Below are 106,197 nucleotides of genomic sequence, written 5' to 3'. Positions count from 1 at the left end.
TTGTTTCGTGTATAGTTGCCATGAGTAGGGTTCCTTTCTTGGTGACTTCACTAATCCCGAGAATACCCTACTTTTTTGTTGCCTGACTAGGCTCCAAATTGTGGTACACAAACAATTTTACACCGTCATCAAGCGGAACTACGATGCTCTATTAAGCAACAATTGACTCTTAATAAGCAAATTTTAGCGAAATAGCGTATCCTAGTTCCGCCTAGAATCATTGAAAGCGATTCCAATCGAAAATAGCGTATCTACGTTCCTCTCGAGTGAAAGTATGAGTAAGCAGCAAAATGTAGAAACGACAGAAACAATAGACACAATAGCAATAACAATAACAAAAGCAACAACTTGCTTGAAATCTCAATATTTCAGCTCAAAAGAACCCTACATGCAACTTAAGTACTTGAACCTCACTCAATTATAAACGGCCGCGTAGTCTTTCAAGAGCTAGCGTATTTGTCAAGGTTGAGCGGAGCCAAGCATACGCTTATACTTTCGGTGTTCGACTGACCGCCATGCAACGCCACAACGCGCGCTCGAGACCTGCTCTCCAACGCGAAAAGTCCTCCCCGCAGCTAACCGCTGCAAGAGAGGACCCCCTTACTTCTTATCCAACTACGATCCCGTTGGAGCTGTCCGCAGCTTGCGAGCCTCTGCAATCTGGGAATAAAAATCCGGGCTGGCGCTAAGCATCCAGTTACGGTGAAGCACTGCCGTATCATCCTTCTCCGGCTCGCCGTATGGCCAACCTTGGCCGATGCCCTCAGCGTAGTCCTTGATCAGCATCACAAACGCGTTGCTCCAGGAGCGTGCGCCTCTGTTGTGTGGGACAAGAGGGTAATACTGGTCGTAGGCCGCTCGAATCACAGCATGTACCACTTCTTGAAGCACGCCCGGAATATCCGCGTTCTCGAGCTTCTCGGCAAGCGCTGCCGGCAGTTCTGGCTCATCTGTGGAAGCATGCTGCTCATACTCCTCCTGAGTGACAACGCCTTGCTCTTTGGCCAACCACAGCTTCATTCTATCCAGAGCAGGCTTATAGGAAGCAGGAACCGACACCGTTAACTCCGGCTTAGGATCATCCAGATTAATAACGAACGATTCGTCCATCTTATGAATACGAACATTTCCTCTTACTCCCAGCCATCTCAGCGCAAGCAGCGCATGAGTTCTGACCTTGCCGTCCACCTGCTCATTGCGGCACACGCGGCGCAGCATCCTCTCGCTCCGCGGGTCGGGAAGCATGCATAACAGACGGACACCGGAAAGAACCATTTCGGGGTCTTCCAGCCAGAGCTGCGCCAATGCGAATATCGAGTCAACAGATTCCGTCAGCAGCCAATCGAGCTCGATGCGACGATTCGCGAACTCTTCAAGACTCAGCATGCCTTGGCTTTTAAGTGTTTCCTCGCCATGCTCTGCCAGCAATCCATTATAAGCATTGTCCAAATCCTCAGCCATCTTGACGAAGGTTTGTCTCTCCTCCGGGCTTGCCCCGAAACGGACTGACATTGCGCGTACCCACTGGGCAAGCGCCTGCGGACTGTTCTGGAACATCATCAGTGCGAAGGTAACCATATCCTTGTCATACGGCAGCTGCTGCTGCAGAGCGAATCTCGCGAGTACCGTTTGTGCGTCATATTCCTTGCGCATTAGACTCATCGCAAGAACAAGACCGTTCCATGCATTCCCATTTAAATTGTTCTCAAGAATAGCGCGGTAAAAACAGAATGCAGACGCTCCATAAGAATCTTCCTGTAAATAATGACGGCCCAATCCGCCCATATCTTGACTCATCTTCTGTTCAACCTCCGTGTTGATATTAAGACAAGTATACATCACCTGCGCGCTATTCAAAACCTTTTATTTTTTTATGCAAGGTACGGTATTCATTCGGAGAGATGCCCTCTACTTTCTTAAATACTCGTAGAAATGTAGTTCGGCTATGAATGCCTATCCGTTCTGCGATATCGTTCACTCTCAGGTCGGTTTGCACCAGCAATTCCTTCGCTTTTTCAATCCTCACCTGGTTGATATAGTCAGTTAAATATTCACCTGTTTTATCTTTAAACACCCTGGAAACATATTTGACGGAAACACCCATTTCATCGGCAATTTGCTCAAGACCGAGATCTTGCGTGTAATGCTCTTGAATATATTTCTCAATCAAGGATACGAGATTACCGGTTTTTTGCCCTCTTTGGGCTTTCGTCGTTTCTATGATTCGGGTGAAGAATTCAAGGATAGCCTTCTCCAACTCTTTGGTACCAAGGAATGACTCTTCGAACGCTTTGTCGCTGAAAGGAAGCTCTTGCTCCATTTCCAGCTGTGCGACGCTTTGCCCCTTTTCAGCCAAAAACCGGATACCGGTAACATACATCTCTTTAAACAGCTGCAGCATATGCTCGTAGGATACGTCTTGCTGTACGTTGCTTTCTACCACGCTTACAATTACATCCCGCACGGCCGGAACATCGCCCAGCTTTAAGTAATTCAATATTTTTTGCTCATCATGTAGTGAATATTGATAGCTATTCTCGATAGACAGTTGATTGGAATCCACGATCTGGAATCTCTGATCCTTATTGCGCTTGCTGACCGCCGTCATTGCCTCGTTATAAGAAGCTCCGATATCATTCACATTCGTGTAAAAGGTGCCGATACCAATGGTGATGTCATAATACATTCGAATATCATATTCAAAAATATTAAGCATGCGATGGAAGGCTGGATGCAATAATTCCGTATCCTGAGGACCATCGATATTAATTAAACATACGAATAAATTTTGCCTATGCTCCAATACATAACAAGGGACTTGGGTACCGAGCAGATTCCAAACGATTTTTTTAATGCCATTTATAATATAAATACGTTCGGTATCCTGAATATCCTGATAAAAGGCATCCTTGAAATCAAAAAACACGGTGCAGCATATAAAACCGGAATGCGTAAAGCCGAAATCAGCTTTCAACGTTTCACGTAAAATTTCTTCCTGATTGATCGTGTGGCCTTTTAACAGAAATAACAAGGAATATTCCACATACTCACTCGTTTGCTTATCGTACTTCACTTTGTACTGCTGATGACTGTCAGACATCCTGTTGATCCCCTGCTGGATAAGCTCGAACTCGTTGGCAGCGGCATTGACTTCATTTTCTCCGTTCATGGGTACGCTCTTCTGTGCAATAATGTCCCTATATTACGAATTGGATTATAAATACGGAAGCTAAACACGAACGAAAATACAATTCCCATCACCATAAGCACGATGCACAACAAAAGCGTCATTTGCAAAATGCCAACCGTATAATGATTGAACTCGTCAAGCGGAGTAAACGAATAGTAGTCCCACCCGTACAAGTCAGATTTGACATGCGCCACCACATAACGTTTTCCGCTAACAGTCAGTTCCTTAGAACTGCCGATATTCCCTTCAAAAGCAGTATTAAGGCTTGCAGCTGTCACTGTCCCGTTCAAATAACCATTGGCATCATATATCGCTTCCCGGTTGCCGTCCAAAACGACAAAGCCGGTGGAGCCGAATACCGCGCCCCCCTGCAATGTCTTCTCGATGGTCTGTACATCAATGTTCACAACCATCACCGCGTTATGATTGCGAATCCGGTTAATAATAACGATGGGCACGACTTGCTTAACGTGGATTTTTTCTTGAACCACTTTCGTAACTGGCAGCAGCTCCACACCTTTATCCGATCTCTGCTTGTTCATCCAATAGCTGGCATCATACTTGTCATATTTGTACAGGTTGTTGAAAAAGGATTCGAAATAATTGACCCCGCCGCTGACATACACATCCTGATTATCAATATAAACGAACATCGAATCGGTGAATTTGCTGATAATGTTTTCGTTACGCTGCAAAATGCGCGGCAATCTCCACAGCTCTGCCCGAACCTCCAGGCTTTGCAGATTTTTAGGCATGAGCAGGGATTGGACCGTATCATCGAATAAAAAGTTGACTCCGGTTTCCTGCGTAGTTTTGATATACGAATCAACCGAATTCGCGGAAGAATCCAGATTCGTAGAAATTCTTTGGTTGAATTCATTTTTCATAAGGCTAACGGAGTACCAATACTCTGAAATACCTATAATGACAATGGGAATCAAAAGAGACAGAAAATAGCATAAAATAGTCAGGAACAGCCTATTTTGTTTACTTTGCATTCCGCTGAATGGTTTCATTCCTGGTATTTTCATAGCGTTTTTCTGCCCTCTTTCGTTTCGCCTCAGTTGTACTGTACTAACCAATATTATAAGTCTAAACTTCCTTGGACCGGATGATTTTCACCTGTCCCATTAAGCCGTACGGCTCCACCACATAATCAGGGGTGAATAGCTTGCCTTCTTGGCGGAATGAGCTCCAGTCCGTCGTAGCGGTCCGACCACGCGCTCCATGAAATGGACCGAACATGTTCCGCGGGCTTCCCATCACTTCGATTTCCAGCTTATTTATTCCATTTATTAAATAAGGGGTCAGATCTACCCCGTTCGCCGCTTTCCATGGCACATGGCCCGCCGTTACTCCATTGGCACGAATTTCTACCGTTACTGCCGAGTAATCCCCTAACATCAGAATTGCCTTATTGCCTTCTTCCTGCTGATGGCGATAGTCTGCGTGATAGATGATACTGCCATTGTAATGGAAGTAGCCCTGCAAACCCCAGTCCCCAGTACGCAGCGTTTCCGGTTCATTCATTATGCTTCGGGATATGCTCACTCCGAAATCACCGATGAGATAACAATCTTCAATTTCCATCGCCTGATTGTAGGAGCAGGATAGCTCCAGTTCATTTACTCCTTGGCGAATGCCAGGAAGCCGTACCTGATCCATTGAGCGATCTACGAACCAGCCGTGCGGTGTATTAGAGAGTGGCTGCCCATTCAGATTGAGCTGGAACTGCTGTGCACCCTCTACAACAAGACTCACCTCTGTTACCGGAACGTCCGTCACATGAAAGCTCAGCTTCAAGCTGACGGGCGTACCGTCATTCGGATGAGCATCACGTATCCATTTATAACGCTGTGTGATCCCATTATAATACACCTGTCTCATACCAAGCGCATCCCGGATTTCGCGCTGTGCCACCCATATTTCCTTGGATTCCGACCACCCGGCATCCCTCATCCGGTATGAGCATGTGTCCAAAGTCAGCACATTGGGCATCGTCCGGCTAAATTGAAATACAGGTCCGATTGCCGCATACAAGTCTGCATCGGAAAGTAATGCCGGCGGAGCCAGCTTGGCTTGGTTAACAGGGGAAGACGTCTCTTCCCTGTAAATGACATACAATTTTGAGTCCGTCGGACCAAAGCGCGAGTAGAACCGTAAACGTCCGTCCTCCATCCATGATTGTACCTGCTTGATGTTTCCGGTCAATGCATCCCATTCTTCAACTCTACCATTAGCTTGAGTATCTATACAAACATCGAATGCTTGCTGCCGGTCGTTGTTCACAATAAATAAGGTGTGTCCATCACCGGTTTCTTTCAGCAAATACAGCAATTCGGGGGTCTCAGCCCCGTAGCGGTTCCGAATGCTGACTGCTCTTGGCTGTAATTGCTCCAGTTTGGCAATGAGCTCTTCGGGCCTGCTAACCATGGTTACTCCCGCATGATTGTAGAGCCGTCTTGGATCCTCCGATAATCTCCCCTCGATCATAGTCGGGGCTGGCGTCATTGCGATAGCTTGCCCGCCTGCGTTAAGGAAATCCATGAGCAGCTCGAATGTGCTGTGGAGCATGGTACGGATCGGGGGAATAATAAGAGTCTTATAGCCCGCTAAGTTGACGTACAGCTTCTTCTCCTGTTCGCGGACCTCCCCCACTTCAGCCATAATCGTCTCATCGCCGAGGTCGAAATCATAATGTGCGCCAAGTAAAACACGCAGCAATTCGTTAAATTCATAGCCGTAACGGTCAATACCGGGTATATCCCTGTCCAAGCCTCTCCGTGGACTTCCATATGGATTCGTGCCAAGCATCGACCATGCCGTTGACACCGGATGCAGGACGAGAATATCTCTAACCGGGTTGCCTTCCGTAATTACTGCACCGATTCTAGCGAAATAATCTTCGATAATCCGGTTATACTTCCACCAGGAGGTCTGGTAGTTAAATACCGGAGGATAATCTCTTTTGCGGCAGCCCTTCATTGAATATAGGGCAAGATGCTGGGACCTTAAATTGACACCAAGTACATACTGCCAATCGCCCATCCATTTTTGACCTTCAAAGGTAAACTCCCATCCCGTACACCCATAGGTCTCCGAAATGACAAATTTACGTCCATATTGGTTCGCCACGCTAGTGCATTGCTTAATAGTCATATGCTCATCCGTTTGCTCGCAGAGCATATCTATTCCTGGCACATGCTGATAACGATAGTGGGGCATGATTGCACCGCAAACTCTTGTAGCTACTCCTAGAGCGCTCTCCCACAAATAGTGTCCGGTAAAAGCGAGTCCATTGGTCTCACACCAGTCTCCCAGTTGCTTCGTGTAGGATTCACAAAATTTATCGGATACCGTTCGCCAATAATCATGTCGGGCCATTGGAGATCGTTCTCCGTTAAAATAAAGGTAGGGAAGGACGTCCAAAATATCGTACCCTCGCAGTTCCTTGAAGTATTGAGTGAACGAATACGTCCACGGCACCCAGCCGCGACCAGCGGTGTACTGACAATGTCGATCATGTACACCCGGTTCATCTGTAAAAATACCGGTGATAGTACGTCCGAATTGGTCCCCCACTTCCGCTTTGTAAACCTCATAGGTCGAGTCAATAAACCTGCGCACTGTATCCGAATTCATACTATCGGGCGGAGCTTCATCGTTAAACCATTCACTTGGGGCGGATACCTCTACTCGAAAGACAAGAAGCACTTCTCCTTCGGAAAACTCCAGATTCTGTGCGGCCCTAGCTGTAGTTATAGTCCCAGAAGCTGAGGCGGGCATATCTGAATCATTGGTTAATGTAGAAGCTGATGCAGGTGACGTTGTAAATGAGGGTACCCATGGTATCAATGGCAGCTTTTCACAGCCTATAAGGTCCATACCCTGGATGGATGCTTTAAATATAGCGACCACTCGGCCGTCATCCTCATATGTGCTGTCTTCTCCACTCACAACCTCTAGGGTTAATCCCTTGGAGCGAAATTCATCGCCTTGAGCGGGAACTCCGCCTCCTGCTGAGCCCGAAGGCCAACGGTCTTCATCATACAGCCATGCCTTCATACCAAGCTCTTCTGCTTTTGCAACCGACTGATGAACAGAGTCCATCCACTCCTTGCCCAAGTAAGGAGTTTCCAGCCCATCCCGGGAATGCATAAAGAAACCGCCGATCCCCTGTTCCTTCATATCTTCAATCTGACGAATCAGCTCTTCTTGCTTCAATTCATCATTCCATGCCCAGAAAGGCACAGATCTATATTCTGCAGAGGGCTGCTCAAACTGCTTTTTCAGTTGGGATAAGAGCTCCATCCTTAGAACCTCCTTCGTAAACTTCCATGCCATTGCCTTATCTCTACATAGCCTCATGAATAAATATTCACGAAGATCAAATCGTCGGACAGAATCCAAGAACAGCGGTCAAGGAATAACCTCAGGCTGCCGCTGTTCTCAATAAGCGCTGCTATTCAGCTGTCTCTACTTCCAGACTCCAGCAAACAATACGCTCCCGCTTCCAGGTGTAGGTCACATAGATATGCTTTCCCTCAGCAATGACAGCCGGATAGGAGTACTCTCCCGGTTCAATTGGGATGGTATAGGATCGATACTCCGCCTCCATAACCAACAATTCTTCCCAAAACTCCCCATTATCTTTAGAAATGCTCAGCAGGAGCGGCATACGGGGGCCCCTGTACATCCCTACCGGATTATAAGCCAACACCAGCGTTCCGTCGTCCATTTTGGCCAAGTCAATCCCGCTGTTATTGTTAGGCAGGTAAGTTCTGTAAGCAGGAGACCAAGTCTTGCCTGAATCCGACGAATCGCTGCGATAAATAAATCCGCCTGTGCTCCGCATGAGCATATGTACTTGACCGGGCTTCGATTCCCAGAGGGTCGGTTGAATGAGGCCTTTGCCGTGTACCTGCTGCATCGCAGCACCGCTCCCCGATTGCAGCTCAGTCCCATGATTGGTTGGTACCAGCTCGCTACGCGTCCACGTCAATCCTTGATCATAGGAAATATCAGCAAAGCAGTCCCACACTTCCCCTTCAATGGATGCAGGCGCCAGCCATGTGCCGTCCTGCAGCACAATGAGCTTATTTTTGACCGGACCTCTTCCTCCTACATCTCCAGGCACCAAATCGACCGGCTCGCTCCAGGTCGCACCGTCATCATTGGATACTGTAACACGTGTGTACCATTCCGGAATGGGACGCCCTACTTTATAATGAAGCACGATTTGCCCGTCATCCTTGCGGAACAATACCGGGTTCCAATGAACAAGCCCCTCTTCATCTGCTACCAAGTACGGCTTGGACCATACTCCGTCCGTTCTCTTGGAGCACCAGATGGCAACGTCCGGGTTGCCTTCCTTCGTACCGGCGAAATAGGAGACCAACAAATCTCCATTTGGCCATGCAATAACTGTAGACGCGTGACAATTGTTAAAAGGCCGCTCCTCTTCAAATAGGAATTGTTTGACTTGCTCTCTTAGTTTCATAGCTCAACTCTCCTTTTAAGTTCATATGGGAGTCTGTCCAACGAAAGCAAACCCGTGAATATTTATTCATTACTGTGGTTATTACGAGAAAGGGATGGCACTCCACCGCTCTCCCACCCCACAAAGTGAAGAAGATGCTCTGAAGCATACTCCGATTACTTTGCGGGGACCCCAGAAATTGAAGTTGTCTTTAATTTACCTTGCGGTAACAACTTCATTTCAAAGGTAGGCTGCATACCCGAGCAGTCACCGAAGGTGACGACCAGGGCGGCCGTAAACTTTCCGTACCATTCCCTTATCCCTCCATAACCGTATGAATAAATATTCACGAAGATCAAATCGTCGGACAGACTCCTCGCTCTCTATACTCAGCAGTTAATGCAAACAATTGCTCTACCTCACGCCGATTCGAATAAGTCAACAGGTTGTGATCTTTAGTTCTCGTATGAAGTCCAATAGGAAGCCCTTCGAGGCTCAAATAATATTTCGCATTCACGGGGTAATACTGGCTTTCAATGACGGAGGACATGCCTAGAAAATGCTGCAGCCTCTCCGCCCGCTCCGGCTGATCCTCAAAGTGACGGGTAAGCCATACGTACAAATCCGGATGAAAGTTGGCCATGATCCCGCTATAGCCTTGGACTCCGATTTTCAAAGTTTCCAGCAAGGTGGCTGTGTTGGCATTATATATATTCAAACCGCCGCCGCGCACCGCATTCAGCTTCTCTTGAATATGCCCGGTGTGACAGCATGTATCCTTCAGGAAGGTAAACCGGCCGGTTGACTCGCACCATGCCAACAATTCCGGTGAAATAAGCCTTTTATATGGAAATGGGCATTCATAAATGCCGAAAGCAATATCCGGGATAGCGCTCAACAGCGTTTCAGCATTACGCTTCCATACCTCATCAGATTCATCCTGCTTCGCTAACCGGTTACTTACCAGTACTATTGCCTGAACACCGGAAGCAGCTATAGCTTGCAGCTCTGTCACTTGATCCTCCATAGATTCCGAGATGTGACCGGATGCGATCACTTGGACGCGGCCTCTTGCCTTCTCGACTACGAACTTAGCTATCGAAGTGCGTTCATCAAGCGTCAAGAAGAACATTTCGCTGGATTGACATACCGCAAAAAGCCCGGCAACCCCTTGATTGATATACCATTCAACCAGCTGCTCTAGTGCAAAGTAATCCACTTGATTGGAATTGGTGAAGGGAGTCACCATCGTAGGCCAAACACCTTTGGCAATGGGTTCGTTCTGCATGTGATTAGGAAACCTCCGTTATTTATAAGTATCGGCTGCTGCTGGAGCATACCGCAAATAGATGCCGCTTCACCGCAGATGTCTTTGAATGCTTGGACATTCGCGGTGAAACGGCCCTGCTTTGCTGCTGCTCAACCTAACTGCTTATTTCTTTTGGGACAATCTGGCCAAAGCACCGTTATAGATTTTTTCCAGCTCTGCGCCGCCTGTATCACGAGCCTTTTTCATCACGGCATCATATTCGTCAATCTTTTTAACACCCATAATAAATTTATCGTATTCCTGCTCCAGCATTGTGGTGAGAGGCGCTAAAATTTCTTTTACGCGAGCAGCTTCTTCTTTGGTAAGCGGAGGATCCAGGTACGGATCATGGTAAGCTTTGTCGTCTGCAATAGTTTTCCAATATTCCTCATGCACATCGCTCCAGCTGCCTGTCAGCTTCTCAACCTGCACCTGCGGGTCCATATTGGCAAACCATGGAGTAAAGCTCAGCTTACCCGAACCAAGCTCGGAGTACATGGCATAGAACGGAGTCGGCTGACCTTCTTTAAATTTCGCCACATATTCCGCTTTAAGCTTCGGCTGGCCTTTATCATCCAAGGTGTGGTGGACGCCTTCGATTCCGTAGCTCATCAGGTTCGACGCTTTTTCCGTGTACATCCAATCAATCAGCTTAATGAGCGTTTCAGGATCCTTCGCTTTGGAGCTGATCGCAAACATTCTATCCGACGTAAGTGTTGTTGCATAAAACTCAGCTCTAGCTTTACCGGATTTGTTAGTCGGAATCGGAATGATCTGGAATTTCCCATCCGGAACCGCTTTCTGCAGCTGCTTCGTATAATCCAGAGCGAACCCGCTGTTATCCATAAAGAAGAACGACTTGCCGCTGGTCAGCTTCTCTGTCCACTGCTGTTGAGTTGCCACTGCGTAATCCTTGTCGAGGACACCCATCGAAAATGCTTTATTGAAAAAGGCAAGCACCTCTTTGAACTGCGGCGTAGCCGGACCGTACAGGTACTGGCCTCCATTGACATCCTTGTCAAAATAAATGCCGTTACCGCTGCCAACGCCTGATCCTAGTGGATAAGCCATCGTTTTAAACAGCTGGTGGATGGGCCCGCTTCCTTTGCGGACGGAGAACGGCGTTGAATCCGGATATAACTTCTTCAGCTCTGCAAGAACAGTCAGCAGCTCATCGAATGATTTGGGTACCGGCAGGTTATGCTTCTTTAACAAATCGGTGCGGATAACCGGACCAAAGCCGTTCTTCAGTTCATTACGGCCAATTGCAGGGAAACCGTACAGTTCACCGTCAGCGGTCAGCTTGACCATATCCGGATACTGATCCCAGAACTTCTTGAAGTTGGGCATCAAACCTTTATTCATGTACTGGAGCAGCGGAACAAAAACACCTGTTGAGCCAAAATTGTTAACATCCGACATCTCAATTTGAATAATATCAGGCAAGTTATTTGTAGCCAGTAATGTTTTCTTCTTGTCGTTATAGTTGCTGTTCGGGACATTTTCGAACTTCAATTTAATATTGGTTTGGTTAAAAATTTCCTGCTGCACGAGTGCGTAGTTTTTAACCGGCTGGTTCGGATGCTCCGGAAATGTTACCTTCACTTCCCGTTCCTTCTCGGAAATTTTGCCAGCACCTGCAGCCTTCGACGATGTATTCCCATTCCCTGCCGATGGCGATGAAGCTTCCTTCCCTCCGCTGGAGCAAGCAGCTAAGCCGGATGCTACCATAACGGTGCAAAGCGATAACGACAATCCTTTTACCCATGTTCTTGTCATGTAAAACCCTCCCTTTAAGTTTGTCTAATTTTTAGAAGCACCCTATGAGCTTTGAGCTATGAGCTTAACCCTTGAGTGCCCCAATCATCGCGCCTTTTACAAAATACTTTTGCAAATAAGGGTAGACGATCAAAATCGGTAAGATGGTAATGATGATGACAGCAAACTTGTAGTTGGTCGCAACGACCCTGAAGTTGGATGAAGCACTTCCTATATCGGCGGTCTGGTCGGCGAACTCCCCTGCTATAACGATATTGCGAAGCAGCACCTGAACCGGAAATTTATCACTGTCATTCAAGTAAATCAGCGCCGGGAAGAAGCTGTTCCAATGATGAACCGCGTAGAATAGCACCATGGTAGCCATAACTGGCAGCGATAACGGAAGAATGATTTTGATCAGCACCTGAATCTCATTCGCTCCGTCCAAGTAAGCCGATTCCTGAAGTGCCATCGGAATACCTTCGAAGTACGTTTTCATAATGATCATATTGAAGGTGCTAATAGCCGGAGGAAGCACAAGCGCCCACATCGTATCGATAAGCCCAAGCTGCTGCACTACCAGATACAATGGAATCAGGCCTCCGCTTATAAACATCGTTATCGCGACCATGAAAATAAATAGATTGCGGCCATAAAAATCTTTTCTGGAAAGCGGGTAAGCGCAAAGCGCTGTCATGAAGACATTAATTGTAGTGCCCACCGTTGTGTACAGCAATGTGTTTCCGTAAGCCTGCCATATATCCGGATTTTTGAATACGATCTTGTAGGCATCGAAAGTAATATCCAGCGGAATCCACGTGATTAAACCTCTAGTAACCAGATTACCATCGCTTATGGATACGATAAAAATGTAATAAATGGGATACAGCGTGATAAACATCAACAGTATAAGAATGAATACATTAAAGCTGTCAAAAACCTTTGAGCCCATGGAAATCTGTTTGTTCATAGCAACCTCCTGATGATCTACCACAATCCGGTTTCACTGATTTTTTTGGAGAGCCGATTGGCAGATACTAATAAAACTAACCCTACAACGGCCTGGAACAGCTCTACGGCTGTAGCATAGCTGAAGTCACTTCCCAGCAAGCCTCTCCGATATACGTAAGTGGAAATGACATCTGCCGTTTCATAAGTCGATCCGTTATACAGCAAAATAATTTTCTCATAGCCGATGGACATCAGCTTCCCGATATTTAGAATCAGCATGATCGATATGGTCGGCGCGATTCCCGGCAAAGTGATATGCAGCAGCTGCTTCCAACGGTTCGCTCCGTCTATTTTAGCAGCGTCGTACAGCTCTTCATCCACGGAGGTTAGTGCAGCCAAGTAGATGATGGAGCCCCAGCCTACGCTTTGCCAAATACCGGAGGAGATAAAAATCGTCCGGAACCATTCCGGCTTCATCAGAAAATGGACAGGCGTACCGCCTAACCACACAATAAACTGATTAATAAGTCCATCCGTAGTCAGAAAGTTAACAATCATACCGCACACTACAACCGTAGAAATAAAATGGGGCAGGTAGCTTACGCTTTGTGCAAATTTTTTCAGTTTCTGACTCTTCAATTCATTTAATAATAAAGCCAAAATAATCGGAGCCGGGAATGCCCAGAAAATTTCAAACACATTGATCAACAGCGTATTGCGAATCAGCTTCCAAAAGTAAGGATCAATCAAAAACTTCTGGAAATGGACGAAACCAACCCAGGGACTGGCGGCAATTCCTTTGACGATGTTGTAATCCTTGAAAGCGATGATGATACCGTACATGGGCCAATAATGAAACAATACATAGTAACAAAAGGGTAGAAAAAAAATCATATACAAGTACTTGCTTCTTTTCATATTACGCAGGATTGGATGCGTCTTATTTCTCTGAACGCCGACCGCCTGCTGTACATTGGACTGATAAATATGAATCCCTCCCGGATGACTATTGCTGCGATTCAAGATGATTCGTAACCGCTTTCTGCCCCTTATTATAGAGAAGGATTTTCACTCTTGAAAAGAACCGATACAGCTTCGCATGATGCACTTTTCGCACAAAAAGCTCCTTGATTCATATTTCACAGTGGATTCATATATCGCACAAAAAGGCAGAACATCAAGCGTGGCTTGGGTTTTGCCGTGCACTTGAGCGGCCTTCTCAGAAAATAATCTCATCAGGGCAAAGAAAAAAATGCCTCTTTGCAGCGTGATCCTTGCAACAGGATCACGCTACAAAAAGACATCATTTATGGCAAGACTCGTCTTCGATATCAAATACCGCTTCCTACCTCTGCCCCGTGCCTAAGACTACGGAAAAGGATGCGGATACGGATTAAGCTCCTCAGGCGCCAGCTTGTGATTTACATAACCTAATTTCATCGGTATCTCCAGTACCCTGTCAAGACCCGTCAGCCGGGCAAGGTTATGTCCGAACGTCATCGGCAGCATTCCCGGAATCAGCACTTTTACGCAGTGCAGTCCGTTGCGGAGCGTTTCACCCGATGACTGGTTGATTACAATGACATCCAACTGCAGGCTGCTAAATATCTGAAGAACCTGGTTCAGATCATCCGTTAAATCCTCATGCGCAGGAATGGAAGCAAACTCCTCGTCGAAGGTCCGGAGAGGACGTTGTTCGTCCAGCAGAAATCGGAGCCTCTCCTCCGCTTGAGGCAAGTTGTACAGCAGCCCGTGATCCTCCATTTGCTGCACCAGGAAAGAATCATGAAACATAGCTTCAGCTTCATCACTCCGCTCTCTCCAACGTACCTCCGCCATCGTAATCATGCCTGCCAGCTCATGTATGGCGCTCTTGGCCGCCCGGATCGGGTCTACATGGGCTCCCGCGGCACAGACAAGATTCACTCCCTGCTCCGCTCCGCCCTTCGCTACTGCCCATATGCTTGGAATTCCGTTTTCCATCGTTGTATTGTACAGCATGACTTCGTACCCGGTTACAGCTTTTAAACGGTCTATCATGACCAGCAGCTCCCGATCCCCCGATGAGCGATAATCAAGTCGCGGAACAGGCAGTCTGGCGTACCAGGTCATCAAGAACGAATCCCTCTCTACCACCTCCAAAATGCCGTACAGGATCGCCTCCTCCAGGCTTCCCCCTATCGCACAACCGTTGGAAGTCTCATATACAAAGCCCCCTCCGTAAGCCATGCTATAATAGGCCAGCAGCTCGGGAACTAGAATCGGACGTTCCTGCATAAACGAATATCCCCAGACCCACGCTATTTCAGCATCAGGATCAAATGGCAGGAAGGGGAAGTCAGGCTGTTCCAGCTGCTCCTGCGCATGGAACCCGACCTTCGATGGATCCATTGCCGCATCCTTCAGGCGTGTAAAGCTGTCGTACACGGCCGTTCGTTTGCCCCGGGGAGTTATACCACAATATCGCTCCAATCCCTCGAGGATGGCAGCCAGCTCACTGTCAGCATACGAATGTGAACGGCCTCCCGTCACTTCATTGGACATCATCAACGGCAGATTCACAACCGCCCCTGCAAAAGCCGACGCGAAGTCTAGCTGCTTGCCGTTGAACACTCCCGTCCGGCTATCCCAATAATCCTTAACCAAAACCTTCCGCAAATCACTCATCGAACGGCAGCGGTAATGGTTCGGGTCGAGCTTCATGCTTGGTTTTAGCGATATTACCGCCTCTTCCTTCGAATCATCCGGCAATCGGCCGCAAACCGGACAAATTGGGTCCGGTAAAATATCGTGAATTGTAGTACTTAAATTGCTAAGATTAACCAAATAGATCCTGCCTTCTGAATGCGCTTTGCCACCTCGAAGCACCTTGACCGTTTCTGCTGAAACCATGTGTGCCATATGCAGCAATCCAGCTGCGGGTAACTCTGCAGCTGGAAGCGGAGAATGATCGGGGGAAACCAGACTTAGGAGCAGATCGTCCATTTCTTCACGATCCCGTCCTGCCATTGAGCGTCTGGTTTCAGCGCATAAGGAGCATCCCGCAGTCCCTGGGCGAACAAGCGGCCCTACCACCCCTTCTCCGAAGGACACGTAGGCGCACAGCCAAGGGATGCCGAGCGGCTGCAGCAGCTCCTCCGCTTGAAGATGGAGGGAGGAATCCCCTCCCAGCACCAATACCAGCGCAGCGGCAGGCAGGTCTTCGCTGAAATCCGGTCTGCGCACTATGGGGAAACCCGACAAATGCTTGCACACCGTATCCGTAAGCATGCCATCTCCAACTATAACGATGGTATTATTCATAAGGCTTCTTCCTCTCTGAGCTGCACGCCTAAAACACTGAATGGCCCTTCATTCAGGAAGGACTCGCATCGCATATCGATGACCTCCAAGCGTTTATGCTGCTGCTTCAACGACTCAATGGCGGACAGTATCGATGACGTATGCCCTATTGGATTAGCGGAGGGAATGATGTCACTTTGCAGCTTGTGATCGTTCCATATCACAGTGGAAACCTGGAATTGGCCGATTTTTCTCAAAGCCTTCTGCAGCGATTCGCGAAGTGCCGAAGTGATGCCAAGGCCTACGCTGCCATACCAACTGCCACCCGAATACACCCACACTACCGGAAATCCGAATAGAGGCTCTCCGACTGCCAATAGGGGTTCGCCCTCCAGGGTGCTTAAAGCTTGTAAAAAGTACCGACAATGCACATCTTCGATTCGGGTATATTCCGCACGCGTCACTACTAGCTCATGCTCAAGAGTCCGTTTGCCCAGCTCATCGGTTAAACGAGCTGTCAGCCCTCGCCCAACCGCTTCAGCGAAGGTGCATCCCGCACCGATATACATCTTTTCCCGTTCCTGCTGATACGACGGTATTCCATCCACCAGCATCGGGGTCATTCGGGTCATATAGGATTCCAGTCCCGCAAGCCCCGACTCACGCCGCGCCTCCTCATGCGTCAGACTGCTGCTAACGATAGCCGGCAGCAGCTGCGCCGGCCCTTCGGATAGAGGGTCAGCCGGCTGTACGAGGCACTGTGCCAATGGGAGCTGATTCAATCCGCCCTCTTCCCACACATGGAATATGCCCGTCACCGTTGAGGTCAGCTTGCTGAAGCAAGCAAACCATTCCTCGGTTCCGGCAGGCTCTTGGTCGGCTCCGAGGTTAAGGTTAAGCTCCACATCCGTCACCACGCGGACCGGTTCATATCCAGATACGAATGGATGAGGCAGGATCGGATGCCAGCCCCCCTCCAATGTGAGTGGATCCAGAATATAACATTGATCCAAACAATGCGCTTCCTCCTCTGCCGAAATCACATTATGCCATTCATGCACGATAAGGTTCGATAACATGGCTGTGGCTGTGGCAGAGAAAGCTTGAGTATCCCCTTCAGCGGGAAAGACAGACGAATGCAGACGCCGCCATGCCGACTCCCAACAATTGTCTTCGTTCGGACGATATAGCGGCCCTACTATGCCCATTCCTCTTAAGCTCATCCCGCTGAGCAGCGGCTTTACTTCCGCCCTGCAAGCGGCCTGAAGACTCCGAAGCTCCTCTAAGTCGCTGGGCTCGGAAACATACAAAATAAATGAGAAAGGCTGAACAACAGCCTCCCAATTCACCACCTCGCCTCCCGCTGTGGCAAAGATATCCAGAGTAGCCCCCGCATCATTCGGTTGAGCATGCTGCAATAACTCCGTAAGCCCCTCCATATCTGTGAGCTGCGTGTTTGTTACGAATACTTTGAGCCTGGATAAATCCGATTCATACCATACTTTAACAAGCGAGAGCAAGATTGGACCACAACCGACTGCAAGTACCCATTCACTCTGAGAAGACATCCTTCCCCTCCTTCTCCTTGGCATGATGCACGGTGATGAAACAACCGACGTGATCACATGATAAATTAATCTAATGTAAAAATATGTATCCGCCCGTCTGTTTATTACGCAGCTAAAGCGATGCTTTAAAGTTAAGGAGGTACAGAAGTCTGAAACCACTAACTTATATTCGCACATTTTTTAAATATGCCCAATCCGCGAACAGCCTCAGTTCATACAATGCAGAAGAAAATCGAAGGGAGGATGTTAACATGGGATTTGGATTAGGCGGTGTAGGTGGTATAGGCGGTAGCTGTAGTTGCGCAGGTTTTTTCACAAGCACGGGTGTAATTCTCGTACTTTTCATTCTTTTGGTTATTGTTTCTCGTTCATTTATCTAATTAAATATGCCACTAACGCCCGGCTGCTAATATGTAGCCGGGCGTTTTTATAGGATTGGAGAATCTATTTAATTTCCACTGCAAAAACATAGGAGGCGCTTCTCTCTAGTTGATCCCACGTGGATCTAATAACCAAAGTATATACGCCTGGCACATCTGTAAAGGTAAGGCGGCCAGTATCTAACGGCAATTCTTCATATTTGTTATCTACTAATTTCGAGACCTTTATTGAGCTTGGTTCCATCCCTTTCGGATATCGGATAACTACGCTTGAGTTTTACGATACAGGAACAGGAGAATAATCTGTAACTTTAATTAAGTCAGCGGGTCGGGCGAAATCGGCACAAGTCATCCAACAACCACTTCCCTGTATTAGGGGGATTTCTTGATTCCAGATCGTACCAAACTTCGACTTTTTTTCATACGTAACGAGGGGAGTCGGAGCAAAAGTAAACTCATCAAATTTGGCCGTAGATTGCTGTATTCTTATTCTATTATATGCTTCATCGTAGATAACCTCTGCTGCCATATTTTCGGCTACAAATCTTATAGGAACATAAGCGTTTCCGTTGTAATTAAAGACGGTGTAGCCATTGTTCAACTCTTTGGTTTGCCCGTTAATCAAGAAATTCACCGGAAACGATAAAACTTCCAATGAGTTGGTAGCGTAGGCCATTGTACTCAGAGATACAATGCCTCCTATAATTAAACCTGAAACAAACTTTTTCATACGGGTGAGTACCTCGATTCTATGTATCTATTAACTTATTTTTTGCAAATGAGTTTATAGATTATTATACGAGATACTTAATCCTTTTATTGTTAAAAATGTTAAAAAACATAATTTCTCTATCAATATCTATGAATATAGTTATGTATTTGTTTCCTGTGATGCTCATCATGCTCAGTAAACTCTTGGATAATGTAAAGCAAGGAATAAGGCTCACCAGTGTGCGGGCAATGAGAAGCTCCATTAGCAGTTGTCGGTCTATTTATTACTTCTGCCGGCAATTCCAACAATACTGCTACCAATTGCTTACGAGTACTGGCGAAATCAGCTATAAGTTGATTCCTCGATATTTGTCTCGCATACGCGTACCCTTTTCTATTAAAAGAGTCAAACTCAGGAAACATAATCTTACCGTCTTCTTTTACAGTAGGCACCACATTCGTTAGCAGATATTGATCCCAATTTATTAAATGCCCGATGATTTCTGCAATTGAAGCTTTTCCAATCGATATGGGCTCGTTCCATGCATCAACTTGTATATCTTTTAAAAAGCTGAGCCAATCAGAATTGAACTTATCTATAGTTTCACGAACTCTAGTCATATGGATACGGACCATCTCCTATAAATCCAGGCTGCTTTAATAGTATCATACTTTTCAAATAAATAGAACGTTTGTTCTCATTAAATAATCCTTTCACCAAACAACGCGCCGATCAGATCCACGGCCGCCCTTGCTGTCTTATTTCTAAGATCAAGCGTCGGATTAACCTCTACAAATTCTGCGCTGACAGCCACTCCTGCTTCGGAAATCAGCTCCATTGCCAGGAGGCTCTCCCGCAAGCTTAGACCGCCCGGAACCGGGGTACCGACACCAGGCGCATCATGCGGGTCAAGTCCATCAAGGTCCAGGCTGAGATGAATGCCATCCGTGCCCCTTGCTGCAATCTTAAGCGCACGCTCCATCACTTTGGCAATCCCCAATCTCTCGACATCTCGTATCGTAAACACTCGAACGCCCAGCTTCTTTAGGAACTTGCGCTCGCCTGGGTCAATCGATCGAGCCCCAACAATTACCGTATGCTCCGGCTTAATAAAGGCTGTTCCTCCTCCTATACTCGTCAATCGGGGATCTCCATAGCCAAGAGCCACGGCCAAGGACATTCCATGAATATTCCCGGTAGGCGTCGTTTCTCCCGTATTGACATCTGTATGAGCATCGAACCAAATAAGCCCGTATTGACCGCCGCTTTTCCTCACCCCCGCCAGAGTACCTATCGCAATACTGTGATCTCCACCCAAGATGAGAGGGAAATGCCCAGCAGCCATAGCCTCCCCTATTTTTGTGCTCAACTCCTCATTTACCTTTACAATTTCGTCCAAATGCTTGAGCTTGGTGTTCGGCTGCTTAGTCGATGTTACGTTGGAGCCTTTTACTGTTAAGTCCCCTTCGTCCATGACAAAGCAGCCAAGCTGTTCGAGCCTCTCTACGACCCCAGCATATCGGATAGCATTTGGACCTATTCCCGCGCCACTCCTGCCTGCTCCCAAATCCAAAGGAACGCCAATTATGGAGATTGGTCTGCCCGGTTGCTTTTTCATCGAATATCTCTCCTTTAAGGCCAGCCGCTTTTGCCTGGGAACATTGGAACAGGACTGCTAAGATGAAGAACAAATAACTGGTCAAGAGCGCAGCATATGTTTAGCAACAAACCATAGATTAGCCGGCCGCTCGGCCATACGCCTTGTAAAATAAGGATACCAAAGACGACCGAACGGTGTATAAATTCGAACCAAATATCCGGCTCGCACTAAATCCCGCTGTAGATCGCCCGCAATTCCATAGAGCATTTGAAACTCGTAACGATCACGGGAAATGCCTGTATCCTTGGAAAACCGGATAATCGCATCAATAATTTCAGGATCATGCGTCGCTACAGCTGCATAACCGCCATGAATTAAATGAGCCTGAACGATACGAATATAGGCAGCATCTACATCACGCTTGTCGGGATACGCCACATCGGAAGACTCTCGATAGGCTCCTTTGACAATTCGCAGGTTTGTGCCTCCAGCTCCGAGTTGAACAGCATCCGCTTCGCTTCTATACAAGTAGGATTGTAAAACCAGTCCGATCCTCTCTGGACCAAAACGCCGCAGAAGCAGCCTGAACACATCTATCGTTTCTTGCGTAACCGTAGAATCTTCCATATCGATACGTACGAAGCTGCGGCTTGCAGCGGCCTCACTCACAATGCGCTCCATATGCTTAAGACAGCTGTCTCGATCCATTCGCAACCCCAGCTGAGTTAGTTTAACGGAAACGTTAGCCTTAAGCCCAAGCCGCTGTATGGCAGGAAATAGACCACTAATAATGGCTGCAGTCTCCTCCGCCTGACCTGAATCCAGTACATTCTCGCCTAAGTAGTCAAGAGTTACATGCATTCCAGCCTCGTTCAGCCCTCTAACCTTGTCTAAAGTTTCCGGCAACGTCTCAGCAGCCACAAAACGATCTACACCCAGCCTCATCCCATACTTTAAAAATAGCCATCGAACCGGAGGGAAGTCTGCAACTGTAAGCACGCTTTTTCGCAGCAGCCGGTCTTTCATGTATGGCACCTCCCGCGAGTTTTTCGTAGAAAAGCTCACTTTACACGCATCTATCAGAAATTTCACTTGAGTCTGGCTCCGTATACTAACGATTACAGCCGTTCTGAGGTCAGCTTAGGCTGAGTGAATAACTGCAGGTAATCCGGCCCACCGGCCTTGGAATCTGTCCCTGACAGATTAAACCCTCCGAATGGATGGACTCCCACGATCGCTCCCGTACATTTACGGTTGATATACAGATTTCCTACGGCAAAAGAATCCCGGGCACGTTCGATGTTCTTCCGGTTGCGGGTGTAAACAGAGCCTGTAAGACCATAGTCCGAAAAATTGGCAATACGCAGTGCATCCTCAAAATCATCAGCCTTCGTAAAAGCAAGCACGGGACCGAATATTTCCTCCTGCATAATCCGAGAGCCCGGATCGGCATCGGCTACAACGGTTGGGCGGATGAACCATCCATCCCCTCTGGCAGCACTTCCACCGGCGGTAATGCGTCCCTCTGATTTTGCGATATGGATATAACCGAGAATGGATTCATAAGCACTCTGGTTAATAACAGGCCCCATATCACAGGAGGGGTCTTGCACGTCTTCTACCATCAGTTGCTCAGCTAGCTCCGAGCAGCGCTTCAGTACAGCATCGTACGCGTCGCGATGTACAATGGCACGTGAGCATGCGGAGCATTTCTGGCCGGAATAACCGAAGGCTGACGCAACTATGCCTTGAGCAGCCTGCTCCAGGTCAGCATCGCGATCAACAATAATTGCATCTTTGCCGCCCAGCTCACCAACGAATCTTTTCAACCAACGTTGACCTGGGACTTGACGAGAGGACAGCTCATGCAAATGCAGGCCGACATCCTTGGAGCCGGTAAAGGAGATGAACCGGGTCAAGGGATGGGCCGTAAGATACTGCCCTATTTCCTTGCCGCTTCCGGGCAGCAGTTGGACGGCTTCAGCCGGAATACCTGCATTTCGAAGCAGCTCCACGAACTTAATCGCAATAACAGGCGTGAGGCTCGAGGGCTTCACGACAACGGTATTTCCGGCCACAAGGGCCGCGGTCGTCATGCCTGCCAGAATCGCAAGGGGGAAGTTCCATGGCGCGATAATGATTCCAACACCAAGTCCCAGGTAGTCCAGACGGTTTCTCTCCCCATCCATCCCAATCAGCTCACGCTCACCCCTCTGAGCCAACTGCAGCATCTGCCTGCCATAATACTCCATAAAATCGATAGCTTCCGCTGTTTCCCCATCTGCTTCAGCTCTTACCTTGCCCGCTTCCACCATCAGCCACGCCGAAAATTCATGCTTACGGCGGCGCAGCTCGGCGGCTGCCCTAAACAGGCAATCCGCTCGGCTTTCCAGACTGACTCCCGACCATGTAGCATAAGCGGAGTAAGCCGTTTGTATAGCTTGCTCCGCAAGAACCGCGTCTGCGAGAGACACGGACCCGACTACTTGATTGAAGTTCGAAGGATTGACGGATAAGATGCGCCGTTTCGTATCGACTGTCTTGTTTGCAATGAACAGCGGATATTCCCGGCCGAGCTGCGTACGCACCTGTGCCAATGCTTGCTTAAAACGACTTTCCTCCGATTCATTGCCAAAGTCTGTAAAGGGCTCCGGACGATATGGCATCATAACATTATCCCCTTTCCGTCAATGCGGATTCTACTCTCTTCAAAGCCCAATTGATCTCATCTTTCACGATCGTAAGCGGAGGTGCGATCCTTATAATGTTTGCATGGGTTTCCTTACATAAAACGCCAAGCTCCATAAGTCTATGGCAATAGGGCCTTGCCTCCGTATCCAGTTCAATTCCGATCAGCAGCCCTTTGCCGCGAATATCCCGAATTCTTGGTGATCGTATCCGCTTTAGCCGCTTCAGCATGTAATTCCCCCATATGCGTGCGCGCTGCCCCAGCTTTTCTTCCTCCAGCACCTGCAAGGCAGCAATAGAAACGGCGCATGCCAACGGGTTCCCTCCAAAGGTAGACCCATGCGAACCTGCATCAAACACTCCTAGCACCTCCCGGTCAGCCGCTACGGCAGATACCGGCAGTACACCACCGCCAAGCGCTTTACCAAGAATGTAAACGTCAGGTACAACCTTCTCCCAATCACAGGCGAATCGTTGACCGGTCCTGCCAAGTCCAGTCTGGATCTCGTCAGCCATCATCAGCACCCGATGCTTCCGACATAATGCCGCAGCCGCCCGCAAATATCCTTTAGGCGGGATGACAACTCCGGCTTCACCTTGGATCGGTTCGAATAAGAAGGCTGCCGTATGGGGTGTGATGGCTCGCCGCAGCGCCTCTATATCCCCGAATGGGACTGTCACAAAGCCGGGCGTAAAAGGACCGAATCCGGATTTATAAGCCGGTTCGGTTGAGAACGAAGTAATGCTTAATGTGCGTCCATGGAAGTTGTTAGCGCAGACGATGATTTCCGCCTCCATATCAGGCACCCCTTTTACCCGATACGCCCAGCGTCGGGCCGCCTTGAGTGCGGTCTCCACAGCCTCAGCTCCAGTATTCATCGGGAGTATGGTCGTTTTGCCCGTAAGCCGACTTAGCAGCTCATACCATTCCCCTGCCCGGTCATGGTGAAAGGCTCTCGATGTCAAGGTTACTCGATCAGCCTGATCCAGCAGTGCCTGAATAATCCTTTTATGCCGATGACCCTGATTAACTGCAGAATAGGCGCTCAGCATATCGAGATAATGACGTCCTTCGGCATCCTCTACCCAGACACCCTCGGCTCGAACAATAACAACTGGCAGAGGATTGTAGTTTCGTGCTCCATACTGCTCCGTTTGCCCAATGATTTGTTCGGTACGGTCCATAACATTGCGCCTCCTGAGAATTTTGCTGGCCTTATTTCATCATAGGAGATTATGATTCTCGTTTTGAGAGATGCTTTCATCGTAAGCGAGCCCTCAGAGCATCAGCTCATCCGCCGCCTCCTCCAGCTTGAGAAATTCCAAATAGACGAGCCGAAACAGCTTCTGTAATTCTTCATCATTGAAATGTCCGATAGCATCCACATACGAGCTTCCTTTTATTCGACTTAGCCAATTCAATTGCTCCTGCCGTGAACCAGGAAAAGATAACAAGTTCATTCCCTTCACCCGCCCTGCTGAGTGAGATGCAATGTCATTTTACTCTTCCAAAAATAACTGAAATTTCTGACTTATATACCCATTATATGCGGGCCTTTATGGGTTCGTTCGCATGTCGCAAAACGTTGCCTTCTCTAAAAATAGTTCATCAATGTCCTACAAACAAAAAGAACCGTTGCTGTAACCGGCTCTTTATGCTGAGTGGGGCTCTAAAGTCCACTAATGGAATGATTTCCAAAAATCCCCGTTTACCGCAATGATACTTATAATTTCAGCGAATGGGATCGTAAAGGTAGGGAAGCCCGCTACATACGGCGCAATATCATACGGCTCGAAATACAGATGCAATGCATGATCGGAAATGAAAAATGGCTGGTTCGGCTTGATACCCTTATACGTGTCTGGAAAGACATAGGAATACTGCGGGTCCTCTTTAATCTGCTTGCCTACGATATCACTCAACACTTTGACATAATTGCTGCCTGGCTTGAATAAATCTTTTAGTTCATAAATCTGGCCATTCACCAAATTCACATGAACATACTGCTTGCTAGGCATACCGTGGGCAGCGCCAAAAGGGAAGTTATAACCGGTCAGTTCCAATACAAGCAGATTTTTTTTATAAAATTCAATATTAAAATCTCCCGTATAGGAATAGCTCAGTTGCTCATGTGCAGGCACTTTTTTGACTTGAGACTTTTCCTTAAGCACGGCATTGACTTTCTTTTGCGCCGCCTTATTAGCCATACCTTCGATCTGTGGGTAATAGATTAAATAATCTTTATTAGGCTTATATTTTTCTTCCTTGACCTTTAAGGGGGGAGTCAGCGGAATCACGGTGTTTTGCTGCCAAATGACGCGCCCCGAGCGGTCGAAGTAGGATAACCGCTGATCTACGTTGGCTTGTATCAAGGGTGGAGTCAGGCTAAGAACGCCGCTCCCATTCACCTTGGGATAACCATCAGCCGCTTTACCGTTGCGGTCAATGAAATAGGTTTGCTTTTGATCATTTACAGAGGCTAGCCCTTGTTTAAAATCACCCACATCGTGATATTTAAAGGAGGTTAGCATTTGCCCATTCATGTCCGCAATAGCAAAGGTGGAGCCTATGAAGGGTTGTTGAGCATCAATGGCTTTGCCCAGCGCAAGCCGCTGCTCCCCAAGCGTCCGAATCTCATTATAGTCCGGCTTTATTATATAGTTGGCTTGCTTGTCTATTAGACCATAGCGGGAACCAAAGTCTTCCGCTGTATTCACAACAGCTCGGCCGTCCATGAAAGCCATGGCATAGGTATAGGCAGGTTGAATAACAATGCTCCCTTTTTCATCTATGTAACCGTACTTGCCCTGCAGCTGCTGCTGAAAAGGAAGGAGGCCATCACCAAGCTGACCTACAGAGGCATAAGGATAGGATGCAAGCTTTCTACCGTCCAAGCCTATCAGCGCAAAATCGTTATCCTTCACTTTAACTACCGTCTTATTTTGTTTAAAATCTCCAGCTTGTTCGAATTGGGGTTTAATGACCTCATTGCCATGTAAATCAAGGAACCCATACAAGCTAGGCCCGCTGGGATTTGCAACAGAAGCCATTGCTCTGCCATTACTATAGGACGCTATATAATCATAAGCTTTCTTAGTAATAATGTGTCCCGCCTCATCCATTACCTTGAAGCCTTGGCTGTCGATGACAACCGCTCTGCCTTCCGAGAAAGGGCTGATGGAGTCATAGACTGGCTTCACCACATAAGCGCCGTTCGAGTTAATCAAGCCATTTTGTCCATTCATCTGCACAACGGCGAGACCGTTATTTTGAAAATCGGAAGCATATTCGTACTGCGGCTGAATGATCATAGTCCCTTTGCTGTCTATAAACCCCCATCTTACCCCTTCTATGGTTTTGACCGAAGCTGGAAACAGTGAAATGTCTTGTGCCATACGAACGTTACGAACGTATTCCAGCTGCTGCTGAAGCTCCTGCCATTTCTCTTTGGATGGATATTCATGATTTAGGTTGAGCCCCTTCTCAATGGAAATGGCAGCTGCCTCCTTCATCCCGGCTTTAATCTGTGCGTCAGCCAGGTAATACCAGTAAAATGCATAATCCGGATACTGACGGACCAAGTGCTCATAATAGCGAACAACTATCGGAAAATAGTAAAAGTACACATCGGGAGCAGGAACAAGCTTACCGTCATGCCATCTGACCACTTCAACAATGTACGCCTCTCCTGTGTCATGGAGCCATAATGCGAATTCAGCCCTGCCATCTTCCCCTTGATCGCTCGGCATATCCTGTACCTGCATGTAGCTGAAGTTTGCATCAGGGGGAGCAATAATATCCTGCAGTCCATTGGCAGTCCATTCGTATACAGAGAGCTTCGACCAAATGGAACCTACCCTCCAGCCAACGATAAGATTATTAATGTTGGGGTTCGTAACCGGCGCCGCCGTCAGGACGCTGACCTGATAGCCCGTGCCCTTCACATTTGCAGCTCGGGTCCAAGCATTATCCCTGTACTTCAATACGAGGAGATAGGCCTCTCCTTGAGAGCGATAGGCCGCAGCTACCTCATTGACCCCATCTCCATCCAAATCTGCTGCATAAACGGCTGGTTGAGGGCTTCCATATCCTTCTATCGTCAGTAGCTCCGCACCTCGAGGCAAAAAAGCCCGCACAAGCTGCGTTAGTTGCATTTGATTAGCATCCATTTCCACACCCCATTTAATTAGTCGGCTATATCATATTGGGCGTAAGTGGATTTTATGACAACTAACAACAAAACACCCCAGTCAATGGCTGGAGCACTAACAAAGTCTGGTTTTTCTCAAAAATACATTTTATATAACCTCATCCTAAAAATCAGCGCTTGCCTCTCCTCCGACCATCACTCCGCCCGCATAAGATCCTGCAAACATGCAGTTATTTTCTACAGAAATTTGCCGTTGAGAGGAATAAACTGCGAAAATACAGTAATTCTCAGACAATTCGGTCAGTTTCAGCTATGAATAAAAAAAGAGATGCACATTTGCATGAATTTAAGAATACTACTACGATAAAACGGCCGAAAGGATGTATGGATGCAGGCTTTTGGGGTAACCAATGGCTTCGAATGATAAATAATATCTTAGCTCTACCAATGCCGTTCTTATGGGTTGTCTAAAACCTAGCTGGTTACGCAGCCGAAATCTAACGACTCCGTCAGCGGCTGATTTCGCAATAAAAAAAAGCCTCAAGAATCGCTCCTAAGGCTCGTTTCACATCCAGGGAGATATCTCGGTATCTCCTAATTTCTTCACTTTTCAATCGCATCACTTTTGTGGCTGGGCTTTTCAATGGTTGAGTGTTGTTGTAGCCGCTGATGGACCCTATTTCTTCGAAGCTCTTGCTTCCTCGTTCTCGTAATACACTACATTTTCTTTCTCCAAAGTGCCTCTCAAGCTATAAAAGTCCAGGCTCAGCTCTCCTCTTTCGATTCTAGCCTTGGTATCTTCCTCCTTGGACATCCTTTGGTTCGAGCTCTCCAGAGCAAGCTTGAGGTCTTCCCTCTTCACAAAAACAACCCCGTCATCATCAGCCATCACAAGATCCCCAGGGTTAACCGAGGCGCCGCCGCATACAGTTGGTGCATTCACCCAACCACCGCGAGATTTCGTTGAGCCTTGAGAATGAATAGCTCTTGACCAGACAGGAAATCCGCATTCCCTAATTCTCGCAGCATCACGAATTCCCGCTTCGGTAACGACACCTTGAACCCCGCGTTTCATGAGTGCATGAATGATGAGCTCACCAATCATACCCGTCGTGCTTTCTCCAATTGTCGTAATGACAAGAACGTCGCCCGGTTTGCAAACCTCGATGGCCGCATGAATCATTAGATTATCTCCTGCAAAGCAGGTGACTGTAACCGCTGGACCGCAAATCGCATTGCCTTCTTTGACCGTCTTCAATTCATGGCTTACAAGGCCTGTTTTTCCTTGAGCCTCGTACACGGTGGAGACATCAAGCTTGGAAAACTGTTCGATAATCGATTTATCAGGCCGGTCAATGTTTCTTACAACGTATCTTTCCATTAGTTGAACTCGCCCCCTACATAAGGGAAGCAGCGACTAAAGGCCTCAGCGTACTGGTATTGATTGTTACCTGATACCCTCCGGGCATGATTGCCTCGAAGCTTGGCCTTGGCCCCGTAGTATTCTATCAGATGCTTCTGAGCTTTAAAGCAGTTCATCGCAGCTTCCTTCTGCTCGTACGTTTCGGTAATATCCATGATCACGTCGGGCTTGAAGTCGCTGATTTCGGATTGGTGGGGCTCAAAGCCGAACAGGCGCGCCTGCTTGGCCGTCCGATATCCATCGTACCGCACGCCGTTCGAGGTAGAAAGAACGCTTGCGTCAAATACGAACTTCCCAACAGCCTCGTGATCCGGATTAAAAGCGTCTTTAAAGCCATGGGTTACAATGTGATGCGGAGCCGTTTCACGAATTTTACATACCATTCGCTCCATCCGTTCGTCAGTTAATTGCATGTGGTAATCTTCATAATCCCAAATTTCCATTTGGGTGATGCCAAGATGCCCCGCAGCTTCTCCGATTTCTTCTCTTCGGATTTTTTTAACATTTTCCACGGTTTGCCCTTCGATATTCCAGAGATCATTGGATTCTCCTCTAACACCGTAGCTTAATATGACTAACGAGACATTAGCCCCATGCTTGATGTATTTGGCAATCGTACCTCCGCTTCTCCATACAAAGTCGGCAGCATGGGCGCTTACAACCAATAAATTCACATTTGAGTCAATCATAGGTTTATCTCCTCTCTAATCAGCTTTCTACTAAGAAAGCTGTATTTTTTACAATCATTCTTTTCACTTCTTCTTTTGTAAAGCCATTATTCAGCAAGTTCGTTATAAAAATTTGCAGCCCTTCATCAGGATATAAACCATCCGGTTGTCCAAGATCCGTTGAAATAATACTATTCTCGGGACCGACAAAGCGGATCTCCTCATATACCTTCTCCCATGTTGTCTTGTTGGAATGGGGGGTAGTAAAGCAATATTCCATTATAGCTCCCAGCTCTACGAGCTCTTTTTGTTCCTCTTTTGACAAATTGATCGAAGGAAAGTTCGGATGAGTTATGACGATTTTTTTCAATTGGCGGTCTGCTGCAGTTCGAACAAGTGCGAATATTTCTTGTTTGCTTAAATGTCCTGTTGCAAGCACCAGGTTGTATTCCTTAATAATGTCGAGGATATCAGACACACTCGCTTTAAGAGCTCCATCTTCAAAGATAGAAATACTAGACTGTGTTTTCCCTTGTTCAATTAATTGCATTTGCAGCTTAGCCCAGAATGGCAGCTTGGCAGGCTTGCTGCTTTTGAAGTGCTCCTGCTCATTTGCAGCGTCAAAAGTAGGCATCCAAACGATTTTGGCGTTAGCTCTCGCAGCCATTTCAACGGCCATTGGATTCAGAGCTCCAACTGCGTTATTCAAACAGACCGCTCCGATAGCGTTAAAGCTCGGATTTATTTTATTAATAAGCTTCGCCCTTTCGGCTGTGCAAAAATAATGGGATTTAATCCCATAACCTTTCATTCCAAGCTTCTGCAACCGTTCGGCCATCTCGAGGTCATCCAGCTTTCGATTCATTACATCGGGACCTGAATGGACGTGAAGGTCATAGGCTCCTACAAGCAATTCTGCAGCTTCCATATCCAATTCCTCGCTTTCAAATCATTTTAGTAGATCAATATTGTTCAACAATAATGACTACAGAGAAAAGCTACACTAGATTCCCCTGTGTGTCAATGTTATTTATTCAGATACTTATCCTTCTTCACTCACAATGACCTTTTTCCCCCGAAGCTTTAACAAAAGGGGAACGGCAAGCCATAAAATGCCAGCAATCAGCAATACGGCTGAAACGGGTCTTTCTAAAAAAATCATGAAATCGCCATTCGAGGCAGTTAAGGCCCTTCTCATATTATTTTCAAGCATAGGTCCCAGAACAAGCCCTAGCACCAACGGGGCAAGCGGAAAATCGTTGCGCGCAAGGAAGTACCCGGCGAAACCGCAACCCATCAACACGTATAGGTTAAATGTGTTTACCTGAACCGCATAAACTCCAAACACGGAAATGGCTAATATAATAGGAAGCAAATATTTGGGAGGCGTCTGAATAATTTTGGTAAAAACCTTCACCAAGGGCATATTCAAGATAAGCAGCATAACATTGCCTATAAACATACTTGCAATCAAACCCCAAACGACTTGTGGATGCTTCTCAAATAAGAGCGGACCTGGTTGAATATTGTACATAAATAGAGCGCCCATCAAAATAGCCGTCGTCCCGGAACCGGGTATTCCTAACGTGAGCAGTGGAATCATGGAGCCGCCGGATGCACCGTTATTGGCCGATTCCGGCCCTGCTACTCCCTCAATTGCCCCTTGTCCGAACTTCTCCGGATGCTTGCTTATTTTCTTCTCCATACTATAGGAGAAGAAGGAGGCGATAGAGGCGCCGGCACCGGGCAGGATCCCGATAAAAAATCCTAACACAGAGCCACGTACGATAGGCATCGCACTATCCTTCATATCCTTTTTGGTCGGTAGTATACGGTTGATTTTCGGAAAAATATTCGATTGGATATCCGATTCCAGGATCGTTTTGAACACCTCGCCCAATGCAAAAAGTCCTACAGCAACAGTTAAGAAGTCAATTCCTTGATAGAGAACAGGGAGCTCAAAAGTAAATCTGGCAACCCCTGAGACGGCATCGATTCCAATGGTAGCCAGCAGCAAACCCATGACGGTCATTATCAAGGCTTTAGTCATCGATTTGCCAGCCAATCCCGTAACAGCCGCCAATCCTAGCACGACAAGTGAAAAGTACTCGGCCGGACCGAATTTGATAGCTAATTTGGCCATTGGCTCCGCCACCACTATTAGTCCAATCAGAGCAACAATACCCGCAATAAACGAGCCGATCGCTGCGATGGATAAAGCGCTTCCAGCTCTGCCCTGCTTAGCCATTTGATAGCCATCCAAGGTGGTAATAACGGAAGCGGATTCACCAGGTGTATTGATTAATATAGAAGTCGTCGATCCGCCGTACATGGCCCCGTAATACACACCTGCGAGCATGATGATAGAACTGGTAGCTGCTTCCTCCGGAGTTAATCCTCCAGTCAAGGTTGAGGTTATTGGAATTAGCAGAGCGACCCCGCTCATCGGTCCAATTCCCGGCAGCACCCCTACAGCCGTTCCAATTAATACACCGAAAAAAGCAAAAAGTAAATTATGCCATTGAAATGCTACCGCAAAGCCGTTTCCTAAAAATTCAAGTGTAGACATTATGTTACCATCCTTCTCCTAGGTTCAGAAACCGAGCCATTCCGGAAGTGCCGGGAGCGTTCCTTGCAGTACGGTTACATAAACGTAATACACACCCACTGAGATTACCGCAGAAATAATAATGGAGAATAACATTTTCTTCCGTTCCAGTGTCTGAAATCCGATCAGCAAAAATAGGAACGTTGCAATGACATATCCGATTTTCTCCAATAAAAAGACGTATAAAACCATAGCAGCAAAGATGATGCCAAATCGCTTGTAATCAAGCTTGGCAGCTTCCGATTTATCACTCTTCACACGCAAATTTTCGTAAAATAACCGAATGCTTAGTAAGATTAGAATAAGGCCAAGACCCAAAGGAAATATATCGGAGCCCACACTGCTGCCGTAAGCGCTTTGAGAAATATTACGGCTATCGACCACGAAAAAGGCGCCTATGATGAGAAATGCGATGCTGGCATATCGGTCGAACATTTTATTGGCCATGCTTTACCTCCTACTTTACTTTCCCATTTCCAGTACTTTTAACAGATCTTGAATGATTTTATTTTGCTCATCCAATGCTTTGCTGAAGTTGGCGGAATCTTTGTAATCTGCCTCCCAGCCGTTGGCTGCCATTTCCTTTTTCCACTTATCCGATTCAGACAGCTTTTTCAAATTTTCATCCCAGAATTTTTTGGCATCCGCACTCATTTCCTTAGCTCCAAATACACCTCGCCAAATGTTAAAATCCGCATCAATGCCTAACTCCTTCATAGTGGGCACATCTTTAAACACACCGGATAATCGCTTAGGGGAATTAACAGCAAGCACTTTTATTTTCCCGGATTCGAGAAATTCTCCAACTTCAGCAGCAGTACTTGCCAATATATCCGCATTGCCCCCAAGCAACGCTGTCATGGATTGTGCTTTACCATCATAAGACACATACTTGATTTTCTTCGGATCGATGCCGTATTTAGAAGCCGGATAAATGAAAGTCAAATGGTCTACAGTTCCTGGTCCTGTCCCTCCAGCTAATGTTAATTTGGTCGGATCCGCTTTCAAATCGTTAAAAAGCGTTTTCAAATCGCTATATTTGGAATTAGCGGCTACCGCAACTATGCCATAATCTCTGAACAGCTGTGCAAGCGGTGTCGTATCTTTATAGCTATATGGGATGCCGCCGTCCTTTTTCAAATTATTGATAAGCATGGAAGGGGAATTAACAAAAAATTTATAATTATTTTTGGTGTCGTTGACCGCATAATCGGTCATAAACACAGTGCCGCCGCCGCCAGGCTTGACTTCAACCGTCATGTTTTGATTGACGAATTTTTCCTCTGCCATTATTTTTATAACGGACCTTGCCGCCTTGTCAAAAGCACCGCCCGCACCTGATGGAGCGACGAAAACAATTGGCTTTGTAGGATAATTTGAAGCCGTTGACTCCTTTTTGGCGCCGGTGCTTACCGCTCCTCCTGCTCCTGTACTTCCGCATGCAGCCAAACTAAGAGTTAACACTCCAGCTAATAAAACTTGAAAACCTTTTCCAGTTACCGCTTTCAACATAGCAGAATCTCCTCCATAATGAATGTTTTATTGATGCTCGGATTTATGAATTAATGCTTCAAGTACTTGTGTAAAATGCTCGGGGGCTTTCATGTCGAAATAGGATTTTAAATCCAGATCAACTAACTGCTGCAGCTTGCCCTTGGTCGCTAAGGATACAGAATAATCCAACTCCAGATCCTTCAATGTGCTGATGACTTCTCCCATCTCAGCCACTCTTCGCTCGGCATGAATAGCCGTACGTGTAAGAAGTAGATTAGCTAATTCCTCCGTTGAATGGTTAGATAAGGTACCCCGGATCGAAGATAAAATTTCTTGTTCAATGCCTGATTTATAAGCTGCAGTGAGCGTTTCCAGAAGCAATGCTGTAAACCCTTTCATGAAAATGCTGCGAACCATTTTCATTGCGGATGCGCTTCCAGCTTCATCATTGATATAAGTAATATTCATTCCGTAAATACCCATGAGATCTGCAAACCTATGCGCGCCTGTACCACTGACTGAGATAGGGACTTTATGGCGATGTGGTGGAACCGCTTCCATAACTGCCGCATCTACAAAATCTGCTCCTGCCTTATCCATAAGCTGAGCAATCTCTTGCTTCACTTTTGGAGATGCTGAATTCATATCCGCATAAATTTGATCATTTTGCAAAAATACAGCCGATTCCTGAGCGATGCTAAGTGCATATTTGGCACTTGTTGCGCAAAAAATAATTTGACTGCTTTCGATCAATTGTTTCAAAGATGAAGTTAAAGTCACTTGTGCCAAATCAGCCCGTTCTCTAATAATGGGTCCTACTACCGGATCTGTAGACATAACGTCAAATGCGAAGATAGCCGTAGCTCCTTCGGACACTAAGCCACTGGTAATATGAAATGCGGCTTCACCGAATCCGATGAAGCCAATGCCTGGCTGGTTCAATGTACTGGCCCCCTTTTATAAATAAGTAAACATGTAGATGAGAGTCAAATTCGATATTGTCTTCTAAATTGTTCAACAATTATGTGCACAATTAAGAATATAACGTATCTACAAAATAGTGTCAATAACCGAGCAAAAAAAATCAAAACATAGAAGCTGTTACAACAAATATTGATAGTTATTTTCTATTGTTTTTCTGACATTAGAAATATGCTGCTTGATGGCCTCCTCAGCTTTCTCTGAGTCATGGTTTTTCAAAGTAGTAAAGATCATTTGATGTTCGTTAAAGGAGCTTTCGTTTCTCCCAGGAATAAGCAATGTTCGGAAATGGAACCGCATTAACTGCGTTTTTATCATATTTACCATTTCTGTAGCTTGTATATTTCTGGATGCCTTGTAGATGATGCTATGGAATTCCTTATTTAATTTTGAATATTCGTCAAACTGATTCTGCTTCAGGAAATCTCCCATTCTTAACAAGAGCTGCTCCAGCGCATCAATTTCTGCGTCCGTAATATGCTTGGCTGCCGATCTGGCAATCAGACCTTCCAAAGCTTCTCTTATCTCGAGATAGTTTTTCACTTCTTCCAAGGTGAACGATTTAATAGTCGCTCCTTTATTATTTTCAATTTTGACCAAATTCTCCTGTTCCAGCTTCAGTAAAGCCTTTTTCACCGTGTTTCGGCTTACGCTTATCAATTCCGATAGCTGGCTTTCAATTAATTTTTGCGTCGGCTTGAAGGTTCCATCCAGGATTCGTTCACGAATATATTTATAGGCATACTCAGTTTGATTGCTCATTATTATTTCTCCTATAGTTTGTCATTTAATTAGACAATATTGTAACACAATTTTGTTTAAAAATCATCGTGATTTATTATATGACTTCAACAGCGGCCGTAATCCCACATCCATCCAGATGCACAAACGTGGATCGTACACCGAAGATCCCTGTCGCTGAAGTTAAGAAAGCCTTCCCTATTCAGGGCAGGCTCATATAGTAGGGCGCTTCATTACCCCATGCGCTTGGCGACTATCCTATTTAAACCTAATTCAATGCCTTAAGCCACTCTTGATAAAATACATCGACACTCTCGAAGCGGTTATTCCTGTCTGGAGAGACTGCTTTCAGCACAATCCTATACAGCTCTTCAGATGCTTTCCAGTCCTTCAGCTCCCGACTTCCTTCCTCCGCAAGAAATACGAATGCCGTTGCCCCCATTGTAAATACATTCGTCACCCCATCGATAATGCTGCCTTTAACAAACTCCTCAGGAGCCATAAAACGTGTAGAGCCGAACAACCGATCCTTTTCTAATATAAAGGAACCTTTGGTATAATAATCGAAATCACAGAGATGCAGCTTATCCTCTTCGAAATCGTAAATCATGCCTCCATCGTAAAAATCAACCGCGATAAAGCCCTTGCTTTCCAAATAAGCGTGCACTTCATAAACGGTAGTCAGGGCTGATGTTATTTTGGGCAAAGGCAGCTGGCGAAAGCGATAATGCGATGACTCCGGCCGGTTTCTTCCTTCTTTTCCAGGAAAATCGGGGCTGCTTAACACTTCTCCGTTCACCCACTCGTATACGAGGGCAAAGCCGTTCTCTGAATGAAAAGCATTCAGCAGCTTCGGAAGCCGCGGATGTTCAACCAGCTGATTGAATACATGAGCATTTTTTAAATAGCGCACAGCTTCCGAATCCTCTGCATATTTAACAAACCAATCCTGTCCTTCACTATGAACTCCGTAAGAAATGCACCCTGAGTCCTGCTTGTTAAACTCCTTGAATACAGTGCCAGATTCCGATAAAAAGGAGACAATATCCCCTTCTATGCGTTGGACATGCAGCAATGGATTATCATTTGTCTTCATTGGATCGATCCTCCCTCTCTCACCTCAAAGTATTCTCAGCAGCTTTTGCATGAATAAGACCATAAAAACCAGTCACCTTAATACCTTGCTTGCTAGTCGCCGTCCGGCATGAATAAACATATAGGAAAATTTACCAGAAGTATAGACTTATAATAATCCACAGTTTATACTACTATTATAAGGAAGCCGATAAAAGGGCAGCTTTATTTAAACAAACCTACATTTGAATGACCGACACCCTATGGTGTCTTTTTTGTTTGCATCCCCCACTTCAGGAGTGATAGAGAATGGAATTTATACTGGATAAAATGGAAACGAAAATTGAGTTTTTTGAAGCTTACGATCTTAAAACACTTGAACGGAAAATGGAAGAGCAGATCAACATGAATAAAGCTTTGATGCTGGATGTGTATTCCGTTCAGCATAACGTTACCTTCGACCCTAACCGGAACAAGATGTTATACACCGCCTTGGTGCACTACAAAGTGAAATAAATGTGTTAATTCTTGCGAAATCGATCGAACAATAAAAAAGTGCACTAAAAAAGCAGCCCCTGATTTGCTTAAGGGCTGCTTAACTTTGATCGAGCATTTATTTGACATGTCTCCTAAGAGAAGCAGCAAACGAAAAAGTAGAAATGATTCCTGCTAGAAGAACTAATTCTTTTAGTAAAGAAATCCAACCTCTGATCACCGTTACTTTCATTCGCTTTTCCAACCTTTCACCTACGGATCCTTCTACTCTGTTTGTTTCATTATTATCTTACTTTAAGACTATTTCGACAAAAAAAAAATCCCCCGTACGGGGGATTTTACATGCAAAGATAGGATTCACTATTCCAACTACATTTAATTATAGGACATCCATATCGTATTACCGACAACCTCGAAGCCCTGCTTATACCAAAAATTCCGCGATTTCTCTATCGAATATACATACATTTTTTTATTAGGGTATTTCACTTTTAGCCAATCTATAAAGAACTTTGCATAACCCTTGCGTTCAAATTCTTTCAGCACATCCAAAGCTTCTATAAATACAATATCGGTTTTGTTTTTAATATCAATATAGAAGTCTTTTTCCAGATATTTATCATCATTGTCGAAATAATCGGTTTCCGCTTTATGGATTAACTGTTTCCCGCTGCTGTACTCCCAAATCACACCATACCCGACCCTATTATCTTCTGCTTCGATTATATATATATCTTCAGGTAGTTCCGAGACATCTTTCTTACTTAACTCCGCCGCATGGTAACTGGTTTTGATTTCACTTAGGTAGGCTTGCATTTCTTGATCAAATGGTTTTGCAGTAATTGTAGGCATGTTCAATCTCCTTTGATTTAAGACTAACTTATTAGGTTCCCCGCGTCAATGCATGCTAGCGCTTTGTCGGATAGGCTCACACCAATCGGATTCATTCACTCACTAGGGTTTACCCTTTTGAGTTAGCCCTTCTTAGGTATCTCATCGAATAGCAAAGATGAGGTCACTTTCCAACGCGTGCTAGTCGCGGGGTTCGGGCTTCGGTTTCAACATGGCATGGCAGCCCAGCGAGAACCCCACGCAATTATCAGGAATATGTCACGTTATTTTCTCCCCAAATTAGCTTTTAAGCCCTATAACTGGAATATCTCATGCTAATTCTATGGATTTTAGCTGTTCCCAGCTCTATCACCTAGATTAGCAGGAGTTTTTCCAGTTAGATTGTTTTCAACTGATATCCGGGCCGAATTAACGGGAGGAATTCCATTTATTGTCTTTCTTTCGGCATCCGCCGGAAAATCCTAGTCTTTTGTTGCTCCATGACTTAAGCAATATTAGAAAGCTTTAGCGCTATAAAGCACTTGAACTTTCTTCCGTGTACAAAAAAAGCCATCCAATGGATAGCTCTCATTCCAATATCTTCAATTCTTTGGCACATTGCAGTGCTTGCACTCGATTATTTACCCTGAGCTTTCTATACAGGTTTTTAATATGCGACTTCACCGTTTCACCTGAGATGTTCAGACTATGGGCGATTTCCTTGTTCGACAATCCATCCGCGACTAACAGTAAAACCCTCGTTTCCTGTTCGGTCAGTGCTTCTTTAACAGGCAAATCTTCTTGGGATATAATGTTCAAAGCTTGAAGCAGCTGCTTCACATACGCCAAGGAAACCAAAGGAGTTTTATTACGACTGTTTTGCACTCTCAAATATTCGGACAGCATATCCGCCATGATAAGTCCTTCATCAATAAAGCTGCGGATGTAGCCTTCAGGTTCCGCCAAGTACAGAGCAGTCTCCAGCTTAGAGGAAGCGGCCTCCGCTTGTCCCATACGCATAAGCGCCACACTTTGCAAAATTAATACCTTGATTCGATCCCGGAGACGGTCTTCCTTAGTTAACAGACCATACATTCTCTCCAATAGCGGCAGCGCTTCTTCCATCCGTTCGCATTCCACAAGCACTCTGGCCAAAAATAGATGATCTGTCACCCGATTCAATGAAACCTCATCCGTAGGCTCCAGACCGCATCGCTGCAACCAATCATAAGTAGATTGGAATGAGCCTTGCCTCAGAGATAGAAAGGCTTGTTCCGCCTCGATTCTCAACATAAATAATTCATAATCCGGAGAGTCAATCTGCAGCTTCAGCTGTTCCAACAGTTCCGAGGCTTGTTTGAAATTCCCTTTGGCTTGCTGAATCCTTGAGGCGCTGACAGCAACTGGAATCAGTATCCTGGCAAAAGGCTGCATGTCCTTGCGTCCCAGTGCCTGAGTTATATATAGCTCCGCCTCATCCAATCGATTCCATTCGTACAGCAATTTACTATAAGAAGCATATAAGAAACCTATGAATGGGTACTCTTTTTTATTTTCCCAATTATTAATCCATTTTAATAGAAAGGCATTGGCTGCATGAAGATCGTTGATTAGCGCCAAATGATCATCAAATGAATCGTAGCCTTGGTATCTGTTACGACCCATCGTTTGAAAGAAGCTGCCTTCCGACATATGTTGTTCTACCAATTCAAAATATTGAGACGTACTCTCCAAGTCCTTCTTAAGATAAGAGGTAACCGCGCAAAAAAAGTAAATATTCCCCATCACCCGGTTCCATTCCATTTCGGGCCATTTTTCCTGCAGCGCTTGAAACCGGATTTTGGCTTGCTCAACCCTTCTATACACCTCATCCCATTTGCCGACTCCCAGCAATACGGATATATAAAACATTTCAATCATAGGCTTCTCTACTAAGGAGTTTTCAGGTAAAACGGATACCCACCTGATCAATGCTATACTCTTGGACTGTACTAAGGTATGAAGATTTTTTTCGATCAATCGAACAGCATCCGCATACTTCTTCCCCTTTAAGTAATGCTCTACCGCTTCCTCATCAAATCCATGCTCCTCCAACCAATTTGCAGCATCGCTATGAACTTGCAACCATTTATCCGGATATTTTCTGGACAATATTTGTTGTAAAAAATCAGTAAGCAGATGGTGATACCGATACCAGTTTCTGTGATCGTCTAAGGGGATAATAAACAAATTTTGTTGTTCCAATTTTTCCAATTGTTCTTGACTGTTCATTTGACCTGTTACGGCCTCACATAATGAACGATTCATTCGGCTTAATATAGACGTTTCCAATAAAAAAGAACGCATGGGCTCCGGTTGGTGATGAAACACCTCTTCAAGCAAATAATCGGATATATGCTGCTGCTGACCGCTAAATTGTTTAATGGACTCGGCTATATTTTCACTGCGCTTTAGTGAGATCGCCACCAGCTGCAGCCCACTGATCCACCCCTCTGTCTGATGGAACAACTCAGCCACTTGATCCTTTGATAACAGTAAATCGGTAGTTTCCCGAAAAAAGAGAAGCCCCTCATCCAATTGAAAACGCAAATCCTTCATAATAATTCGATGGAATTCACCTTTAGCCAGAAGTCGCGCAGTAGGAATCGTCAGCTCGATACGACTTGCAATATAAAAATGAATCCGGGGAGGCAAATGCTCAATCAGATAGAATAATGAATGATGAATAGCGGGAAGTTCAATCAAATGATAATCGTCGAGAATGATCACCAGTTCGTAGGACAATTGGCTCAGCTCATTGAGTAACCCCGTAATTGCAGGCTCCAACGACTCTGAGGACAACGAAGGTCCATTTCCTAAAAGAGGCTCTAACGTTGTGCCAAAGCCCGGAACTCTCTCCTGAATAGAAGCTGTAATATAACTCCAAAACTGTATCCAATCATTATCCTGCTTATCTAGCGATACCCACGCCACAAGTGCATTGCACTGTTTAACCCATTCACTTAACACTGTTGTTTTTCCGTATCCAGCCTGCGCAGAAACAAGCGTCAGCTTGGCTTGCATCCCCTCATTAAGCTTGCTTATAAGCCTCGGCCTGGATACCAAAGTGTTGCGAATAGTAGGGATATGAAGTTTCGTAGTTACAATCATGGGGAAACTCCTCCGTAATTACATCATCAAGCGACTTATCGAGCAAGCCATGTTTCCTTCTGTTATGCAGGATTCCTTATATTCAGGATTTAGTTCCCTTGTTGCTGCCTGTCGTTTTTGTACCGTCCGTTTTTTTGGTACCCTTGCTGGTATAAGGTTTGGGAGAATTTTTGGCTCTGTTGGCACTAGCCTGCCATCGGTTCCAGCCCTTGCTGTCTGTTCCTCTACCTGTCCCGCCCTTGCCTTTAGCTTTACTCAAATTATCCACTCCGTTATTGTTTATGAAAAAAAATATACCTCATCGCGCTCTATAAGTACAGGACAAGCTCAAAACATTATTGTAAATAAACTTACCATTTACCTATATCATCCCTCTAAACACAACTTTTGTCCATCTTCTTGGCGTCACAAAATATCCCACAAGCGTTTTTTCAGCTGCTCGTGGGATATTAAAAATTAGCCCGCTCTCGCTCTCTCGCCCCTAATTTCAGCAAAACCGCGGGATAGCGGCAATCCGATTACCGCCATAACGATCAAAGCATAGAACAGCCAGTGATAGTCCAGCATCAGACTGACCATTACCGAAGCGGCCATTCCACCTATGTAACGAAAGGTTGAGAAGATTCCCGACGCCACACCGGACATTTCCTTGGGCACCGCTTGCATCGATGCAGCCTGCATAGAGGGCGTCCCGATCCCGGCTCCTATACCTCCTACAAGCAATACAACCGCTATATATAGAAACGTCGGATAGTAATAAATTCCTAAAAACCCGATCAGCGCCGCGCCCGAGATCAGGAAGGACAGCCCTACCAGCTTCTTCTTCCCAAGCTTCTCGGTCAAAGAGCCTCCGAACCAAGAGCAGGCCGACATCGCTAATGAAAAAATGAACAGTAGAATCCCGACGGATTGTACTGAATAATGGTATGTCTTTTGCAGCAGAACAGGCATGACCAGAATCGTACTGTACATAATGGCGTTGCTTAGTAAAATAGCCAGGTTCGCACTGGTGAACATTCGGATTTTGAATAGAGTAAATTGGATCAATGGTTCCTTACAACGCAATTCCTGGCGGATAAACAGACCAACGGTAACAGCAAGTACAGCCATTGTCCACAAATTGAAATATTCAGGGTGAGTGACGCTAAGGGTCAATACAGTTAACCCGATAATCAAATACACCGAGCCGAGATAATCCAAAGATACTTTAATGCTATTGCGAGTAGAGGGCAAATGGACGTAAGCGGCGACTACACTGAAAAGTGCAAACGGAATGTTAATCCAGAATATAGAGGTCCATCCCAATGAACCGATTAAGACAGAACCGATTAAAGGACCTATGGCCGCGCCGAGTCCCATTAGCAGTCCGAACATTCCGAACGTCTGGGCCAGTTTTTCCTTCGGTACCACATCCCGAATCAGCGCGCTTGCATTCGGGGCTGCTATAGCTCCTCCAATCGCCTGAAGTGCCCGGAATATAATGAGCCAAATCAGATTGAACGAGAACATGCAGGCTGCGGCAGCAGCTAGAAACAGCAGCATACCTAACAGGAACATCGTCCGCTTTCCATGAATATCCCCTAATTTCCCGGCAATCGGTTGTAAAGCGGCCATAACGATCAAGTAAATCGTAATTACCCAAGAGGCTTGGGATAGCGGGACGCCAAGGGCGTCCGCAATAGTTGGCAAGCCTACCGCAATCATGGTGGAGTTAACAGGAACCAAAAAGGTTCCTGTTAGAATAGATAATAAGACGAGCCGGTAATTAGAATTGGCCAAAATGGACAACTCCCTTAGTGCCGTCCACCGTCACTCTGTCCCCATCCTTTAAGACGGAGGTTGCAACCTTCGATCCTACGACAGCAGGAAGCTTATATTCCCTCGCCACAGTTCCCGCATGTGAGAGAATTCCCCCGGCATCGGTAACGATAGCTCCCACGATAGAGAACAGTACCGTCCATGGTGGAGTTGTCGTTTTACAAACAAGAACGTCTCCTTGCTGAATTTTGGCAAAATCCTCCTGGCTCCTGACAACTTTAACTGTCCCCGTGTAACTGCCTTGGGAAGCGGCATAGCCGGTGAACGTCTGCTCCTTTTCCTGAATTTCAGGCGGCTTGCCTCCAAAAATACGCTCCAAGGCAGGGTCCATAGGCTGTTCTGGCGGCACCCCGTAGAACGGCGCGGCTTGCTTGCTTTTATTAGCTTCATGCTCGATTTTCCGCTGTTCGACTGTACCATGAAGCGGAACCGGAGCCGTCAATGCTTCCAACAGCTCGTCAAGATACAAATAGAAGATATCTTCCTTATTGGAGAATGTGCCCTGCTCCACAAGCAGCTCGCCGACCTTTAGCAGAAACAGTCTTGATTTGGCAGGCAGCATCGCGTCAATATAGAAGTGGTGGTCCTCATCCAAACCCCAGGAATCAAGCGCCCACTGATACATCATGATGAAGGTTTGCTTCAATTCGCCCTCAGGCATCTTGGCAAGTGCTTCTGCCACTCTTGCTTCTCTTTCTTGTACAGTCTCGGCAAATTCACGGTCAAAATCATAGCTTTTCTGAGTATAAGCCGCAATAATGCGCAATGCATGCTCCGGATTCTCCACCCACGTTTCATCATTGAACTCATGGGAATTAGACGAGCGATATCCGTAGGTTTCCAGCACGGTCTGCAGGCGCTCAAGCAGTGCTCTGCCATCCTCCGATTGCTCCAATACTGCCTTGTAGCCCACATCTGCAGGGTCGGTAAAAGCAGCCCTCATAGCCGGCGACTGATTAGCTAAATCTGCCAGCCTCCACAGCTCTCTATCCGTTTCAAGCGATTTGTTCATGACGCCAGACAGCATATCGTAAATTACTGTCGTATTGGTCTCACCGGTCAATTGCCCATATAATTGTTCCAACACCATGAATGCAGAACGAGGCATAACAATTTCAAAATGAAGCTGCCAAGCTCGACGGTAGAAGTCGTGCAGCTCCTGAACCTTATCCTTCGCTTCTTCCAATGTAAGCGTCTGATTCCGACTAGTATCCAGTTGACGGTAGAATGGCAAAAACTCGCCATCTACGTAATCCTGCAGCGTTTGTTTCAGAACAGGAAGTATGGGACCTACCGTTCCCTTATATTCCTCAAGTCTCTGGAGCGGATCTCCCGGATACGGTACGGTATCCTGATAAATACGGCCGTCCGCCACCTTATATTTAAATTGGAGAAGCGGCATCTTCAAATTTTCAAAAGCAAGCTTTGTGCCTTCCGTAACCGCAGGTACCATAAAAGAGGCAAATAAGGGCGTTAACGCGTGGGCCAGATGAACTTCATCCTGAACCCAGAAGCTTTGTTTCTTGTCTTCCTCATTTAACATGATCGTGCTTTGAAATAAAGATGTAACTGTCATAAGCTTGAATATGCCTCCTTCGGGGATGGTGATTCCTGATTTATGAATGATTCAGGTGTTCCTTGTTCCTCCAAAAGTAATAGAAATAGGGCTTCTAAAGCTTACGTTGATTACTTATGAGGGATATTTATGCATTAAGCCGTAATAGGACGAGCTTGAAGTATGAATACGCGGCTGTCTTTTACAGCAAACTCGATATCGACAGGCATATCAAAGAACGCTTCGATCTTGCGTGTCTCCTCCGCCAGTTCATCAATCTGCCGGTCAGACAGGCAAAAGCGATTTTGCTCCTCTTCCGTCGTTTCCATCTCCACCGTCTCTTTGGCTGCAGCAACGATTTTCATTTCCTTAAGGCCTAGCTCCTTTTGGATGCTGCCATCCGTCTTACCAACGTAATAGGCATCAGGGGTTACCAAGCCGGATACAATGGCCTCTCCCAATCCATAGCTGGCGTTTATAATAATTTCGTCCTTGTTCTTCGTCACCGGATTCATGCTGAATATAACTCCCGATACATCGGCCTGTACCATACGCTGTACCAGCACGCCCATGGGTAAACTGTTCATATTTACCCCAATGCTCTTTTGCAGCGCATATCCTCTCACACGAGCGGAGAACAAGGAAGCCCAGCAGCGCTTCAAGCTTTCCAGCAGATGAGGCATATCGGTAACATTCAAAATCGTTTCGTATTGTCCGGCGAACGATGCTTCCTCCAAATCCTCTGCCGAGGAGGAAGATCTAACAGCAACGGCTACTCTCCTCTCTTCACCCTTTAGCTGCTCAAAAGCCGCAACCACTTCATTACGCACCACATCTGGAACCGCAGCCTGAATAAAACGGAGTTCAATATCTGACAATGATTCTTCAGGATTAAGTCCATTGTCTGCCAAAAAACGGTCCAACGCTTCAGAGGTAATGATAAATCCACCCGGAATGCTAATATTGTGACCTGTCAATTTAGCAAGCTGCAGCGCTTTTGAACCTATACGTCCCTTTTGCTCATGGCAGGCCTCATTTAATGCGAGTGTATACATCCTCCGAATCACCTCTTTACAAAATATTCACATTCCATCTAAATATATCAAATTGCAGCCTTCAAATGTTAATTTTTTGTAAATATGGGTTCTGATAATTAACAAAAAAATCCCGCAACCAGTATAAGCGGTTGCCGGGATTTTTTTGTTCATTCCTAACTATTCAAACAAACGAATATCCTTCACTTTCACGTAGCCGTTATCCGTTGAATAGAAGCGGATTTTGCTTGTCGCAACCGGAGTAAAGGTTTGCACGACCTTAGTGCTCGTATTGCCTGTGACGGAAGTGCCGGGGATATCGACCCAAGCCGTGCCGTTCCATGATTGCAGCTTAAAATTCGAAACAGCTTCGTTCGTGCCTTTGCCGGTTGTAATTTCTGCATTCTTGAGCGTGTAGCTTTGACCGAGATTGATCTCAAGCCAATGCGGTCCCGCTGTATTGGCGCTGATCCAGCGGGACTCATCCGCCACGACTCCATCCACCGCTTTTGCAGCGGCATAGGTACTGTACGTGGAATCGACAGTAACTGCTTTTTTCAATGCTACATTCGGGCTTGTCCCGGCGATATAATGCGTCTTCATCTTCGTGGCCATGTTCTGCTGCCAGGCGATCATGTCCGATTTCAGTTGAGCATCCGTGCGCGTTCCGCTTCTAAGATCGGTCATGAATTTATCGTATTCATCAAATGCCCAGTTCTCGATATCGAATGTGTAGTTCTGAATGCCGCCTTCGGCGTAGTAATTGCTCGTGGAACCAACTAAAGCAACTGTATCGATAGTGTGGTCTGCGTTGCGCCCCCCACTGTAGCCCACAGCGTTGTCATCCGTGTAATTATACACGAGGTGGCGTTTGGCGTTGATCGCGAGGTACATATCATTCAATTCAGCAGGAACTGTACCCGTATACGGGAACAATGGAATGAATATGCCTACCGTTGGTTCGCCTAGGTTCACCCACATGGTGGTGAGCTTGCCGCCATAAGGATCGCCAATTTTATTACCGACGAGCACTGTACCAAAGGTTGAAACGAAACGGTTAATATGCCATCCGGTCGGTTTCTGACTGCCTGGAAGCTCACCGATATTTTTACTCAGCGTTTCCAGGTAATTGTCCGTCCCGAGCGCGTTGGAGCCGACATTTTTATGAATAAAATAACGATAATCCTTCTTATATGGATCATCCAGACGGATGCCTGTCCGGGTATGGCGCTTCACCGCGCTGGTTGAGAACTCCCAGTCATGGATACCATCCGGTGTATACACAGTGTTGACGACGTTAGAATCCTCCTCTTGAGAGTAAGGGTCGGTTTCCGTAAGAATAGTTGTCGTCTGCTGATCGTAGAAATAAGGGAATCCGTTTGGCTTTGACCAATTGACCTTGCTGAAATTATTGCGCCAATCATAGCCGCTATAGGCGCCGTCAGCCGGGTTTGCTGTATCTTTATCATCATTATGTGCAGCGGTGTAATAGCCGTTAGCATCCTGTTGGTACTCCTGTGTTATGTTATCACGGGTAAAGCTATCGCCGTCAAATTCGAACACGGCCGCATTGCCGTTACGGTCAAATACACTAATCATAGCTGATGTATTACGTGCGAAGCTGCTATGGAACCCTCCCCCGTTGTTGGTATCCCTCAAAATCTGCTCAACCTCGTCCACCGTTTCGGCACGGGACAAAATAACATGATTCAAATACCCGCCTGACATGCCATTCGTCAAATCCTGTGAAACCGAATATCCATGATCCGTTGCAAATTCAGAAGACAACGTATGCCCTGCCACCTGGACTAAGCCAAGTCCTTTGTCATTGGAGCCAGCCCATGGGATCGTTGTATTCGTGACTGAATCCTTGCCGGAATCGCCGTTAGCCGTCACTCCCATGTAACTGAAGCGTGCAGTGTAACGATCACCGCTGCCAAAAGAGCTGCTATCGGCCGTAAAATAATACGGATACACCTGCCATCCATCCGGCGAGGACCAATGGTCGCGGTTCTTAAAAGCGACCGGTCGTCCGTCGATCGAGGAATTGCCGGTGCTGACCGCCATACTGGATGCCCACACACCTGCTTCAGCCGGCAGCAGTACAGCTAACGCCACCGATAGAGCCATAATCTTTGCAGCCCATTTCTTGTTCATTACATCGCCTCCTAAGATTTTTTTGGCAGCAAAAAACGCCGCGAAAGCATAAGCCACATTTTGCTAGAGCCTTGGAACTTCACACCCTGCTATTCCATAGTAAAATAAAGGAAATAGTTTTCAATCGACAATAATTTACCTCCAAACAAAAACTGTCAAAAACGACCCACCCTGTCTGTCCGTTTAAGCCGATTGTCCGGACTGTTTACTAAAATTGACTAGTGTACTATTGGGTACAACAAAAAATGACGGTTCAGTAACCGTCATTTTTTGACTTCCTTATTCATAATCGGGCTCGATGGCAGCTATTCACCTGCGCCCCGTGTTCTTAAACCGTAATTTTGTGCAGCGGCCTACAAGCATTTCATTGGTTAATCGTGCACTTGCCTTTTCTCCGTGGATCCGCTATTCCGTACATAGCCCCCTGCTCTCCAAGCACCATACCATGAATCCCGCCAAACCGTATCGGAACCGGATGATGCTGCAACCGGTAACCCATTTGCAAAAGCTTATTCCTTTCCGTTTCTTCCAGATCTTCCTCCAAATAAATGAGCCTCTCATCCGAATAAAAACGGGGTAATCGGACTGCTTCCTCCAGACTCATCTTATTTTGCAGGAAACGAACGAGCAGCCGGGTAAGTATTGTCGGAACCCTGTTGCCTCCTGAGGAGCCAAGGGTAAAGAAGGGCTTGCCTTGTTTGAAAATAAGAGTTGGCGAAACATAGCTATGAGGTCTCTTCCCCGGTTCCGCTTTATTGGGCGAAGTCGGATCGGAAGCAAAATTCCGCATCTGGTTATTCAGAAAAAAACCGCGCAAATATACACCGGAGCCAAAAAAATCACTGACCGTGTTGGTTACGGACGCAATCATTCCCTGCTTGTCTACAACAACAAAATGAGTGGTGCTGTTGTAATCTTTAGGCACCTCTACCGGAGCATCTGACAACCGGTAAGGATTCAGCTTGCGGGCAAGGTTAATGGAATACGTCGGCGAGGTCATTTCTTCTGAGTGTATGGGGACAAAGCCCGGATCGCCCATAATAAGTTTCCGGTCATCAAAGCAGGCTTTAATAATATCGGCTATTAGGTGAACAAACTCAGCGCTTCGCTCCTTATATTGGCTGACCTTCAAATATTCCGCCATTTGCAATGCCTGAATAATGGTGATACCGGCTAACGGTGCCGGAGAACCAATAATATCATGTCCCGCAAACTGTCCGTATACGGGCGTTCTCTCCAACACTTTATATTCCTGAAGATCGGTTAGAGACATCCCTTCGACAAGACGGACGATCTCTTCAGCCACAGCTCCCTCATAGAAATACCGGGAGCCTTGAGCTGCTATATGCTGTAAGGTATCCGCCAATTCCAGCTGAATTAGGAGCGAGCCCGCCTTCAAGGGTTCTCCTTCAGGGAAAAAATGCGGCAAAGCGGAACGGTTCAAGTACGCAACCGTTGTTAATTGATGCTCCATAATCTCGCTTATGATGAACCCTTTTTCCGCTAGCTGGATGGCTGGCTGCAGCAGTACATTCCACGGCAAGGATCCCAGCTTGCGGTGCATCTCCTCCATGCCCTTCACAAAGCCTGAGACGCCGATTTCCTTAGGAGATACAATGCCTGAAGCCGGCAATACCTCTCTATAATCAAAGAAACGAGGGGTCCCCATCGATTCATGCTGAAGCAATGTAGCTCCTCCACCCCCGATGCCTGAACCGTAGGGCTCCACGACACCTAACGCGAATGAAACGGCGACAGCCGCATCTATGGCATTACCACCTTGCTCTAAAATGGATATTCCTGCGTCTGTGGCCAGCGGATGCGCAGCGCTCACTCCGTATGATCCTTTGTTTTTGGCGTTCATTTTGTCTCACATCCTCCTTTATGCATTCGATAGCTTGGGTCAATCCTTTTACAATCCTAAAAAACGATTCAATATCGGTACGCGGACTGCGGTATTTCCCGTTGATTTCAATTTGAACAGCTTGAATTTTCAAGTGCCGAGCAGTGTGTGCGGTAACTGTGCCTGGACTTGTTGCGGCAAATGTATCATTCGATCTAACATCGCTCAGCCCATGCTTGCGCAGCTGTTCCGTTATGATATTCGCAGCAGGCTCCCGCAACGTTTTCCCGTACCGGCTACCAAGATCGATGTCAAACTCTCTTGTTGAAGATGCGCCGTGCAAATCGATCACAAACCGGATTCCATGCTTCTTGGACAGCCTCACCAATTCAGATTTGTAGACGCCGCCTTCTACGAAGTTAGGATCTTCATCATAGAGCTTTGTTGTAAACATCAAATGGCAATCGGTTAAGCTCTTTAGAATGAGGCCCAATGCACCTGTATACTCATCCATTTCCTTTACCCAATCGCCGCGCCGATGATTGACGGTATGCGGGCATGAGATCAAGATGGGACAGCTGCCCGATTGATAGGCAAAAACAATATCGCCCATGACGCTGCCGTTATAATCATTCAACGCAAAAGGAGCTTCCAAAGCTTCGGCCCATTGCAGCAGCTGCGCATGTTCTAGTTCATGCTCTTGAGGCTCAATCGTCTGATCAGGTACATGCTCCTGCGTCTGAGATTCAAGCTCATGCTCATGTTCACGCGTCTGATTATCAATCCCCTGCGCATCTTCATGATCCTGAACCCGTGCCCCAAGCTCCGGCTTATGCTCATGGGTCTCCGGCTGCTCCTTCTCTCGTATCTCGGACTCGCACTCTTTATACTCCTGCTCATGCAAGGACATTCGCCAGCCCTCCTTGTTCCAGCGGATAGTGGCATGCAGCATAATGGCCTTCCGATATTCGAGCGAGCTCGGGCTGTTCGTTTCGGCATTTTTCCGTGGCATAAGGGCATCTTGGATGAAAGCGGCAGCCGGAAGGAGGATTAATTGCACTCGGTAAATCCCCTTCCAGCAAACCGGCTTTTTTAGCGCCTCTTAAGGTGGGGTCCGGAATCGGAACGGCCGCGAGCAGGCTTTCTGTATACGGATGTGCGGTATGCCCCATTAATTGTGCCGTAGGTGCTATTTCAACTACTTTGCCTAAGTACATAACCGCAATATGGTCACTAATGTGCTTCACCGCCGGGATACCATGAGCGATAAACACATAGGTCAACCGGAAATCTTTCTTCAATTTGGCCAGCAGATTAAGGATTTGCGCTTGAATCGAGACATCCAAAGCGGAAACGGGTTCATCGCATACGATCAGCTTCGGCTTTAGAGCCAGTGCCCTGGCAATGCCAATCCGCTGCCGCTGGCCTCCGCTGAATTCATGAGGATACCGGTTTGCATAAGAAGGATCAAGACCGACAGCCTCCAATAGCTCATGGACTTGTTTGCTTAATTCCTTCCGCCTAACGGCTCCATGAGTTCTTAGCGGCTCTGCAATTAGATCGAACACCTGCATGCGGGGGTTAAGCGACGAGTAGGGGTCCTGGAAAACCATCTGAAACTGTGCCCGCTTGCGCCTTAGCTGCTCTCCCTTCAGCGTATTCAGATCGACTCCCTCAAACATAACACTACCCTCGGTAGGCTCAAGCAGCCGCAAAATCAAATTGCCCAACGTGGACTTCCCGCACCCAGATTCCCCTACAATGCCTAAAGTTTCACCCGCATAAATACGCAGGTCAACCCCATCCACCGCTTTAAGCTGCTGCTTGGGAGCAAACCACCCCTCACTGCCGATGTCGAAGTATTTTTTAACGCCCTTTAATTCCAGCAATAGGTTATCTTCTCCATAGGTAGCCGTCATCCGCCTGCTGCCTCCTTCGTCTCTGCGTAAAGCCAGCATTTAACTTCCTCACGTTCCGACATGCTGATAGCCGGGGGTGGGGATTGGCGGCATAGGTCCATTGCGCTGGGACAGCGCGGATGAAACCGGCAGCCCACAGGCATTTGCAACGGGTTCGGAACAGAGCCCTCGATGCTTTCCAACTGCTCGGACAGCCTGTGAATCTTAGGCGTGCTATTAAGGAGTCCGAGCGTATAAGGATGCTTGGGGGCGGAAAATAAGCTGAATACATCAGATTGCTCCACCAATTGACCTGCATACATGACCATGACACGGTCGGCAACCTCCGCTACGACCCCAAGGTCATGCGTAATGAGAAGAATCGTTGTATCGTTGAGCTCTTTTAAAGATTTCAATATTTCTAAAATTTGTGCTTGTATGGTTACATCGAGTGCTGTTGTCGGTTCGTCCGCAATAATAAGCTTAGGCCGGCACGCGATCGCCATCGCAATCATAACCCGCTGTCTCATGCCTCCGCTCAAGGAGTGAGGGAAGGAATGATAGATCCGCTCCGAATGCGGAATTCCGACCTGCTTGAGCAGCTCTATCACGCGCTGCTTGGCGGCGTCTTTACTTATTTTTTCATGAATGAGAATCGTTTCTCTGATCTGGTAGCCAACTGTAAACACAGGGTTTAGCGAGGTTAGCGGCTCCTGAAATATCATGGCGATATTGTTGCCACGAATCGTCCTCATTTCCTTTTTGGACAGCTTCAATAAATCGTTTCCTTCGAACCGGATGCTGCCGTTAACTATTTTACCGGAAGAACCAAGAAGCCCCATGATAGATAACGAGGTCACACTTTTCCCGCATCCGGATTCACCTACGATAGCCACTGTTTCTCCTCTATTGACAGAAAAGGACACTCCGTCCACAGACGCCACAATCCCACTATCCGTGAAGAAGCAGGTCTTCAAATCTTCCACTTTCAGCAGCGTATTTTGATCCATGGTTCTTCACTCCTTTGCGTATTTCTGGCCCTGAGAACGTGGATCCAGAAGATCCCTAAGCCAATCCCCAAGCATAATAATACCTAACACCGTCATGGTAATAGCTACCCCCGGGAATGTCGCTACCCACCAGCTGGTAGACAAATACGTACGCCCCGAGCTGAGCATTCCTCCCCATGAAACAGCCGGCGGTTGAATACCAAGCCCCAGAAAGCTTAGAGACGCTTCGGCAATAATGGTGCCTGCCACATTCAGCGTAGCAATAACGATAAATGAAGAAAAAACGTTGGGCAGCAGATGCCGGATCATTATCATACGGTCGCGCACTCCAATAGAATGGGCCGCTTTGACGAATTCACGCTCTTTGATACTAAGCACCTCGCCACGCGTTACACGGGCATAAGAAACCCAATTCGTCACCCCTAACACGACAATGAGCGTAGTCATACTAGGCCCCAATACACCCAGAACAACTAAAGTAAATAAGATATGCGGAATCGCGAGAAACGAATCGACCACTCTCATAATAAGATTATCGATAAATCCCCCATAAAAACCGGAAATCAAGCCCAAAACGAGACCGATAGCTCCCGCAACCACAACCGCACTAATTCCAACCAACAAAGAAACCCGTGAGCCATACATGACGCGGCTTAGCATATCTCTTCCCAAGTTATCTGTTCCTAATATATGTTGACTCATTCCTCCACTAAGCCACGCCGGCGGTTTTAATATAGCCGAAGGGTTGATTTTCGCCGGATCGTATGGAGCAAGCCAAGGGGCAAAAACAGCAATCAAAACCAAAAGACTGACGATCATCAAACCAAGGGTCCCCGTTTTACTGCGAAGTAAAAGCGACATCCCGCGTTTAAAGCCATTTGTTTTCATATGAATCGCTCTTTCCTTCGTTTTTATTGGTACTTGATTCTCGGATCCAACCATTTATAAACGATATCCGCTAGCAAATTGGAAATAATGACGACCAACGTAATAATAAACACCGCCGCTTCAACGATAGCCATATCTTTGCGGCTTACCGCCTGCACCAGCAATTGACCGAGACCAGGCCAGGAAAATACGGTTTCCGTAATCAAGGCACCGCCTATAAGCGATGAGGCCTGCATAGCGATGATGGTCACCACCGGAATTAACGCATTGCGAAAAGCGTGCCTGTATATGACTAGCATTTCGATCAGGCCTTTGCTTCTTGCCGTACGAATATATTCCTGCTGTAATATTTCGAGCATGGCCGACCGAATCAAGCGTGTAATCTGCGCAGCGACTCCAAAGCCTAACGTGACCGCTGGAAGCACGAGATGCTCGAAAGATCCTCTTCCTGAAACCGGCAGCATATGAAGCTCCACGGAAAAAAGCAGAATCAGCATAATCCCGAACCAGAAATTAGGCATCGCTTTTCCCAATACGGCAAAACCGCTGATGATCACGTCCAACCATTTGTTTTTGTGGGTAGCGGACCAAATTCCAAACGGAACTGCGATCAATATGGCGATCCCCATGGAAGCCGTCGCAAGCTCAAAGGTAGCCGGCAGCCTCTCCAGCACGAAGGGCAAAGCCTCTTGACCATAATAGTAGGACTTGCCAAAATTACCGTGAAGCACACCCCAAAGAAAAGTCGCGTACTGGATGTAGAATGGGCGGTCCAAATGAAGCGCTTCCCGAAGGGCTTGCCGGTCTTCTTCCGTCGCCGTTTCAGGCAGCATTAGCAGCACCGGGTCCCCTGTTAAATACAGCAGAGAATAAACAATAAAGGTGATTATGAACAGAACGGGTATGATTTGCAGAAGTCTTTTGGCGATGTAACCTTTCATAATACCTCCCCCGTAATTAAAAGAGCCGGGAAGGATAGCCCCGGCCCTTGTGACTGGTTCTTACTTTTTGGTAATATCAGGAACGTAAATCATTTCATCGGTTCTAGGCTTGAAGTTGATTGTTTTCTTGGCTCCATACAGCCCCTGCTCCGAGTACAAATATATATGCGGTCTTTCTTCAGCCACAATTTTTTGAATCCGTTGGTATTGAGCCGTCCGGTCTTTAGGGTTCATATTGATAAGAGCAGCTTTTAGCAGGTCATCGACTTCTTGATTGCTGTAAGTCAATTCTGTCTTCGCCTTTTCCGTACGGTATACATCCAGCGCCGTATCCGCATCGAAGAGTGAATTGCCATAGGAAGCAAGGAACAGCTCCTTGTTTTTACCGGCATTACGCATTTCCGTAAATTTCGATCTCTCCATAAGCTCCAAGTTCACTTTAATCCCGACTTCCCCGAGCATCGCCTGGATCATTTCGGAAACTTCCTTATCCTTGGTATACACTCCAGTAGGCGAAGATAACGTAAGGGTCAGTCCGTTTGCATATCCGGCTTCCTTCAGCAGCTGCTTAGCCTTGTCAGGATCATAAAGCGAAGTATTGAATAAGGACGGCTCTGCTCCAAAATTACCTGGAGTAACACGCGTGCGAGTCGGTGTGGCATATCCTCCCAAAACGGTCTCGGTGAGCGCCTTCTTGTTAATAGCTAAATCGATAGCTTCGCGTACCTTAGGGTTCTCCGTCGGCATCCCTTTGGCAGAACGGACAGCGAGCAGTCCTACACGGTTCGAGGTTGCTTTGATCATCGTTGTTTTATCATTGGCGTTTACGACACTAACCAAATTGGATGGAAGATTGGCAACGATATCCACTCCACCTGCCAGCAGCTCGTTCACACGGCTCGAGTCCTCAGGAATTTTGCGGAATACGACCCGATCCCAGTCTTTCACACGGCCTTCAAAATATTTATCATATGCATCAAGTACAACACGGTCGTCGCGTATCCATTCCACAAACTTAAACGGTCCTGTACCGATTGGATTAGAAAGGAAATATTCGAAGCCGTTTTTCTCGATGTACGTTTTTGGGAGCATACCGGAGCCGATCCGCGATAAACGGTTGAGCAGTGCTGGCTGCGGGCCGTCCGTCAAAATTTGAAAGTTCGTCTCATCGATGATTTTGACCTCTTTAATCTGTTTATAGTTCGGATTTTCCTTAAGCCCCTTATCTTTGGCTACCCGCTCCAGCGTATATTTCACGTCAGCGGACGTAAACGGGTCTCCGTTATGAAAAGTGACTCCTTTTCTAAGCTTAAATTCCCACGTAGTATCATCAATAACCTTATAGCTTTCCACCAAATCAGGCTTGATTTCCAAATCGGAATTGCGCTTGAACAAGTAGCTGAACATATTGATATGAACGGCTTCGGTCAAAATGGTGTTGTGATTATGGATATCAAAGGAAACGACATCTGTCGGCATGCCGATCGTCAATATTTTACTGCTTTTGTCACTGCCCTTGTCGGGATTGGCCGTTTTACTATCAGTAGAGCCCGAAGGCTTGGAACAGCCGACCAATACGAAGATTACACAGCATAGGATTAACAAACGATGCAGCCATATTTTGTTTTTCTTGTTTAACATGCTTTGCCCCCTAATTAGAATGATGATCCAAATATTTCAAAGCGAGTTGTGCAAGCATAGCCGATCCCACTGGGAGCGAATCCTCATCCAAATCAAATAACGGATGATGCAGTGGATGAATGAAGCCTTTTTCCTCATTACGGACCCCCAGCCGAAAAAATAGCCCAGGCACCTGTTCAGCGTAGTAGGAGAAATCCTCCCCGCCCATAGAAGGCTTCAGCTTCAAGGTTGTCTGTCCAAGAACATCCTTGGCTGTCTCTTCCAACAAAGGAATGAGGGACGGATCGTTTACTACGGATGGATAGCCATTCCAGTAGTTCAGCTTGTAGCTGGCGCCAAAGCTTTGGCAAATGCCATTTACAATTTGCTCCAATAACACTGGAACGGCTGCCTGCGTCTCCCGGTCCAAGGTTCGGACCGTTCCCTCCAGCGTTACGGAGGGAGCGATCACATTGCGCGTATATCCTCCGGCAATCTTACCGACCGTTACCACAACGGGCGATAGCGGGTCGGTCATTCGGCTCGCTATCTGCTGTAAAGCAGTAAGAACCTGAGCCGTAACCGTCACAGCATCCACTGCTTGATGGGGATGCGCCGCATGGCCGCCTCTGCCGTGGATCACTAAATCGAACCGGTCTGAGAACGCGGTACAAGACCCTGGACACACGCCTATAGTACCCACAGACAAGCTAGGATACACGTGCAAGCCTATAACCGCATCCACCTTGGGATGCTCCAGCACGCCGTCTGCTATCATAGCTTTAGCTCCTGCAAGCCCTTCCTCCGCCGGCTGGAATATGAGCTTTACACGGCCGCGGGGAATTCCGTTTTTCTTAAGCAGTGCAGCTGCTCCCAGCAGGATAGTTGTATGAGCATCATGACCGCACAGATGTGCTTTGCCTGGTATCGATGATGCATAACTAACCTCTTTCTCATCCTGGATCGGAAGTGCATCCATGTCTGCTCTCAGCATAATCGTAGGACCGTCCTGCTCTCCGTGCATCACTGCAACCACACCTGTTTGTGCAATGGTTTTCAGCTCGCTTATGCCCATTTCACCCAGCTTCTTCTTAACGAATTCAGAGGTCCGTTGTTCCTCAAAACCAAGCTCGGGATGCTGATGAAGATCCCTTCGCCAATCGGTCAGTTGCTCTGCCAACTGCTGCGCATTTGCTAAAATGCCTCTCAAGCTTTCGCCCCCCCTGCCTGTTTATTGTGTCAGCGTTGATGAATTCATCTTAGAATGTCAGATTTCCCGCGGCAACTGACAATAATTTACCCTCGTTTGGCCGGCATCCCATCTGGGATGAAAACACGCCGTTACTTAGGCTGCAACCATTATGTCCGCCACTTTTTTCACCGATAAAATCATGTTGAAAAAATATGACGGTCGGTAAAAGACTCCTTATGAACTCAGCTTTTTCAGATTTAAGCTTACCGAGCTTTAATGTACAGGTTAACCTCTTTTTTACGTTAGATTATCTTCCATAAACATACAAATTTATACTTGCTAGAACTCTCTGGAAACCTCTGCCTTCCGGACAGTGTGATCTACAGTGTGGCGTACCGTAACCGTAATAGCATGCCGCATCTAAGGAAGCGAGAAGAATAACGGAAGTCCTTTTCCCCTATCCCCCAGAAAGCACAAAAAACAGAGAAATAACGGAACAGCTGGTTCCTGTATCTCTCTGTTTTGCACATGAATGCTCATATTCGTCCCAAATAACGGAAATCCGCCTTCCGCTATGGCCTTAATTTCAATACGACAGATGGAATAACGGAACTTTCCGTTCCGTCCAATTCCCTCAAGGCTCACAACAGCGAGCCAAAATTATTTCTTCTGCTGCACACGATAATTGGCGGGGGTTGTACTCGTTACATTTTTGAAAACACGCCCAAAGGTTCTTTCCGTATATCCCACTGCTTCAGCAATTTCAGACACGGATAAATTAGTATTAAGCAGCAGCTGCTTCGCTTTTTCTATTTTCAGATTAGCCGTAAATTGTACGAAGCTTTGCCCGTTTAACTTTTTGAATAATCGGCTCAAGTACGAGGGGTTTAAACCAAACTGTTCGGCAATGGAAGTTAAAGAATGGATTTGCGTGACCGTTTCGTACAAATGCTCCTTAATCGCTTCAATCGTCTGTCTTCCTTTATTATCATTCATCAGATCCATGGTCCTGAATACTTCCGGTAATAAAGCGGACTTGAACCACTCCAGAAGCTCTTCCATCGTAATCCAGCAAGGCGGTGCTGCCAAGTCCCATTGAATGGAAAGCTCTTGTCCGCCAGAAGCTTCGTCTACTACACGAACGATGGAAAGGTAAAGGGTATAGGCCGTCTTAATCACCGTATGTGAATTTGCATGAGCATCCAGTGTCTGCGCAAAAATCTCATCGAAATACTGGAGACACTCCTCCTGATTGTTTTGCTTCAGCTCCCGAATCAATAAGCTCTCCAATTGGTAGGGATAGTGATAGCTGAACTTTTGATTGATATCCCCCACTGTAATAACGCTGCCCAAGCCTAACACTAGCCGTTCCCGCAAGCATTCTCTGGATTCATAGTAGGAATGATGGATGCCCTCTCTTAAGGAATAAGCATTCCCGATGCCGATCGACACGGTTAATTTCAAATAATTGCTGACCGCGTTTTGGATGGACTCCGCAACTAGTGAGCCCATACCGGTTAATTGGCGTTCTTTAGTATGAAGCGGCGCACTGCATAGTACAATGATATGCTTCATATCGAGTGAAGGCAGCACATGGCCATCCATATGATTATGCCGTAATATTTCCTCGCACAGATTGGTAAGGGCAAAAAATTGCAGCGATGGCTCATCCTGAGTAAAGTTTGAGTCAGACGCCTGCGATTCCGGTTCCACGACCAAGGTCCAATATTTATTGCGTTCATTCAAAGACTGTTCTTTTATAAAAGAGGCTAAATATTCCGGAGCGGATTGTGCAAACGAGCCATGAAGCAGCCGAAACAGCGCCAGTTCTTTGACGGAAATACTCTGTTTGCCATTTCGCTCCTGCAGCAGGATCAGCTCCACCTCCGTTTGCCGTTGGCCTTCCTTCAATATATTCCATTCATCTGGAAACCTGCCTCGATTGGGAGGCTCCCCTTGCTTGAAGGTATGTCCCATGCCTCGAATCAATCGTACAACAGGCATATACATATAAAAATAACCGGGCGGCAGCAACACGATGGCGGCAATTACCACATACAACACAAGGAAAGCTGTAAACCTGAAAATATCAGACTTGTAGGAGAAAAAGGAGCGGTTGGGAAAACGAAGCACTGTCACCCACTCTGTTGATGAGGACCTGCTGAATGCCGTAAACGTATCCGTCGAGCGCTCCATGATGTATCCTGTATGATCGGATGAATCCAGAATATCTTTGAGCATTCTTTGTTTATCCGTTTCCAAAAACCGGCCCAGCATAGCTTTATTTTCAGAAGAAATGATTTTTCCTGACTCACTGACTACGAGAGCTTCATGAGGAATGTCAGCCTGGGTTGGTTTAATGATGGCCTGGATCGCACGCTCTCTAATATGGATAGCCAAATAGGCTTGTGGAAAATTGGATTGCACTGGCAGAGGCTGAAAAAATGAGATCACATCTTCGTTCGATTGCTGTTTCGTATACAACCATAACGCCTTACGCAGTGCCTCAACGGTTTGATATAAACGAACGGTTTCATCCGAGATAGATGTCGAAGTGATAATTCCATTAGTGCTGGAGATAAGCATATTCGAGCCGGGTAAATATAAATCGGCGCTATAAATGTTCTTTATGTTTTTGGAATAGGCGATCAATTTCTGTTGAATTTGAGAAACCTTACTGTTGTGCTGCTCCAGATCTTTGGCATAAATGGTTTGCAGGATCTCCTGATCCATTAGGATGCCGGACGCGCTCTTAACAATGGTTTCCAGCTCCCCATCCAGCTGCGCGGTCAAAAGCTCGGCAATCTTGACCTGATCTTCAATATGGTTGCCGTCAAATGCGTCAGTTACGAATTTGTAGCTAAGTAAGGAGATAAGCAAGGCCGCTGCCATAACAGCAACGAGGGATACAATGACTGTTTTTATAAAATATTGTCCGATAAACAGCTTCATGATGTCCCCTCCTCGTCATTAATTAAATATTGTAACATTAAATCCAACCTCTGTATGCAGCAGCTTCTGTCCTCCGGTTCTCCAAACAATATAAGCCCGAACCAATAAGAGATACAATTGTCAATAATTTACCGTCTGTATGACTGAAGGACATCATCGAATCTTTCAGCAGCAGCAAGCCTTTTTATAGCTTTCCGCCATTATTTTATTAGTTTTTAACGGCAGCACAATTTTTTACGGTCTGTTTGGATCACTATCCGACCGCGTACTTCTCGCGCTTTATGTACAATTCCTTACGTTGACGCCTTGTCCATCTTCCCATAAAATGCATAAAACCCCATTGTCGAAGGATTAAGCTCCTTAAACAATGGGGTTGCGTTATTATTCCAAACTAATCAAGCGTCTCCACCAAATGAACTCCCTTTGGGAGCACGCCCTCAATATGATGCCTAATCGGCTCCAGCTCTTCACTGAGAATCGCTATAATTCCGCTGTCCTCGCGCGTACGAATTAACCGGCCCATCCCTTGCTTAAGCCTCAGCAGCATATAAGGAAGGTCCACTTCCTCAAAGGGCGAAGCAGCCGCTTGACGTTTCGCCATAAATACAGGGTCTTGAGGGGGATAAGGCAAAGCCCATATGATCACGTTCGATAAGGATGGACCTGGCACATCAAGTCCCTCCCACAGGCTAACCGCGCACAAAATGCTTTTTTCATCATGTTGAAATGAGGATATCAAGCCGCTGATTTCTTGATCCCCCTCAAATAAGAAGCGAAAGGCAGCACATTCCGGATAATGAGCAATCTCTTTCTTGAACCGCTGTAATTCATCCTTGGTCGGAAACAATATTAAGGCTCTTCCTTCGGTACGCTCCAGCAGTCGCAAAGCCGTCTTCATTTTCTCGGAAAATGTACCGCTATAAGACCATTTGGGTGCCAGCACTTCCATATGATGCTCATAATCGTAAGGTGAATCGACTGAGAAAGATAAATACTTCTTAATTCCGAGGCTATCCACTACATAATCAAACGATCCCTCAACCGATAGAGTAGCTGATGAAAAGATGATCGGAATACCCGAATTGAACACTCTTTCACTCAGCACTTCTTTGACGGTTCTCGGCATAATAACCAGGCTAAGCCCAGTCACGCTTTCCGTCACCCAGCAGATCAGAGTTTCCGATTGATGAAAAAGATTCAGTGCCTTCTGCATCATTTCCAGATGCTCCTCGACAATGCGCAGCTGATACTCATTCAACGTGTACATTTCGCTCTCGAAAACAAGCTCTTCTTCTATGGCCGCAAGCACCTTTTGAAACTGAAGTATTTCTTTAAGCAGCTGCTCGCTCAAAATAATCTGTTTCCTGTCGGAGCCGGGAATCGCTTTACTCTGGCGCTCCAATAAGTCGAACATCGTTTCGCTCTGCTCAATCGCTTCGTCTATTAGTACGGCCAACGTTTCTCTTACTTCACCTTTAAGTAGACGCGTAATCAATTCCTCAAATACCACATGTTTCAGCTTGTAGGTCAGTGCCTTCTGCGCAGCAGATTCCAGCAGATGCCCTTCGTCAAAAACGACTGTGCAGTGATCCGGCAACAGCGGCAATTGCCCTTCCCGTTTCCTTCCCTCATACGTCCACACATGCTCCATATAAAAATCATGCGAGCAAATAATTAATTCAGTGGATTTCCTGTAGTGATCTCGGGAAAGCGTCTGTCCACACCGGTGCCGCTTATCGCAAACGAAGCAATCCTGAAATACATCCCAGCTGACATTGTACCATTGCTCGTCATTCATATGCGGGTACTGCTTGCGGTCGCCATACGCGTGAAAAGATTGCAGCGCATCGTAAGAGTGAACAAACTCCGGCAGGCTCTCGTATAAATCCTTGTACAGCTCTACATCTTCGTGCCCAAGACGCGCTTCATCAAGCTTCACAAGGCAAACATATTGGTCGGGAGATTTGCCTAACCTTGCGTCAATAGCCAGACTAAGATGCTTCGCCAGCTTCGCAATGTCCCCTTCCGGCTTGACCAGCTGCTCGATCAGCGACTCGTCCGCACAGGCGATAATTGCCGGCTTGCGAGTGTACCGCGCATAACAAATAGCATACAGCAAATAAACCAGCGTCTTCCCTGTGCCTACCCCAGCTTCCGCAAAAATCGTCTGCTTCTCGGCAAAAGCCCGTTCTAGCTGAAACGCCATATAAATCTGCTCGTCGCGAACCTCAAAGCCCGCTTCCGGCAGTATATCGTAGAACACATCCGCTACCCATTCGCTTACTTGTTGAATAAAAGGCTGAGAATGATTATATGAAAAAGGGTACCTCTCCACTATTACTCTTCCTCCATGAGATCAAATTCCAATACATCCATACGCCGCAATGCGTGCATGGGTGAACATACTATTATCACATGATCCCTCAGTAAAAGCAAAGCTTTTACACAATCATCAAAAAGAATTTTTATGTGCCCAGTCATATTGAAGCGTTTACATTTCTTTCGAAAAGCTTGAGTTCTGAGCTTGGTTTAACGCTGCGTAGCAGCAGTCGAAATAACAGCAGTAAACTTAGCCGCTGCAAGGCTCTTTATTTGCGAAAATCCGGGTGCAGATTCCCTTGACTTTCTAATATCTCGATCTGCCTACAGATCTCATGCTGCCACTCAATATCATTAGATATCGATGCCGCCATTGATAAATTGTAAAGACTGGACAGCTTCCGGGCAAATATAGCATTATAGTGCAGACAGGCTGATACTTCCGATTGTTCGTCCTCCGTTAATTCCCTCTGCCGCCCAAGCGTCCATAGCTCAGCAAGCCTCCAATGTACCGATAGCATGTATTTCCCCCACTTCTACCTGATTATATTAGCTATTATGGGCAATGAAGGAGCGGTTTAGACGCAAAGCCGTTTTGTAAAAAAATAAATAAAATACCTTAGCATAATAAAAAGCCCCCCTCATTGTTAAGGAGACCCCGCATATGTCCATTTCATTTATTCAATCTTAGCTTAAAAATTCTGAGTAGCCGTATTTAAGTCTTCAGCAGAACTCGCTACCTTCATTGTCGCCGAGCCTATCTCTCCAATCCCTTTAACTAAAGCATCCAATTCCGATTCAACCTTGTTCAGCTCATCCAGGCTGCTATCAAGGGAAAGCAGAATTTGATTAAACATCTCCCTGGTTTGCCCCGATTCTTGCTGTCCAACACCCACCAGATGCTTGACCTCTCCAATGGATTGTACGACCTCCTGCGTACGATCGCTGGATTGCTGTATGAAATCGCTAATTTGCTTTACCGCCTTGACGGTACTCTCGGAAAGCTTCTTCACTTCTCCCGCTACCACTGCAAAACCGGCCCCGTGCTGGCCTGCTCTTGCAGCTTCAATCCCGGCATTAAGCGATAGCAGCTTGGTCTGACCGGAAATATTTTGCACAATACGCACAATTGTTTTAATTTGCTCGGAAGAATCAATAAGCTGCGCCACGGAATATTCCATCCGCAAGGAACGCTTGTGAATAGATTCTATTCTGCGTTCGAGCCCGTCTATTTTCTCCGCCCCGGCAAGAGCAAGCACTCGTGAGTTCTGAGCCATATTCGTGCTATGAAGGAACGAATCATTAACATGGCTGCTGCTAGCCATAAGCTGTTGGGTTGAAGCGCTTGCCTGTTCTGTAAGAGCGGCGAGCTCTTGGCTCACGAGGCCAATTTTATTTTTCACTTCTTCACGGACTTGCTCGTTGTATTGTTCTTTCTTCTCTATATTTTTCTTGTCGTATGCCTCAATGACCAATTGCTGCTCGAAATTAAGCAGCTTGGTAACAGCCTGTCCATAAATCAAGCCCTGTTGGCTGTCTTTAGCGTAACGGTAAATGATATTCAAAAAGGTAGTTTGCAGGTTCTGGAAACTTCCGATATACCATTTGGGCTCTAATCCGATGCGCTGATGGACCTCGGCTATACGCAGCCGTTTCTGAATATACTCGCTGTTGATTTGGCCGCTGAATACTTCAATGATATGCTGCTTCAAGGTGCCGCGGAGTCGCTAACTTCAATTGAAACCTCCTTCAACTGTACTTGTTGAATCCCACTCGATGGAATGAGTCTATGGTGGATGGATTTTCCGAGCCATTTCGGCATGTGGGCCACTCTCCCTTTAAATAACGCATTTCGAGCTGTTCAGACGGCATAGGCGGATCAATAACATAGCCTTGCACAATGTCGCAGTTCATTGTTCGCAGATGATCCATTTGCTCCAGCGTCTCAGCCCCCTCAGCAATGACCCGAAGACCCATGCCATGCGACATATCGATAATAGCTTTTGTAATAACCGCACTCTTCGAATCGCTGATCAGCTCTTGGACAAAGCTCTTGTCAATCTTCAGAATATCGAGAGGAAACTGTTTCATATAACCAAGCGCCGAATGGCCTTTACCGAAATCATCAATCGCGATTTGAAAACCAAATGATTTAAGCTCGTGTAGTATGGGCAATACCGATTCAATGTCGTGCATACTGCTGCTTTCCGTTATCTCAATTACGATATGCCGCGGGTCACAGCAGGTCTGGCAAACGATGTCGTGAATGGAGGACGCTAAGTCCGGTGCCATAAACTGCCTGGCTGATAAGTTAACGGCAATCGCCGGCACGGCCAACGATGCAGAAAGCCAGCTGTTGAGCTGAGTGCAAACTTCCTTCAACACCCATTTTCCGATATCCATAATAATGCCGGTCTCTTCGGCAATAGGAATAAATTCTCCGGGGGGAACGGGGCCGAGAGAAGGATGATTCCAGCGGAGCAAAGCCTCCATACCTTCCAGTCGGCCGGTTTGTGCATCGACTTGCGGCTGATAATAGAGGGTCAGCTGGTTTCTGGCAATCGCCCATCTCAGCTCGTTCTCCAGATCAAGCTTGCGCAGAAAGGTACTGATGATGTTTTCGTTAAAAAACTGGTATCCTCCTTTTTGGATTTTGGCTTGATACATGGCCAAATCAGCGTACTTGAGCAATGTCTCAAAATCGCCGGCATGTGTCGGATATATGCAAATTCCAATGCTTGCATTAATATAAAGCTCATTGTCCTCGATCCAGAAGGGCATTTTAATACTGGAAATAAGCTCATTGGCGACAAGCGTCGCTTCTTCCTGCTCCTGTAAATCCTGCAGTACAATAATAAACTCATCGCCCCCCAACCGGGACACAATATCGCCCTTTCTAACGACAGAGCTCAGACGCTTGGCAACCTGTTGGAGCAGCTTATCTCCGATGTTATGTCCCAAGGAATCGTTAACCATCTTGAACCGGTCCAGATCAATAAAAAAAACAGCCAGCTTTAGGGTCGTATTCACGGTCCTCACGGTTGCTTCATTAACTAATTCGCTCAACAAGGTTCGATTAGGAAGCCCCGTCAGTTTGTCAAAATGGGCCAAGTATTTCAGGTGCTCCTCAGATTGTTTACGCTCCGTAATATCCGTGAACATGCCGATGTAATTCGTAATATTTCCCTTCTCATCCCTCAAGGTTGTAATGGACAGCCACTCGGGGTACAGCTCGCCATTCTTTCTTTTGTTGCAAATTTCACCTTCCCAGAAGCCTCTCGTATGAATTCTTTCCCACATCTTAATGTAGAAATATTGATTCTGCAGACCCGAGTGAAGCAATCGCGGTGTTTGCCCGACAGCCTCCTGTTCCGTATATCCAGTCATCATCGTGAAGGCTTGATTAACCGATAAAATTTTGAGCTGTTTATCCGTAATCATAATTCCTTCGCTGGCGTTGCTGAACACTTGCGCGTGCAGTCGAAGCTTCGAAATCGCGTTCTTGCGATGGGTAATGTCGGAGAACATGCCTACATAGTTGACCAGAATCCCGTGCTCGTCCTTTACGGAATTAATAGATAGCCACTCCGGATAAATCTCCCCATTTTTTCTGCGATTCCAGATCTCCCCTTGCCACTTCCCATCCTTATGTATAGATGCCCACATATTGACGTAGAATTCAGGGTCCTGGCAATCCGATTTCAGCATACTTGGTTTTTGCCCGATTACTTCCAACTCATCGTAGCCGGTAATGGATATAAAGGCTGGATTTACGCTCACGATTTTTGAATAGCAATCCGTAATCATTATGGCTTCCTGGGAATCATGAAATATGGTGGCATATGGCAATACGAGCTTGTCCTGCGCTTGTTTGTCCCGAAGGGCCTCTAGATGTTGGGTAAGTCGATTCATTAAAGAACCCCTCTTTCGCTGCTGTGCGTTGCATCCTTTGTTTTAAAGCTTTATTCCCGCCATGTTTAGACGTTCTCTTAGCTGTCCGTGGACGTCTTTAAATGAAACGCTGGAATTAAAATCCATGGCGATCTTCTGTACGGCCAGCAAAAGGCCAAGCCCGGAACTATCCATTTCCGTAACTGTTCCGAGATGGAAAGTGAGGCTGCGGAATTCTTGTTGTAGGATCGGAAACAATTTTTGCCTGATGGAGGTCGCTTCTTCTACGCTGATAATTCCGGTTAGAATGACCTCTATTTGTTGGTCGCTATCCTTTATTTCATAGCACATAAACAAACCTCCCTTTGAATTTCAAACGAAATTGTTGTTATGGATTTATTTTTTTCAGTCGGATTTCAATTGGAGCATATTTACCTAACTGTACCGCATATTCCAATATTTATCTGTGATAATAATCATATGTCTTAAGCTTGAGATAGAGGGTTATAGCAATAACTATACGGCCAGCGATAGATTATAAAGACTGGATAATTGATGGGTAAAAATAGCATAATAAAGATCGACGGACATTTATGATTGTTCCTCCTCCATCCGTTCCACCGCCAATAGTTATGTTTGACACGAAACCAAAAGGTTTCATATAATACAAATACGAAACCTTTTGGTTTCACATTATATATTAATGGAGGTACATGCATGCAGGAGCACACTCAAGGTACGGTGCCAGATATCCGACATACGATGGTTTTCAAGGCACCCATTCAGAAGGTTTGGGACACAGTCTCCACATCAGAGGGCATTGCAGCCTGGTTTATGCCTAATGATTTTCAACCTGTGCTCGGATATGAATTTACTTTAAACGCTGACCAATTCGGTATATCTCATTGCAAAGTAACGGAGCTCGATCCTCCTAATCGGCTTGCTTTTTCATGGGGGCAGGATTGGCAGGTTTCCTTTGATTTAAAAGATCTGGAAGGCAAGACGGAGTTTACTCTCATACATTCCGGATGGGAAGCTGGAAAGCTTACCGAATTCAATATGCCTCATGAAGCTGTTCGTGAAAGAATGAACCAAGGCTGGGGATCGATTATTCTCGAAAAACTCGCCAAGGTCATTGACGCTTAGGATGGCTAACGCCTCTCCTAAACATGATGTGTTTCAAGCCATCGCCGATCCAACCCGCCGCAAGCTGCTGCAATTGCTCAGTGATCGAGAAATGCCGGTTACTGTTATCAGCGGACACTTTCCTATGAGCCGTACGGCTGTCTCCAAGCATCTACGCATCCTGTCGGATGCCGGACTCGTGAGGGAACAAAAGGTCGGACGCGAAACCAGGTATAGTCTTCATGCCGAGCCGTTGCTTGAATTGAAGCGCTGGCTATCCTATTACGAACGTTACTGGGAGAATAAGCTCAATGTGCTGAAGCATTTGGTGGAGCAGGAAGAATCCGATAGCGGGAATCCTTAGGGGTTAAAAGTTATCGAGGAACGACATGCTCAGGACTAATTCAACTAAAGCCTTTCAGCTCGTAGAACTAGTATGGAATCATGAAAAAACCTCCAAGCTCCACTTTTCAGAAAAGTGGGTTAGGAGGTTTTCCATTTTACATTGTACATGGCGCTTTTTTAATCGATATTTCCACTGCGGACAACCGAACTAATTGACAGTATGTGCTGCTGTGTAGTGCGGAGCGCTTAATCTCGCATCTTTCGGCACTGAGCGGTCGCTGCAGGTTAGAGATGTGTTTACGGCTGTACAGTAGTCTCTACTGCGGCAGCTGCAGGAGGTTCCGCCGCTGTAGGAGCTATGGGAGCCGCAGAAGCTGAGGGGGCTACGACAGCCAAGTCCACTTTGTTGTTGCCATTAACGGTGACGTCTTCAAATCTGCCGCTCATTTCAACCCATCCCCTTGCCAGCACGGAGGCTTGCCCCGAATTTACTACAATTTTCCCCATATACACTCGTTCGTTGCACTTTTTATGATTACCGAAATTGATATGGTAGGTCCCTGTAGCGTTGCCCTTCAACTGAAAGGCTTTTCCAGGCACAAGGTTCGATTGTATCTCACGGTATGAGGACCCTTCTTCATTAAACGCTGTACCATCTTGACCGTACAAATACAAGGTTAAATCAGCTGCTGTCCCTGAAGCATTGGATAATTGGAAGGAAAAATCCAGTGAGTTCTCCGAGCTGCAGTAAGTGTTCATAGGAATTTGAAAAGCTATTTCGCTAGGTAGTGCCGGTGCTGTCTGCTGTGCTTTCACGTTTAATGACGGCTCCACAGCTCTTGCTGGAAGCATAAATACAAGACTTAACGCTATTGTTGGAATAATCGCTTTTTTCAACATTTGTTTCATTTCATGTTCTCCTCTGATCATAAAGATAGCTGTATAAATACATGCTTGTGTACATCTAACTTTAAAGAAGTCTGCATGAAATGTCCATAGTTCACGCGAATCAAGCGGCTGGTCCTATGATTTTTTTGAAAAACAACCTGCAAGAGTTAGCTGCGTTGTATCCTACGAGATGGTCAATACCTTATATGTTTTTAGATTTAATAAACTTATTTAAATAAGTACCCCTAAAAGTGATTTCACCTTCATCGTAACATCTATATTGAAATTTGGTTCAGCAGAGAGGTTGCTACTGTATAATTATTCCCTTCAAGCGGTTGCAAAATAGAATAATCAACTTTAAGTACTTGCCCAGTGACCAATAGTAATAATGATAACCTAACTGCTGATGAAGCCCGTCTTATCATATCTTTCAGGCTGTGGCGGCGGTAAAAAAAACACCTTACGATGATCGCAAGGCGGTTTTTTGTAAATGTGCAGGCTATTCAAAAATCCATTTATCTGTATCAGGCGTTGGAGGATCTCGATAAAGAGCATTATCCCCTTTGAACCATGCAGTTTTTGTCTGTTTTTCTATCGAGTATTTAACGAAGTAATAATCATCATTTTTATTAGCTCTTTTTTTACTAAAATCTTTAAATGGAGATAAACTCTTCCTTGATGATTCAATTGATATTACCAGCCCACCTTTACTTTCAATTACGTTTGTAATTTCATTTCTATGTTTTTCATCTTTAGCTTGAAGTATAAATACCACACATACAATGATTATCACTGTTACCACTGAGTATAGTATATATTTAGTCTTCTTCCTAAAATTATCTTTTAATTTTGAAGAGCGGTAAACAAGAAAAATACCAGATAATGAAGCTAAAATAAATAACGCTACAAAAATCTTCCCATATAATGGATACAGAACTTAGCCTCCTAGGCATTTAAAATGGCACTCAAATTATCGTCTAGTTTGCCTTATTTCACATTTTTAATTAACGCCAAAATTAAGGTCACCGCCTCTGCCCGAGTCGCGCTGGCATTAGGAGCATATAGATTATTGTCTCTGCCGTTAATAATGCCTTTCTTCGAAGCCGCTGCTACTTGGGCATAGGCCCACTGCGGAATTTGCTGCTCATCTGCAAAAGCCAGCTTCTCGTTCGAATCCGCCTTAAACCCTAATGCGCGTCCAATCATAACGGCAATTTCCGCTCGGGTAATATTACGGTCAGGACGAAATGTATTATCTTCGTAGCTGCTAATAATTCCTGCACCAATCGCTTGCTCCAGATGAGGTCTAATCCACTGTGGAATCTGGTTTAGATCTGAGTAATTCAGATCTGCTTTTTTACCTTCCAGCTTTAGCGCCCGACTGATCAGCACAGTAAATTCAGATCGGCTAATTGCACCGTCAGGCATAAATTTGCCGTCCTCGTAGCCATTGGCAATTCCTGTTCCTACCGCTTCTTCAATCAATGCCTTAGCCCAGTGATTGTTAACATCGGTTAAAGCTGGTGTCGGTGCAGTTGGTTTTGCGGGAGCAGAAGTGGCTGACTCGGCAGTCTTAGGCTGATCTTTAGGCGCTGAAGGGCTGGCTCCACCTTGTGCCGCGCCTGCTGAACCCTCTTTATCGCTTGGTACAGTACCTTCGCTAATCCGTTGTCCGCTAGCTTGATCAAAGGTAATTTCTATATCATATTCATGAAAATAATTGAATGCAGCCCAATCAACCTTGATCCACGCTTTGAGCTTCTTGGATAAATCCTTGACCTCAAATTGAACTTCACGCGTATTTTTCTCCTCATTGGTAGCGATAACCTTCGTATCCTTCAATACGCCATCAAGCTCTGTTTTAAAAGCCGTATTCTCTTTACTTTGCTTGAGTGTGAACGAGAACAATTGTTTACCTCCCGTTACCGTTAACTTCCCGGGATTTATGACATAATCCTGCATAACTGAATCTTGATCGGTACCAAATTTCTTGATCACAAAATTCATGGAGTAAATCCCGTCTTTCAGTGAGCTGGCACTCGAGCTTGAATTGGCAGTAGATGCTGCAGACGGTACATCTGCGGCCCCTACCGTATAGATTGGAGCGGCTGAAGCTAGTAACGTTAATAGACAGACACCGCACATAACCTTCTTGAATGGACTTTTCATAACTTCATCTCTCCCTCATTTGTGATTGTTCAAACTCTTATTTCTCACTGCCCTATCTATCATTGACTGTCACGCTTTCCTTCCTGCTTCTCCACAAGCCGGCCATGCACAACAAGCCTGCCCTCATTCGGGTCCAAAGTATAATCACAGGTAGATAAGGTTAACACCCGGTCCTGCTCCGTCAATACGACACCCGACTTGTACATGGATCTTTCTCGGATTCTTTCATAGAATCGAAGCTGATCTTCCGAAGTTTCGAACTCCGTTTCAATATAATTGAAATCTGTCGTTGTATAGTAGACCGAGAACACTTCAACATCATATCGATGATATAAGGTGTCCAAAGAAATGAGTTGATGCGCTTCAAAAAATTCCCTGTCCATGTATTTCTTCAAATCCCCGAACATCGATCCATCTTTCATTCGGTGACCATACAAAATGGTGTTCGTACCAACCGCGGTCACATTGTTCCTGAAATCCATGAATATACTCCCAGCTTTTGCTTCTTCCCGCTTATAATTACGGGACAAATAATACTCATTATCCTCAGCCCGGACGATCGGATAATCGATTAGCGTATCGCCAATTTTTATCCAACCTGATATATCAGGGTTCACTGCAAGTAAACCTTGAAAGGCCGGTCGGACGGCTAATGGCGAAGCTTCGGGATTTATTGCCGGTTTTACAGCTGCCCCGGAAGAAGCCCCGCCCTGCTCTGTCCCTTCAAGGTTGCTGTAATACACCGCTTGTGCCTCGGCAGACGCTTTCCGATTCTCATAATAACCAACTGCCAAACTGCTCAGCTCAATGAATGAGAATACGAATGCGCCTAACGCCAGCAGCATCAGCAGCTGCTGGAAGGCGTTTTTTTTGCTATTCAAAAGCTTCGCTTTAAGAGACAACATCCCATTTAATCTGCTCACATCGTCACCTTTTTAAATACCTAATGGAACCATATACAAGCCTGCAGCCTGATCCTGCTTAATGATCACGTCAACCCCATATATTTGTTTAATTGTAGCCTCTGTGATCACGTCCTGCGGCAAGCCGTTCATTGCGATCTCCCCACTTTTCATTACAATAATGCGGTCGCTGTACCTAAGCGCCTGATTAATGTCATGCAAAACCATCACAATGGTTAAGCCGTACTCCGCATTGAGGGTTTTTATTAAATCCAGCAGCTCAAATTGGTAGTAAATGTCAAGATATGTTGTTGGTTCGTCCAGGAATAAAAAGGGAGTGCTCTGAGCTAAAGACATAGCTATCCAAACCCTTTGTCTCTCGCCGCCAGATAATTGATCAATGGTTAATTTCCGTTTGGTCAAAAGATTCGTGCGGGACAGCGCTTGCTCTATAGCCGCCTCATCTTCATCAGCACTTGGATTAAACATACTTTTGTGAGGCATCCGTCCAAAGCTGACCAGTTTCTCGACAGTCAAGTCGGATGGCGCCTCATTATGCTGATGAACCACAGCCAGCTTTTTGGCTAACTCCTTGGGCTTGTAGCTGTTAAGAGACTTGCCGTCCAACAGCACCTTCCCGATGCGGGGAACATTATTATGAGACATGACACCAAGTAATGTTGACTTGCCGCAGCCGTTCGGACCGATGATAGTCGTCACTTTTCCAATCTCAATGAGGCTGCTTACGGCCTTCAAATGATCGGTCTTTTTATCATAAGAGAACGTTACCTCTTTAATTTCCATGGACTCGTTCACTCTTTCTGAGTAGAAATATTAAGAATGGGCCTCCGATAACCGTCATAATGATGGAAGCCGGAATTTCTGAAGGAGCAAGCACCACACGCCCCAGCGTATCTGCCGATAAAATCAAAAGGGCACCTGCAAGAGCGGAAAACGGAATCAGTATCTTATGATCGGATCCGACAAGCAGCTTGGCAATATGAGGAATAAGCAGCCCTACAAAAGCGATCGGTCCGCCGATAGCCGTAGCAATAGCAGCCAGCATAACCGCTACGATGGAGACAAGAAGGCGTGCTCTCGTTACATTCAGCCCCAAATTTTTGGCCGATTTGTCCTGCAGAGACAGAAGATTGCACCAGGAGCACAGCAGCAGTGAAAGTACCAGCCCAATCGTGCCATAGGTCACCATAACCTGAACATCATTCCACGTTTTCATTGTAAAAATCGACGTCGTCGCCTGATTGATGCTTGTTACTGCGTAGCTTCCCCGATAGTTAAAAGATTGACCCAACCCTGTGAAGGTTGCATTGACTGCTATACCTACCAGAATAATGCGGATCGGACTCAGGCCCGATTTCCAAGAGAGCGAATAAACAAGAAAACAAGCGATAGCTCCGCCAATAAATGCAAACAGCGGCAAAAAGAAAAAATAGCTCGGAAACAAAGTAACGAATAACAAAGATAGAACGCCTGCCCCCGAAGAAATACCTATTACCCCTGCGTCAGCCAACGGACTTCTCATAACCGCCTGAAGAAGCACACCCGATACAGCCAAAGCCGCCCCTACAAATAACGCAATAATAATTCGCGGTAACCGCAGATCTTTAATGATTTGAACGCTTTTATTCGTTCCGGTGAACAAGCCTTGAATCAAATCCAGACTGCTTACCTTGATACTCCCTGTTGTTGCCGATATAAGCGTCACTGCAAAGAGCAATATGATGACTATGATCACACTCAACCATTTTTTATTCATTGCCAGCTTCCTTTATACTCTTAATAAAATACCAGCTCCACCTGCTGCCCAAATGATTCCGTACCTTTTATGGATACAGTATCTTCACTAAAGCATCCAGCGCTTGCGTAGCAGCCAAATTTCCAGTCGTACCGAACAATTCTTCCTCAAGGTCGTACACTCTGTTGTTTTTCACCGCTTCAAAATGCTTCCAAATATCGTTTTTCTTGAACTCCTTGTCGAACATTATTACGACCTCTTCGGGCATTCCGTGAGCAGCTCTTAGAATTACATCAGGGTTAGACTGCTGCAAATATTCCGTATTTGATGCGAGATACTCCACCTTTTCACCTTGGACCACATTCTTACCGCCAGCTAGCTTCACAAGATCACCAATATAGGAATTTTCAGTTGCAACCAGGTAGCTTCCCGGCACTCCCAACAAAATGAGAACTGACGGCGCTTTTTTGCCTTCTGTATCTTTTTTGATTTGAGCCAACTTGATGTTAAATTTATTTACAATAGCTTCCGCTTGCTTCGTTTTATCATATTTATTTCCCAGTTCCATAATTTCCTTGTTCATTTTATCAACACTTGTTAAATCTAAAAATTTGGCTTCTACATTGGCATTTTTAAAAACCGGAGCCAAGTCGTACTCCAAGGTTGTTACCGATAGAACCTCGGATGGATCGAGCGATTTAACTACTTCCATGCTAGGACTCATTGGATTGCCAACTTGGGTAACACTGTTGTATCGCTCGGGAAGCTTCTTGTAGCTCTTGGGAATGCCGACTAAATCAACCTCCAGCGCATCCATAATTTCAGTTGCTGCTACTGTAGTCGCTATAACACGTTTAGCTGTTTGGCCTTCTCCTGTTAGAGCGCTTGCCGCATTCGTACCTACATTTCCCGATGAGCAGCCCACAGTTACAAGCAATAAGGAAGCTGCTGCTGCAGCACTAATCCATTTGTTCATTCTTGTATCTCTCCTTTCCTTTAACTTTAAAGCCCGCATCCTATTTTCTATTTAACAAAAAAATACCGAGGACGCCAGCTGCCTGGCATCCCCGTTCATACAAGTTGGTATATCCCTTTTTTGAAACTATTCCCAGCTTACTTGGTGTGATTTAGAAGAGCTAGAATCAAGGTTACAGCTTCCGCTCTGGTTGCACTTGCGTTCGGAGCAAATAAATTGTTATCTCTTCCGTTGATAATTCCCTTCTTCGCTGCTGACGCAACTTGAGCAGAAGCCCAATCCGGGATTTGCTTGGCATCCGCGAAAGACAAGCTTTCTTGCGAATCAACCGGGAGTCCCAAGGCCCGAACAATCATTACCGCGATTTCTGAACGTGTGATTTTGCGCTCTGCACGGAATGTGCCATCTTCATAGCTGCTGATGATTCCCGCGCCTACTGCTTCCTCCAGGTAAGGCTTCGCCCATGCTGGAACGCTCGCAAGATCGACATAATTCAGATCTGATTTTTTGCCTTGCAGCTTAAGAGCGCGACCGATCATTACGGTAAACTCAGCACGGCTTACTTCCCCGTCAGGGCGGAAATTACCGTCTTCATATCCGTTAACAATGCCGAGGCCAACCGCACGCTCAATAGATGCTTTTGCCCAATGCTCTTGAATATCCTTTAGGCTTGTGCTCGTAGCAGAAGGTGTTGTAGGAGCTGGAGCAGTTGGATCGGTAGCTTGCTGCTCCTCAACCTTTTTGCCTAATCCTTCGATATCGAATACTAAATCAATGTCAACAGTATCGATCTTCTTCTTAGGAACTCCGCTGTAGCTGTCGTCTCCGTTAGCCGCCGCTTTCTTGGCCTCTTCTTTAGCTTGCTCAATTTCAGCTTCGGTTGGAGGTACGATAAGATCAAGCTGTGCATGGATAGGCACCGTCAAATCTTTGACATCAAATTTCACGACACGGGTGTTAGTCTCTTCATTCTTGCTTTCTACAGCAGCTGATTCCATTGACTTGGTTACGGTTGCTGCTGCACTTGAATCTGCTCCATTAGTAGTTGTTTTTTCTGTTTCTACCTTGAAATCCTCGATGAGCTTATGATCATTTAGAGTAAGAGCAATGCTTCTCTTGCTATCCTTAATAATCAACTTGGCAGGATGTGCCATCAGCTCGTTGTATTTGGAATCCAGGTTATTTTTATATTGCAATGTATTAAAGTTCAGCTCGTACTCGCCGTCCTTCAATGATGCAACTGTCGAGCCTGCTCCGCCACCGCCTAATGCAGCATCTGCACTAACCTTCTTAAGGCTTAATTGGTCGAAGGAAAACTCAATATCGTACTCGTGGAAATAATTGATTTCCGCCCAGTCGATTTTAACCCAGCCTTTTAACCTGGATGACAAATTTGGGACTTGGAACTTAACAACACGAGTATTGTTGGTATTATTTCTATCAACTACCTCTACGTCCGTCAAGGAACCGCTGTTTTCTATTTTTAACGCTGTAACCTCTTTGCTTTGTTTTAGCGTCATGGAGAAATACTTGGTACTTCCTGCAACAGTCAGATAGCCTGGAGTAATAACGTAGTCCTGCATAACCGATTTTTGATCGGTTTGGTATTTTAGAATTGTGTAATTTATGCTGTATGTGCCGTCGGCTATATAGTTTCCAGTTCCGCCGCCAGTACCACCTGTACCTCCAGTGCCTCCGGTACCACCAGTACCACCAGTACCTCCAGTACCACCTGTGCCTCCAGTTCCGCCGCTCTCTGGGGTCGGTGTAACTACAACACTAGTCGTTACAGGCTCAATCGTACCAAATCCGACTTTAATTGTTGCGTCATTACCATCTTTCTTCAGTTGAATCGCATAAGTAGCCGTCAAATCATCTGCTGCCTCAAACTCAACGCTTTGTGTCGTTGGTTCAAGGGCAAGCACACGTACTAATCCGGATTCTTTAGCTGAAGTCTTTACTGTTGGAGTTATTTCTTTGTTTACAGAACCGTCTGGATTAAGGAGCGATATCTTAGAAACTGTTACACCGCTTTTCACTTTCAACACAGCTACTTTCTTGCCATCCTGTACTTTAAAGCTGCTGCCTTCCGGTTGCAAATAATCGCTAATTGGAGCTGCTGCAGGGTCCGTTGATTTGGATACATAGTTCACATTGTAGTCACCATTTTTTGCCGGTTTGGAGAGGTCCAGCTTAATGCCGCTGTATCCGATTTGAACATCATATTCTTGATCGTATAATCCAACCAATAATATTTTAACCCAGGCATTCTGTTTGCTGTTTAGATCCTGAACTTCAAATTCAACTGTTCTCTTGTCGGCAGCAGTATCCGTGCTTAGAACTGTAGAATCAGCTAATGTAGAAGCAGAATTCAACTTAGTCTTAAAGCCTGTAATTCCTTCACTTTGATTTAACGTAAAGGAAACGTACTTCTTCCCGCTAGCTACTCGTAATTTACCGCTAGTGGTGTCAACGTATCCCTGCATAACCGAAATCTGATCTGTACCCACTTTATAGATATTGAAATCCAGCTTGTAATCACCATCTGGTAATACAGTGTTGGAATCTTTAAACTGTGCTGAATTGAAAAGAGCCACTGCTTTCGTTAAATCAGTCACAGCCTGAGTAACTTGTTCCTTTGTTGCTTGCGCATTATCAGCTATAGCTTTAGCAGTGTCGATTGCAGTCTTCAATTTAGCTTTGTAGCCTGTCAAATACTGGCCCAAGGCCGTCCCTTCTACTGCTGTATCATGCTTCACTTCCGTGTCAGCAATAAGAGCATTTAGTGCAGTCTTATCTACAGGACCTGGAATGACTGGCAAATTGCTAAATCCGATTTGTACGTCATACTCATGGTCATATAGACCAATTGGTGCAGGCAGGTTCCAGTAAATCTTAACCCATCCATCTACCTTGCTGTTTAAATCCTGAACTTCAAACTCAACCGTCCTTTTATTAGCTGCCGCGTCTGTGCTAACTACAGTTGTTTCAGCTAATGCCGAGCTTGTATTTAATTTAGTTTTAAAGCTTAAAATTTCTGCGCTTTGATTTAGAATGAATGATACATATTTCTTGCCATTTCTTATGGTTAATTTACCACTTGCTTTATCCACATAGTCGTACATAACTGAAGCATCATTGGTGTTTGTTTTGTAGATTTTGTAATCGATCGGATATACACCATCAGGTATGATTGTAATAATTGCAGCATTAAATGCATTGATAGCTGCTTGCAATGTTATCAAAGCTTGATCTACCTGAGTTTGTGTTGCTGCTACATTCGAAGCCACCGTTTGTGCTGCTGTAATTGCCGTAAGTAGTACATCTTTCGATCCAACTGCATATTGCCCAGCCGCTGTTCCTTCTACAGCCGCATCATGCTTCGCTTGACTGTTAGAAATGAGTGCATTTAAAGCAGTTACATTGACTGCAGTGCTTGCTGCATTAAATTTCAAACGAATGTTGTGATCCATCTCATAAGGTGTGCCATTAGGCATCGTAGTCGATACATGCACTCGAGCTTTCAAAATTGCATTTAAATCTGCTACTTCAAACTCTACCACTCTTGTATTGGCGGTTGTATCGGTGCTCAGGATCGCGGTTTCGGTAAGAACACCGCTCTTCTCTGTCATCAAACTCGTTACTGTCTTGCTATCCTTCAATGTAAAAGATACTTTCTTTACTCCCTGCTGGACATTTAGTTTAATTGGTCTCAGGAAGTAATTGTTCATGCTTGAAGTTGTATCATCCGTTTCTTTAAGCGTCGTAAAATCAATGATATATTGGCCGTCTGCTAAGCCAACGGTAATCACTAAAGTAGTAAACGCTGTTACTGCTGCCTGCAGCGTTGTTACAGCTTGATCTACCTGCGCTTGTGTTGCTGCTGCATTCGATGCTACTACTTGTGCTGCTGTGATTGCCGTAAGCAATGTAGTCTTAGAGCCTGTTGGGTACTGGCCATTCGCTGTTCCTTCTACAGCAGCATCGTGCTTCGCTTGACTGTTAGAAATGAGTGCATTTAAAGCAGTTACATTGACTGCAGTGCTTGCTGCATTGAATTTCAAGCGAATGTTGTGATCCATCTCATAAGGTGTGCCATTAGGCATCGTAGTCGATACATGCACTCGAGCTTTTAAAATTGCATTTAAATCTGCTACTTCAAACTCTACCACTCTTGTATTGGCGGTTGTATCGGTGCTCAGTATCGCGGTTTCGGTAAGAACACCGCTCTTCTCTGTCATCAAACTCGTTACTGTCTTGCTATCCTTCAATGTAAAGGATACTTTCTTTACTCCCTGCTGGACATTTAGTTTAATTGGTCTCAGGAAGTAATTGTTCATGCTTGAAGTTGCATCATCAGCTTCTTTAAGCGTCGTAAAATCAATGATATATTGGCCGTCTGCCAGACCGACGGTAATCACTGAAGTAGTAAACGTCGTTACTGCTGTCTGCAGCGTTGTTACAGCTTGATCTACCTGCGCTTGTGTTGCTGCCGCATTCGATGCTACCGCTTGTGCTGCTGTAATTGCCGTAAGCAATGTAGTCTTAGAGCCTGTTGGGTACTGGCCATTCGCTGCACCCTCAACTGCTGAATCATGCTTTGCTTGCGCATTTAAGATTTGAGCACTCAGTGCCGCTTTATTTGCAGATTCAGGGATCGTAGGCAAGTCACTGAATCCAATCTGAACGTCATACTCGTGGTCATAGATGCCGATTGGAGCAGGCAGCACCCAGTAAATCTTCACCCATCCGTCTACTTTTTTAGTTAAATCTTCAACTTCGAATTCAACCATTCTTTTATTAGTCCCAGCATCGGTGCTAACTGTTGTTGTTTCAACTAATGATGAGCTTGCATTCAGCTTTGTTTTAAAACTCAATATTTCCGCACTTTGATTTAAAACAAAGGATACGTATTTCTTGCCATTTTTTATTGCCAGTTTACCGCTTGTTTTATCTACATAGTCATACATAACCGATGCTTCATCTGAATTGGCCTTAAAAATTTTAAAACCAATATCATACCCGCCAACTACTGTCGCATTAAAAGATGTTAGCGCAGCTTGCAGTGCAACTGCCGCTTGATTGACTTGATCTTGCGTTACTGCTGCAGTCGAAATTGTGTTTCGTGCTGTTGTAATGACAGTAAGCAGTGCAGCTTTCGATCCAACTGCATATTGTCCAGCCGCTGTTCCTTCTACAGCCGCGTCGTGCTTCACTTGACTGTTAGAAATGAGGGCATTTAAAGCAGTTACATTGACTGCAGTGCTTGCTGCATTAAATTTCAAGCGAATGTTGTGATCCATCTCATAAGGTGTGCCATTAGGCATCGTAGTCGATACATGCACTCGGGCTTTTAAAATTGCATTTAAATCTGCTACTTCAAACTCTACCACTCTTGTATCGGCTGCTGTGTCGGTACTCAGTATCGCGGTTTCGGTAAGAACACCGCTCTTCTCTGTCTTCAAACTCGATACTGTCTTGCTATCCTTCAATGTAAAGGATACTTTCTTTACTCCCTGCTGAACATTTAGTTTAATTGGTCTCAGGAAGTAATTGTTCATGCTTGAAGTTGTATCATCAGCTTCTTTAAGCGTTGCAAAATCAATGATATATTGGCCGTCTGCTAAGCCAACGGTAATCACTGAAGTAGTAAACGTCGTAACTGCTGCCTGCAGCGTCGTTACAGCTTGATCTACCTGCGCTTGCGTTGCTGCTGCATTCGATGCTACTACTTGTGCTGCTGTGATTGCCGTAAGCAATGCAGCCTTAGAGCCTGTTGGGTACTGGCCATTTGCTGCACCCTCAACTGCTGCTGTATGCTTCGTTTGAGCATCAGTAATAACTGAATTCAGCTGCCCCTTTTGCACCAAGCCAATATTGCCAAAGCCAATTTCAATATTGTACTCATTGTCATAAATTCCAATAGGTTGGCCTAAATCCCAATAAATTTTAACCCATCCATCCATTCGTTTAGACAAATCGGCAACTTCGAATTTAACTACCCTTGTGTTGTTAACGGTGTCCACATTTTGTTTATCCGTTTCAACCAAAACACCGTTTTGTTTTGTCTTTAATGACAAAATTTCCTTATTCTGCTTCAATGTGAAGGAAACGTACTTTTTGTCCCCCTCAACAGTTAACTTTCCACTGTTAGGATCAACGTATGAGTGCATAACCGATTGCTCATTCGTTAGTTCTTTATAAATGATGAAGCCCAGATTGTATTCACCGTCAGGCAATGTAGGAACAGGATTATTTGTAATTACGTTAGCTTGCAGCGCTGTATAAGCAGCTTGCAGCGCTGAATACTGCTGATCTATTTTTTCTTGCGAGTTTTCATTACCAAGCGCAAGAGACCGGGAGGCGTTATAAACGGTAGTGAAAGCAGCCATGGATCCCACTGGATATTGCCCGTTCCAGACCCCTTCTCTGGCAGACTCAGTTTGTGCAACCAATGCCTTCAATTGATCTTTATTTCCTGCTGGATTAATTGTCACGGTAAAGGAAACATCCGCAACCTTTAATTTGGTTCCGTCTTTATTAATAATATAGATATCACTTGCAGTAATCGTAGCAGTAGTTGCTTGTGTCACTGCTTTAGTTTGGATAGTTAATCCTAAAAAGTTAATCGAGCTTGTAGTCAAAGCAATAGGTGAATTAACATTTTTCAAATCAGTAGTAATCTTATAATTACCTGGAGAAATTACGGACTGTTGCGGAGTATTGAATTTAGTTTGCGTAGTAACATTAGTTAATTCCAGTTTACTAGGGTCCAACGAAATCTTGGCTTCATATCCATAGACCTCCTGATAAACGCTATTCGTTATATTTCCAATAGACTGCCATACCGTATTTAGCTTATTTCCACCGTAAACGGAGCTTGTAGTGGATGTTAGATTAACAACGGGACTATCTGCTGCCATAGCAGCCGGTAACGGAATCCCCGCCAATAACACAAAAAATATGAGTAAACTCGACATCATTTTCTTGAATTGCCTGTTCAATATGTTTCTCTCCTTCTGCCTATAAAGTCTGATAATTGCTACCGAAGTTTTTGCTCTCTAGATGGTACTCTTTGTATCCGGGATTATACCTTGGACTTTCTTGCCTTAAATTTGTAGCCAAGGAACATACCTGATACAGCCAGCAAAATGATCAGCATAGTGACAGGCGCCTTGTCGCCTGTTTGTGGATTCACAACCGCGGGCTTGCTTTTATCCGCATTGGAAGCTGCTGCTGCAGACGCGCTCTTCGTTTCCGCAGCCGGAGCCTTAACAGCAGCTGTCGGCTGCTGCTTCGAAGCAGGCTCCACAGCTTTGCTTGCGCCGGTTGCTGCTGAGGCTGCCGGAGTTGCCTTGTCAGCCGCTGCAGCAGCAGCAGAATCACTCGATCCTACGTTCTTGATGCTTTTATCATCAAATACAAAACGAATCGTGTAGTCATGGTCATAATCTATGGACTCGACTGTAACGTGAATTTTCGAAAGTAAGGGTTTGGATAGGTCATCCACTTTGAAGCTTACTACTCGTGTGTCTTCAGCCTTATCGCTGCTTAGTACAGGAGCATCTGCAAAGCCTCCATTGGCAGGCACCTTAAATAGGGTAATCCATTTGCTGTGATTCATTTGGAGCTGTACAGTCATTTCACCATTTTTGACAAATACTTTGGCAGGCTTCTCGAAATAATCGTTGGCCATAGAAACCGAATCATTTTCTGCTTTTTTAACCGAGTAATCTATTGTGTAAGATCCATCAGACAATGTGGCAGCGGCATGCGCTCCTGGCAGTGCAAGGAGCGTAAGTAATAACATAAATAATAAAGCTGGAACGGCTAGCCATGTTTTCACTTTGTGTTTTCCTCCATCAATTTCTAAAGCAAATTTTAAAACAGTATGTAACAGTAACGATAATCATTCTCATTAAATATCAAAAAAAATATCAGTACCCCGACTTCAAAGCCACATGTAAACCTTTTTGAACAATAAAAAAATGCATATAAACGATAATAATTCTCATTTGATATCAAAAAAAATGTCGCTTTCCGCGCTGCTTTTGGACACACTAAACCTAAGCCATTCCACCCTCCTTGCCCGACATGGTAATAATTAGGGAGTAAATAACCGTTACGAGTAGATATTATCTTATGTTCCTGAAAACTGTCAACCCATTTTTATTAACTTTAAGTAAAAACCATTCAAAAATTACTCAAAAACAAGCCTTCCAGATCATCCCAAAAATTTACGTTGACATCAATAATGATATTCATTATCATTCTAATAGTACTTAGTAATGATATTCATTATCAATATTAATAATTAACCGATACAGGAGAACTCCTATGAAGAAATCATTTTTTATCCTCTTGGCTCTTTCACTAATAGGAATAACAGCCTGTGGTCAAACAGCAACTAATACGACAAGCACCACCAATTCCGCTCAAGCTCAATCCAGTTCTAAGGCTGTAACTATCACAGATTTCGCCAACCGTAATGTCGCCTTCACTGCCGCACCGCAAAAAATTGTAGCTCTGAGCAACGGCGAGATGGATATTGTTTATGCTCTAGGCGGTACACTGGTGGGCAGACCGACCGCAGCAGGCCCAGTTTCAATACCAGAAGCCAAAAATGTGGAACAAGTCGGATCAACACACGGCATGGATCTGGAAAAAGTAGCGTTCCTTAGCCCTGATGTTGTGCTAGGCAATAATCCGTTAAATACCAAAGATATACCTGCTGTTGAAGGCATAGGCGCTAAAATGGTTTTAACTAACGCAAATTCTATTGAAGAAGTAATGAAGCAAATTCAATTATTCGGTCAAATGCTGCAAAAGGAAGACAAAGCCAAGCAATTGAATCAAGCCATTGAACAAAAACTGAAAGAATTGAAAACAAATCAATCGGCAGTTAAACCAAGAGTCTTAATGGTCTATGGAGCTCCAGGGACGTATATGGCTGCTTTAAATAACTCCTTGAGTGGCAGTCTGCTGATCTCCGCAGGGGGAGAAAATATTGCTGCCGACTATCCCAAGCTGGATAACTATCCGCAGTATGCCCAGTTAAATACAGAAAAAATTATGAAATCAAATCCGCAGCTTATTTTAATCATGAGCCATGGGAATCCGGAAAAGGTGAAGGATGGATTTCTAAAAGAAATGCAGCAGAATGCAGCCTGGAGCAGTATGGATGCCGTAAAAAATAACAAAGTCGAAATTTTGCCTGCTGATCTGTTCGGTACAAATCCAGGTACTAAGGTAATTGAAGCGCTTGATATGATGAATAAGCTGCTTCAAGGTGTGAAGTGAAGAGAAGATGAATATACAGCAGCGAAATTCCCGAAGAAAGCTGGTCATAGTTGCCGCTCCTCTTCTCCTCCTTATTGTAGCTTTTTATGGTCTGACCTACGGCTCGGTTCCTATATCGTTCAAGGAAATATGGGCGGTGTTCACATCTGGCGGTGAGCCCATTCATGAAAAAATCATTATGAATTTGAGACTGCCGAGAGTGTTGATCGGCCTATTAACAGGAGCTTGCCTGGCTGCTTCCGGAGCTCTGCTTCAAGGAGTTATGAAGAATCCTTTGGCCGATCCTGGAATTATCGGTGTCTCCGCCGGCGGAGGGCTTGCAGCTATTATTGCAATGATTGTACTACCGCAATTCAGCTATCTGCTTCCTGCTCTAGCCTTCGCAGGATCGTTTATTACAGCTATTATCATTTATAGTCTGGCCTGGGATAAAGGAGCATCGCCATTAAAAATTATTCTTGCCGGTGTTGCGATCAATGCTTTGTTAGGGGCCATTATGAATGGAATTATGGTCCTTTACAGTGACCGGGTTCAAGCTGTACTGCCTTGGCTGGCAGGTGGACTGAGCGGACGGAGCTGGCATCATCTTGAGTTCATGGCCCCTTATGCAATCATTGGTCTACTATTGTCTGCATTTTCGATTAAATCATCCAACCTGCTGCTGTTGGGGGATGACTCTGCCAAGCTGCTTGGCCAAAAGGTTGAGTTTCACAGGTTGATGATTATTTTATTAGCGGCACTTTTAGCAGGGGTTGCGGTCAGTGTTGCCGGTTTAATCGGATTTGTCGGCTTAGTGGTTCCACATGCAATACGTCTGCTTACCGGGGAGGATTACCGTTATTTACTCCCGCTATCTATCGTGGGTGGAGCCACACTCGTTGTCCTCGCAGATACGATAGCCCGTTCATGGTTTGATCCCATTGAGCTACCTGTCGGTATATTGCTGGCTGGCTTGGGCGCCCCGTTCTTCTTATATCTGTTAAAGAAACGGAGAATCATGTGATGACAGCTATTCAGACCGAGCATATTGAGCTTCATGTAGGCTCCTTCCAGCTTCATGATATATCCGTTTCAATTCCAGCCGGGAAAGTTACGGCAATAGTAGGCCCGAATGGCTCTGGAAAATCGACTTTATTAAAAATAATTACACAGCTGCTCCAAGCCGATAAGGGAAATGTTCTCATCAATAGCAAGTCCGTCAAGGAGTATAAAACATTGGAGCTTGCCCAAACGCTTGCCATGCTCACTCAATCCAAGCATTCGCTTCCTGACCTGACAGTAAGAGAGCTAATTACGTATGGCCGTTCTCCTTATAAGCGGTTATTCGACCGAATAACGTCCGATGATACAAGTATCATTGATTGGGCCATGGAAGTTACAAGCACCAAAAAACATGAGAACCGCATGTTCCATACTTTATCTGGAGGTGAACAGCAAAAAGCACGTATTGCCATGGCATTGGCACAACAAACAACTATCATCCTGCTTGATGAACCTACCACATTTCTGGATATTGCCCACCAGTTAGATGTGATGGAGATGCTCCAAAAGATTAATCAGGAATTTAAGATCACGATAGTCATGGTGCTTCACGATCTTCAGCAGGCTGCCAGTTACTGTGATTATTTGATCGCAATGAAGAATGGGAAAATCAAAGTAACAGGCAAACCGGGCGAGATCATATCTTCTCATTTTCTAGAAGACGTATACAATATCGAAGCCAAAGTAACCTTTGTAGATACATACCCCATTATTATCCCAATTAAAACTTTAAAATAATAGGAGGAATTAAAATGATCATCATAACTAACACATCCCAAATTACAAAAGGTAATGCACACAAACTAATTGAAAGGTTCGACAAAGTAGGAAAAGTGGAATACATGGAAGGTTTTCTAGGTCTGGAAGTTCTTTTAACTGAGAATACACGCGAGCATGATGAGGTTACTGTAGTTACCCGTTGGGAGGAAAAAGAACATTTCCAAGCCTGGACCCGCAGTGACGCATTCAAGGAGTCTCATGCACATGGCAGAGAAATACCTGAATATATTGTTTCTAACAAAATTTCATTCTACGAAGTGAAAATTGTAAGACAACCGATAGCAGCAGCCAAATAGTAGATAAGCGATTTTAACGGCAGCCCTTAACGGGTTTTGACGTAACGCACGAAAAACAACCAAGTCTCCTGATGGAGCTTGGTTGTTTTTCGCATTTCATATATTTATTCCTCCGGCAATCGGCTTGCACCAAAGGTCCATTTCACTTGGTTGTAACTAAAGAGAGCTTCCAATCCTTCCGAGAGCTTCCCTTCAAAAGCTTCATTCCCTTGATCCACAGAATTTCCTGTACCGTGGACTTCAAGCTGTGCCCAGCAGCGGTCTCCCTTTTCATAATCGAAGGTTTCCCCATCATCATCATAAAATAGGGCTTGGCCTGGTTTATTGCCGAAATGAACGAGGTGCAGCTGAACCTTTTCACCAGGCAGTTGGGCATGAGCATGTGCTGGAATGGTAGGCAGGATGGCTCCCTCTTTAACGAAGATGGGCATTTGCTCCAAGCCAGGCTCGACCTGAATGATTTGTCCTCCCTCATAACGCTCGCCCGTTTCCAAACCGAACCATCCCCCTTTGGGAAGAAGCACCTCCCGAGTCGTTTCTCCCGCAAACATAGGGGCTACGAGAAGACAATCTCCAATCATAAATTGGTCATCCCACAGCTTCTCTGTCTTTTTCCCATAAGCTCCATCTGTTGTGTTAATCGCCCTCCCGGTTTCATTAACCGTGAACCCATCCGCCATATCCATAACTAACGGCATGGCACGGAAGGGAGGAATGCCCTGGAAGCGATATTGGGCAAAAGTCGTGTACAGATACGGAATCAATCTCATACGAAGCTTAATGTAATGTCGAATAATTGGCTCTACTTCAGGATACGACCATGGCTTCGTGCCATCTCCCCAAGCGTTCAGCATAGCCAGAGGGGATAAACATACCGCCTGCATACGGCGTACCCAATCCTCTGCACTCGAGGCGCGTCGTACTTCAGGAGTCCAGAGCAATCCGCTGAAGGACGAATTGCATAAGGCGCGGATGAACTGTTTATGATCATACAAATCAGAGTACAGCACATATGGCATAGATGAAGCCCCAGCATTAGATGCTCTCACAAGCCCGTATGTACGGCGGTTTTGAGTCCTGAATAAATCATCGGTCATTTTCTGAAACATAAGGCCATACATCTGTCTCATTTGTTCCCCGTCATGGCCGGAAGGAAACTGGGTGTGTGAAGGAAACATCCATGAGTTGCCGGTTAGTTCACTTCCATCGCATTCGTCTTGCTTGTATCCGGAAACTCCAAGACTAACATGCTCTTGCAAATGCTGCTCTTGGTATAACCTTTGAGCCTCAGGCAGTGAATAATCCGGTGCAAGCCCTCCCCACACCGAATAACTGCCCGATAGGGGCTCTAATGGTTCATAGAGCTTGGATTCCGGTGAAACATAAGGATGCTCCCATAAATTCACACGAAAGCCAGCCTCAGCCAACGCATCAATCGTTTTCTTGGGTTCAGGAAATCGTTCCTTGGCCCACTCGTAAGTAACCGGGTAGCTTTTGCTATGCCAACCGGGCTCCAATCCAATAACATCGCATGGAAAGTCCCGATTCCGAAACTCCATAGCTTCCTCCTGAACCTCCTTATCGGTATACAACGTCGGAACCCGATGCCAAAAACCAAGCCCCCATTTAGGAGGAAGCGTCCCGCCACCGCATAGCAAATTATATCTTCGGACCGCATCCATCAAGCCAGGTCCCCCTATAAGGTACAGCTCAGCGCCTTCTTGAGGCAATACAATTTCTATGTAGTCCGATAGAGGTGTAGCTTTCCAGCTTTTCCGATCATTGTTCCGATCCTTCACCCTTTCCAATGCCGTTTCATTCAGCTTGACCGTTGAACCGCAATGTACCGTTACGATTCGGGAAGTGTTGACAAGCACTCCATAACCCCGGTCTGTAACGAGAAAGGGAACAGGTGCATGAGTCTCCCCTGTGTCTTGCTTCGGGTCACTGTTAACACGTAAATAACGCGTTCTTCCCCGATGGTTCATTTTCATAAAATGCAGACCCAAACCATACAGCTTTTCATCCTCTTGAAGGGGAAGACGTAAAATACGCGAAGAGCCTGCTGCCTCTAAATGAATATCACTCATAGCAAAAGGGAGCGTAGTCTCCTGCATTTGCTCCAAGGCCTCGAAAAGCGGTTCACGCGACATCCATGACAAAGGTGTAAAATCCTGCTGTTCTCCAACAACTGTTTTCCATACCCCACAGCCTAGCTCCTGCCAATCCAGCACTGTCATCTCACAAGCTCCCTCCATATGTCAAAAAGGTTAAATTAATTAAAATATTAAACCATTGTGATCCATATTATAGGGATTTTCTGTACACACACATATGGTAATTTGTCGCGAATATGTGGTAAATTGGAATAACTAATCATAGCTATGAGGTGTATTGACATGCTCGATCTACCCATTAGTAACGGGATGATACTGCATTATTATTACAGCGGAGAGTCCGCCTGCAAACCCGGCCATGTGCATGGCCCTGCTTTGCGCGATCATTATTTAATCCACTATATTCATAGTGGGAAAGGTACCTTTGAAACGGAAGGAAGAACCTACTCCCTTTCCGGCAAATGCGGATTTCTGATAAGACCTGGAGTTCGGTTTTATTATAAGGCTGATATGGACAATCCTTGGCATTATTCATGGGTTGGCTTTAAGGGAGAAGGAGTAGACCGCAGCTTGGAGCTCATGGGGTTGAGTCGGAATAACCCGATATTTCACTATGACGCGGATGAACAATTAATCGAATGCTTTGCTGAGCTAAACCGAACGAAGACGGAGATTTCTCCAGGAATCCAGATGAAACGGACAGGCTTCCTCTTCATTCTCCTCTCTTTGCTCTTTGCATCCGGTCAGCAGGAGGTTTCCCCACAACATACGGGCAGTAATAATAAACAGGAAGCCTACATGGAGCAAGCGTTGGAGTATATGTATACCAACTACACCCGTAATATTAAAATTCAGGATATGGCTCAGCATTTGAATATAGACCGGCGGTATTTAACAAGCATTTTCAAGCAGCATTTAGGCCACTCGCCCCATCGTATGCTAGTCCAATACAGGCTGCGCAAAGCTTGCGAGCTGATGACCGACACGAGCTTAAGCATCAGCGATATTGCCAGATCGGTTGGTTACGAGGACCCGCTGCAATTTTCCAAAATATTCAGCAAGCATATGTCGGCAAGCCCTATAAAATATCGGAGTCGGTTAGGCTTGTAGGGATTTCCCAGGGAATAACGCTATACAGCATGATCCCTTCATGGGTCATGTCGTTAGGTATGTTAGAACCAACCATGCTTGTAAAAGGATTCTAATGGATGAATACCGTTCATTACATCATTGCGGACGTTATTTTCCGTGTTCATGATCTCTTCCGACTTGATTAAGACCTCTTCGGCAATGCTTCTGGGGATAACGACCACTCCGTCTTTATCCGCTCTTATGATATCTCCCGGTTGTATGGTCACATTTTGGATACGGATAGGAACATTATATTCCTTCACATACCAACGACCGACGATATCGACAGGTGTCGAGTACAGTTTAAACACTGGCAGTCCCAGCTTTTGAATGTAATCAGTATCGCGTACGCCACCGTAGATGACCGCACCAACACCTCCGCGGGCTTTAATCGTAGTGGAAGCCAGCTCGCCAAGATGCGAGCATATGTCGTCGTTAGGCTGTACAATGACAACATTGTTTTTTTGAACGTCGCCAAGCATTTTTAACAAAGGAACGAAGGCCACATCCGTGTCCTTGGAATGGGTTCCTTCGCCGTTTACGGTAAGTGCCGTCCCGCAAAATGCGGCATCCGCCGTTAAACCCGCCAGCTCTTTGGGAAGAACCTGATCCCTGTAGCCTAGTTGGTCCAGCGTATCGGAAATGGCCCCATTATAAATGTTCGAAAATCGTGCCAGCAATTCATCCGTTTCAACAGCTTTCCCCTGATTGTTCATATGTGTCCCTCTTTTCACGTTATCATTATGGTTATGGATGCTCCATTTATCCGAGCTCACAGGCTCTACTTGGCTTATAAGGGATATAATACTCCTTGTGCCCGAGCAGTTCGGCCTGAGTCGGCTTTCCGTCTGCAACTAAAGCGACCTTCTCTACAATCTCCAGCCCGATCTCTGCTACTGTTCGAGTTCCTTCAATGATACTGCCCGCCTTGATATCCATGTTATCTGCCATTCTCCGGCAGGTGAGCGGGTTACCGCAGATTTTGATGACTGGTGAAACGACTGAACCTACCACACTTCCTCTGCCTGTTGTGAACAAGAGGATATGGGCGCCTGAGGCGATTAACGTTACAAGCCCGTCATTGTCATTCTCTTCGTAATGGGTAGAAAGCTGAGAATTCGTCCGTCCCACTTTATCCAGTAAATATAGCCCGGGCCGGGAGGGCCGCTGTCCCGGTCTAATAATGCCGTTGATCGGCTTGGTTCCTGCTTTGCACAAAGCACCTAGTGACTTTTCCTCAATGGTGGTCAGCCCTCCTTGCTCATTGCCTGATGAAACGGCGAAAGCTTCCAGCTTGTTGCCCAGCTCGTTCGCCCGTTCCAAACCATCCAATAATTGCTGCTTAATGGCTTCATCTGCAATCCGCTCCAGCAAATAATCGTTGCAGCCAAGCAGTTCCGGCAGCTCGCTGAATATAACGGTCGCCCCTTGATCAACAAAGTAATCAACCGCCCAACCGGCAGCGGGATTCGCAGATATACCCGAGGTGGCGTCAGACCCGCCGCACTCCACTCCGATGACAAGATCGCTAAGAGCCATGTCCACCGTTGCAGCTTCATGAGCATGCCGTACCATCTCGGCAGCAAGCGCCTTTCCTTGATGAATGGAGCTCAAGGAGCCTCCCGCCTCCTGTATGATGATGAGCTCCACCCGCTTGCCGCTTGCTGAAATTTGCTTCACAAGAGCATCTACATCGGTGCTTTCGCAGCCAAGGCGAACCACGATGACTCCCGCTACATTCGGATGTTTGCCCAACTCCACCAGCATTCGAAAGGCATACGGATCCGAATAGCAGCCGGCAAAGCCGAATACCTCTGCGCCTGGAACGCTTCTGGCGATACTGTCAGCAACGTGGTGAGCGCATTCCACAGTATAGATAACAGCGATGTGATTGCGGATACCGATTCTTCCATCCGCTCGCTTGAATCCTTTCATCGCACCTCTTCCTTCCGCTGTAGTGTAACTAAATTATGCAGATGTACATGTTCCCCTGTTTTTACAGAATGGATTACTTTTCCAATAGGAACTCCGTATTTGAATATCTTTTCGCCTTCCTGTAGATCGATTAAAGCAAATTTATGACCAAAGGGTATATCGTCCAGCAGCGTTACCTCAGACTGTCCCTGCTCTGTAAAAGAAACTACGGTTTCCTTGGACATATCCAGCAAAGCTGTTGCTACGTTATCCCTACCGTCGAGGACGATGGCCTTGACCGGAATCTGGCAATCCGTCATTTTACTTCACCCTTTCAAAATACATTTGCAATTAGCTTTAAACCGCTGCTTTTTCAACTTTTAAGCCGTTCTTCCAAAGCCCGTAGATCCTGAGCGGTCGTTGTAGCGCTGCGTGGTGATCGGTCGAATCCCACACAAGTGGAAACTATGCTATAATATCCGTGATCCGGACGAAGGAGGCATCGATGTTGGAAATTAAACCTGTCAAACGAATCACCGTCACCGAACAAGTCATGGAGCAAATTGCCCACCTGATCACTTCAGGCCAGATTATGCCTGGGGCAAAGCTTCCTAATGAACGGGACCTTGCCATACAGTTTCAAGTAACCCGCGGACGAATCCGTGAAGCTCTCAGAGCGCTGTCACTGCTTGGAATGATAACCATTAAAGCCGGAGAGGGAAGCTTCGTTAATAATCAGGAAGAGCCCATTCCAGCGGATGCCATCACCTGGCTCTTTCATAATGAAATCAACAACCTGGATGAAATTTATGCTGCGAGAAAATTAATCGAATCCGAGGTTTACCTCGAGGCCTCTAAACATGCCGGCCCTGAGCATTTCGCTGCAATGGAAGCCAGGCTAAACTCTATGCGCAACGCCAAAAATAAAAAGGCACCTGAGCTGTTCTTGAGCTACCTGGATGAATACGATTTGTTTATGGGCGAAATTTCCGGAAACCGCATTTACGGTAAATTAATGCAAACGATCGTTCATCTGCGCAGAGAATCGAACATCAAGCTGCTGAATGTGCCAGGTGCCATCGATAACAGCATAGAGCACCGCTTCCTAATCTATGAGGCGATGCGATCCAAAAACTTCACTCTCGTAAAACAAACGATTGAAGGTTTTTTTCAAAGCTCCAAAACGTTTTACGATACGATTTTGGGTACTCCATCCCCATCGGATAAATAATGTTCTCTTCGAGCTAGTAGAAGATGCTCACACACCATAACCAATTCTTTTTGATGGTTGAACACCTCTACCAGCTCCACGATAACGCCATATTCCGGCCGCTTGGGGTAATCTCGTTTTTCTTTTATCGATACTCTCACATAGATCGTGTCGCCGATAAACACCGGCTTGATGAACCGTAAGCGGTCATATCCGTAAGAGAAGGCCTCCGGATTCATCAAGCCTGCGGTCATGCCGATCCCTACGCTGAAGATTAATGTGCCGTGTGCGATCCGCTGTTTAAACTCCTGGGTTTTACACCATTCCGCATCCATATGATGGGGGTAAAAATCCCCGGTTTGACCCGCATGGATCACAATATCCGTTTCGGTAATTGTGCGTCCGGACGTCTCCCTGCCTGAACCCGTTTCGTATTGCTCGAAAAAAATCGATTGGCTGCCCATTATTCCTGCCTCCGTGTTGTATTATTGTTTTTTTGGATTAACCTCAAAATCAGTGCTTGATCCTCCCACGACCATCTGTCCTCACAAAATCCTGCAAATACGCAGTTATTTTCCTACCGGAATTGCTGTAGAGAGAACAAACCTACAAAAGTACAGCAATTTTCATGGAAAACGCTCCGATTCATCTAAGAATGAAAAAATAACTGCACATTCGCATGAATTCAAGAAAACTGCCGATATGCAAGCCAAAAGGATGTATAGATGCAGGTTTTTAGCTCGCATATCCCGTGCGCGCGCTGCGGCACTGCATGGCGGTCAGTCGAACCCCACGTGTGAAGATGCGATCGCTTCGAATCGAATATTCCACTGCGGTCAACCGGACTAATCGACAGTATATTCAATTAAATCATTCGAATAAAATCGTGTGCGCTCTCATTGTCGTTCTTAAGGTTTTGTTCATCGCTGAGATGGACACGGCACGGAAACGAGATCGAATGACTTCGTCAAGCGTTGATTTCGGTTTTGAGCCTGTTTTTTCAGCCTGATCCTTTTTTTTCAACCTGATCCTGCCATTGCTCCGGGTATCGGTATTTCACCGTTTGCAGATGCTCGCAATAAAGCACAAGCTCTCCTTCATTTTTGTACACCTCATAGCTGACGCGGACTAATCCCATTTCGGTGTACTTCGGCCTTTTCTCCACATGGGTTCGGACGGTGTAGATCGTATCGCCGATAAACACCGGTTTGATGAAGCGCAGCTTGTCGTATCCGTAGCTAAACGTATGGATATTGTTATGCGCCATTAAGCCTAACCCCATGCTGAACACTAGAGCCCCCGCCACCAACCGTCTCCCGAACACGCCTTCCTCTTTGGCAAACATTTCGTCAGCAACATAAGGATGCAGATCCATCACAAGCGCGTTGAACTGCATACTTTCCCCTTCGGAAATCGTCCGGCGGATGGAGCGTATTTTAGACCCGACCTCGAACTCCTCATACATCCATTGTTCCGTGTTAAACAGGGGCAGATCTTGATGGGGTCTTTGGTTTACATTAAACTGTGTCATTGGTTTTCCACCTCTCTCAGTAAGCTTATAATTGTCCCATTATTCTCTCCGATTGTCGGGGAGCCTTTGGGTGATGTGAAAATTTCGCCATCGATGCGAATCGGGCAGCGTGTTGTTCTCATAGCACTTCCATTCCCGCGGTATACCGTCTGCACCATCTGTAAGGCTTGGAATGCGTCATGCTCAAGCAATTGATCCCATCTTAAAATATCGGCACATCCATATTCCGCAGGCTCCAGCCGATTCAGCCACTCCCTTGTACAAGCTGTTTTTAGATGAGCCGCAATAATGCCTTTTATTTCATCTCTCCGGTCAACCCATGCCTTACTGTTCTCAAACCGGCTTAATGCAGGGCAGTTCAGCAGCGTACCGAGCTCCGTGACTGAGCCCATAGCCAAAGCGATATAACCGTCTGCCGTTTCGTAAATGCCGTACGGAGCTCCCAAATAAGCATGCGCATTATTCATCGCTGCCCGCTTCGGTTGTACACCTCCGTCATTGAGATAGGTGGTTAGCACCTCAGACTGAAAATCAAGTGTCGATTCCAGCAGGCTAACTTCCACTTGGCAACCAACGCCGTGTATGCCTCTCCTGACAAGTCCCGCCAATATCCCTTGCACCAGATGAGCACCGGCCATCATATCCGCCACCGCCAATCCGAAGGGCATAGGAGGCTGGCCCCGGTCACCGTTTAACCAGGCTAATCCCGATAAGGATTGAACCAACAGATCCTGTCCCGGTTTGTCCTTCCAAGGGCCCGTTGGACCATAACCGGTAATCTCTCCATAGACGATTCCCGGGTTTAATGCTTTAACTGCATCATAGTGGAATCCCAGCCTTTCCATCACACCTGGACGGAAGTTTTGGATCAAGACATCCGCCTTACCGATTAATTTCTTCACGTCCGCCTTATCTTCGGGATTTTTCAAATCAACGGCAAAGCTCTCCTTGTTCCGGTTGATGGAATGAAAGAGTGTACTGTCTCCATCCAGCTCCAGATTGGAAATGTACAGCGTTCTGCAAATGTCGCCGCCTTCCGGCCGCTCGATTTTAACTACCCTTGCCCCCAAGTCGGCTAAGCGAAGAGCCGCGGAAGGGCCGGACAGAAATTGACTGAAATCAAGAACAAGGATGCCCTCTAGCGGCCTCTTCACTACGTTTCCTCTCACAACCGTCCCCCCCATTCCCCATTTCCCATTCAGCAGCTATTCCGGCAAACCAAAGTCGCCTTTGATGGTTGAATTGTCCTCACCGATACGCGGTGCCCCTTTGGGCGACTTGAACTTCTCCCCATTGATGCGAATCGGGCAGCGTGTTGTTTTCAATGCGGTTTCCCCGGGACGGCTAACCTCCAGAATCATATCCAGCACTTTGAACCCCTCATGGTTTAACAGTTGATCCCATTGATAAACATCCGCAGACCAGTAATCCGCAGGCTCCAAAACATTCAGCCATTCCTGTGTCGTTTTCTTCTTCAAGTGAGCGGCCAGCAGCCTCTTGATCTCATCCCGGCGGGTAAACCATTCCTTCGAGTCCGTAAAGGCAGCTACCTCCGGACATTCGAGCAGTTCACCCAACCGGACCACCGAGCCCATTGCGAGTGCAATATATCCGTCCGCCGTTTCATAAACCCCGTATGGGGCGCCTAAATACGCGTGGGCATTGTTAATCGAGCTTCGCACCGGCTGCTCTCCGCCGTCATTGAGGAAAGTCGTTAGCACCTCGAACTGAAAATCGAGAATCGATTCAAGCAGGCTAACCTCGACAAGACCTCCTTCTCCGGTTATCCCTCTGCGAACAAGACATGCAAGAATACCTTGCACCAGATGTGCTCCGGTCAGAATATCCGCTACCGCCAAGGCGAAAGGCATCGGAGGCTGATCGCTGTTGCCGTTCAGCCACGTCAACCCGGACAGTGACTGCACGAGAAGATCTTGGCCGGGCTTCCCCTTCCATGGGCCTACCCTGCCGTAGCCTGTCACACTCGCGTAGACGATCCGGGGATTCAAGCTCTGCACGCTTTCATAGTCAAGCCCCAGCTTCTCCATAGTACCCGGGCGAAAGTTTTCAATCAGGACATCCGCATTTGCAATCAGCTTCTTGACCGCCTCCAAATCCCCGGTATTTTTCAAGTCGGCGGAGAAGCTTTCCTTGTTGCGGTTGATCGTTTGAAACAAGGCGCTTTCTCCGTTCAGCTCCAAATTATTCAGAATCAACTGACGGCATAGATCGCCGGTACCGGGTCTTTCGATCTTAATCACCCTTGCCCCCAAATCAGCCAGGCGTAAACCAGCTGACGGTCCGGACAAAAACTGGCAAAACTCCAAAACAACAAGTCCTTCTAAAGGCTTCACTATGCATTCCCTCTTTTCGATTCACCGTATAGACGGTTCATTTGCTCAAGCACCTTGTCGGCATTCCCGCCATTCATCATATAATCACGTACGAAATCCCCGGCATGATCCTGAAAATTTAAATATCCGCTGTAACGGGGGCGCATATAAGCTCTATCCAATGCCGGAAGTGTATTCTTGAAGTAATCTCCGTTTCTGCGGTTCAGTTCGCCATCCTCCCACGCTCCCCGATGACCAGGCTGTCCTCCCGCTTCCGTGTACAACGTTTTCTGACATTCTGGACTTGCCGCGTACATCGCGTACTGCAGCGCTGCATCTACATGCTGGCAGCGAACGGATATGGCAAGCCCTGTACCGCCGAGCGTAGTCCGAAGCTTGTCATGGGAACCGATCCTAACCATATCGTCAAATATCAGAAGATGCTTCGCATAACCAGGTCTGGAATAGTTCGAGTAGCCGTAGGCGAACGGGCAATAAGCTAGATCATTGCGGCTGCTCATAGCTTCATAAACCTTGATCGGGTTCCAGTCGAACATTTCCTTCGTGCAATAGCCAACCAGCTCTCTAAGCTGCTCCAATGCGATCAGCCCCATTTCCCGGGAAACCACGATGTCCTCTTGCTGGCAAGGGTCTTCTCCCTGCGAGCTGCATAGCATATAGAAATTCATTAAGGAATCAATCGGGATTCCGGGGAAAATCACCAAACCTCGCTTAGCAAGCTGCAGTAATTCGTCCCATGTCTGGGGAACCGCTTCTTCGTAACGTTCCAGCAAATCCGGCCGGAAGGAAGCTACAGGCGTTGCCGCATCAATCGCCAGAGCGCTCTGATATCCGTCGAAATTATAGCTTTCATGAGAGTTGCCTACGCTATTCGCGGCTTGATCGTCGAGGTAGCCAGCCGGTAAATGCTGCTCCAGCGGAACTAAGATATGCTTGTCGGCAGCAAATCCCGCCCATGGATGATCGATCACAAGAAGATCATATTTCTCCGCCAAATGCTGAATCGGCTCGTCGGCGAATTCCTGCAAGGAACGCTTCTCCCAGCTGATCTCCACCTCCGCATTCGTTTCCGCAAACCTCTGAGATGTTGCTACCATGGGAAGAAAACCACGGCTATGATTCCAAGTAATGCCTTTCAATTGAATGGCCATTTCACTAACCTCCTGTTAAAATAATTCATATAGTCAAGCGTTGGTACTCTGGTACTACCAATAACAAAAAAGGAATGCGGTTGTTAAAAAGTTCTGTTAGCCTCTCGGACAGCATCGAATTTTTGAATTCAACCTTACCGCTTGCGAACGATTCTTTTTAACAACGCGCTTTTAATTTCCCCCGCTTTATTTGCTTGAGGTACGATAGTCCTGCGGAGTAATACCGAAATGCTTTTTAAACACTTTGATAAAATAATTCGGATTCTGATAGCCTACCTCGATGGCAATTTCGTAAATTTTTCTCGTACTCGTTTTCAAAAGATGTGCGGATTGCTCCATTTTTAATCGGTATATATAATCGCTTAAATTTTCGCCGGTCTCCAGCTTGTAAATCCGGGATAAATAAGCGGGGTGCATCTGCAAATAATCCGAAATCGCCTGTAAGGATACATCTACGGTTAAATTAGCTTGAACAAACTTCTGGGTTTGCTGGACAGCCGACTCCCTGGCGTTTTTCGTTTCACTGCTCGTATAGATTTGCAGCCGTTCCATTACACTCCAAATCCACTCGCGAAGCGACTGGACGGTTCGACATGGGGCCAATTCTTTGCCACGGGCGTATTCATTGCCGATAAGCTCTCCCAGCATTTTACCGTTCTTATGGGCAATGAAGGAGAACGACGCAAAAATAGAGAAGAAAGCTTCCGTAATATGCTCTGAAGATTCCGGCCAGTATAAGTCCAGCTCTTCTAAAATGGACTCCAGCTTTTGCTGCACCAGCTCCCAATTTCCTGCATCCATCAGATGGACAAGCACCGGCGGCTCGTACAAGCGGTACAGGATATTCATATCCGCGCTCTCCGATTCGTCAGCCGTATAGACCGGAAGGTCCTTCTCATCACCGAATCTTTTTCTGTAAATCGAAAGCGAGTTATAATAAAGCTTGGTCAGTTCAACAGGAAATACTCCCCACTGGCTGATCAATACGGATATTCTTCTTTTCAAATAATGCTGAACATTCAATTGCAGCTCGTTGGCCAATCTTTCCAGGTGATATTTGAATTCACTCTTGCTTTTCTCGGCCATTAAGCCTTGTAACTTATCGTTGGGTGTAAGCATAATGATCAAATAGTCGTGTACATCCTTACAAAGCCATAAATGAAAATATTCCTCGAAGGTTTCCGTAGCTAAATTACCGATGGCGAATTCCATCAATGACAGCTCGAACGGATCATAGTCGGCAAATTGATCTTTGAAGCGAATAAGCAGCAGAACGAATTCATCTTGAAAACCGACGGGAATTTCCAGCAGCTTCATTTTTTCCGTCAATTTATCAGGAGAAATTCGCTTGCCCTGCAGCATATCCTGAAGAAGCTCGCCTCTCAACTTCGGTAAATGGTCGCGTAAAGCCTTCATAGCACGTTGGTGCGTTTCGTTTGTTTCAAGCTCCATGCGGATCAATTCGACTACATGCCTCACCCTGGATATTATCTCTTCATCGCTGACAGGCTTGAGCAAGTAATCGCTGATTTGGCTTTGAATCGCTTTTTGGGCATATTCAAACTCGGCGAAGCCCGTAAGCAGGATGCACTTGGTTTTCTTCCAGTTCAATTGAATTTGCTCAATCAACTGCAAGCCGTCCATCCCGGGCATACATATATCGGTAATGACGATATCGATGGCATTCGTCTTCAGTATATCCAGCGCTTCCGTTGCGGAATAAGCTTTATGAACCTTGTCTATACCCGCTTCCTTCCAAGGCAGTGCACCGGCCAAAGCTTCCACCACGTTCATTTCGTCGTCTACAAGCAATAATTGAAGCATGCTCTTACCCCTCTTCTTGCAGAACTGTGCTACTCTTCCCACCTGATTTCAACACGAATACCGCCCTGCGGGGAATGTGAGAACACGAGCCCGGAATTTTTCTTGAATTGGTATAAAAGCCGTTGATGTACATTCCACAAGCCGCAGCTCATTTCTTCCTCCATAGGAAGCGCCACCCGCTGCTGGAGCTCCGCGAGCTTTTCATCAGACATTCCGATCCCGTTATCATCGATGATGATCCGGTTCCCTGTCTCCGTTCGGCTTCCTTCTATCGATATAATACCGTATCGCTCCATCTTGCCGATGCCGTGGACAATCGCATTTTCTACAATAGGCTGGATCATCAGCCGGGGTATTACGAGCTGAGCCATCGATTCCGGAATGTCGATTTCATAGTGAAACCGCTCAATTCGCAGATTTTGGATGTTCAAATAATTTTGGACCATATTCATCTCGTCTTGCAGTGTGGTCATTGCATTCTCAAGCTTAGTGATGTAGCGGTAATAGTCACCTAAATTCAACACCATAGCTGTAGCGGCCTGCTTATCTCCGACGGCAATCATATTTTTTATAAAAAACAAACAATTATACAAAAAATGAGGATTGATCTGCGATTGCAAGTGCTTCAGCTTGGCCTCGCGATAGCGGATATTTTCCATATATACTTTCTCCACCAGCTCCTGGATTTGTCCAGCCATCTCATTAAAGCGCAAAAAAAGATAATCAAACTCATTGTTCGGGTTATAATGCAAGCGCATCGCATATTGGCCGGACCTGATTCCATGTACACCCCGCAGCAGCCATTTGATAGGAATTTGCACTTGCTTGTAAAGCAGAAGCGCCACCACAATACTCATGATCAGAAGCAGCCCTATCGAAAAATAAAATAAATTCCGGCTCTTGACGATCGGGGATAAAATCTTCTCAAGCGGTACAAAATCAACCAGATAACAGTCCAGGTTCTTCGACTTCACATAATCAACCAAATATTTCTCCTGATTCATCTCGACAATAAGATGCCCGAGCGGCTCCAGATGCTCGCTATCCAAACGTGCAACCAACTTGCGGATCAATGTCGGGTCTGAAACCGTATTCATAATAGGTTCTTCACCTGGATAATACAGAAAGGGGGTCCCCTTACCAACCTGCTGGAAATCACTTAACATATTGATTAAATTTTGCTGAAAAAACCTCACCTCAATAATAGCTTCAGCATCCTCGGGATCTAAGTACGAGATCAAGGGACTCACCATAAACTTGGTGAAATAGGCATCGCCCGCTTCCTGCGGATGGTACTCCCAATGCGTTTTCAAATTTTTACGTAAAAAATCCGGGTCATACACACCGTTGTAATCGTTGGAAACCACCTGCTTAGTTTTCGGAAAATAAATCGTTAGTCGATTGGACCAGCTGCTTGTAGCGCTTAACAAATTCAGCTTTCCAACGATCGATTCCTGCAATCTCAGCTGCTCAAACATCGACTTTTGATTGGTAGTATCAAGCAGCTCCTTAATGCTCTGATCCTTGCTTACTATTATTGAAGTTATAGACAGCTGATTCACTATATTATCCATTTGCGAGGTAAAGAAGGATAGCCGGTTTAAGTTCGAATTCTGTATTTCGTCCTCTACGACTGTCACGGATACCTGGTTGGAATAGCTGTACAAGATGACAATAGGGATTAGCAAAACGATGATGAATAACATAATTTTTTTGAAAATGTTCAGCTTTAAGCGCATGACTGTGTGCCCCCATCTCTTGATGCCCTATGTATGCATAGTGTATATTAATTTCGCTGACAGGGGTACCCTTTTATGCGCCATTACCTGAGTTAACCTTTAACAGCACCTGCCGACAAGCCGCTCACCACATATTTTTGCGTAAGCAAAGCCATGATCAATACAGGCATAATGATGATGCAGGCCGCCGCCATTAGCCCTCCCCAATTAATGCTTGAAGATGAGATGAAATTGAACACGGCTATCGGCAATGTTTTTGTTTTCTCCCCGGACAGGATCAGAGAGAACATGAAGTTATTCCATGAAAAAATAAATGCCAGCAACCCGGAAGTTACAATACCCGGAAGGGATATCGGCAGCACGATCGAAGCAAAAGCCCGGATTTTGGAGCTTCCATCGATCCATGAAGATTCTTCAACCTCCATAGGAAACGATTCAAAAAACGGAATCATGATCCACATAATAAGAGGCAGCCCGATAACCATATGACTGAGGACGAGAACGGTAATGGTATCTACAAGATGGAGCTTCGTGAACAAAATATACCAAGGCACCAAGTAGGAAATCCCGGGAATGATTTTGGCAATCAGAATGACAGTTGCAAAAGCATGCAGACGGTATCGGGCAATCGCATAAGCAGCCGGCAATCCTAATAACAAAGCTGCGAGGGTAGAACCAACCGCCACCAGAAAGCTGTTCCACAAAAAATGAATATAGTCATTTTGTTCAAATACTTCCACGTAATTTTTGAAGGTTGGTGTAAAAAAGAACATGTGATCCGTTGATAGGACCTGCACTTGCGTTTTAAAGGAGGCCAGCAGCATCCATATAAAAGGAAACGTAAAAAACAGCAGCACAATTAAAGTTAACACGGAATAACAAGTGCTTGGCAACCATTTGGTTTTCACTGCATAGCCTCCATTCTCTTCCTGACCATGACAAGAATCAGTACGAAAAACATGATGATCAGGAAGAAGAGCATTAGCAGCGCAGAAGCTGATCCCAACTTCAAATATTGAAAGGCCTGCGTGTAGACCATTATGTTCAACGTCTCTGATGCAAAGTTAGGTCCGCCTTGGGTTGTCGAATAGATCGTATCGAATGTCTTCAGCAAGTCGACGGTCCTTAAGATGACGGCAATCAAGATCGTAGGGCGAAGAAGCGGCAGCGTAATATGGAAAAACTTCTGAAAGGACGTGGCTCCATCTACATCTGCAGACTCATACGGCTCGGTTGGCAATGTGGTTATACCTGCCATAACGAGCAGCGCAATCATCGGTGTCCACTGCCATACATCTATGATAATAAGGGAGGGAATAACTTCATCCACTGAACCTAGCCAGGAATATGTTTTTAAACCTAAACCTCTCAGCATTTGGTTAGCCAAACCGATGGAAGGTTCATATATGAGCAGCCATACCAGTCCGATTGCTACTGGAGTAGCGACCATCGGCAGCATTAGAAATGACTTAACCCACTTACTGCCTATAAAGCTGCGCGAGAACAATACAGCAATAGCAACACCCAGAACGGTCTCAATAATAATTGATGGGACCGAATGGTATAGTGTACGAAGGATAGAGCCCCAAAATCTTGGGTCCGCTAATAATACCGTGTAATTCTCCAGTCCAACCCATTTGGGAGCAGCCACTGCGGACATACTCCATTCATAGAAGCTGATCCGAACCGTATAGGCGATCGGGAAAGCCACTACGAGCAAAACAAACAAAGCCGCCGGTAAAGTAAATATCCATTTCATATTCCGATCCAACCATCCATAGCTCATCCATTAACACTCCTTCCTGATGCATTCGATAGATCAAAGGGGATTACATTGCGTATCCCCCTTTGACTACCGTCATTGTTGTTTATTTATTTGGTCTTGTCTTTATCGATAATGGCTTGAAACTCTGCGTTAGCTTTATCTGCAGCAGCCTTGATGTCCTCGCCCAGCACAGCTTTTACAACAACACTGCCGACTGCGTCGCGTGCTTCACCTACACTAATCACTTCCGGAACGTTGTGGCCTACACCGATTTTCATTGTCTCCTGAATAGCCGCTGCAAGATCAGGCGGGAAGGTTTCTACGCCCTCTTTCTGGCTCCAGACAGAATTACGCGGGCCCGGCACGCCGCTTCTTTGGGTCTTCAACACCATTTCCTTATTGGTTGCCCATTGCATAAATTCCCAAGAGGCATCTTTGTTAACGGATTTGGAATTGATTGCGAGTGCCCATGCCGCTATGCTATAGGGCTTAGTGCCAGCACTGCCTGCGGGAAGCTGGGCAAACCCGATTTTGTCTTTGACCAATGATTTCTCCGGATCGGTAGTATTTTTATATACTGAAGCGGTCTCCGTGTAGAAGGCAGCCTTGCCTTGGGCAAATATTCCTGCTGCTTGCGGCCATGACATGTTCAGAACACCTTGAGGCCCATAATTTTTAATCAAATCGGCATACAGCTGAAAGCCCTTGATCGCTTCCGGTGTATTGATGGCAGCTTTTCCATCCTTCATGAAGTCTCCGCCCTCTGAGAAGACGAAGGAGGATACCGCTGTTACCAACGCATTTCTTTGTCCCCGTCCGACAAATCCATAAAACTCTTTGCCCGGATCATGCAATTTTTTGGCAGCCGCTTCTAATTCGACCATCGTTTTGGGAACGGCAATTCCGTTCTTTTCCAAAATGTCTTTTCGGTAATAGAGAACAAATTGATCGGTATAAACCGGTATGGATGTGATCTTGTTATCGATGGTGCTTGCATCAATGGAAGATTTCGCAAAATCAGCAAAATCATACTTCGGATCTTTATTGACGTAATCATTCAAAGGTGTAGTCCAACCGTTTTTGTGATAAAGAATTTTATCCATATACGGTCTGTACATGAACACATCCGGATCCACAGCCCCAGAGGCGATTTGGACAGCAAGCTTTTGCGACAACTGATCTTCTCCGATCAATTGAAAATCGACCTTCATTCCGGATGATGCCTCGAATTCCTTTAACGAAGCTTTGATCGTATCGCTCCAAGGATGATTTAAGGCAAAAACAGTGATTTTCTTACCTGCAAACGGCTGTGCAGATTTTGTATCCGCTTTCGCGGAATCTTTGCTTGCACCAGTGTTTGTACCTGCTTGTCCACCGCATGCTGCCATTGTGCCGACTAATCCGACAGCCAGCAAAGCTGCAACACTTCTCTTTAAATGCTTATACATATGAAACCTCCCTTTATTCCCAATAGTTGGACTAACATCATTTCAATTTCTATCATAAAGAGAAATGGTAACGGTTTATATGGTAATTATTAAAGAATTCTGTATCATTTTTTTACTTTTCACCAATACTTCGTTATTTCACACGGAATTTCTCAAAGCAGGCGGGGATAATCTCCGTTGAAGCTCCGGGCATTTGAGGCAGCACATAAAAGCCGTCCTTCACGGTAGCGGGCTCTAAGAAAATATCGCGAATCCATGGGATATATTCCAGCATTATAGCATTTTGGGTGGAAGCAACCAGATGCTGATGAATTTGTCCCATCTCTCCGACATGCGGAACAATCGGAAGATCATAAGAAGCGGCCAATCCTGCTACCTGCAGCCATTCTGTAATTCCTCCTACGCGGGTAACGTCTACCTGAACATATTCTACAGCCCCTTGGTGGATATAGTCGCGGAATGCATATTTGGAATAGACATGTTCGCCCAGGGCAATCGGGACATTCAATTCGTCCGCAAGCTTTTTATGCCCTAATATATCATCGGGATTGAGAGGCTCCTCAAGCCAATACAAATCGAACTCCTCCAGCTTCTTTCCCCAAGTCATCGCCGTGTTAATATTCCACATTTGATTGACATCGATCATCAAAATAATGTCGTCCCCGATCGCTTGTCTGACCGCCTTCACACGGTCGTAATCCTCGCGCGAATCCGGTTTGCCGACCTTCATTTTGACACCCGTAAAGCCTTGCTCAACAAAGGAGGTTATGTCCTTCAGCAAGCGCTCTTTGGGCCAGTTGAGCCAACCGCCGTTCGTGTTGTAAGCTTTGATCCGTTTCGATTTGTGGCCGCCCAAATACTGCCATAGCGGTTTGTTCGCAGCCTTGGACATAATGTCCCACAGTGCAATATCCACTGCTGCCATAGCCATATGCGTAATGCCGGCACGTCCGATCCAGTGCATTTTGCCAAAGCGCAGCTCATCCCAAATCTCTTTTACCATAAACGGATCTTTACCCAGTAAAACCGGGGCATAGTAACGATCTATGGTATCGGCTATCATCTCGTCCCCATTCGCACATGTGCCTGTAAAACCATAGCCGGTAATTCCTTCGTCAGTGAATATTCTCACGCCGGGCAACCCCCAATGAGTCGGGGCGTTAATGGCGTCCGTAATAGGCGGATTCAAAGGGATATGCAGAATAAAGCTTTCTACTTTTGTTATTTTCATCGTTTTCTCTCCTCGTGAGTTTACTTTTTTTAAAATAAGTATTTAGCACATCACCGCCTGCTCCTGACGGAGCAACTACGGAAATCTGCTTGTCAAGATATTTGGATGCGCCTTGCAGTAGACAGCATACCCTGGCGGCGCTGCTGTTACGGTAACGATCGAGCCGGATTGCTCACCTCCTTTCATAAATTCGTCGTTTATCATATATCGTGTATGATTTTTCATAAAAAAAGAAAGTTTTAATGAAAATAAACTTTCGTTCTTTCCAATGAATTTTGTAAATGAAAACGCAATGCCCGGGAAGCTTCCTGCACATTTCTTTGTATCAGCTGATGTAAAATCTGAGCGTGCTCCTCCCACTCCAGTTGACTATGATCAATGTTCATATTTTTTTGTAAAAAGACGAGGTAGCTTTGAATCCGTTCGATGTAACCGCTGACTACATTTTGCAGCATATCATTACCGCAATATTGCAAGATAACACCGTGAAGAATCTCGTTCATTTCAAATACGTACTGCAAAAATTCGCTATCGCTGGCAGGCTTCACTTTAGCGAACGAATCCATTTTCTCTTTGATATGAAGCAGTTCCTGCTCTGGAATGAGCGCGGCTGCTTTTTCAACCGCAAGGGTTTCCAGGTGAATCCGAAGCTCGAACAATTCATTCAAATCTTTAAGCGACATGGGGGTCACGAACATGCCTTTATAAGGAATCATATCCACGAATCCTTCGGAAGAGAGTCTGGAAAGCGCTTCTCGAATGGGGATATTGCTTACCTCCAAATCCCGGGCAAGCTTATCAATATTAACCTTTTCGCCCGGAGCTAATTCGTGGGATAAGATCTGCTCCTTAATAATTTTGTATATTTCATCAGTAAGAACATATTTACTTAATTTCTTTTTCATATTTGGATTCTCCGTCGATGGGATGATGTATCATGTATGATTATATGCCGGTTTCCATCTTTTCACAATTCATGTGAGCAACAACCACACTTATGCAATGTCTATACCTAATGATACGCGTAAACAAGGCTGGCTTTATATAGTAAAAATTTAAGAAATACCTATCATTTTTTTACCTTGTGGGGTTGTTCAAACTCTCCAAAGGGGCAAAGGGGCTATAATGCGACGTAGGTGGGAGCAGGACCGGGCAAGTCATTTTCGAGGGTGCTAACTGGAAAACCTCCCGTTAATTCCACTCAAATCACCTCTATTTAACTGTTTAGCTTGATTTCCTACCGCTAATTTGATTCAATTCTGAGTATTTTCCAAAAATGGAGAAAATTAGCTTGAGGTTTCTCCTAGGCCCCCTAATTAAACTGGAGTCTTTCTTCCCAATAAATTAGACTAAAATTAAAGGGGAGGAAGACAAAATGCGTGCGAGAAAAGTTTTTGAAGAGGCGAGACTCAAGATTGTCCAAGAGGCCCTTTCGGGGATCAAGGTTGCGGTACTAGCTAGGAAATATGAGATCCATCCTGAGACCATTCGTACTTGGGTAAAAGAATATCGTGATAGAATTGGAGACGACCAGATCCCTTCAACCGATGAGC

Annotated in this window: 85 protein-coding genes and 1 pseudogene; 11 read left to right on the top strand and 75 right to left on the bottom strand. The window is 45.8% G+C overall.

The window, feature by feature from the left end:
- Positions 1-615: 615 nt before the first annotated feature.
- The 11 genes from NV381_RS31275 to NV381_RS31225 form a co-directional block, all read right to left on the bottom strand.
- Positions 616-1,797 carry a HEAT repeat domain-containing protein gene (locus NV381_RS31275; protein WP_258217244.1) on the bottom strand — a complete coding sequence of 394 codons (1,182 nt, stop codon included), beginning with the start codon at positions 1,795-1,797 and terminating at the stop codon, positions 616-618.
- A gap of 52 nt (positions 1,798-1,849) precedes the next feature.
- Entirely contained in the window at positions 1,850-3,169 is a 1,320-nt protein-coding gene (locus NV381_RS31270) for a helix-turn-helix domain-containing protein (RefSeq protein WP_258217243.1), read from the bottom strand.
- Positions 3,166-4,221, bottom strand: coding sequence for a cache domain-containing protein (locus NV381_RS31265; protein WP_258217242.1), 1,056 nt, complete (start codon positions 4,219-4,221; stop codon positions 3,166-3,168). Before NV381_RS31265 ends, NV381_RS31270 begins: the two co-directional genes overlap by 4 nt.
- 61 nt (positions 4,222-4,282) lie before the next feature.
- Complete coding sequence (locus tag NV381_RS31260) at positions 4,283-7,501, bottom strand: glycosyl hydrolase (RefSeq protein WP_258217241.1); 3,219 nt, start codon at positions 7,499-7,501, stop codon at positions 4,283-4,285.
- A gap of 151 nt (positions 7,502-7,652) precedes the next feature.
- Positions 7,653-8,690, bottom strand: a complete 1,038-nt coding sequence (locus NV381_RS31255; protein WP_258217240.1) for a sialidase family protein — start codon at positions 8,688-8,690, stop codon at positions 7,653-7,655.
- A 334-nt stretch (positions 8,691-9,024) separates the two neighbouring features.
- Complete coding sequence (locus NV381_RS31250) at positions 9,025-9,957, bottom strand: dihydrodipicolinate synthase family protein (RefSeq protein ID WP_258217239.1); 933 nt, start codon at positions 9,955-9,957, stop codon at positions 9,025-9,027.
- A 144-nt stretch (positions 9,958-10,101) separates the two neighbouring features.
- On the bottom strand, positions 10,102-11,757 hold the full coding sequence (locus tag NV381_RS31245; RefSeq protein WP_258217238.1) for an extracellular solute-binding protein: 1,656 nt from the start codon (positions 11,755-11,757) through the stop codon (positions 10,102-10,104).
- Positions 11,758-11,821: 64 nt separating this feature from the next.
- A complete protein-coding gene (locus tag NV381_RS31240) occupies positions 11,822-12,706 on the bottom strand; it encodes a carbohydrate ABC transporter permease (RefSeq protein ID WP_258217237.1) in 885 nt (294 codons plus the stop codon).
- A 17-nt stretch (positions 12,707-12,723) separates the two neighbouring features.
- Entirely contained in the window at positions 12,724-13,710 is a 987-nt protein-coding gene (locus tag NV381_RS31235; RefSeq protein ID WP_258217236.1) for an ABC transporter permease, read from the bottom strand.
- A 345-nt stretch (positions 13,711-14,055) separates the two neighbouring features.
- Positions 14,056-15,990, bottom strand: coding sequence for a TOMM precursor leader peptide-binding protein (locus NV381_RS31230; RefSeq protein ID WP_258217235.1), 1,935 nt, complete (start codon positions 15,988-15,990; stop codon positions 14,056-14,058).
- Entirely contained in the window at positions 15,987-17,537 is a 1,551-nt protein-coding gene (locus NV381_RS31225; RefSeq protein ID WP_258217234.1) for a hypothetical protein, read from the bottom strand. Before NV381_RS31225 ends, NV381_RS31230 begins: the two co-directional genes overlap by 4 nt.
- 251 nt (positions 17,538-17,788) lie before the next feature.
- On the opposite strand from NV381_RS31225, the gene NV381_RS31220 reads away from it, so the two are divergent.
- Positions 17,789-17,917 carry a YjcZ family sporulation protein gene (locus tag NV381_RS31220; RefSeq protein ID WP_258217233.1) on the top strand — a complete coding sequence of 43 codons (129 nt, stop codon included), beginning with the start codon at positions 17,789-17,791 and terminating at the stop codon, positions 17,915-17,917.
- A gap of 277 nt (positions 17,918-18,194) precedes the next feature.
- Here the strand turns inward: NV381_RS31220 and NV381_RS31215 are convergent, their stop codons facing one another.
- The 17 genes from NV381_RS31215 to NV381_RS31135 all read right to left on the bottom strand — a co-directional run bounded on the left by NV381_RS31215 (position 18,195) and on the right by NV381_RS31135 (position 36,079).
- On the bottom strand, positions 18,195-18,647 hold the full coding sequence (locus NV381_RS31215) for a copper amine oxidase N-terminal domain-containing protein (protein WP_258217232.1): 453 nt from the start codon (positions 18,645-18,647) through the stop codon (positions 18,195-18,197).
- Between the two features lie 122 nt (positions 18,648-18,769).
- Positions 18,770-19,249 (bottom strand): DinB family protein, encoded by a 480-nt coding sequence (locus NV381_RS31210; protein ID WP_258217231.1) that lies wholly within the window; start codon positions 19,247-19,249, stop codon positions 18,770-18,772.
- Positions 19,250-19,329: 80 nt separating this feature from the next.
- Positions 19,330-20,247, bottom strand: a complete 918-nt coding sequence (gene rocF / locus NV381_RS31205) for an arginase (protein WP_258217230.1) — start codon at positions 20,245-20,247, stop codon at positions 19,330-19,332.
- A gap of 81 nt (positions 20,248-20,328) precedes the next feature.
- Positions 20,329-21,255, bottom strand: coding sequence for a proline dehydrogenase family protein (locus NV381_RS31200; protein ID WP_258217229.1), 927 nt, complete (start codon positions 21,253-21,255; stop codon positions 20,329-20,331).
- Positions 21,256-21,347: 92 nt separating this feature from the next.
- Positions 21,348-22,898 carry an L-glutamate gamma-semialdehyde dehydrogenase gene (gene pruA, locus NV381_RS31195; RefSeq protein ID WP_258217228.1) on the bottom strand — a complete coding sequence of 517 codons (1,551 nt, stop codon included), beginning with the start codon at positions 22,896-22,898 and terminating at the stop codon, positions 21,348-21,350.
- 4 nt (positions 22,899-22,902) lie between these two features.
- Positions 22,903-24,102, bottom strand: a complete 1,200-nt coding sequence (locus NV381_RS31190; protein ID WP_258217227.1) for an ornithine--oxo-acid transaminase — start codon at positions 24,100-24,102, stop codon at positions 22,903-22,905.
- Positions 24,103-24,195: 93 nt separating this feature from the next.
- Positions 24,196-24,378 (bottom strand): hypothetical protein, encoded by a 183-nt coding sequence (locus NV381_RS31185; RefSeq protein ID WP_258217226.1) that lies wholly within the window; start codon positions 24,376-24,378, stop codon positions 24,196-24,198.
- 219 nt (positions 24,379-24,597) lie between these two features.
- Positions 24,598-27,087, bottom strand: coding sequence for a WG repeat-containing protein (locus NV381_RS31180; protein WP_258217225.1), 2,490 nt, complete (start codon positions 27,085-27,087; stop codon positions 24,598-24,600).
- Between the two features lie 657 nt (positions 27,088-27,744).
- The gene (locus tag NV381_RS31175; protein ID WP_258217224.1) at positions 27,745-28,449 is read right to left on the bottom strand and encodes a 4-carboxy-4-hydroxy-2-oxoadipate aldolase/oxaloacetate decarboxylase; all 705 of its coding nucleotides are present in this window, start codon (positions 28,447-28,449) and stop codon (positions 27,745-27,747) included.
- Positions 28,449-29,180: a PIG-L deacetylase family protein gene (locus NV381_RS31170; protein WP_258217223.1), complete on the bottom strand. Its 732-nt coding sequence runs from the start codon at positions 29,178-29,180 to the stop codon at positions 28,449-28,451. Before NV381_RS31170 ends, NV381_RS31175 begins: the two co-directional genes overlap by 1 nt.
- Positions 29,181-29,199: 19 nt before the next feature.
- Entirely contained in the window at positions 29,200-30,087 is an 888-nt protein-coding gene (locus NV381_RS31165) for a DUF6282 family protein (protein ID WP_258217222.1), read from the bottom strand.
- A 114-nt stretch (positions 30,088-30,201) separates the two neighbouring features.
- Positions 30,202-31,728: a tripartite tricarboxylate transporter permease gene (locus NV381_RS31160; RefSeq protein WP_258217221.1), complete on the bottom strand. Its 1,527-nt coding sequence runs from the start codon at positions 31,726-31,728 to the stop codon at positions 30,202-30,204.
- A 24-nt stretch (positions 31,729-31,752) separates the two neighbouring features.
- Positions 31,753-32,214 (bottom strand): tripartite tricarboxylate transporter TctB family protein, encoded by a 462-nt coding sequence (locus tag NV381_RS31155; RefSeq protein ID WP_258217220.1) that lies wholly within the window; start codon positions 32,212-32,214, stop codon positions 31,753-31,755.
- Positions 32,215-32,229: 15 nt separating this feature from the next.
- A complete protein-coding gene (locus tag NV381_RS31150; RefSeq protein ID WP_258217219.1) occupies positions 32,230-33,279 on the bottom strand; it encodes a tripartite tricarboxylate transporter substrate binding protein in 1,050 nt (349 codons plus the stop codon).
- A gap of 27 nt (positions 33,280-33,306) precedes the next feature.
- Positions 33,307-34,203, bottom strand: coding sequence for a DUF1932 domain-containing protein (locus NV381_RS31145; RefSeq protein WP_258217218.1), 897 nt, complete (start codon positions 34,201-34,203; stop codon positions 33,307-33,309).
- Positions 34,204-34,362: 159 nt separating this feature from the next.
- The gene (locus NV381_RS31140; RefSeq protein ID WP_258217217.1) at positions 34,363-35,004 is read right to left on the bottom strand and encodes a GntR family transcriptional regulator; all 642 of its coding nucleotides are present in this window, start codon (positions 35,002-35,004) and stop codon (positions 34,363-34,365) included.
- Positions 35,005-35,251: 247 nt separating this feature from the next.
- Positions 35,252-36,079: a serine/threonine protein kinase gene (locus NV381_RS31135; protein WP_258217216.1), complete on the bottom strand. Its 828-nt coding sequence runs from the start codon at positions 36,077-36,079 to the stop codon at positions 35,252-35,254.
- 287 nt (positions 36,080-36,366) lie between these two features.
- Between NV381_RS31135 and NV381_RS31130 the strand changes: the two genes are divergently transcribed.
- On the top strand, positions 36,367-36,573 hold the full coding sequence (locus NV381_RS31130) for a YrzA family protein (RefSeq protein ID WP_258217215.1): 207 nt from the start codon (positions 36,367-36,369) through the stop codon (positions 36,571-36,573).
- Positions 36,574-36,927: 354 nt separating this feature from the next.
- On the opposite strand, the gene NV381_RS31125 is transcribed toward NV381_RS31130, so the two are convergent.
- From NV381_RS31125 to NV381_RS31025, 22 genes and pseudogenes are all read right to left on the bottom strand, one after another.
- Complete coding sequence (locus NV381_RS31125; protein ID WP_258217214.1) at positions 36,928-37,404, bottom strand: GCN5 family acetyltransferase; 477 nt, start codon at positions 37,402-37,404, stop codon at positions 36,928-36,930.
- 567 nt (positions 37,405-37,971) lie between these two features.
- The gene (locus NV381_RS31120) at positions 37,972-40,533 is read right to left on the bottom strand and encodes a LuxR C-terminal-related transcriptional regulator (RefSeq protein ID WP_258217213.1); all 2,562 of its coding nucleotides are present in this window, start codon (positions 40,531-40,533) and stop codon (positions 37,972-37,974) included.
- Positions 40,534-40,615: 82 nt separating this feature from the next.
- The gene (locus NV381_RS31115) at positions 40,616-40,792 is read right to left on the bottom strand and encodes a DUF3934 family protein (RefSeq protein ID WP_258217212.1); all 177 of its coding nucleotides are present in this window, start codon (positions 40,790-40,792) and stop codon (positions 40,616-40,618) included.
- Between the two features lie 197 nt (positions 40,793-40,989).
- Positions 40,990-42,312, bottom strand: coding sequence for an MFS transporter (locus tag NV381_RS31110; RefSeq protein ID WP_258217211.1), 1,323 nt, complete (start codon positions 42,310-42,312; stop codon positions 40,990-40,992).
- Positions 42,299-43,927: a PEP-utilizing enzyme gene (locus NV381_RS38290; protein WP_308862376.1), complete on the bottom strand. Its 1,629-nt coding sequence runs from the start codon at positions 43,925-43,927 to the stop codon at positions 42,299-42,301. The genes NV381_RS31110 and NV381_RS38290 overlap by 14 nt, the downstream gene beginning before the upstream one ends.
- Before the next feature lie 134 nt (positions 43,928-44,061).
- Complete coding sequence (locus tag NV381_RS31100) at positions 44,062-44,961, bottom strand: PEP/pyruvate-binding domain-containing protein (protein ID WP_258217210.1); 900 nt, start codon at positions 44,959-44,961, stop codon at positions 44,062-44,064.
- Between the two features lie 159 nt (positions 44,962-45,120).
- Positions 45,121-47,097, bottom strand: a complete 1,977-nt coding sequence (locus tag NV381_RS31095; protein ID WP_258217209.1) for a discoidin domain-containing protein — start codon at positions 47,095-47,097, stop codon at positions 45,121-45,123.
- Between the two features lie 364 nt (positions 47,098-47,461).
- The gene (gene ggt, locus NV381_RS31090; protein ID WP_258217208.1) at positions 47,462-48,961 is read right to left on the bottom strand and encodes a gamma-glutamyltransferase; all 1,500 of its coding nucleotides are present in this window, start codon (positions 48,959-48,961) and stop codon (positions 47,462-47,464) included.
- Positions 48,870-49,850: an N-formylglutamate amidohydrolase gene (locus NV381_RS31085; RefSeq protein ID WP_258217207.1), complete on the bottom strand. Its 981-nt coding sequence runs from the start codon at positions 49,848-49,850 to the stop codon at positions 48,870-48,872. The genes ggt and NV381_RS31085 overlap by 92 nt, the downstream gene beginning before the upstream one ends.
- Positions 49,837-50,859 (bottom strand): ABC transporter ATP-binding protein, encoded by a 1,023-nt coding sequence (locus tag NV381_RS31080; RefSeq protein WP_258217206.1) that lies wholly within the window; start codon positions 50,857-50,859, stop codon positions 49,837-49,839. The genes NV381_RS31085 and NV381_RS31080 overlap by 14 nt, the downstream gene beginning before the upstream one ends.
- Positions 50,856-51,848, bottom strand: a complete 993-nt coding sequence (locus NV381_RS31075; protein ID WP_258217205.1) for an ABC transporter ATP-binding protein — start codon at positions 51,846-51,848, stop codon at positions 50,856-50,858. Before NV381_RS31075 ends, NV381_RS31080 begins: the two co-directional genes overlap by 4 nt.
- 6 nt (positions 51,849-51,854) lie before the next feature.
- The gene (locus tag NV381_RS31070) at positions 51,855-52,736 is read right to left on the bottom strand and encodes an ABC transporter permease (RefSeq protein WP_258217204.1); all 882 of its coding nucleotides are present in this window, start codon (positions 52,734-52,736) and stop codon (positions 51,855-51,857) included.
- Positions 52,737-52,759: 23 nt separating this feature from the next.
- Positions 52,760-53,677, bottom strand: a complete 918-nt coding sequence (locus NV381_RS31065) for an ABC transporter permease (protein ID WP_258217203.1) — start codon at positions 53,675-53,677, stop codon at positions 52,760-52,762.
- Between the two features lie 60 nt (positions 53,678-53,737).
- Entirely contained in the window at positions 53,738-55,318 is a 1,581-nt protein-coding gene (locus tag NV381_RS31060; protein ID WP_258217202.1) for an ABC transporter substrate-binding protein, read from the bottom strand.
- Between the two features lie 10 nt (positions 55,319-55,328).
- A complete protein-coding gene (locus tag NV381_RS31055; protein WP_258217201.1) occupies positions 55,329-56,507 on the bottom strand; it encodes a M20 metallopeptidase family protein in 1,179 nt (392 codons plus the stop codon).
- 642 nt (positions 56,508-57,149) lie between these two features.
- Positions 57,150-59,441, bottom strand: a complete 2,292-nt coding sequence (locus NV381_RS31050; RefSeq protein WP_258217200.1) for a helix-turn-helix domain-containing protein — start codon at positions 59,439-59,441, stop codon at positions 57,150-57,152.
- 391 nt (positions 59,442-59,832) lie between these two features.
- Entirely contained in the window at positions 59,833-61,776 is a 1,944-nt protein-coding gene (locus NV381_RS31045; protein ID WP_258217199.1) for an ATP-dependent DNA helicase, read from the bottom strand.
- Between the two features lie 253 nt (positions 61,777-62,029).
- Positions 62,030-62,281, bottom strand: a complete 252-nt coding sequence (locus tag NV381_RS31040) for a DUF7667 family protein (RefSeq protein ID WP_258217198.1) — start codon at positions 62,279-62,281, stop codon at positions 62,030-62,032.
- Positions 62,282-62,452: 171 nt separating this feature from the next.
- Positions 62,453-63,163: a methyl-accepting chemotaxis protein gene (locus tag NV381_RS38285; RefSeq protein ID WP_419182319.1), complete on the bottom strand. Its 711-nt coding sequence runs from the start codon at positions 63,161-63,163 to the stop codon at positions 62,453-62,455.
- Positions 63,164-63,220: 57 nt separating this feature from the next.
- Positions 63,221-63,475: pseudogene (locus tag NV381_RS38280) on the bottom strand (protoglobin domain-containing protein); the annotation flags it as partial.
- Between the two features lie 34 nt (positions 63,476-63,509).
- Positions 63,510-65,672 carry an EAL domain-containing protein gene (locus NV381_RS31030; protein WP_258217196.1) on the bottom strand — a complete coding sequence of 721 codons (2,163 nt, stop codon included), beginning with the start codon at positions 65,670-65,672 and terminating at the stop codon, positions 63,510-63,512.
- Between the two features lie 42 nt (positions 65,673-65,714).
- Positions 65,715-66,002, bottom strand: a complete 288-nt coding sequence (locus NV381_RS31025) for an STAS domain-containing protein (RefSeq protein ID WP_258217195.1) — start codon at positions 66,000-66,002, stop codon at positions 65,715-65,717.
- Positions 66,003-66,368: 366 nt separating this feature from the next.
- Between NV381_RS31025 and NV381_RS31020 the strand changes: the two genes are divergently transcribed.
- Together NV381_RS31020 and NV381_RS31015 are read left to right on the top strand one after the other, a co-directional pair.
- Entirely contained in the window at positions 66,369-66,797 is a 429-nt protein-coding gene (locus tag NV381_RS31020; RefSeq protein WP_258217194.1) for an SRPBCC family protein, read from the top strand.
- Between the two features lies 1 nt (position 66,798).
- Positions 66,799-67,140 (top strand): ArsR/SmtB family transcription factor, encoded by a 342-nt coding sequence (locus NV381_RS31015; RefSeq protein ID WP_258217193.1) that lies wholly within the window; start codon positions 66,799-66,801, stop codon positions 67,138-67,140.
- Between the two features lie 278 nt (positions 67,141-67,418).
- On the opposite strand, the gene NV381_RS31010 is transcribed toward NV381_RS31015, so the two are convergent.
- From NV381_RS31010 to isdC, 9 genes are all read right to left on the bottom strand, one after another.
- Positions 67,419-68,030: a hypothetical protein gene (locus NV381_RS31010; RefSeq protein WP_258217192.1), complete on the bottom strand. Its 612-nt coding sequence runs from the start codon at positions 68,028-68,030 to the stop codon at positions 67,419-67,421.
- Between the two features lie 478 nt (positions 68,031-68,508).
- Positions 68,509-68,802: a hypothetical protein gene (locus NV381_RS31005; protein ID WP_258217191.1), complete on the bottom strand. Its 294-nt coding sequence runs from the start codon at positions 68,800-68,802 to the stop codon at positions 68,509-68,511.
- Positions 68,803-68,996: 194 nt separating this feature from the next.
- Positions 68,997-70,178 carry an S-layer homology domain-containing protein gene (locus NV381_RS31000; RefSeq protein ID WP_258217190.1) on the bottom strand — a complete coding sequence of 394 codons (1,182 nt, stop codon included), beginning with the start codon at positions 70,176-70,178 and terminating at the stop codon, positions 68,997-68,999.
- 59 nt (positions 70,179-70,237) lie between these two features.
- A complete protein-coding gene (gene srtB, locus NV381_RS30995) occupies positions 70,238-71,083 on the bottom strand; it encodes a class B sortase (protein WP_258217245.1) in 846 nt (281 codons plus the stop codon).
- A 30-nt stretch (positions 71,084-71,113) separates the two neighbouring features.
- Complete coding sequence (locus NV381_RS30990; protein ID WP_258217189.1) at positions 71,114-71,884, bottom strand: ABC transporter ATP-binding protein; 771 nt, start codon at positions 71,882-71,884, stop codon at positions 71,114-71,116.
- Entirely contained in the window at positions 71,874-72,857 is a 984-nt protein-coding gene (locus NV381_RS30985) for a FecCD family ABC transporter permease (RefSeq protein WP_258217188.1), read from the bottom strand. The genes NV381_RS30990 and NV381_RS30985 overlap by 11 nt, the downstream gene beginning before the upstream one ends.
- Positions 72,858-72,924: 67 nt before the next feature.
- Positions 72,925-73,812 carry a heme ABC transporter substrate-binding protein IsdE gene (gene isdE / locus NV381_RS30980; protein WP_258217187.1) on the bottom strand — a complete coding sequence of 296 codons (888 nt, stop codon included), beginning with the start codon at positions 73,810-73,812 and terminating at the stop codon, positions 72,925-72,927.
- 137 nt (positions 73,813-73,949) lie between these two features.
- Positions 73,950-80,816 (bottom strand): NEAT domain-containing protein, encoded by a 6,867-nt coding sequence (locus NV381_RS30975; RefSeq protein ID WP_258217186.1) that lies wholly within the window; start codon positions 80,814-80,816, stop codon positions 73,950-73,952.
- An 83-nt stretch (positions 80,817-80,899) separates the two neighbouring features.
- Positions 80,900-81,658, bottom strand: coding sequence for a heme uptake protein IsdC (gene isdC, locus NV381_RS30970; protein ID WP_258217185.1), 759 nt, complete (start codon positions 81,656-81,658; stop codon positions 80,900-80,902).
- Positions 81,659-82,149: 491 nt separating this feature from the next.
- Here isdC and NV381_RS30965 point away from each other — a divergent pair, with 491 nt between their 5' ends.
- From NV381_RS30965 to isdG, 4 genes are read left to right on the top strand one after another with little or no spacing between them, the layout of a single operon-like run.
- Positions 82,150-83,112: an ABC transporter substrate-binding protein gene (locus NV381_RS30965; RefSeq protein WP_258217184.1), complete on the top strand. Its 963-nt coding sequence runs from the start codon at positions 82,150-82,152 to the stop codon at positions 83,110-83,112.
- 7 nt (positions 83,113-83,119) lie between these two features.
- The gene (locus NV381_RS30960; protein WP_258217183.1) at positions 83,120-84,115 is read left to right on the top strand and encodes a FecCD family ABC transporter permease; all 996 of its coding nucleotides are present in this window, start codon (positions 83,120-83,122) and stop codon (positions 84,113-84,115) included.
- The gene (locus NV381_RS30955; protein ID WP_258217182.1) at positions 84,115-84,891 is read left to right on the top strand and encodes an ABC transporter ATP-binding protein; all 777 of its coding nucleotides are present in this window, start codon (positions 84,115-84,117) and stop codon (positions 84,889-84,891) included. Before NV381_RS30960 ends, NV381_RS30955 begins: the two co-directional genes overlap by 1 nt.
- Before the next feature lie 14 nt (positions 84,892-84,905).
- Positions 84,906-85,229, top strand: coding sequence for a heme oxygenase (gene isdG / locus NV381_RS30950; protein ID WP_258217181.1), 324 nt, complete (start codon positions 84,906-84,908; stop codon positions 85,227-85,229).
- A gap of 104 nt (positions 85,230-85,333) precedes the next feature.
- Here isdG and NV381_RS30945 read toward each other — a convergent pair whose 3' ends face one another.
- Positions 85,334-87,469: a TIM-barrel domain-containing protein gene (locus tag NV381_RS30945; RefSeq protein ID WP_258217180.1), complete on the bottom strand. Its 2,136-nt coding sequence runs from the start codon at positions 87,467-87,469 to the stop codon at positions 85,334-85,336.
- 159 nt (positions 87,470-87,628) lie between these two features.
- Between NV381_RS30945 and NV381_RS30940 the strand changes: the two genes are divergently transcribed.
- The gene (locus tag NV381_RS30940; RefSeq protein ID WP_258217179.1) at positions 87,629-88,456 is read left to right on the top strand and encodes an AraC family transcriptional regulator; all 828 of its coding nucleotides are present in this window, start codon (positions 87,629-87,631) and stop codon (positions 88,454-88,456) included.
- Between the two features lie 62 nt (positions 88,457-88,518).
- On the opposite strand, the gene NV381_RS30935 is transcribed toward NV381_RS30940, so the two are convergent.
- The 3 genes from NV381_RS30935 to NV381_RS30925 are packed head-to-tail and all read right to left on the bottom strand — an operon-like array spanning position 88,519 to position 90,711.
- Positions 88,519-89,193, bottom strand: coding sequence for an RraA family protein (locus NV381_RS30935; protein WP_258217178.1), 675 nt, complete (start codon positions 89,191-89,193; stop codon positions 88,519-88,521).
- Positions 89,194-89,239: 46 nt separating this feature from the next.
- The gene (locus tag NV381_RS30930) at positions 89,240-90,412 is read right to left on the bottom strand and encodes a UxaA family hydrolase (protein ID WP_258217177.1); all 1,173 of its coding nucleotides are present in this window, start codon (positions 90,410-90,412) and stop codon (positions 89,240-89,242) included.
- Positions 90,409-90,711 carry a UxaA family hydrolase gene (locus NV381_RS30925; protein ID WP_258217176.1) on the bottom strand — a complete coding sequence of 101 codons (303 nt, stop codon included), beginning with the start codon at positions 90,709-90,711 and terminating at the stop codon, positions 90,409-90,411. The genes NV381_RS30930 and NV381_RS30925 overlap by 4 nt, the downstream gene beginning before the upstream one ends.
- Before the next feature lie 185 nt (positions 90,712-90,896).
- Between NV381_RS30925 and NV381_RS30920 the strand changes: the two genes are divergently transcribed.
- Positions 90,897-91,622, top strand: a complete 726-nt coding sequence (locus tag NV381_RS30920; protein ID WP_258217175.1) for a FadR/GntR family transcriptional regulator — start codon at positions 90,897-90,899, stop codon at positions 91,620-91,622.
- On the opposite strand, the gene NV381_RS30915 is transcribed toward NV381_RS30920, so the two are convergent.
- From NV381_RS30915 to NV381_RS30860, 12 genes are all read right to left on the bottom strand, one after another.
- Entirely contained in the window at positions 91,580-92,065 is a 486-nt protein-coding gene (locus NV381_RS30915) for a MaoC/PaaZ C-terminal domain-containing protein (RefSeq protein ID WP_258217174.1), read from the bottom strand. The two genes, NV381_RS30920 and NV381_RS30915, sit on opposite strands and share 43 nt — an antisense overlap.
- Before the next feature lie 536 nt (positions 92,066-92,601).
- A complete protein-coding gene (locus tag NV381_RS30910) occupies positions 92,602-93,132 on the bottom strand; it encodes a MaoC family dehydratase (RefSeq protein ID WP_258217173.1) in 531 nt (176 codons plus the stop codon).
- Positions 93,129-94,301, bottom strand: coding sequence for a CaiB/BaiF CoA transferase family protein (locus NV381_RS30905; RefSeq protein WP_258217172.1), 1,173 nt, complete (start codon positions 94,299-94,301; stop codon positions 93,129-93,131). Before NV381_RS30905 ends, NV381_RS30910 begins: the two co-directional genes overlap by 4 nt.
- A gap of 36 nt (positions 94,302-94,337) precedes the next feature.
- Positions 94,338-95,486, bottom strand: coding sequence for a CaiB/BaiF CoA transferase family protein (locus NV381_RS30900; RefSeq protein ID WP_258217171.1), 1,149 nt, complete (start codon positions 95,484-95,486; stop codon positions 94,338-94,340).
- Entirely contained in the window at positions 95,486-96,637 is a 1,152-nt protein-coding gene (locus tag NV381_RS30895) for an extracellular solute-binding protein (RefSeq protein ID WP_258217170.1), read from the bottom strand. The genes NV381_RS30900 and NV381_RS30895 overlap by 1 nt, the downstream gene beginning before the upstream one ends.
- 186 nt (positions 96,638-96,823) lie before the next feature.
- Entirely contained in the window at positions 96,824-98,461 is a 1,638-nt protein-coding gene (locus tag NV381_RS30890; RefSeq protein ID WP_258217169.1) for a response regulator transcription factor, read from the bottom strand.
- A gap of 29 nt (positions 98,462-98,490) precedes the next feature.
- Positions 98,491-100,200, bottom strand: a complete 1,710-nt coding sequence (locus NV381_RS30885; RefSeq protein WP_258217168.1) for a sensor histidine kinase — start codon at positions 100,198-100,200, stop codon at positions 98,491-98,493.
- Between the two features lie 92 nt (positions 100,201-100,292).
- Positions 100,293-101,108 carry a carbohydrate ABC transporter permease gene (locus tag NV381_RS30880; RefSeq protein WP_258217167.1) on the bottom strand — a complete coding sequence of 272 codons (816 nt, stop codon included), beginning with the start codon at positions 101,106-101,108 and terminating at the stop codon, positions 100,293-100,295.
- The gene (locus NV381_RS30875; protein WP_258217166.1) at positions 101,105-101,986 is read right to left on the bottom strand and encodes a carbohydrate ABC transporter permease; all 882 of its coding nucleotides are present in this window, start codon (positions 101,984-101,986) and stop codon (positions 101,105-101,107) included. The genes NV381_RS30880 and NV381_RS30875 overlap by 4 nt, the downstream gene beginning before the upstream one ends.
- Positions 101,987-102,072: 86 nt before the next feature.
- The gene (locus NV381_RS30870) at positions 102,073-103,413 is read right to left on the bottom strand and encodes an ABC transporter substrate-binding protein (protein ID WP_258217165.1); all 1,341 of its coding nucleotides are present in this window, start codon (positions 103,411-103,413) and stop codon (positions 102,073-102,075) included.
- Between the two features lie 133 nt (positions 103,414-103,546).
- Positions 103,547-104,644 carry a mandelate racemase/muconate lactonizing enzyme family protein gene (locus NV381_RS30865; RefSeq protein WP_258217164.1) on the bottom strand — a complete coding sequence of 366 codons (1,098 nt, stop codon included), beginning with the start codon at positions 104,642-104,644 and terminating at the stop codon, positions 103,547-103,549.
- A 239-nt stretch (positions 104,645-104,883) separates the two neighbouring features.
- Positions 104,884-105,549: a GntR family transcriptional regulator gene (locus NV381_RS30860; protein ID WP_258217163.1), complete on the bottom strand. Its 666-nt coding sequence runs from the start codon at positions 105,547-105,549 to the stop codon at positions 104,884-104,886.
- A 470-nt stretch (positions 105,550-106,019) separates the two neighbouring features.
- Between NV381_RS30860 and NV381_RS38545 the strand changes: the two genes are divergently transcribed.
- A partial coding sequence (locus tag NV381_RS38545; protein WP_419182318.1) for a helix-turn-helix domain-containing protein occupies positions 106,020-106,197 on the top strand: 178 nt, incomplete at its 3' end.

This window comes from Paenibacillus radicis (ex Xue et al. 2023), from assembly GCF_024722015.1.
In the GTDB taxonomy this organism is placed as follows: Bacteria; Bacillota; Bacilli; order Paenibacillales; family NBRC-103111; genus Paenibacillus_S.
Note: the sequence above shows the minus strand (reverse complement) of the source record. Positions and strands in the feature narration are given on the sequence as shown.

Bases quoted from the DNA above. Each gene is read 5' to 3' on its own strand.
- NV381_RS31135 (WP_258217216.1), bottom strand. From the start codon at position 36,079: ATGAAGACAAATGATAATCCATTGCTGCATGTCCAACGCATAGAAGGG.
- NV381_RS31100 (WP_258217210.1), bottom strand. From the start codon at position 44,961: ATGTATACACTCGCATTAAATGAGGCCTGCCATGAGCAAAAGGGACGT.
- NV381_RS31265 (WP_258217242.1), bottom strand. From the start codon at position 4,221: ATGAAAATACCAGGAATGAAACCATTCAGCGGAATGCAAAGTAAACAA.
- NV381_RS31150 (WP_258217219.1), bottom strand. From the start codon at position 33,279: ATGTTGAAAGCGGTAACTGGAAAAGGTTTTCAAGTTTTATTAGCTGGA.
- NV381_RS30990 (WP_258217189.1), bottom strand. From the start codon at position 71,884: ATGGAAATTAAAGAGGTAACGTTCTCTTATGATAAAAAGACCGATCAT.
- NV381_RS31120 (WP_258217213.1), bottom strand. From the start codon at position 40,533: ATGATTGTAACTACGAAACTTCATATCCCTACTATTCGCAACACTTTG.
- NV381_RS31060 (WP_258217202.1), bottom strand. From the start codon at position 55,318: ATGTTAAACAAGAAAAACAAAATATGGCTGCATCGTTTGTTAATCCTA.
- NV381_RS31070 (WP_258217204.1), bottom strand. From the start codon at position 52,736: ATGAAAACAAATGGCTTTAAACGCGGGATGTCGCTTTTACTTCGCAGT.
- NV381_RS31245 (WP_258217238.1), bottom strand. From the start codon at position 11,757: ATGACAAGAACATGGGTAAAAGGATTGTCGTTATCGCTTTGCACCGTT.
- isdE (WP_258217187.1), bottom strand. From the start codon at position 73,812: ATGAACAAATGGATTAGTGCTGCAGCAGCAGCTTCCTTATTGCTTGTA.
- NV381_RS31200 (WP_258217229.1), bottom strand. From the start codon at position 21,255: ATGAAAGACCGGCTGCTGCGAAAAAGCGTGCTTACAGTTGCAGACTTC.
- NV381_RS31215 (WP_258217232.1), bottom strand. From the start codon at position 18,647: ATGAAAAAGTTTGTTTCAGGTTTAATTATAGGAGGCATTGTATCTCTG.
- NV381_RS31025 (WP_258217195.1), bottom strand. From the start codon at position 66,002: ATGTGCTATGAAATAAAGGATAGCGACCAACAAATAGAGGTCATTCTA.
- NV381_RS31065 (WP_258217203.1), bottom strand. From the start codon at position 53,677: ATGAAAGGTTACATCGCCAAAAGACTTCTGCAAATCATACCCGTTCTG.
- NV381_RS30870 (WP_258217165.1), bottom strand. From the start codon at position 103,413: ATGTATAAGCATTTAAAGAGAAGTGTTGCAGCTTTGCTGGCTGTCGGA.
- NV381_RS30865 (WP_258217164.1), bottom strand. From the start codon at position 104,644: ATGAAAATAACAAAAGTAGAAAGCTTTATTCTGCATATCCCTTTGAAT.
- NV381_RS31155 (WP_258217220.1), bottom strand. From the start codon at position 32,214: ATGGCCAATAAAATGTTCGACCGATATGCCAGCATCGCATTTCTCATC.
- NV381_RS30965 (WP_258217184.1), top strand. From the start codon at position 82,150: ATGAAGAAATCATTTTTTATCCTCTTGGCTCTTTCACTAATAGGAATA.
- NV381_RS30940 (WP_258217179.1), top strand. From the start codon at position 87,629: ATGCTCGATCTACCCATTAGTAACGGGATGATACTGCATTATTATTAC.
- NV381_RS31140 (WP_258217217.1), bottom strand. From the start codon at position 35,004: ATGAGCAATCAAACTGAGTATGCCTATAAATATATTCGTGAACGAATC.
- NV381_RS31165 (WP_258217222.1), bottom strand. From the start codon at position 30,087: ATGGAAGCTGCAGAATTGCTTGTAGGAGCCTATGACCTTCACGTCCAT.
- NV381_RS31040 (WP_258217198.1), bottom strand. From the start codon at position 62,281: ATGCTATCGGTACATTGGAGGCTTGCTGAGCTATGGACGCTTGGGCGG.
- NV381_RS31270 (WP_258217243.1), bottom strand. From the start codon at position 3,169: ATGAACGGAGAAAATGAAGTCAATGCCGCTGCCAACGAGTTCGAGCTT.
- NV381_RS31160 (WP_258217221.1), bottom strand. From the start codon at position 31,728: ATGTCTACACTTGAATTTTTAGGAAACGGCTTTGCGGTAGCATTTCAA.
- NV381_RS31190 (WP_258217227.1), bottom strand. From the start codon at position 24,102: ATGGACCGTACCGAACAAATCATTGGGCAAACGGAGCAGTATGGAGCA.
- NV381_RS30910 (WP_258217173.1), bottom strand. From the start codon at position 93,132: ATGACACAGTTTAATGTAAACCAAAGACCCCATCAAGATCTGCCCCTG.
- ggt (WP_258217208.1), bottom strand. From the start codon at position 48,961: ATGAACGCCAAAAACAAAGGATCATACGGAGTGAGCGCTGCGCATCCG.
- NV381_RS31030 (WP_258217196.1), bottom strand. From the start codon at position 65,672: ATGAATCGACTTACCCAACATCTAGAGGCCCTTCGGGACAAACAAGCG.
- NV381_RS30985 (WP_258217188.1), bottom strand. From the start codon at position 72,857: ATGAATAAAAAATGGTTGAGTGTGATCATAGTCATCATATTGCTCTTT.
- NV381_RS31085 (WP_258217207.1), bottom strand. From the start codon at position 49,850: ATGTCCTTGCATGAGCAGGAGTATAAAGAGTGCGAGTCCGAGATACGA.
- NV381_RS31130 (WP_258217215.1), top strand. From the start codon at position 36,367: ATGGAATTTATACTGGATAAAATGGAAACGAAAATTGAGTTTTTTGAA.
- NV381_RS31175 (WP_258217224.1), bottom strand. From the start codon at position 28,449: ATGGAAAGATACGTTGTAAGAAACATTGACCGGCCTGATAAATCGATT.
- NV381_RS31220 (WP_258217233.1), top strand. From the start codon at position 17,789: ATGGGATTTGGATTAGGCGGTGTAGGTGGTATAGGCGGTAGCTGTAGT.
- NV381_RS31250 (WP_258217239.1), bottom strand. From the start codon at position 9,957: ATGCAGAACGAACCCATTGCCAAAGGTGTTTGGCCTACGATGGTGACT.
- NV381_RS31170 (WP_258217223.1), bottom strand. From the start codon at position 29,180: ATGATTGACTCAAATGTGAATTTATTGGTTGTAAGCGCCCATGCTGCC.
- NV381_RS30860 (WP_258217163.1), bottom strand. From the start codon at position 105,549: ATGAAAAAGAAATTAAGTAAATATGTTCTTACTGATGAAATATACAAA.
- NV381_RS31185 (WP_258217226.1), bottom strand. From the start codon at position 24,378: ATGAACTTGTTATCTTTTCCTGGTTCACGGCAGGAGCAATTGAATTGG.
- NV381_RS31125 (WP_258217214.1), bottom strand. From the start codon at position 37,404: ATGCCTACAATTACTGCAAAACCATTTGATCAAGAAATGCAAGCCTAC.
- NV381_RS31180 (WP_258217225.1), bottom strand. From the start codon at position 27,087: ATGGATGCTAATCAAATGCAACTAACGCAGCTTGTGCGGGCTTTTTTG.
- NV381_RS31225 (WP_258217234.1), bottom strand. From the start codon at position 17,537: ATGTCTTCTCAGAGTGAATGGGTACTTGCAGTCGGTTGTGGTCCAATC.
- NV381_RS31255 (WP_258217240.1), bottom strand. From the start codon at position 8,690: ATGAAACTAAGAGAGCAAGTCAAACAATTCCTATTTGAAGAGGAGCGG.
- isdG (WP_258217181.1), top strand. From the start codon at position 84,906: ATGATCATCATAACTAACACATCCCAAATTACAAAAGGTAATGCACAC.
- NV381_RS30960 (WP_258217183.1), top strand. From the start codon at position 83,120: ATGAATATACAGCAGCGAAATTCCCGAAGAAAGCTGGTCATAGTTGCC.
- NV381_RS30935 (WP_258217178.1), bottom strand. From the start codon at position 89,193: ATGAACAATCAGGGGAAAGCTGTTGAAACGGATGAATTGCTGGCACGA.
- NV381_RS30925 (WP_258217176.1), bottom strand. From the start codon at position 90,711: ATGACGGATTGCCAGATTCCGGTCAAGGCCATCGTCCTCGACGGTAGG.
- NV381_RS31095 (WP_258217209.1), bottom strand. From the start codon at position 47,097: ATGAACAAGAAATGGGCTGCAAAGATTATGGCTCTATCGGTGGCGTTA.
- NV381_RS30920 (WP_258217175.1), top strand. From the start codon at position 90,897: ATGTTGGAAATTAAACCTGTCAAACGAATCACCGTCACCGAACAAGTC.
- NV381_RS30875 (WP_258217166.1), bottom strand. From the start codon at position 101,986: ATGAGCTATGGATGGTTGGATCGGAATATGAAATGGATATTTACTTTA.
- NV381_RS31050 (WP_258217200.1), bottom strand. From the start codon at position 59,441: ATGAAGCTGTTTATCGGACAATATTTTATAAAAACAGTCATTGTATCC.
- NV381_RS30890 (WP_258217169.1), bottom strand. From the start codon at position 98,461: ATGCTTCAATTATTGCTTGTAGACGACGAAATGAACGTGGTGGAAGCT.
- NV381_RS31080 (WP_258217206.1), bottom strand. From the start codon at position 50,859: ATGACGGCTACCTATGGAGAAGATAACCTATTGCTGGAATTAAAGGGC.
- NV381_RS31260 (WP_258217241.1), bottom strand. From the start codon at position 7,501: ATGGAGCTCTTATCCCAACTGAAAAAGCAGTTTGAGCAGCCCTCTGCA.
- NV381_RS31240 (WP_258217237.1), bottom strand. From the start codon at position 12,706: ATGAACAAACAGATTTCCATGGGCTCAAAGGTTTTTGACAGCTTTAAT.
- NV381_RS31015 (WP_258217193.1), top strand. From the start codon at position 66,799: ATGGCTAACGCCTCTCCTAAACATGATGTGTTTCAAGCCATCGCCGAT.
- NV381_RS31230 (WP_258217235.1), bottom strand. From the start codon at position 15,990: ATGAATAATACCATCGTTATAGTTGGAGATGGCATGCTTACGGATACG.
- NV381_RS30955 (WP_258217182.1), top strand. From the start codon at position 84,115: ATGACAGCTATTCAGACCGAGCATATTGAGCTTCATGTAGGCTCCTTC.
- NV381_RS30930 (WP_258217177.1), bottom strand. From the start codon at position 90,412: ATGAAAGGATTCAAGCGAGCGGATGGAAGAATCGGTATCCGCAATCAC.
- NV381_RS30915 (WP_258217174.1), bottom strand. From the start codon at position 92,065: ATGGGCAGCCAATCGATTTTTTTCGAGCAATACGAAACGGGTTCAGGC.
- NV381_RS31275 (WP_258217244.1), bottom strand. From the start codon at position 1,797: ATGAGTCAAGATATGGGCGGATTGGGCCGTCATTATTTACAGGAAGAT.
- NV381_RS31020 (WP_258217194.1), top strand. From the start codon at position 66,369: ATGCAGGAGCACACTCAAGGTACGGTGCCAGATATCCGACATACGATG.
- NV381_RS31075 (WP_258217205.1), bottom strand. From the start codon at position 51,848: ATGGATCAAAATACGCTGCTGAAAGTGGAAGATTTGAAGACCTGCTTC.
- NV381_RS31010 (WP_258217192.1), bottom strand. From the start codon at position 68,030: ATGAAACAAATGTTGAAAAAAGCGATTATTCCAACAATAGCGTTAAGT.
- NV381_RS31210 (WP_258217231.1), bottom strand. From the start codon at position 19,249: ATGACTAGAGTTCGTGAAACTATAGATAAGTTCAATTCTGATTGGCTC.
- NV381_RS30885 (WP_258217168.1), bottom strand. From the start codon at position 100,200: ATGCGCTTAAAGCTGAACATTTTCAAAAAAATTATGTTATTCATCATC.
- NV381_RS31000 (WP_258217190.1), bottom strand. From the start codon at position 70,178: ATGAAAAGTCCATTCAAGAAGGTTATGTGCGGTGTCTGTCTATTAACG.
- NV381_RS30895 (WP_258217170.1), bottom strand. From the start codon at position 96,637: ATGGCCATTCAATTGAAAGGCATTACTTGGAATCATAGCCGTGGTTTT.
- NV381_RS30945 (WP_258217180.1), bottom strand. From the start codon at position 87,469: ATGACAGTGCTGGATTGGCAGGAGCTAGGCTGTGGGGTATGGAAAACA.
- srtB (WP_258217245.1), bottom strand. From the start codon at position 71,083: ATGTTGTCTCTTAAAGCGAAGCTTTTGAATAGCAAAAAAAACGCCTTC.
- rocF (WP_258217230.1), bottom strand. From the start codon at position 20,247: ATGAAAAAGCAACCGGGCAGACCAATCTCCATAATTGGCGTTCCTTTG.
- NV381_RS38290 (WP_308862376.1), bottom strand. From the start codon at position 43,927: ATGACAGTTACATCTTTATTTCAAAGCACGATCATGTTAAATGAGGAA.
- pruA (WP_258217228.1), bottom strand. From the start codon at position 22,898: ATGATGCCATATCGTCCGGAGCCCTTTACAGACTTTGGCAATGAATCG.